The following is a 103,577-nucleotide window of genomic DNA, read 5'->3' on the forward strand; positions in this document are numbered from 1 at the left end:
CTAAACACCCCCTCATAATGCACCTCTTATTCTTAGGTTTATTACTACTAAGTATTTAATCTCTTCTAATCAATCCACTCCTATTCTCTCTTATCGAGGGTGCAAAAATATAAATTCTTTGCCATTAACTCCAAATGTTTTATATCCTTTTTTTATCCATAATATATAATCGATTGATATACAAAAGAGAAAAAATAAAAAAAAGGAAAATACATTCGTCATACCATTAGTAACATAGATAAATAACCTTCACTTTTGGGAACTCTACTAAAATAAAGTTAGTGTTTTTGGACTCGCCATTTTGGGTATTTGTAAATTTTCACCTAATGCATCGTTAAGTGTTTGAATAAAATGTGCGGAAAGAAGCGGAGAGGCTTCCTCTAGATTTTGATGTACAAAAAAATAAAGATTCTGTAAACCCTGCTCTTTCCAATATTTAATGAGTTGTACCCAATCTTCTAACCTTGTATAATCACTATCTGTATTTGCTCCTACATAACGAATAAATGCTGTGGGCGTGGTAAGCCTTTGATGCAACATATCTCTCCTTCCCGCCGTATCCACTATAATATTAGTAATATTTCTACTTTCAAAAAGATTACAAGTTTCTTGAAATACTGTTTCATCAGAAAACCATTTTTCGTTTCTCAGTTCTATTGCTAAGGGAATTTCGCAAGGCCAATCTAATACAAACCTCTCTAAACGATCAAAGTTTTTAGGTTGAAAATTATCATGAAGTTGCAAAAATACCATTCCAAGTTTTTCATTAAAGTTTAAAACTGAAGTAGCGTATTGCGTTACCACATCATTAACATTGATTAGTCTTCTGTAATGAGATATGGTATTTGTGATTTTTGGAAAAAACTTAAATCCTGCGGGGGTTTTATCTCTCCATACAGCAACCTGCTCAGCGGAAGGCAAGCTATAAAAGGTAGCATTAAGCTCAATAGAATTGAATTGTGTAGAATAATAAGACAGTTCGTCTTTAGTCCCTTTTGGATAAAAACCTTTCAGCTCTGCTTTATTCCACTTGGCACAGCCTACTGAAATATTTAGCTTTTGAACAGGCTTCCCTCCCAATACTCTTAGAGTATCTAGATGTGAACTAGGCAATGTAAAATCTACTACCGATGGGTCTAATACTTTTCCAAATTTCATTTTTAAGTTTTAGTCAATTACTTTTTCTCTATTTATACTTCTTTTTTAGAATGTCCAACATTTCAAAAACACCTTTTTGTGCCTCCGCTGTTCCGCTATTTACCAGTATAATATAACCTAAATACTTTTTTCTATCAATTTGAGCATAGGAAAAAAATGTGCCATCTGAACCTGAATGGTCTGAAATCTCTTGAATTTTATCTTGATAATTACCCCAGCCTATAGAATAGTCTTTTTTGGAGGTATGTAAGTATTGATAAGTTTTAGGAGTTAAAATATTTCTTTCCCCAGAAAGCCCCTTTATATTTAATTGTATAAACTTGGAATAATTATGAATATTCATACTTAAATCTCCCGCAGGTTCTGCTAAACTCAAATCATAATCAACATTTGGTAAAACTTCAACTTGTTTTCCACCTTCTAACCAATGTCCTAAAGGTTGATTTTTAGCATTTCTACTAGGCCACCCCAACCGAAAATCTATCCCTAATTTTGTTCTTAACAATTCTTCTATCAGTTGTTCCCAAGACTTTCCCGAAACTTTTTCAAGCATCATTGCCGCAATACTATACCCTGCGTTTGAGTAATTGTAAGTATTTTTATTTTCTATCGGAGAAAGCGTTAAAACATATTCTCCGAATTTAGTTCTTTTCTGTTGCTTAGTTCCTTTAAATTTAGGAAGTTTACTATACTCCTCTCCACTAGTAAAAGGTTGAACATTAGCTCTATGGGATAATAAATCTTCTAAAGTTATGCTATGATACTTAAGATTTGAACTCTTTTTAAGTTTTGGAAATAAATCAAAAAACTTGGTTTCCCATTTTATTTTACCTTGTTCTACCAAATATGCAGAAATAAACCCTGTAATGGCTTTAGTATTGGAACCTAGATGAAATAAATCTCCAAAGGAAGCATTGGGTTTTCCTTTCTTTTCAGTAATTCTGTGATGCCCCTTTACTTTTTGCACCAATATAGTATCTTTCGTTACAACAGCGAACGCCATTTCGGGAATGTCGTATTTTGTCATAATACTATCCGCCTGTTCCTCTAAATTTTGAGCTGAAAAACTTTCAAAAAATAAAATCAAGGCAATAAATATAATTCTCCACATATTATTGATACTTTGAACAAATATAGAAAACCTTTAATTAAAAAGAAAAACCATAGCCCTAAGACTACGGTTTTATCTTCCTCAACTTTAATTATTACACTCTATATTTATCTATGCTTCGCAACTAGAACAAGTTACAAAGTTTACCATCAATTCTTTGGATACAGACGAACTTCTCTGATAGTAAAGTGTTTTAACACCTTTTTTCCACGCCTCTATCATCAAGAAGTTAACATCTTTTACTGGCATTGTGGACGGAATTTGCAAGTTCAAAGATTGAGCTTGGTCTATATACTGCTGTCTTTGAGCTGCTTGACTGATAATTTCCATAGGAGAAATTTCTTTGAAAGTCTTGAAAACAGCCTTTTCCTCTTCCGTAAGACCATCTAGATGTTGTACAGAACCATGATTAAGCATAATGTTTCTCCATGTCTCCTCATTTTCTAAACCTTTCTCTTCTAAGAGTTTTTTAAGGTATTTATTTTTTCTCATAAAGTTACCTTTAGCCAAACCTGCCTTATAGTAATTTGATGCAAAAGGCTCTATCCCTGGAGAAGTTTGTCCTAAAATAGCCGAACTAGAAGTGGTAGGTGCAATTGCCATCAGCGTAGTATTCCTCATACCGTAACCTTTAAGCAATTCTGGTTCGCCATAAATATTAGCCAATTCTTTAGAAGCTGCTTCCGCTTGTTCTTTAATGTGTTTGAACGCTCTAGCATTGAATTGAGTAGCTTCAAAACTTTCAAAAGGAATCATATTTTTCTGCAAATACGAATGATACCCTAAAACGCCTAGACCTAACGCTCTGTGTTTCATCGCAAAATTTCTAGCTCCTTGTAGATAATAGTTACCTTCCGTTTTTTCTATAAATTCAGACAATACTGCATCTAAGAAATAAATCGCCAATTTTACCGCATTAGTATCCTTCCACTCATCATAAAGCTCCAAATTCATAGAAGAAAGACAACATATAAACGACTCCTCCTGAGTAGATGGCAACATAATTTCTGAACAAAGGTTACTCGCATTAACCAACAACCCTTTATCTTTATAAACTTGAGGTTTGTTTCTGTTGACATTATCGGTAAAGAAAATATATGGTAACCCTTTCTGCTGTCTGCTTTCTAAAACTTTAGCCCAAATCTTCCTCTTATCAATGTCTCCATCTATCATATCCTGCATCCAGTAGTCTGGTACGCAAACGCCCGTAAATAGGTTTTGAATTGGGCTTCCAATATCTTTTATCGTTAAAAACTCCTCTATATCTCCGTGGTCTATATCTAGATAAGCAGCAAAAGCCCCTCTTCTTACCCCTCCTTGAGAAACCACATCCATAGCCGTATCAAACAACTTCATAAAAGAAACTGCCCCAGACGACTTACCGTTATCTGTAACTGCTGTCCCTCTATGACGAAGTTCCCCAAAATAACCAGAAGTACCACCACCTATTTTGGTTTGCATGATGACTTCCCCCATTTTGTGAGTAATACCCTCAATACTATCTGGAATATGAACATTGAAACAAGAAATCGGAAGACCTCTCTGCGTTCCCATATTCGCCCATACAGGAGACGAAAAGCTAATCCAACCTTTCACAATCATCTCTTCGAAGGCTGGTTGTAGCTCTGGTTTATAAAGTCTTCTAGCAGCGGCTGTAGTAATCCTTTTAATAGCTCCATGCACCGTCTCTCCTTTCAGAAGATAACCTCTATTGAGCATTTGTTCAGACTCCTCATTCAGCCACCATATATCTTGTAGTTCTTCCATTTTGTTTTTTTCTTGTTTATATTTTATTTTGCTTTAGATTAAGAACTTTTCTAAAACAAATCATTAGCGGTAATACTCTTATCGTGTTTTGTGTAATCTACTGGTCTTTTGGCAAAGAAATCGTCTAACGAATTAGCAAAAACTTCCTCCTCAAACCATACCATTGGCTTATATTCTTCCTCTGTAATATTAAACATAGAAGCCATACCGATTCTTTTCAAACTATCGTCTATACGATATTTCATAAAACTGAGAAGCTGTTTTTTTGACAAATGGTCTAAATCTCCCATCTCAAAAATCCAATCCAATATTTCTGACTCTAACTCCACCGAAGTTCTAACAATATTATAAATCGCCTCTATGTCTTCCTCTTGAAGAAGTTCAGGCTGTTCTTCTCTTATTTTGTTGATGATATAAATCCCCGCATTGGCATGAATTTGCTCATCTACAGAAGTCCAAGCAATAATGTTAGACACATTTTTCATATAGCCTTTAAACCTCGTAAACGAAAGAATAATGGCAAACTGAGAAAACAATGACACATTTTCTATTAAAATACTGAACAACAGTAAAGAAGACACATACTCCTTAGGCGTTGAAGAATTTGAGTTTTTAAGTACATCAGTTAGAAAATCTATTCTTTTTCTAATAGCCGGATTTTCAATGACATTAAGAAACTCATTGTTATATCCTAAAACTTCAAGCAATCTTGAGTAAGCTTCTGAATGTCTAAACTCACACTCTGCAAAGGTTGCTCCTAATCCGTTAAACTCAGGTTTAGGGAGATGATTATAAAGATTACCCCAAAAGGTTTTTACAGACACCTCAATCTGAGCAATCGCTAACAAAGCATTCTTAACTGCGTTTTTCTCATGAGGCTCTAGTTGCGAATGAAAATCTTGTATATCCGCTGTAAAATCTACCTCTGAATGTACCCAAAAAGACTTATTAATCGCCTCTATGTACTGCATTACTTCTGGATACTCAAAAGGTTTGTAGTTTATTCTTTTCTCAAAAATCCCCATAATATTATTTATTCAGCTTTTTAATCCTTAGCTATTCCTCACAAAAAGAAGAGAGCCATATAATAACTTAAAAATCAATAAATTGACCACAAAAAGACTTATTAAAGTCCTTTCTACAAAAATAGAAAATGAAAGTCTAAAAATGAAACGAAATATGAAGAGATTATTTAATCTTTTGGATTTTAATTATATAAGTTTTCCACAATCCTCTATAATCCTATAAATAAGGGCAAAACCACCAATAAACATTTTATAATTAAACAAAATACATAAACCTCAATATAAGAGAGAAATATAATTAAACACCTATTTATTCATCTATTGCCAAAACCAAAACACTCACCTGATTCCCATTTCCTTTTAAAAGCTCCCAAACCGCTTTACTCATTGTATTTCCTGTGGTATATACATCGTCTATAAGTAAGATATGTTTCCCTTCTATTTTCTCATCTACAGAAAATATATTTTGCATCTTTTCTCTATCCAATTTTTGCTTTAAGGCTTGAGGCTTAGAATAGAAATTTCTTTTAAGAAGATAATGAGAATAAGGTATCCCCTGCAACTGAGATAATATTTTTGTAAACAAATGCAACTGATTATAACCTCTTTCTCTTTGTTTTTTAGGATGAAGTGGAATATTGGTTAGTATATCTATCTCTTGATGAGATAAATCTATATTTTCAGAAACCCAATGAGCAAGCGTCTTACCTACACGCTCCATAGAATGGTACTTTAAGGCATGTATAATGTCTTGAGAAAGCTCTTTTTTCTCATACTTCATCAAACTAAAAGCTTTAGTTACTGGAAATTTAAGAATAACTTTTTGATAAAATCCCGCCTTTCCTCTAAAATCATCATGAGTAAAATTAAGATGAGACTTACATGCCCAACAAACAATTTCCTCAGAAGGAATAATAAGATTACACTTTAGACATCTATTGGGTAGAAAAAAATCTAAAAACATAACTACCAAGTTAATATCAACAAATGTAACTTTTTATTGAATACGAGCAACAAAAAAATCTCACAACGTTGTTGTGAGATTTTAAACTTGAGGTTCCGAGCGGATTCGAACCGCTGTACAAGGTTTTGCAGACCTCTGCCTAGCCGCTCGGCCACGGAACCATTTTTAGGTGTGCAAATATAGACATTTTTTATATAACTAAGAAATTTATCCAAAAATATTTTCTATTTTTTCTTTACCCAAGACACAATATTTATGAATAATATTAAAAAACAGAAAGTAACCCAAACTGCATCTCTTAGCCCTTCTCTCTTATAAAGCCTGATTTGCTTTTCTGCAATATTGGAAAGTTTAACGCTCTGATTAAGATAGTTATTAGCCTCAATATAAAGGTCTTCATTTTTATTTCCTACTATATGTTGGGTAAAATAAACCATCTTCTTCCCAGAAAAAGCAACTAGCCAAAACTCATCTGTACCCTTCATTCCCAAATGGCATACGCGATAATGTTCAGAACGAATATCCCCTAAATGTACAATATTATGTTCCTTATCTGAAACTTCTAGACTATAAAAATCTAGCGTTTGTGGGTGTTTATTAACTAACTGAATAGCAATACTTCCTCCAACAGGATTAGGATAAATTTTAGTAAAAATCCAGTATCCAAAAAAAAGCACTCCCACAACAGTAATTATTTTTCGGTATAGCTTTAACCTATTTATCCTTATCAGAGAAATCAATAACAGTATAAAAAGAACAAACGACAGTGTTTCCATCAACCAAACATTTAATTAAAAATATTTAACAGGCACAAATATATGAATTCTTAATTATTCCAATAAATTCCACTCGCGATAGAAGGTTTCTAAAAAACTTAACATAAACTGATGCCTTTTTTCCGCAATCTTTTTGCCTTCAGTAGTTTGCATTAAATCTTTTAGGAGTAATAATTTTTCATAAAAATGGTTAATTGTAGTTCCTTCTGATTTCTTATATTGCTCTTTATCAAAGGTTTTTTGAGGTAGTATCTCAGGATTATATATTGGATTATTTTTATACCCACCAAAGTTGAACGCTCTTGCTACACCTATTGCTCCGATGGCATCTAATCTATCTGCATCTTGCACAATTTTAAACTCTATAGGTAATTCTTTCGGTTGATTTTCTTTATTTTTAAAGGAAAGATGTTTAATGATAAATAAAACTTTATCTATGGTTTCTTCAGAAACATTTTCCTTCACTAAAAAATCTCTTGATATTTGGAGTGCTAAAGTCTCGTCTCCATTATGGAATTTAGGGTCGGCTATATCGTGTAATAAAGCCGCAAGATTTACCACTTCCTCATCAGCTTCCTTTTCGGTACTTAGAATTTTTTGAGAAAGTTTCCACACTCTTTCTATATGAAACCAATCGTGTCCTGCCTCTGCTCCTTCCAATCTATTTTTTACAAAATTCTTTGTGTTATCAATAAGTGTACTCATTATATTATAAATCTACCTATAGCTAATTAACTCATTAAGAAAACAAAAAGTTCCTCATTTTAAATAGAGGAACTTCTTTCTTTCATTTTACTTTTTACTCGTATTACCCCACGAGAAGGTTTATCATATTAAACAACACCTTGTGCTAACATAGCCTCTGCCACCTTAACAAACCCAGCGATGTTTGCTCCTTTCACATAGTTTACATAACCATTCTCCTCTTTTCCGTAGTCTCTACATACTTTATGTATACCTATCATGATTTCTTTCAATCTAGCATCTACTTCTTCAGAAGTCCAGTTAAGACGAATAGAGTTCTGAGTCATCTCTAATCCAGAAGTAGCTACACCACCAGCGTTAGACGCTTTACCTGGAGAGAAAAGAACTTTGTTATCTATAAAGTGATTAATTGCATCTAGTGTAGAAGGCATATTAGCCGCCTCAGTAACACAAATACAACCATTTTCTACTAGTTTTTTAGCATCTTCTAAATCTAACTCGTTTTGAGTTGCAGAAGGGATAGCCACATCACACTTCACCTCCCACGGACGCTTACCTGCGTGGAACTCAGCTTCTGGATATTTTTTAACATAATCCTCAGCACGGTTGTTTCCGCTCGCTCTAAGCTCTAATAAGAAATCTATTTTTTCACCAGTGATACCGTCTTTATCATAAACATATCCATCTGGACCAGAAATAGTAACCGCCTTACCTCCTAGTTGGTCAATTTTCTTAATTACTCCCCAAGCCACATTTCCAAATCCTGAAACCGTAAATGTTTTACCTTTAACTTCCTCACCTACCGTTCTTAGCATTTGCTCTGCGAAGTAAACCACTCCATACCCTGTAGCTTCTGGACGAATTAAAGAACCACCATAAGCCAATCCTTTACCAGTAAGTACTCCTGTAAATTCGTTTCTTATCTTCTTATATTGACCAAAAAGGTAACCTATCTCACGAGCTCCCACACCTATATCTCCAGCAGGAACATCGGTTTGAGGTCCAATATGCTTACAAAGTTCCGTCATAAATGCTTGGCAGAATCTCATAATTTCCATATCTGATTTCCCTTGTGGGTCAAAATCAGAACCCCCTTTACCACCACCCATAGGAAGCGTAGTTAAAGAGTTTTTGAACACTTGTTCAAACGCTAAAAATTTAAGTACTGAAAGATTTACAGTAGGATGGAATCTAATCCCTCCTTTATAAGGTCCGATAGCCGAATTCATCTGAATTCTAAACCCTCTATTTACTTGTATTTCTCCTTTGTCATCTACCCAAGGAACTCTAAAAATAATTGTTCTCTCCGGCTCTACCATTCTTTCTAGAAGTTTTTTACCTCTGTATTCTTCTTTGGTAGCAATGAACGGAATTACAGTAACAGCCACCTCTTTTACAGCTTGTAAAAATTCTGGCTCATTAGGATTTTTAGCCTCTACATTTGCTATAAATTCTTGAATTTTTTGTTCTACATTATATTGTTCCATAGCGTTTAATTGATGCCAACAAAGATAACCTTTTTTTGATATTACACAAATCTGATTTTAATTTTTATTAAAACCCACACAAATCAAATATATTAACATCAAAATTTTAATTAAAGTCAATTTTAATTAAAAAAAAGACACTATTATGCCCAAAATATCAATTTTAAAAAAGTGATTTTTTAGCTAAACAATAGAATATCTCCTCCCAGAATTTGCCCTTATCAATCCCAATAATTCTAATTCTAACAAAACTGGAAGCACTTTAGAAATAGGTTGATTTAACTTTTCTGACAAGTCGTCCAAAGAAATATCATTAACCTCTTTAATAATATCATAAATAGGCTTCTGAATAGGAGTTAAAGAAACCTCAACCGAAGGAAAAAGCTCCAAAACTTTAGAAGTATTATCCAAATCTAGGTCTTTTAGCAAACCTTTAATAGAAGATATGATTTTAGCTTTATTTTGAAAAATAAGATGATTGCAACCTTGGCTATACTTATCCGTAAGACGCCCTGCCAAAGCGTACACCTCTCTATTATACTGATTAGCAAAACTCGCCGTACTAATAGAACCTCCTGCATAAGCAGACTCTACCACAATCGTATTAGCCGAAAGCCCTGCCACAATACGATTTCTTTGCAAAAAATGTTCTCTATCTGGCTTTTCATCAGAGCAGAATTCAGAAAACAAAGCTCCACCATTATTTAATATTTCTTCAGCGAGAATTTTATGTTTGGACGGATAAACAATGTGTAAACCGTGTGCTAAAACCGCTGAAGTTTTTATATTGTTTTTTAAAGCCTCTTGATGAGCTATTCCGTCTGTACCTAAAGCTAAACCACTAATGACTTGAATATTTTTATTTTTAAACTGAACAATTAAATCCTCCAAAAACGACTTACCATAAGCAGTGGCATTTCTCGTCCCAACAATGCTAATATTATTAGCGGTATCGTCATAATCTCCTTTTTGAAAAAGAATAGCTGGAGCATCATAACATTCACCTAAAAGACGAGGAAGCTGATTAAGATGTCTCAGATTGATTTTTATCTCGTTTTTAATGCAGAACTCAACTTCCCTTTCGGCAAATTTCAAAAGGCTTTCATCACCAATACCTGAGGCAATTTGTTTACCTATGCCTGATATTTTTCTTAACTCCGATTGAGACAAACTCCAAACCTCCTTAGCAGAACCAACTTCGCCCACTAAATTTGCAAATGTAACATCTCCTACCAAAGAGCTTCGCCGTAAAGCAATAGAGTATAAAATTTCTTCTGCATTTACCATAACTATCGCCTTGCCATTTCCATCTTGTAAGCCATTAAATTGGCAATATTAGCCGCTTTGTATTTTGCTGTTTCTGCCATAGAACCTTCGTAGAGTTCATCAATAGTTTCTGTCCAAAGTTTTAACCAATGTTCAAAGTGATATTTTTCCATAGGCACCAAATCATTGATAGGAAAGTGGGCTCCCATCGGATTTCCTTTATAGGATACCTTACTAAATAATAATGTTTCCCAAAAGGCATACATTTTTGGCAAATGTTCGTTCCAGTTTACTTTTGCAACTTCGTTAAAGAAAAAGCCTATGGTAGCGTCTTTCCCAACCTTATCATAAAAACGATTAACTAACGCCTCTATATCCTGACGATTTTCTAGTGCTTTCATAAAAGATGATTTATTTAACCCTATCAGGGTTTTGTTTTATAAAACTTTCCCACCCTGAATAATTTTTACCTGTTACTATTTTACCCGAATTAAAATGATGACAAACCGCCACCGCCAATCCATCAGACGCATCTAAATATTTGGTAGGAAACTCCTTAAGTTTAAGTAAATTTTGCAACATTCCTGCCACCTGTTCTTTACTTGCGTTACCATTGCCTGTAATTGCCATTTTTATTTTTTTGGGAGAATATTCAGTAATAGGAATATCTCTATATAGACTTGCCGCCATAGCCACCCCTTGTGCCCGCCCCAACTTCAGCATACTCTGCACATTTTTCCCGTAGAAAGGTGCTTCCAAAGCAACCTCATCTGGATGAAATTCATCTATAAGCGATAGAGTTCTCTCAAAAATATACTTCAATTTAGTTTCGTGGTTAGGGTATTTTTTTAAAATCAACTCGTTAATGGAAACCAATTCCATCTTCTGATTTAACACAGAAATAATACCAAAACCCATTACACTAGTACCAGGGTCTATACCCAGTATAATCTTCTCCACTTTCACAGGGTAAAAATACAGATTAAAATCTATGGTTCAAAATCCAATGGTAAAAGCTCCGAAAGATTACTTCTTGCCCACCCTTCCTCAAATACAAGTTCACTAGGATTGGAATAATTACCATCTGAATAAACTTCAAAGCTAAGCCCTCTACAATCTAATATGTTATTTTTGGATACAGGCATTTCTGTTTTTTGTATTTGTTTTTTGTGCACTGTATAGAAATACTTTTTATAATTAACTCCAAGTAAATCCTTAAACTCCAAAAAAACTCTATTTTCACTATTTTTCCTAAATTTGTCTGATAATATATTTCTTTCTATTATAGCAGAGTAGAACATAGGCTCTTCTTCCTTCTTTCTTGCAATATCTTCTATATGAGGAGGGTATTTATTAAATACAATGACTGAATCTTTGGAAATCTTTTTCCTAAAATCATCAATATAAGTGCGATAAACTTTCAGTTCTTCCAACGATGGATATTTTTCATTACGCTTCCTTATAATCCAATCCACAGAAAAACCCTCTTCAGATAATCTATCTTGATAAAGAGCTCTGAAAAAATGTAAGGAACTACCATAGTAAGCATTAAGCCTTTCTGTTTGCCACTTTAATTGCTTATGAGAAGAGCCTTTCATAGGACTAAAAAAAGAAGTTCCAAGATACTTCAAACTATTATCGGAAAGATTCAGTTCAAATTCCAACAAGTTATAATTTACAACATATCCCAATTTTTCGTTACTAATAATAAGAGGTGCTTTTGCACGAGCCTTAAGGATATGCTCCTCTCTATCGTATGCCAATTGTATATCCTTCGGGTTTTTAACATAAACCATCGCCCTATCATACCCCAAGAGAGTATTAAGAAACTTTTCGATATAACGCTTGTACGCCTTATCTGTGTATGCCAATAGTTTGACCTCTGGAATTTCCGTTTCTTTTTCTAATTTAATTTCTAATGCTTGGCTATATAATCCTTCAATCGGTATTATTTTTGAGGAAAACCCTTTTTTTTCAACGATAAGGTTTCCTGTCTTCGCCTTCACATCTGACAAGTAAAATTTCCCATCTTGATTAGATTGCGTTTTATATTGAGTTCCATCTATATAAATCACAGCCCCTGACAATGGAGTTTCTCGAAAATCCTTAATGTAACCTTTAATACTTTGAGCGTGTATTAAAGTAATTCTCAATAAAACTAACAGCAAAATTACTCTCATAGAAATAAACTTTAGATTGTGGTTAATTTTATTTAATACTCTCAACATTCATCACTCGGTTATCATTCTTAATGTACTTGAAAATAAAACTACTTTTAACATTATCTATTACATCTAACTTTGATATTTTTTTAAGTATAAATTCTTCGTAATGATGCAGGTCTTTCAACAAAAGTTTTACAATGGCATCATAATCTCCCGAAACAAAAGCCACTTCTGTAACTTCTTCAAAAGATAAAATCTCTGTCTTAAACTTTTCAAATATTTCTTCCTGATGTTTTATGAGTTTAATCTGTAGATAGGTAGTAAAACCATACCCCAACTTTTCGGCATCTACAATAGCAGTGTATCCTTTGATGTAGCCACTAGCCTCCATCTTTCTTATTCTATCATGCACAGGTGTTACCGATAAACTCACTTTAGCAGCTATTTCTTTTACACTTTGACTGCTGTCTTTAACCAATTCCCTAAGGATACTAAAATCAACTTGATCTAACTTCATTATTTTTTTCGGTTTTATTCAGCAAATATACAAAATAAAAGAAAAATAAACTGAAAAAACCAATAAAAATAATTTTAATATCTTTTATTGGATAAAAATTAGGGTTTTTATTTTGATATAATATAATTTTGCAGGGTAAATAATCAGTTATAATAATGTTATACAACACTATCAATAAAAGCCATCACCGATTTCTTTTCATTATGATTATGATGAAGAGAAGACAAACGGCATTATTTGTGTGAGAAGTTTTTAGTTGATAATATTTCAGTTCCGACGGAAGGCTTTAAACACAATGTTTAAAGCCTTTTATTTTGAAGTTAAAAAAAATAAAAATTATACAACTTATGAAAAGAAAACTACTAAATGCAGGAGCATTAGGTCTGTTTTTAGTGCTTGGAAATAATATACAAGCACAAGTAAAGGTAAAAGATAGCACAAAAACGAGAGCTATCGAAGAAGTGGTAATAGTAGCCTATGGTAAACAAAAAGCCAAAGCTATAGTAGGCTCCGTGTCTAGTGTAGGGAAAGATGTATTGTCCACTCAACAAACGTCTAATATCGCAACAGCGATACAAGGGAGTGTACCAGGTGTTAACATCATAGGCTCTTCTACACCAGGAGCTACACCTACCATACGAGTGAGAGGTATTGGTTCTATCAATGCAAGCTCAGACCCACTAATCATCGTAGATGGGGCACAATATTCGGGAAGTTTATCCAACATATCTCAAGAAGAGATAGAAAGCATCAATGTACTTAAAGATGGTTCTGCAACCTCATTATACGGTTCCAGAGGTGCTAATGGTGTTATATTAGTAACTACAAAAAAAGGCAGAAAAGGAGCTCCTAGAGTTACGGTGCAATCTTCTTTAGGATACGCCGCTCCAGTCAATCAACTTTACCCATTGATAGACAATAATAGATACCTAAATTACACTTGGGAAGCGTTAAGAAATTCTAAAGTAGCAAACGGAGTGGCTGCAGATTTAGCAGGAGCTCAAGCCTCTGCTGAAGTTATCCCATTATTACAGTACAACCCATACAATGTAAAAACTCCTATAGACGCTAACGGACAGCTAGTACCAGGCGCTCAACTTTTATGGAATACCAATTGGGCTGACTATCTACTTAATCGTTCTGCAGAAAGAAGTGAAACCAGTGCTACCGTTTCTGGTGGAACAGACCAAAGCAACTACTTCCTTAGTGTAAACTATCTAAAACAGGAAGGCGCTGTCAAGACCACTAATTTTGAAAGATTTTCAACTAGGTTAAATCTAGAAACTAAGATAAAACCATGGTTAACAGCAGGTTTAAACACTGCCTACATATCTCATAAAAGAAATATTCCAGCCCAATCAGGGACAGCCTATGGTTCCCCTATAAATAGTATATACACTCTGTCTTCGGTTTATCCAGTGCATAAAAGAGATTCTGACGGTAACCTTGTATATGACGACAAAGGCAATCTAAGCTACGACTATGGAGCAGGAAGCCCAAGTGTACTTAACTCCCAAAGACCTTTTAGTAGAAATGTGAACCCTCTTGGGTACCTTTACGACAACACCTATCTTTACAGAGTAAATACCCTTACTTTAAACGGTTTTGTAAAAATAGATTTCTCCAAAGATTTATCATTCCGTTCCAACTACTCTTTGGAACAGAACAATTATAACAACCACAATTATAGAAATAATAGATTTGGAGACTATGCCGCACAGGGAGGGGCAGTAATAGACAGAAGGGATATTGCAAGTACCAAAAACTTTGTAAACTCCCTTAACTATAACAAACAACTAGGAAATCACAACCTAACAGCTGATGCTATTGTAGAAACTTTTGACAGAACATACGACTATATGAGTGCTATGGGAGTAGGTTTATTCTCTGGAATAGAAACACTTAGTGGAGCCACTAGTCCTAGTTCAGTTTCTGGTTACCCTCTTCAACAGAGATTGGTCGGGTTACTTGGAAGAGCGAGCTACAACTACAAAGAAAAATATTTCGTAGAAGGGTCTTTCCGTAGAGATGGTTCTAGTGTATTTAGCAAGGAAACCAGATGGGGTAACTTCTTCTCTGTAGGTGGTGCTTATATCGTAAGTGAAGAAAACTTCCTTAAAGGAAACAAAACCATCAGTTTCTTAAAACTAAAATCATCTTACGGAGAGCTAGGTAACAATGATTTTACAGACGCTGACGGAGTAAAAAATTATTTCCCTTATCTTAGTACTTATCTTAGTGGATACTCTGTAGGTTCTAATATAGGTGTAATATTATCTTCACCTAAAGATGCTTTTCTTACATGGGAAAAAACAGCGTCTTTTAATGCAGGGATAGAATTAGGATTATTCCAAAATAGAGTTAATCTTAATGTAGATTATTATGATAAGCGTTCTGTAGATTTAGTTGGACCTCTTGTAACTGCTGGTTCTACTGGTGCTACCTCTATAACTACAAACATAGGAAAACTAAGAAACTATGGCTGGGAATTTAGCATCAACACAAAAAATGTAAGAACTGCTAACTTTAGATGGGATACCGGCTTAAATTTCTCTTTCGACAGAAATAAAATCCTTGCCCTAAGTGCTGATAACAAACCTCAAACTGTAGCAGCTCTCAAAAGATGGGAAGTTGGTAGATCTCTCTATGACTTCTATATACAAGAGTATGCAGGCGTAAACCCTGACAATGGTAACCCACTATGGTATAAAGATGTAACCGACGCTAACGGAAAGGTAACCAAAGTAACTACAGAAAGTTATTCCGAAGCGACACGCTATTACAATCGTAGTTCTTTACCTTTTGTAATAGGAGGTTTAAACAACTATCTCAAATATAAAAATTTTGATCTAAATGCACTCGTTAATTTCAGCTTCGGTTCTTATATCTATGATGGGGACTATGCTAGACTAATGAGTGGGAAATTTGATGGATATTCTAAGAGTGTAGATTTAGAAAGAAGATGGCAGAAACCAGGTGATGTTACAGATGTTCCTAGATTGAGCTATACCACATTACAAGAAAATCAACAATCTTCTAGATTCTTATTTAAAAATGACTATGTAAGATTAAAAGCTCTAAACATAGGTTATAATTTTAATAAAGAAGACAGCGAAAAAATAGGATTAAAGAGCTTAAGACTATTTTTACAAGCAGATAACTTATTTACGTGGCAAACCCGTAAGAATATAGACCCAGAACAAGCTCTAACTGGTCTTACTAACAACAGAACTTCTAATTTAAAAACCATATCATTCGGACTTAAACTTGAACTTTAAAAATTTTAAAACAAATGAAACTAAATAAATTAAAAACTTTAGCTCTAGCTTCTCTACTACTAGGAAGCGTCTCTTGCCAGAGATATTTGGACGAACCTCAACCCACAAACGAAATTAGCCCAAGCCTAGTTTTTGCAAGTATAGAAAACGCAGAAGCTAACCTTACAGGAATCACAAGCCTTCTAAGAGGAGATAACGAAACCTATATCAGTACAACCGTAGATGCTACAAATTTAGGAAGCGTTTATTTCGCAAGAACAGTTAGAGGAGAGGATTTCATCGTTCCCAGCAACTGGTTTGCGGGGGACTATTCTAATACCAATAGAATAAGTATTTACCGTAGAGCTAAATTCACATGGGAATATTTTTACAAAATCATTCGCCAGTGCAATGAGTTTATAGACGGTGTTAATAAAAGTTCTAACATAGCTGATACTCAAAAAAAATCTCTTATTGCTAGAGCAAAAGTACTCCGTGCATTATCTTATTTTGAAGTTGTGCAAGACTTTCAGTTGGGATACAAGTATGCGAAAGACCTCCCTGCGGTTCCTATCTATAGCAGCTATAGTACAAAAGCTCAACCTCTAAGTACTACTGGAGAAGTTTATAATTTCATTACTAACGATTTAGAAACAGCTTTACCAGATCTTTCATATAGTAGAATATCCAAAGCTTTTGTAAACAAACAGGTTGCTTATGCTATCGCCGCTAGAGTGTATCAAGTAAAAGAGAACTGGCAAAAAGCAGCAGAATATGCAAAATTAGCTTATGGAGGAACCGTCAGCTCTGCACTTAATGCTGCAGAATACGCCGAAGGTTTCAAAAAATTAGACTCACAAGAATGGATACTAGGTTATGGGCAACAAGCAGGACAGTCTATCACATGGTCTCAAGCACCGCATTCTTTTACAGATTTATCTTTTGAGAATGATGGTTACAGTAATACCTATGTCAGCAAATCTCTATATGACTTGTTCTCTGATACAGATGTAAGAAAACTATTTGATGTAAATCCTTCTGTAAATAACCATACTAAATATAGTACTTATAAGTTTACTTTCAATAAAGATGCATCAGCGTGTCCTTACATCAGAACTTCAGAAATGATTTTGATAGAAGCCGAAGCTAAATACAGACTAGGGCAAGAAAGCCAAGCTAAGGACTTATTATTCCAATTACAACAAAATAGAGACCCTAAAGCCGTAAAATCTGCTAATACAGGAGAAGAACTTTTTGAAGAAATTCTTATAGAAAGAAGAAAAGAACTTTATGGTGAAATAGGTGTAGAGCTCTACGATGCTAGAAGATTATCTCGTACTTTAAAGAGATCTTCATGGCACCAAGTTCCATTATCTTTTGGAGTGAATGACACTAAAATCATTTACCAATATCCTCAGCAAGAGATAGACGCTAACCCTTTCGTCCCTTCTGATATAAACAAAGATAGATAATAAGTTTTTTCATTTTCACTTCATATTAACCCGAAATAAGAGAGTCTTTATAGAAAGGCTCTCTTATTATTTTATATTAAAATTAAAAAACATCATTCTTTTAATAGCAAAAGAAAGATTTAGTCCTAAAAAAACTTTAATTTAGCAACCTCAAAATTAGCAGTATATGATTTACTCTCTACGAGGTATCGTTCAGGAGCTTAGCCCAACCCATTTAATTATAGAAACTGGTGGTGTAGGCTACTTTGTAAGCGTTAGTGTAAACACTTCTAAACACTTTTCCATTGGGAAAGAATCTTTAATCTACACACAACAAATCATTCGAGAAGACGCTCACTTATTGTACGGTTTTTCGGAGCTCAAAGAGAAAGAAATGTTTAACCTACTTATTTCTGTAAATGGTGTAGGACCAGCCTCTGCTATGATTATGCTTTCCTCACTAGAATTAAGAGAAATAGCACAAGCCATACTCTCTAGCAATAGTGCTGTATTACAAAAAGTAAAAGGTATAGGCACCAAAACTGCACAACGAATTATCATTGATTTAAAGGACAAAGTACTACATTTTGGAGCAGATGAATCTGATATTTCTACCGTTATTGATAATAAAGTGAAAGAAGAATCGTTATCTGCATTAGAAGTTTTAGGAATCCCTAAAAAAATGTCAGAAAAATTAGCAGACAAAATTTTGAAACAAAATCCAGAAATTCAAACGGAAGATTTAGTAAAACAAATTTTGAAAAATATTTAAAATAAGTGAAGCCACATCATTATAATTACACCTTACATAAATTATTATGGGTTTTAGGGTTTGTATTTTTTAGTAACCTTACCTACTCCCAAACAGAAAAAGACACTCCAAATTCTCAACCTCAACTTAGCCTTCCAAATCCTGTTCGATATGAGGCTTTTTACGATGTAAAAGAAGGTGTTTATTTCCTTTATCCTAAGATAGGAAACGTGGTTACAGGCACACCTATCGTAATGACACCTTCGGAATATGGTGCTTATGTAAAGTCTATTGGACTAAGAAATTATTACCAAGAAAAATCACTCCAGTACGATTTGGCTAATAATCTAAAAGGGCCAAAAGATGCAGAGAAAAAAAGACTTCTTCCTAGCATCAACATAAAGAACAAATTATTTGAAACTATTTTTGGAGGTAACAAGATAGAACTTATCCCACAAGGATTCGCTTCTTTTGATTTAGGTGGACTTTACCAAAGAATTGATAACCCGCTTATTTTACCACAAAACAGAAAGAATTTCGCATTTAATATTCAGCAGAGAATACAGCTAGGCATACTTGGTAAGGTGGGCGAAAACTTACAACTAAAAGCCAACTACGATACCCAAAGCGGTTTCGCTTTTGAAAATAGGCTTAATCTAGCATGGCGTGCAAAGGGTACTTGGAAAGACCTACAATCCAAAACCTTAGGAGAAAGCAAAAGAACAGGCGAAGATAAAATCATCAAGAATGTAGAATTTGGTAATGTTAATATGCCTCTATCTACTAGCCTTATGCGAGGCTCACAATCGTTATTTGGTTTAAAAACCGAGTTTCAGCTTGGTAAAACTTACGGTACATTAGTCCTTTCTCAACAACAAGGCGAAGCAAGAACTGTAGTGGCACAAGGTGGAGGTGTACTCAATACCTTTAAAATAAACGCCATAGATTACGAGGACAATCAGCACTATTATTTAGGGCAATACTTCTTCCAAAACTACGACAATGCCTTAGCGAATTATCCTCAAATCAATTCCAAAATCAATATTACGCGTATAGAAGTTTGGGTTCTTGACCAAACAGCGAGTAACCTACAAAATCAAAAAAGTATAGTCGCCATAAGAGATTTAGGGGAAGGTTCTGCACAATATCCAAATAACACACAAAACAGTCTCTACCAAAGCATTAGTGCTTTAGCTGGTATCAGAGATGCCAATACGGCTTATTCTACTATCAATCAGCAATCGTTTCCCAACGCTTCAGGTACTCCTGAAACTTATACCGACGGAGAGCAATTTATCTTTAACCGAAGAGCAAGAAGACTTAATCAAAATGAGTTTACATTTCACCCACAGCTAGGGTATATATCCTTAAACCAAAGACTTACCGACAATCAACTCTTAGCAGTTTCTTACTCTTACACCGTTAATGGTTCTAACCAAGTTTACAAAGTGGGAGAGTTTTCGGAGGAAAGTTCGGTTCTTGTAACCAAACTACTAAAGCCTAATGTTTTAGTAAAAACCACTTCTCCTATGTGGAACTTGATGATGAAAAACATCTATAGCCTTAATGCTAATGGGGTAACTTCAGATAAGTTCTTCCTTAATGTGTATTATAGAGACCCTAAAAATGGTAAAGTTAACTATCTACCTAATACACCTGTACAAGACACCAACCTTTTAAAACTCCTAAATTGGGACAGGCTCAACCTCAATAATGACTTACAATCTAACGGAAGTACTTTAGGAGACGGTTTATTTGACTTTGTTAATGGCATTACCATAGACCCAGCCAATGGAAAACTTATCTTTACCAAAGCTCAGCCTTTTGGTAATTTTATGGCAAGTACCTTAGGTAGTAACGACCCTCAATTTGTATTCTCGGAGCTTTACCAACAACAAAAGCAAGTAGCTACACAAAATCCTCTAGCACAAAGATATACTATAGAAGGACGCTATCAAGGTGGACAAGGACAAGGCATTTCTCTAGGTGCAATAAATGTACCTAAAGGCTCCGTGCGAGTAACTACCAACGGAGCTCAACTTACAGAAGGAGTGGACTATACCGTAGATTATATGCTAGGGCAAGTAACTATCATCAACGAAGCTCTTAAACAATCTGGACAAGCCATCAATATCTCTTTAGAAAACCAAATGACCTTTAATACCCAAAGACGAAGATTTTGGGGATTGAATTTGGAAAGAAAAATCAGTGATAAATTTATCATTGGGGCTACCGCAATGAATTATGCCGAAAGACCGCTTACTCAAAAAGTTCAGATGGGACAAGAGGCTGTTAATAACACAATGTTGGGTATGAATGTTATGTATAATAACGAGTTACCTTTCCTTACAAGGCTTACCGATAAGATTCCGCTCATCAATACCGAAGCACCATCTCACCTTAATTTTAAAGCAGAAGCAGCGTATCTTATCCCAGGACAAAATAAGGATATTAACGACCAAGCCTATGTAGATGATTTTGACCAAACCACTTCAAAAATATCACTAAAAGAACCTGCTCTTTGGGCTTTAGCGTCTAAACCAGAGAAAAACCATAATGATATTATATTCAGAAATTCAGCATTAGACAATGATGTTAAAAATGGCTATGGTAGAGGTCTATTATCTTGGTATTATATAGACCCTAGATTCTATGGTGTTGGCGGAAAAGCTCCTAATGGCATCACTGCTGATGCGTTGTCTAACCATGCCTCACGCCGTGTGAGAATGAATGAACTTTACAACAGTAGAGATTTTGTTGCTGGTGACCAAACCTATACCAATACCTTAGACGTTACCTACTACCCTACTGAAAGAGGTCCGTACAACCTAAACCCTGCCAACGAGTCTACTGCGGAAAGATGGGCTGGTATGATGAGACCTATCTCTGTGTCTAACTTTACCAATGCCAATATTGAATACGTTGAATTTTGGCTAATGGATCCTTATGCTGATGGAAAAATGCTAGGTACCAACCCTAAATTACTACTTCATTTAGGAAATATATCAGAAGATATTCTGAAAGACGGTAAGCTACAATACGAAAATGGATTACCTACTCCAGAAGCTCCTGCAAGAACTTCCGAAAGTAATTGGGGAACTCAGCCAGACCAACAGCCTGTTCTATATGCCTTCTCTTCTGAAGGTGCTAATAGAACTGCACAAGATGTAGGTTATGATGGTTTAGACAATGTTCAGGAAGCTACTAAATTCGGCACAACTTTCGTCAATCCTGTTACTAATCTTACCGACCCTGCAGCAGACGACTTCGTGTTTTACCTTTCCACACAATTCCAAGGTGCTTTAGCTTCTTCGGTAGTAGAGCGTTACAGATATTTTAGAAACCCAGACGGAAACTCCAAAGCTAACTCAATGGAGGTATCGTCTCAAACACCTAACACTGAAGACATCAACGGAGATTTTAACTTAGACCAAAGCGAAAGTTATAACCAATACACCATCAATTTAGATAAAGCCAATTTAGTTTTAGGAAAAAACTTTATCGTAGATGAAAAAGAAACCGAAGCTAAATTCCAAAATGGACAAACTAGTAGAAGTAAATGGTTTTTATTCCGTATTCCTGTTAAACAGTTTGATGCTGATGCTGGGGAAGCTAGTGATGCTATCCTAAATAATGTAAGGTTTGCGAGAATGATTCTTAAAGGATTTGACGAAACCTCAACACTAAGATTTGGTACTTTTGATTTAGTAAGATCAGACTGGAGAAAATTCACTAAAAACATTGCAGTTATAAACGAATCTGAGGAAGGTAACTACAACATAGATAACTCTAACTTTGATGTAGGAAGTGTTAATTTAGAAGAAAACTCAAAAGGTACTCCACCTTATGTTATTCCTCCTGGCATAAACAGACAGGTACTAAGTGGAACTACTGGAGCACAAAGACAAAATGAGGCTTCTCTTTACTTAAAGGCAACCAATCTTTCTAAAACATCACACGCCTCTAGAGGAGTGTTTAAGAATGTAGCGTTGGATATGCGTCGTTACGAAAAGTTAGAACTTTTTGTACACGCCGAAGACCTTAAAGATGTTACATCTAACAAGCTAGACCAAAATGCCAAGTTCTTCATCCGTCTAGGAAGTGATGCCATAGACAACTACTACGAGTATGAGGCTTCACTAAAATACACCGCTAAAAACGCAACTTCTCCACTAGATATTTGGCCAACTGAGAATACTATCAACTTTAATCTAAAAGAATTCATCAATGCTAAACTAAGAAGAGAAACCGCAGGGATAAGTCTAGACCAAAGATATAAAGACCAAGAGTATGGTGATAGTCACAGAGCTATATTTACCAAAGGACGCCCTAGTTTGGGTAACATTTCTACCATCGTGATTGGGGTAAGAAATACAGGTTCTGATTCTAAAGATTTAGTACTTTGGGTGAACGAGATTCGTCTTTCTGGAATAGAAAACAAAGGAGGCTATGCTGCCAACGCTAACCTCAATTTTAACTTAGGAGATTTTGCTAATGTAAATGCCAACGCTGCTATCTCTACCATAGGGTTTGGTTCTATAGACCAAAAACCTACTCAAAGACAGCAAACACAAAACACCGCATTCTCCATCAACACGACAGTAAATGTGGATAAATTCCTTCCTGAAAAATCAGGAATGAAAATCCCAGTTAATTACTCTTACACCCAAACTATTGAGGACCCTAAATATAATCCTCTTAATGATGATGTTCTCTTTAATGAAGACCCTAAAAAAGACCAACTTAAACAAGTGGTAAGAACTTACACTCAGCAAAGAAGTTTTGGCGTGGTGAATATGAGAAAAGAAAGGGTAAACTCTGAGAAGAAGCCTAAGTTCTACGATGTAGAGAACTTAGCTCTTACCGCTGTTTATCACGACGACTATTACAGAGACATCTACACCAAGAAAAACTACCGACAAAACCTAAAGGCTTATATAGACTACAACTATAACTTTAAACCTTGGGTAATAAAACCATTCAACAAAGTTATAAGTGATACTGCCAAGATAGTTCCTTATGTAAAGTGGATTAAAGAGTTCAATATCAACCCTATCCCAACTCGTTTTTCTTTCAGAACAGAACTAGATAGAAATTATAGCGAACTAGAGTTTAGAAATATTGAAGCCCTACTCAATGGCAATGGCTCCCAAAACTTTGATGTTCTTAAAAACAGAAATTTCTTCTTTGGTTGGCAGTATAACCTAGGATTTAATTTCACTAAATCTTTCAAAGCCGAAATATTCTCTGCCACTAGAACTCTTAACGATGACTGGGCAGTAAATACTATGGACACCAGATCTATCTTCCAAAATCCGTTTAAAGTGGGACGACCTGTACTCTATAACCACAGAATACAATTTAATTACCGTTTGCCTTTTGAACACTTCCCTTACCTAGATTTCATCAATGCAGAGTTAGGCTATGGGCTGCAATACAATTGGAATGCAAGGTCTACTGTACTTCTTAATAGTGCTAATGGAAATCTAGGAAATGTAGCTCAAAACACCAATAATAAAGTGGCTACCGCTTCGGTGGACATTCCTTTGTTGCTAGGAAAGTTTAAATATTTTAAAAAGTTAGACTCTATCCGACAAGGAAGAAATAGAGAAATAGACTCGCTTAATCAGGTTTACGAAAAGGCTTTTGCTAATGAAAACAACCGTAAGAGATTTAAGTTTAAGTCTTATAGATTTAAAAATCAATTATCTTTAACTCAGAAAGTAATGTCGGCTTTAACTTCCATTAAGCAAGCCAACCTTAACTTTAATGAAAATAACGGAACCGTACTTCCTGGGATACTTTCAGAACCAAACTTTTTCGGTATAGGACGAAGAGGATTTGGAGGTCCTACCAGTGGTTTCCTACTAGGCTCTCAGGCTGACATTAGAAGACTCGCCGTAGAAAATAACTGGGTTACTCAGTCAGAGTATCTTAACGACCCTTATACCCAAATGAGCAATAGAAATGTTACGGCTAATATCGTTATAGAGCCTATAAAGAATTTGAGGGTAGATGTTAACTTCCTTCAAACTTATAATAAAATGCTCACTCACGGCGGATTTAATATAGACTTAGATGGCAATCGTGCCAATGGCATACAGTTCTCTTTTGCTAACGAGATGATAAGCTACTCTAACACAGAGTTCCTTATAGGTACTACTCTAAAAAATAGCACAGACATCTTTAACGATATTAAAGCTAGAGCTAGAGAGTTTTCTAGACTTAATAGTGGTAACTTGATGACTGACGGTTTCGTGGAGGGCTATAGTATTGCCAACACTTATGTTTTGGTTCCTGCATTCCGCTCTGCGTTATCAGGGAAATCAGTTTCTATGAAAAACCCTACTCGCCCTAACTTCCCGTTACCTAACTGGCGACTTACTTACTCTGGGCTTAGAAACATTCCATTTATCAACAGTCAGTTTGAGAAGTTTGATATACAGCATGCCTACACTTCTACCTATACAGCTACAGGAATACAGTCTAATATAGATTATTATAACAATCCTAATGCTCTAGATGTAAGAGGCAATAGACTGAATCCTTATGTATTTTCTCAAGCTATGTTTGTAGAAGAGTTTGCTCCTTTTGTAGGTGCTGATGTTACTATGAGAAACCACATGCAGTTTAGAGCTCACTACAACAGAAATAGAATGTTTTTACTAGGCTTAGTAAACCAAACCTTAACCGAAGATTCTGGCTCTGAGTATGTGCTTGGTTTTGGATATATTTTAAAAGATTTAAAACTAAAACTAAGATATAAAGGTAAATCAAAAGATATTAAGAGCGACCTTAATGTTCGTGCCGATTTCTCGTTGAGGGACAACAAAACATCTATCATCAATATCTTAAAAGATGATGCTCAAGTAACGGGAGGACAGCGTTTACTAGGCATAAAAGTATCTGCGGATTACAATATGTCACAAAACTTTAATATTCGTTTCTTCTACGACCAACTGATGACGAAGTACAAAATTTCTACGGCATTCCCACTATCTACTGTTAGAGCAGGATTATCCGCCACATTTACCTTTGGAGGAAACGGAATGTAATGCTTTTCGTCATACAATCACTTACTAAAGCTCCAAAAGGTCTAACCCTGATTGGAGCTTTTTTATTACTAATAAAACCACATCACCGATTATTTAGTATCTTTGCCACATGATTAGAATTACTAAGATTTTTTCATTTGAAACCGCTCACGTCCTTTACAACTACGATGGCAAGTGCAAGAATATGCACGGGCATTCGTACAAACTATTTGTTACCGTGAAAGGCGTTCCTATCAATGATTTAGACCACCCTAAAAACGGAATGGTAGTAGATTTTGGGGATATTAAAAAGATTGTGAAAGAAGAAATTGTAAATGTGTGGGACCACGCCGTCTTGCTCAATGCCAACTCACCACATATCAGCTTAGGGAAAGAGTTAGAAGAAAAAGGACACAAAGTAATATTCTGCAACTACCAGCCTACTTGCGAAAATATGCTTTACGACATTGCAACTAAAATCAAAAACAGGCTCCCCGAGTCTGTGCAACTAGCCTATCTAAAACTCCACGAAACAGAAAACTCCTACGGAGAATGGTTTGCAGAGGAGAATTAGTCTTTTAAAACAGATGTTACTAACGCTATGACGATTACCTTAGAAGACGGAAAAAAAATCTACTTCGCTTCCGACCAGCACTTCGGCGCTCCCACTCTAGAAGCCAGTAAACTTAGAGAACAAAAGTTTGTGCAATGGCTAGAAGACATTCGGGAAGATGCACAAGTGCTGTTCCTTATGGGAGATTTGTTTGATTTTTGGCACGAGTGGCAGTTTGTAGTTCCTAAAGGCTTCGTGAGGGTGCTTGGTAAATTAGCCGAACTTAAAGACCAAGGCATAGACCTCTACTTTTTTGTAGGTAACCACGACCTATGGATGAAAGACTACTTTGAGAAAGAACTCGGAATACCCGTTTTTTTTGAAAAAAGATACGCCACCATCAATGGCAAAAGGTTTCTCCTTGCCCACGGCGATGGTTTAGGTCCTGGCGATAAGGGCTACAAAAGAATGAAAAAGGTATTTACCAACCCTCTAGCTCAGTGGTTGTTCAAGTGGATTCACCCCGATATTTCAATGAGGATTGCCCTGTACCTTTCTCAAAAAAACAAAATGATAAGTGGAGAAGAAGACAAAGAATTTTTGGGCGAAGATAAGGAGTTCTTAATACAGTATTCCAAAGAAAAACTAAAATCAGAACACATAGACTATTTCGTATTTGGGCACAGACACCTCCCAATGATTTTGGAAGTGGGAGCAGGAGCCTCTTATGTTAATCTAGGCGATTGGATTTCTTACTATTCTTATGGTGTTTTTGATGGCTCTCAATTTCAGCTTAAATACCTAAGCAACTTATGAGTGAATTCACCCTTACCACTTCCGATGGCTACCCTCTTGCGGTAAGCCTCTTTAAACCAGAAGCAGAGAATACGAATGGTAAATTATTACTCATCAATTCAGCAACAGGAGTAAAACAATATGTCTATTACAATTTTGCCAAATACCTAATGGCGAAAGGATACACGGTAATTACTTATGATTATAGAGGTATCGCATCTTCTAAACCCGCTAAAATAAAAGGCTTTAAAGCCAGTATGAGGCTATGGGGAACCGAAGACTATAAAACATTAACCAACTACATCAAAATACATTTCTCTCATTACGAGAAATATATTATGGGGCATTCTGTAGGAGCTTTGATTACAGGAATGAACCCAGACACTAATATTTTTAAAAAGATAATATTTATAGGAGCTCAAGACGCTTATGTAAAACACTTAGATTCTAAAACTAGATGGGCTGCTTACCTAGGTTTTGGTATACTGCAACCTATGCTTACCGAAATGTTAGGGTATTTCCCTGCCTCTATTCTTGGTCTAGGAGAATCTCTTCCAAAGGGTGTGGCTTACGATTGGAGAAGGCTTATTCTTAACAAAAAATCTACTCTTAAACTCCTAGAGATGTCTTATAACTATACAGAGCACCTTCATCAGGATACTTTGGTTCTCTATGCCGATGATGACAACTGGCTCACAGAAAAAGGTGTTAAAAGTTTAATGAACACTTATCATAATCTGAAACCAGAATATCATATCATAAAATCTGAACTTTCTCCTAAAAACGATATCGGACATATCAACTTTTTTAGAAGTTACAACGCTCCATTATGGCACATTGTAGAAGATTACTTGAAATAAAAAATCCAACACGATTATCGTGTTGGATTTTTTATTTTGAAGGCGTGCATTATACCTTACTTTTTAAGATTTCTAATGCCCATTTCATAAAGAGCAAAGCTCATTAAGTCGGCATTTTCGCCTATCACTTGGTCGGTAGAACGCCCCGCTCCATGTCCTGCATTCATTTCTATTCTAACAAGTGCTGGGTTAGAACAAGTCTGTTTTTCTTGTAATTCTGCTCCAAACTTAAACGAGTGTGCAGGAACTACCCTATCGTCGTGGTCGCTAGTAATAATCATAGTAGAAGGGTAGCAAACGCCTTTCTTAACATTGTGTACAGGAGAGTAAGATTTTAGATATTCAAACATCTCTTTGCTATCTTGTGCCGTACCATAATCGTACGCCCACCCTGCTCCTGCAGTAAAGGTGTGATACCTCAACATATCCAAAACACCCACCCCAGGGAAAGCTACTTTGGCAAGGTCAGGACGCATCGTCATTGTAGCACCCACAAGCAGACCTCCGTTAGAACGCCCAGAAAGTGCCATAAATTCAGGAGAAGTATAACCTTTAGATTGTAAGTATTCGCCAGCCGCTATAAAATCATTAAATACATTTTTCTTTTGCATTTTGGTTCCTGCATCGTGCCATTTTTTACCATACTCGCCACCACCTCTAATGTTAGGCACAGCGTAGATGCCTCCGTTTTCCATCCATACCGCATTTACCACAGAGAACGAAGGCGTTAAACTAATATTAAACCCTCCGTAAGAATAAAGAATCGTAGGATTTTTACCATCTAGCTTAATACCTTTTTTATAGTTGATAGTCATTGGAACTTTAGTGCCATCTTTAGAAGTGTAGAACACTTGCTCCGAAACAAAATCATCTGGATTAAATTTAACCTTTGGCTTTTGATACACCGAAGATGCTCCCGTTTCTACATTGAATTTATAAATCGTATTAGGTGTAATATAGCTTGTGAAAGCATAGTACAATTCTTTTTCAGAATCTTTACCAGAAAATCCTCCTGCGGTGCCTTTACCCGGAAGAGTAATATCTCTCACTTTCTTTCCGTTGTAATCCATCTGCTGTACTAATGTTACGGCATCTTTCATATAATTAGCAAAGATATAGCCTCCTCCTGTGGATACTCTTAGTACATTTTCCGTTTCAGGAATCACATCTGTCAAAACGCTAGGCTTTTTAATATCAAACTTCACTAACCTCATATTTGGAGCTCCTTTATCCGTAAGAGCATAGATATAATCTCCTTTAGTATCTAACACATTAGTGTTATAGTCATATCCTTGTTGAATAGGAACAAAATCTGTATTGTTTTTTAAATCTTTAATGTAAAGCTCGTTACCACTAGTTGCGTTAGCCGCAGAAAGGATAAGATAACGCTGGTCTTCGGAAACTTCAGCTCCGATATATCTTCTCTTAAAGTTTTCGCCACCTATGATAAGTTGGTCTTGAGACTGCTTAGTTCCTAACTTGTGGAAATACACCTTATGCATATCGGTCTTAGCAGAAAGTACACTTCCATCTGGTTTATCGTAGCTAGAGTAGAAAAAACCTTCGTCTCCTAACCAAGAAATCCCACTAAATTTAACATCTACTAAAGTTTCGTCTATTTGTTTTTTAGTAATTGCATCTAAGATGATGATTTTGTTCCAATCGCTACCACCTTCCGAAATTTTATAAGCTACTAAATTACCTTTCTTATTAAACGAAATACCCGCTAGAGAAGTTGTCCCATCTTTAGAAAACTGATTAGGGTCTAAGAATACCTCTGTATTGCCATTCTTATCTTTTCTATACAATACTGATTGAGCTTGTAGCCCGTCATTTTTGTAGAAATAGGTATAATCACCCTCTTTAAAAGGAGCAGAAATTTTTTCGTAGTTCCACATATCTTTCAGTTGAGCTTTAATCTCGTCACGGAAAGAGATTTGGTCTAGATAGTTCTGCGTAAAAGCCACTTGTCTCTTTACCCAATCTTTGGTATCCTCCGCACGGTCGTCCTCCAGCCAACGGTAAGGGTCTTGTACTTGTGTACCAAAGTAAGTATCGGTATGGTTTACTTTTTTAGTTTCAGGATAATTCATTTTAGCGGTTTTTTGTTGAGTGCTACAAGACACCAAAGCCACAGCAGCCACTCCTAAATACAAATGTTTAAACTTCATAACTAATAATAAATTTAAGATTCTAATATTTGAGCCGAATGCTCCTTTGTTTTTACTTTATCTATAATTCTTGTACACACACCATTTTCATCAAAAATAAAGGTGGTACGAACGATACCCATAAACTCCTTTCCCATAAACTTTTTAAGTTGCCATACCCCAAAAGCCTCTATGATTTGCCTTTCTTCATCGGCTAGAAGGTCGTAAGGGAAGTTAAATTTATCGTAAAATTTCTTTTGTTTTTCCACAGAATCGGCACTCACACCCAAAAGAATATAGCCTTGCTTTTGTAAAGACTCGTAGTTCTCGCTTAAATTACACGCCTCTGCTGTGCACCCTGGCGTATTGGCTTTAGGATAAAAGAATATCACTAATTTTTTACCCTTAAAGTCTGATGCACTCACCTCTTTTCCGTCTTGATTTTTTACTGTAAAAGCAGGAAGGCTATCACCTATGTTTATCATAATGTTTATTTTTGTCCCAAATTTAGTTTAAAATGACCAAAAAACAAAGAGCCGAAATCATCATACAAGAGTTAGAACGCCTATATCCCGAAACGCCTATACCTCTAGACCACAAAGACCCATACACCTTGCTAGTTGCCGTGGCTCTTTCGGCACAAACTACCGACAAGAAAGTAAATGAAGTAACGCCCCACCTATTTGCCGTAGCAGACACTCCTTTCAAAATGAAAGAGTTGGAAATTGATGAAATTAAAAATTTAATTAAAGAAATAGGTCTTTCAAACACCAAAGCTAAAAACCTTAAAGCAATGGCAGAGCTATTGGTAGAACGACACCAAGGCATAGTTCCCCAATCTTTTGAAGAGTTGGAAGCCTTACCTGGTGTGGGACACAAGACGGCTTCAGTAGTGATGAGCCAAGCCTTTGGCGTTCCTGCTTTTCCTGTGGATACTCATATCCATAGACTGATGACTCAATGGAAACTCACTTCTGGAAAAAATGTAACCGAAACCGAAAAAGATGCTAAAAAGATTTTTCCAAAAGACAAATGGAATAGCTTACATCTGCAAATTATTTTTTATGGTAGAGAATACTCTCCCGCTAGAGGTAAAGGCGATAAAGATTTTATTACCAAAATGCTTTTTGAAAAGTAAGAGAATTTAACTTACCAAAAAAATTAACTATACTATCTATTTAGTTCAAGAATAGGGTCTATATATTCCCTATCGTTGCTTAGACGAGGAACTTTGTTTTGTCCACCTAGTTTCCCTCTACTTTCCAACCAATCGTAAAATAAGTTAGCTCTAGCGATATGAATCACAGGCTTTTTAAGCGTCATATCATTATAACGCTTGGCTTCGTAGTCGGAGTTGATGGCTTTTAAAGTTTCGTCAAACACCTTTTCAAAAGTTGCCATATCGTTAGGAACTTGGCTGAATTCTATAACCCACTCGTGAGCCCCACTTTCACTTCCTTTCATAAAGATAGGAGCGGCGGTATAGTCAGTTATCTTAGCAGCGGTTGCTTCACACGCTTTTTGCAAAGCCATTTCGGCATTATCAATCATCAATTCCTCTCCAAAAGCGTTGATGTAGTGTTTGGTTCTTCCCGATATTTTGATGCGATAAGGGTCGGTGCTGGTAAATCTCACGGTGTCGCCTATTAAGTAACGCCAAAGCCCTCCATTAGTAGTAATTACCACAGCATAGTTTTTACCCACTTCTACCTCTTCTAGCGGAATTGCCTTAAGATTGGTCTCGGAAAAATGTTCCATAGGAATAAATTCGTAGAAAATCCCATAATCTAACATTAGTAACATTTCATCACTATCAGATCTATCTTGAATGCCGAAAAACCCTTCGGAAGCGTTGTAAATTTCGTAATAATTGATGTCTTTCCCAATGAGCTCCTTGTATTGCTCTCTATAAGGTTTAAAGCTAATCCCTCCGTGGAAAAACACTTCCAAATTAGGCCAAAGTTCAGAGATGGAACCTTTGCCTGTTTCTTTCAAGATGCGTTGTAATAGCACCATCATCCAGCTAGGCACTCCTGTAAGGCTTCCTACATCTTCTTGCCTTACTTCGGATACAATGGCTTTCAGTTTAGTTTCCCACTCGGACATCAGTGAGGTTTTTTTGCTAGGTGTGGTGGTAATTTCTACCCAAAAAGGCAAATTTTCTATTAAAATCGCCGATAAATCTCCAAACTTAGTATTAAAATCCTCATATAGCTCTGAGCTTCCTCCGAGTCTTAAATTTTTATATTGAAATAAAGTGTTTTCTGGGTGATTGTTGGCGTAGATAGACACTAAATCTTTCCCTGCTTTGAAGTGACAATCCTCTAGACTTTCATCAGAAATTGGGATAAATTTACTTTTAGCATTAGTGGTTCCAGAAGACTTTGCGAATTTTCTGATGTAGCCATTCCATATTACATCTTTTTCGCCTTTTCTTGCCCTTTCTATATAAGGCTCAAAATCTTCATAGGTTACAATGGGAACTTGATTACAAAAATCCTGATAGCTAGAAATATTTTTAAATCCGTATTCTTTTCCGTACACCGTTTCTTCAGCTTTGAAGAGTTGTGAAAAAAGAATACCCTTTTGTGTTTCTATAGGATGCTTAATAAAATTTTGTATCTGATCCATTCTTTGGCGAATGAACCAATTTACCACCGTATTGAAGAGAACCTTTGTTGCCATACCGAGCAAAGATAATACTTTTTCTGTTTTGTTTAGACATCATAAGAACCCATAAATATCAGTTTCATAAATTCTTTTTGTGCCAAAAAACTTCAATAATATTAGAAACTTGCGTTTACATTCTGTAAATTTGCTGTTTCAAAAAAGAATTATCAAAATATGGAAAAAGTACGCGTTCGTTTTGCACCAAGTCCTACGGGAGCTTTACATTTGGGAGGTGTAAGAACGGCATTATACGACTATTTGTTTGCAAAACATCATGGAGGCGATTTTGTCCTTAGAATAGAAGATACCGACTCTGCTAGATATGTAGAAGGTGCTGAAGAATACATCATGGAAGCATTAGAATGGTGTGGCATCGTCCCTGATGAAAGCCCTAAACATGGTGGTCCTTATGCTCCATACAGACAGTCGGAACGAAGAAGTATCTACGACCAATATACTGACCAAATATTAAAAACAGATTATGCTTACATCGCTTTTGACACTCCAGAAGAGTTAGATGCTATCCGAAAAGAGTTTGAAAGCAGAGGCGACGTTTTTGCGTACAATTACAGAGCTCGTGGCAGATTGAGAAATAGCATCAGCCTTCCTAAAGAAGAGGTAGAGCAACTACTTGCAGAAAAAACACCTTATGTGGTAAGGTTTAAAATGCCTGTGGACAGAATTGTAAGCCTCAAGGATATTATCAGAGGGGATTTCAGCGTAAATACCAACGACTTAGACGATAAAGTTTTAGTGAAAAACGACGGAATGCCAACCTATCATTTCGCTAATATTATTGATGACCACGAAATGAAAATTACTCACGTAATTAGGGGAGAAGAGTGGTTGCCATCTATGGCGTTGCACGTACTCCTATATGAAGCTATGGGTTGGGACGCTCCAGAGTTCGCTCATTTATCATTGATATTAAAGCCAGAAGGCAAAGGTAAACTAAGTAAAAGAGATGGAGCTAAGTTTGGGTTCCCTGTTTTCCCATTAGATTTCCAAGACCCCGAAAGCGGAGAAGTTTGGAAAGGGTACAGAGAATCTGGCTATTTCCCAGAGGCGTTTATAAATATGGTAGCCCTCCTCGGCTGGACTCCAGCAGACGATAAAGAAATTTTATCTATGGAAGAGATGGTTCAGGAGTTTGACCTCTACAAAGTACACAAAGCAGGTGCTAGATTTAGTTTAGACAAAGCGAAGTGGTTCAACCATCAATATCTACAACAAAAATCTAACGACCAACTTTTGGAAGAATTAAAACAAATAGAAGGCGTTAATTCTGAACAAATTTCTGATGAGGTACTTCTGAAAATAGTTTCTCTAATGAAAGAAAGAGCCACTTTTGTAAAGGATATCTACGAGGAAGGAAAGTTCTTTTTTGAAGCCCCTCAATCTTTTGATGAGAAAGCCGTTAAAAAAGCTTGGAAGGAAGATACTCACGGAGTAATGTCTGCTCTAACAACTGTACTAGAAGCTATTTCTTTCGATGCAGAAACCATCAAAAATGCCATTCACGATTTTGCAACAGAACATTCTTTAGGTATGGGTAAAGTAATGATGCCTTTGCGTTTGGCACTCGTTGGGGAGCTAAAAGGTCCCGATGTACCAGATTTGATGGCAATCATTGGCAAAGAAGAAAGCCTTAACAGATTAAAAAAGGCGTTGGAGGTTTTAAAGTAAAATCTCTTTTATTAAAAAATTATTAAATTTGAACGGTAAATTATCTCATCAATATGGAATATTTAGATTTTGAAACCCCTATAAAAGAACTTATGGAGCAGTACGAAAAGTGCTCTCTAGTAGGCGAAGAAAGTGGCGTGGATATGAAAACGGCGTGTAGCCAAATAGAAGATAAAATCAATAAGAAAAAGAAAGAGATATACGGTAATCTTACGCCTTGGCAAAGGGTACAGTTGTCTCGCCACCCTAACAGACCTTACACTTTAGATTACATCAAAGGAATTGCAGACGAAGGCAGCTTTGTAGAAATGCACGGTGATAGAAACTTCGCAGATGATACCGCGATGGTGGGTGGTTTAGCCAAAATTGAAGGACAGTCTGTAATGTTTATAGGCACTCAAAAAGGGCGAACGACCAAAGAAAGACAACACAGAAGATTCGGAATGAGTAATCCTGAAGGCTACCGAAAAGCTCTTAGACTAATGAAATTAGCAGAGAAATTTAATATTCCTGTGGTTACTTTTATAGATACACCAGGGGCTTATCCTGGTCTAGAAGCGGAAGAAAGAGGTCAAGGCGAGGCTATTGCAAGAAACATCTACGAAATGTGCCAACTTAAAACCCCTATTTTCTGCTATGTAATCGGCGAAGGTGCTAGTGGTGGTGCTTTAGGTATAGGTGTTGGTAACAAAGTTTATATGATGGAGAACTCTTGGTACTCTGTAATTTCTCCTGAAAACTGCTCTGCTATCTTGTGGAGAAACTGGGAACATAAGGAAGAGGCTGCCTCTACTATGAAACTAACAGCACAAGACTCTCTCAAAGAAAAAATTATAGACGGTATTATAGAAGAACCTCTAGGAGGAGCCCACTACGACCCAAGTGTAGCTTACCAAAATGTAAAAAGCTCCATCTTAAATAACATCAAAGCCTTTAAGAAATTCTCGGCTAAGGAGCTAGAATCTCAAAGACAAGATAAATTTATTTCAATGGGTAGATTTAAAGGGTAACAAAAAAGAGGTTGATAAAACAACCTCTTTTTTATTTATATTTAGTTCCCTAGGACCATTTCCATATCATCAGTTACCTTTTTAGAAGTGCTAAACTGAGCATTGCATACCGTAGATGAAAATTGATAAGTCCCTTTTTGTAATAAAGTCGCATTTCTACCTAAAGCTGGGATATTTAGTTCTAATGTCCTTCTACCATCACTAATTTTAAGGATAATTGGACATTTGGACTTATTTCTTACAGAAAAATAAGCCTCATTTTCGTTAGGTGTATCGCCTAAAAGATGGTTAATCATATCAGCAGCTTTCTCATTTTCTGTCTTAGAAGAATTATTTTTAGTATTATTAGTTGTCTTAGATGATGTTTTTTTTTCTACCACTACTGGAGTAGATGCTGTTTTCTTTTTAGAATCATTTGAGGTATTACCATTAAGTATATTATAAAGTTTAGCCTTAAATTTAGGCGTATCAGGGTGGTCTGGATTATACTTTATAAAATTAGCAATTACCTTAATATCGTCAGATGTCTCCACCTGTTGAGGTGTATATTTTGATTGTGCATTTACCCATAAAACCGTACTAAAAAGTAGTCCACATATCATTAGTATTTTAAATTTCATTCTCATCTCTCTTATAATTTAAACTCTTTACTCGTTATCTAAAACAACGCAAAAACTCTATTTTTAGTTTATGCTAAAATTATTATCTTTGCACGGGTTTATTTAGAGACCCAAATATAGAGATAAAAAAATAACTAAAAATATTATTATTATGTATTCACCAGCTGCAGCAGATGTTGCAAAACTAAGAAACACTACAGGGGCAGGAATGATGGACTGCAAAAAAGCTTTAGTAGAAGCTGAAGGAGATTTTGATAAAGCAATAGAAATCCTTAGAAAAAAAGGACAAAAAGTAGCTGCTAATAGAGCTGACAGAGAGTCTGCGGAAGGAGCTGTTATTGCTAAAGTAAATGCAGACAACACTGCAGGTGCTATTATCGCTCTTAATTGTGAGACTGACTTCGTAGCTAAAAACGAAGATTTCGTAGCACTAGCTCACAAATTAGCTGAACAAGCAATTAACTACTCTAGCAAAGAAGAGTTTTTAGCTTCTGACTTCGGAGGAATGACCGTAGCTGATAAACTTATCGAGCAAACTGGGGTTATCGGAGAGAAAATTGAAATCGGTGCATTTGAAACTATTAAAGGTGCTTATCTAGGAGCTTATATCCACGTAGGAAATAAAATAGCTGCTATCACTGCTCTTTCTAAAAGCTTCGACCAAGCTGCAGATTTAGCTAAAGATGTGTCTATGCAGGTAGCTTCTATGGGAGCTGAAACGCTTTCTTACAAAGATTTTGATCCAGCTTACATCGCTAGCGAAACTGAAGCTCGTATTGCTGTAATCGAGAAAGAAAACGAAGAACTAGTTCGTTTAGGTAAGCCTTTGAAGAATGTACCTAAATACATCTCTTATGCACAACTTACTGAAGAAGTTCTAAAACAAGCTGAAGAAGATGCTAAAGCAGAACTAAAAACAGAAGGTAAGCCTGAGCAAATTTGGGATAAAATTATTCCTGGTAAAATCCAAAGATTCATCAGTGATAACACAACTCTAGACCAAGAGAAAGCATTATTAGACCAAAACTTCATTAAAGACGACAGCAAAAAAGTAGCTGAATATGTGAAGTCTTTCGGTGATGATGTAGAAATCGTAGGATTTAGAAGAGTTAGCCTATAAGCTAAAGAATCATTATAGAATTCAAATAAAAAAAGGAGAACACAATTGGTTCTCCTTTTTTATTTATATCAATTTGTAAATAATTATTTTTCCCAAACTAGAGAGCTCGCTCCTAATATTGCTGCATCTGCTTCGTCTAGCTCACTAAAAACTAATTTTACTTTACCTCTAAATATAGGTAATAAGTTTCTCTCCATATGCAGCCTTGTTGGTTTTAGAATGAAATCTCCCGCCTTTATAACACCACCAAATAATAAAATAGCCTCCGGAGAAGAAAACATCACAAAATTAGCCAATGCTTCTCCCAACTTTTGACCAGTATATCTAAAGACTTCTATTGCCGTAGGGTCTCCTGCCAAAGCACACTCGTGTACTGTTTTAGCGTTAATCTGTTCCTCTGGGTAATTATTAAGCATAGACTCTGGAAACTCTGCCCTCATCTTTTTAGCCGTTATCGCAATACCTGTTGCAGAAGCGTAAGCCTCTAAACTCCCTTCCGAACCTGTACTCCAATGCTTTCTTCCCCCTGGTTTTACTATGGTATGCCCTAGTTCCCCCGCAAAACCATCATGACCGTACACCAACTGACCGTTAGCAATAACTCCACTCCCAACACCTGTACCTAGAGTTATCATTATAAAATCTTTCATTCCTCTTGCGGCCCCAAACATCATTTCTCCATAAGCCGCTGCGTTGGCATCATTAGTTACCTTACACGGCACCTCAAATTTCGCAGTAATTTTCTCTGCTAGAGGCACTATTCCTTTCCATTTGAGGTTAGGTGCATTTTCTATAGTCCCTTTATAGTAGTTACCGTTAGGAGCTCCTATGCCTATACCTTCTAATTGGCTTTTAGCATCGTGTTGTTCTAATATAGGTTCTATTTCTTTATAGAGTGCATTTATAAAATCATCTATATCATCATAGTCTGTTTTTATTCTTCCCTTTCCTAAAATTTCTCCTCTATGATTCACCAAACCAAACTTAGTGTTGGTACCTCCTATATCTATTCCCAAAGCCATACGGCTTGACAAATTTGAAACTGTCATAAAAACACGATTAATTTACAAAGTCTAAAAGTACAATTTTATTTTTTTATAGCAAAAAGGCTTTCCTATATAGATTTGGAAAGCCTTTCAATATTTTCAATAAAAATCTTATGCTGGTATTTCCCCCTTATAAAGGAAAGAAATAATCTCCTTATTGATTTTATCTACCATCTCACTAAACAAGTGGAAAGACTCTTGTTTATAAATTACCAACGGATCTTTCTGCTCATAAACTGCTCCTTGAGAAGAACGGCGTAAATCGTCCATTTCTCTTAGATGGAGTTTCCAATTCTCATCAATAATAGATAAGCAGATGTTTTTCTCGAAATCGTTGATAAGACTATCACACTGCGTTTCGTATGCTTCTTTAAGATCTGCGAGAATAGTCATTGTCTTAGTACCATCACTAAAAGGCACTTGTATCATCTTAAACATATTACCTTGGTTTTGGTACACATTTTCAATAATCGGGAACGACTTTTCTTTAAGCAGATTAAGTTTCATTTCATAATCTTCTTGAGCCTTTTTGAAGACGATATCGGTAAGTTCCTTAACTGTCTTGTTTTTGAAATCAGCCTCAGAAACAGGAGCCTCCATAGTGAAGTATTTAATAACTTCAAACTCAAAATCTTTGTAATCTCCGTGCATCTTAGTCTGATTAACAATAGAGTGAGACACATCAAATATCATATTAGCAATATCATACTTTAAGTGGTCTCCAAAGAGTGCGTTCTTTCTTCTCTTATAAATCACATCTCTCTGCTTATTCATTACATCATCGTACTCCAACAGCCTTTTACGAATACCAAAGTTGTTTTCCTCCACTTTCTTCTGTGCCCTTTCAATAGACTTAGTAATCATAGAGTGTTGTATTACTTCGCCCTCTTTATGCCCTAGCCTATCCATCATTTTCGCAATTCTTTCTGAACCGAAAAGACGCATCAAATTATCCTCCAACGATACATAGAATTGTGAGCTACCTGGGTCTCCCTGTCTTCCTGCACGACCTCTCAACTGTCTATCCACACGGCGAGAATCATGTCTTTCTGTACCAATAATAGCCAAACCTCCAGCATCTTTCACTTCTTTGCTTAGTTTAATATCGGTACCACGACCCGCCATATTGGTTGCTATGGTTACGACACCCGCTCTTCCTGCTTCGGCTACAATCTCTGCCTCCTTTTTGTGAAGTTTAGCATTGAGTACTTGGTGCGGAATTTTTCTTAATTGTAATGCTTTAGAAAGTAGTTGCGAAATTTCTACCGAAGTCGTACCCACTAAAACAGGTCTTCCCGCCGAAGTTAATTTCTCCACTTCTTCTATTACAGCATTATATTTTTCACGATTGGTTTTGTATACTAAATCGTGTTTATCATTTCTTTGTATCGGACGGTTGGTTGGAATCACCACCACATCTAATTTATAGATTTCCCAGAATTCGCCCGCCTCTGTTTCGGCAGTACCCGTCATACCCGCTAACTTGTTGTACATACGGAAATAGTTCTGAAGAGTAATTGTAGCAAAAGTCTGAGTAGCTGCTTCTATCTTTACATTTTCTTTAGCTTCTATAGCTTGGTGCAGACCATCTGAATAACGGCGTCCTTCCATAATACGACCCGTTTGCTCATCTACAATCTTCACTTCACCATCCATTACCACATATTGGTCGTCTTTTTCAAAAAGGGTGTATGCCTTTAGAAGTTGGTTAAGCGTGTGTATCCTCTCTGATTTTACAGCAAAGTCTCTAAACAATTCCTCTTTCTTAGCAAACTCTTCTTCTTTAGGTAAGTTCTGTGCTTCTAATTCCGCCAATTCAGTTCCTATATCTTGTAGAACGAAGAAATTAGGATCGGAGTTTCCTTGAGACATGTACTCAACTCCCTTGTCTGTAAGGTCTATCTGATTATTTTTTTCATCAATCACGAAATAAAGGTCTTTATCTACCTTTGGCATTTCACGATTGTTATCTTGCATATATTGTGCTTCTACTTTCTGTAAAAGAGCTTTATTACCCGTTTCTGAAAGGAATTTTATCAGTTGTCTATTTTTAGGTAAACCTCTGTACGCTTGTAAAAGTTTAAAGCCACCTTCTTTAGTATTTCCTTGAGCAATTAGTTTTTTTGCTTCGTGGAATATTGTAGAAACCGTCTTCTTCTGAACATCTACAATTCTATCTACGGAAGGCTTAAGTACATCAAATTCTTGTCTGTCTCCCTGAGGCACTGGACCAGATATAATCAAAGGCGTTCTAGCATCATCTATCAATACAGAGTCCACCTCATCTACGATAGCATAGTTAAGTTCACCCTGTACCATTTCGTTAGGCGAATTTACCATATTATCTCTTAGGTAATCGAAACCAAACTCGTTATTAGTTCCGTAAGTAATGTTACATTGATAAGCCTTTCTTCTAGCATCAGAGTTAGGCTGATGGTTATCAATACAATCTATACTAAGTCCGTGGAATTCGTACAATGGTCCCATCCAAGCGGAGTCTCTTCTCGCAAGGTAGTCATTCACCGTTACCACATGCACTCCTCTTCCTGGTAAGGCATTAAGGTAAATAGGTAGCGTACCTACTAAAGTTTTACCTTCCCCAGTCGCCATCTCTGCTATCTTACCACCATGTAGCACCACACCTCCTATAAACTGAACATCGTAATGAACCATATCCCACTGCACCTTAGTCCCTGCGGCATCCCAATGATTTAACCATACTGCCTCATCACCTTCTATCACAACGAAGTCTTTGGTTGCTGCTAAAGCTCTATCTCTATCGTTAGCTTTTACTCTAATTTCTCCATTTTGAGCCCATCTTCGTGCCGTTTCTTTTAAAACCGCAAAGGCCTCAGGAAGAATATCTGTAAGTACTTTCTCTTCTATCTGATAGGCTTCTTTTTTAAGCTCTTCTATTTTGTTGAATAAAGCTTCTTTTTCATCAACATCTTTAGAGGTTTTAATTTTCTCCTTAAGCTCTTCTACTTGTGAGGTTATTTTAGAGGTAGCTTCTTTAATTTTATTCTGAAATTCTTCTGTTTTTTGTCTCAAACCATCGTCCGAAAGTTTTCCTACTTCTGGCTCAACAGCTTTTATTTTAGCAACTACTTTCTTTACCTCTTTAAGGTCTTTTTCATTTTTATTTCCGAGGAAACTTTTAAGGATTGTGTTTAAAAAACTCATAATCTAATTGTTCATTTTTTCAGCTATAATGCTGGTGCTTTTTGATAGTAACTAAAAAGGAAACTTACAGCCATAATGCTGCAAGTCTCACAATTGTGTTTAATTTTAATATTCGTCTTCGTTCCAAAGGAAGTCTTCGTCCGTAGGATAATCGCTCCATACTTCCTCTATGCTCTCATAGATTTCGCCTTCGTCTTCTATCGCCTGAAGGTTTTCTACTACTTCCATTGGAGCACCTGTTCTAATAGCGTAGTCTATAAGCTCCGCTTTTGTCATTGGCCAAGGGGCATCACTTAAATAAGATGCCAATTCTAATGTCCAGTACATAATATTCTATATTTTTTGCAAAAATAAAAAATAAAGTGAATTATTCTTTATCTTTAAAGTTATAATTAAAGGTTAATTTATAAATACTTGCGACTACTTTCTCAAAAACCATTCCACAAACTTTTTTATGCCATTTTGGAAGTTTGTAGTTGGTGCATAGCCTATTTTCTGTTGTGCCTTTCTAATATCTGCATTGGTTTTTTGCACATCTCCTGCCTGCATTGGTAATTTATTAAGAGTAGCCTTAACACCCAGCTCTTCCTCTATGGTTGACAGCATTTTATGTAAAGGGACTACCTCACTTTCACCTAAATTAAAAATTTCATAAACCCCTGTATTATCTTCTACATATTTTATAGACTTCATTATACCATCAATGATATCATCGATAAAAGTGTAATCTCTAGCCGTATTGCCATCACCATAAAATGGCACCAGCTCGTTCTCTTTAATTATTTTGGTAAATTTATGTATCGCTAAATCAGGGCGTTGCCTAGGGCCATAAACTGTAAAAAATCTCAACTGAACCATATCCATACCATACAAATGGTGGTAAGTATGTCCCAAAATTTCCACACATTTTTTAGTGGCTGCATAAGGCGAAATTGGTCTATCCACATTATCCTCTTCCGAAAATGGAATTTTCTCATTATTACCATAAACACTAGAAGAAGAAGCTATTACAAATTTACAAACACCTAAATCTTTAGCCACTTCCCAAAGATTCATAGTACCTTTGATATTCACTTCTTGATATTCCAAAGGTCTTTCTATGGAAGGGCGAACACCTGCCAAAGCCGCCAAGTGAATCACCACATCAGGACGATGATTTTTAAATATTTCCCCTAGTCCTTCTTTATCTCTAATATCCTGATAATAAATTTTATAATTATCTTTATTAACCAAAGAGGCTAACTTTGTAATATCAGAATCTTTATTTTCAAATTCAAAATTTGTTGTTACTCCTACTGAATCTAAAGTATTTTGTATTTTTATTTTGTAATCGTAGAAATCATCAAAATTGTCCACATTTATGACAGAATGTCCACATTTCAACAAAATTTCAACAAGATGAGAACCAATAAAACCACTCCCTCCTGTAACAAGGTAAGTTTTCTTCCTCATTAAATTTAATTTTAACTCGTACAAAGGTACATAATATTACTCTATTTTTTCACCAAAACACCTCAAAAACAAACATCAACACCCTTTCTATGTTAAAATTTCATAAAAAGAAAAGATTTAGTAAAAAAGGTTTATTTTTGCAAATTATATAATTTAAATAAATAATGAAGAAATACATTCTCATACTCTCATTAGCTCTGCTTTCGGTATCTTGTAACAGACAATACGACCTAGCAATGAAAAGTGCTGATAAAGATCTGATTCTAAAAACAGCTAATGAAATGTACACCAAGAAGAAATGGAAGGAAGCTCTAAGTTTATACGAAAGAGTTCAGAATCTAATTTCTGGTACAGATGAGGCCTCTGATATCTTATTTAAGTCGGCTTATGCTAACTACTACGACAAACAATATAGAATAGCCGGACATCAGTTCAAAAGATTTTCAACCAATAATGCTCTCGCCAGCGACCCTAGAAAGGAAGAAGCCGCTTACATGTCTGCTATTTGCTACTACCAAGGCTCTATGGATTACAACCTAGACCAAAAGGATACAGAATTAGCAATAAATGAGTTACAAAACTTTCTAACTAATTATCCTAACTCCGAAAGAGCTAAGAACATCAACGAACTAATAAACGAACTCTCTTACAAGCTTGAGTTTAAAGCGTATGAGAATGCTCGTCAATACTATAAAATGCTAGAGCTAAAATCTGCTATCATCGCTTTTGAGAATGTTTTAGATGATTTCCCATCTACAAAACTTCGTCCAAAAATAGAAACTATGCTTATGGACGCAAAAGCTAAACTAGCCATAGATTCTAGGTTTGAACTTAAGAGAGAAAGATTAGAACATGCCGTAGCTTATACTTATCTCATGGAAAAAAATTATCCAAACACGGATATTTCTAAAACCGCTCTAGACCTTAGAAAAAAACTAAATACTGAATTAGATAACTTTTCTAAGTTAGAGAAACTTGTAGAACAAAAGAAAGAGGAACTAAAGGCTAAAGAAAAGGAGAGAGAAGAAAAAGAAAAAGCTACTAAATAAGGCTTACTCAAAAAACATTTTTTTTGTTATATATAATTATTTATCTTTGCAGACCTAAACAATAAAATACCCACCTAAAATGAGTGTAAAAGATTCTAAAGCAGAAGTAAACACTATTACTTATAATCGTGATAAAATAGAAGAAAAAGTAGGCTCTATCTATGAAGCTATAGTAATTATGGGTAAAAGAGCTGAGCAGATAAACGCAGAAATTCGCACGGAGCTTCACAATAAGTTAGATGAGTTTGCTGTACACAATGCTACTTTAGAAGAAGTTTTTGAAAATAGAGAGCAGATAGAAATCTCTAAACTTTATGAGAAACTACCTAAGCCTACATCTATTGCAATAAGAGAGTGGCTAGATGACGAAGTTTACTTCAGAAGAAGAGAAGAAAAAGCTTAAAAATCAAGCTATACATATAAAGCGCTTCCCACTTGAAAAGGAAGCGTTTTTTATTTGCTTTTTTCTATATTGAAATAAAAAAACTATATTAGTCGCCCTATAAGTGAAAAGACACTATGATTTTGAACAATAAAAAAATCCTAATAGCCATTACAGGCGGAATAGCTGCCTACAAAATCAATTTATTAGTCAGAGATTTTGTTAAGGCTGGAGCTAATGTAAAGGTTATATTAACTCCCTCTGCTGAAAAGTTTGTTTCTAAATTAACTTTAGCCACTTTATCCAAGAATGAAGTTTTATCTGAACTTATTTCGGAAGACGAAGAATGGAATAACCATGTAGAACTAGGACTTTGGGCTGACGCTATGATTATTGCCCCATGTACAGCAAACACTTTAGCCAAAATGGTTCACGGAATTTGTGATAACCTTGTAATCGCTACCTATCTGTCGGCTAAATGCCCTGTATTTATTGTTCCTGCAATGGATTTGGATATGTATCAACACCCTTCTACTAAAAGAAATTTAGATTTAGCAACCACATTTGGCAACCACATCATTCCAGCAGAAGAAGGCGAACTCGCGAGTGGTTTGGTTGGTATCGGTAGATTAGCTGAACCTTGCACTATTTTCAATCATATCCATGAGTATTTTGAGAGTCAAAACTCTACTTCAAAACTCAATCAGAAAAAGATACTCATCACGGCTGGACCAACCTACGAAGCTATAGACCCTGTGAGATTTATAGGCAATCATTCCTCTGGAAAAATGGGCTACGCTTTAGCCGAAACTGCTGCACAAAGAGGTGCAAAGGTTATTCTTATCTCTGGACCTTCTAACGAAATCGCACATCACCCTAATATAGAACTACACTCGGTAACTTCCGCAAAAGAAATGTACCAAGAAGTTTTTAAATACTATAACGATGTAGATATTGCCATTGCGAGTGCCGCCGTTGCCGATTATACTCCCAAAGTTGTGGCTTCCGAAAAAATAAAAAAACAAGAAGAGCAGTTCAGCATAGAATTGGTTAAAAACCCTGACATTCTCAAAGCAATGGGAGAACAAAAAAAGCATCAAATTTTGGTAGGTTTCGCTTTAGAAACACAAAACGAAGAAGAAAACGCCAAAGCTAAATTGGAAAAGAAAAACTTAGATATGATTGTTCTCAATTCCCTTAAAGATAATGGGGCGGGATTCAAAAAAGACACCAATAAAGTCAGTATCATTACTTCTAAAGCAACCAACACATTTGATTTAAAATCAAAAAAAGAAGTAGCCAAAGATATTCTAGACTTTATAGAAAACCAGCTAATATAACCTTATATGAAAGCACTGATTTTTGCAGCAGGCAAAGGCACAAGACTAAAACCCTTTACAGACGAACATCCGAAAGCTCTCGCTAAAGTGAATGGTATTCCCCTTTTAGAACGAAATATTAAATATTTACAATCATTTGGTATCAATGATTTTGTGATTAACATACATCATTTCGGAAATCAAATTTCAGATTTCCTCAAGGAAAATAATTATTTCGGTGCCAACATAGAAATTTCTGATGAAACTAATGAACTCTTAGAAACTGGTGGTGGTATGATGTTTGCAAGACCTTTATTAGAGAAAGAATCTCACTTCTTGGTGATGAATGCAGATATTCTAACCAATCTTGATATTACAAAGTTTGTAGATTTTCATTTATCATCAAACCAAATGGTAACTCTTGCCGTATCGGACAGGGAAAGTTCTAGAAAACTCCTTTTTGACCAAAATAAAATTTTATGTGGTTGGATTAACAAAAATACTGGAGAGCTAAAACTATCCAAAACCAACGATACATTCAAAGAGTTAGCATTTAGTGGAATACATTGTGTTTCTTCAGAGATTTTCTCAAGAATTAAACGAAAAGGTAAATTCTCTATTATTGATGAGTATTTAGACCTAATGAATGAAAAAGTAATTATAGGCTATGAGCATGATGCTCTACTAATAGATGTAGGCAAGCCTAAAGCCATAACAGAAGCAGAAAAATATTTTTTATGATAGACAATAATAGTAATAACGATTCTACCGACAACCGTATAAGTGATAGTTTCCGCCCTAAAACTTGGGATGAAAGCATTACCAAAGATAGTTGGATGGTATTTAAAGTAATGGCCGAACTTGTAAACGGCTACGAAAGTATGGTAAAATTAGGACCTTGTGTTTCTATATTTGGCTCTGCCAGACTAAAAGAAGACGACCCTTATTACCAAATGACCGTAGATATTGCGAAGAGAATAACAGAACTAGGATTTGGAGTTATCACGGGGGGCGGACCTGGGATTATGGAAGCAGGGAATAGAGGTGCCTTTGAAGCAAAGGGTAAGTCTATTGGGCTAAACATTGAACTTCCTTTTGAGCAACACTTTAACCCTTACATAAGCAAAGACTACAACATGACTTTTGATTATTTCTTTGTAAGAAAGGTAATGTTTGTAAAGTATTCACAAGGATTCATCGTAATGCCTGGTGGTTTTGGAACACTAGACGAACTATCCGAAGCTCTTACCTTAATACAGACCCATAAAATTGGTAGATTCCCTATCGTTTTAGTAGGTTCTAAGTTTTGGAGCGGATTATTAGACTGGTTTAAAGATACACTACTTGAAAACAAGCTAATTTCTCCAGAAGACCTCAACCTGTTCCGTGTGGTAGATACTGCCGAAGAAGCTGTAGCACACATTAAAGCTTTTTATGAGAAATATGCCATTAGTGTCAATTTCTAGTATTGGCATAATTATTGAGATTATAGTACATAACAAAAAACAATTATAATGAAAAAGTTTTTAAACATATTAGGTATTTTCGCTTTAGTGAGTTTTGTAATGAGTTTCTTCCCTAGTGAGTTTTACTCTACAATGACTAAAGTAGACTATATAGATGGTAACAACACTTTAAAGTTTACTACAAAACTAAACACTTCTCACATTACTGATGTAATTAAAGTAGATGCAAGAACAGCCGCTTTTGAAGCTGAATTGAAAAAATACATCAACTCTAAGGTTGCGGTTTCTATCAATGGTAAGCCTCAAGCAATTACCTTCACAGGTAGCCAAGTAAGTGGTGAAAGTGTTTGGATTTACTATGAAATAAATAATGTAGCTTCCATCAGTACAATTAAAATAAAGAATGCCATACTATTGGAAGCCTACCCTAAACAGCTTAACCTTGTTAATATATCCTACAAGGGTAATCAAAAGAACATGAATTTCTCTAGAGGAAATGACACTAGTGAAGTCTCTTTCTAAACCAAATTTCAAAATATTATACAGTAAAAATCCCTATCTTTTTTAAGATAGGGATTTTTTTATTCTTCATAACCTAAAATTGCGTAAAGCATCGTCTTAAGATGATGTTCCATTTTTTTCTCCAATGCAGGTAAATAAGCCTCTCCTTTAGGTAAATAGCTTTTATAAAAAAACTGATTTCTAATCGCAAACAATACTGTCCCAATAAGACTGGCTAATATTTCTTCTGGCTTAGCTATCTTTTTGAATACTCCTATTGCAATGCCTTTTTGTATTGCCTCCTCTAGTCTATGCGTACATAACTCATAAAAATCTTGTAAAAAAACTGCTAAATTAGAATTAAAACCAATCTCTTGAGTTGCAAATCCGTGAAAGTAATTAAACTTCAGCATCTGCTTTACAATAAAAGAGACCATTTCTGAAATCTGAACTTCGGGGCTTGCCTTAGCTATAGTTTGGGTAAAAAGGCTAAACATCTCTCGAGTCTTCTCTACCCTGTACTGATAAAGAGAAACCATCATTTTTTCTTTTGACCCAAAATAATAGGAAATCATAGCCACATTTACTCCTGCTTTCTTTGCTATTTCTCTAACGGACGCTCCATCAAATCCTTTCTTTGCTATTAGCTCCTCTGCAGCATTAAGAATATTAATTTGTTTTTGAGTAAAGTTTTGATTCATACACAGCTCATTTACTACAAAATTAGAAAAAATATATTAGATATATTCTCATTTTAGTATCTTCGTTGGCATGTTTTTCAATTTTCATCACCATAACCTAACCAAATTTGGTATTTATAATCTTCCTAAAGAGAATTATTCATATCAAGATTATTTTTCTATAGGAATTCACCCAATGGATATTACATCTGATTATGAAAAAACATTGCAAAACATAAAAATAATCGCACAAAATGAGAAATGTATCGCCATAGGAGAGTGCGGATTAGATGCATTAGTTCCCATTAATGAACATTTACAAGCCGAGGTTTTTAAACTTCATATAGAGTTAGCAAAAACTCTAAAGAAACCTCTAGTTATCCACTGTGTAAAACGGCATAATGAAGTTGCTAGACTTTGTAAAAATCTAGGTATCCCTGTTATTTTCCACGGGTTTAATAAGAATAAAAATATTGCAAATATGCTTTTAGAAAAAGGTTTTTATCTTTCTTTTGGCACAGCTCTTTTTAAAAATTTATCTTTGCAAAATGTTTTTATAGAAACTCCCATAGAAAGGATTTTTTTAGAAACTGATGACTCTTCTGATAATATAGAGCAAGTTTATATGAAAGCTGCAGAGCTTAAACAGCTTTCTGTACAAAAACTTAAAAGTAAGATTGAAAACAACATTCTAAATGTTTTAAAATTAAATTTATGACAAATAACTGGCTGGAAAGGACAGAACTTTTAATAAAACAAGACGGGCTAAATAAACTACAAAACGCCAATATTTTGGTAGTAGGATTGGGCGGCGTAGGCTCTTTTGCTGCAGAATTTTTAGCAAGAGCTGGTGTAGGAAAAATGACGATAATAGATGGAGATACAGTAGATATTACCAACATCAACAGGCAACTTCCAGCGTTACACTCTACCGTAAACCAGCCTAAGGTAGAATTGGTTTATGCGAGATTAAAAGACATCAATCCTAACTTAGACCTTACAGCCATCAATGAGTTTCTCACTCCTGAACGAATGGAGTCCATTCTCACCAAAGAAAAGTTTGATTATGTTTTGGACTGCATTGATAGTGTTTCGCCAAAGCTTTCTCTTATCCTAGCTGCTAAAAGAAATAAAATAAAAATAGTGAGTGCTATGGGAGCTGGTGGCAAAACAGACCCTTCCAAAGTAATGGTGAGAGATATTAGTAAAACCAATAACTGTTTTTTAGCCAAACAAATACGAAAAAGACTTCGTAAAGAGAAGATCAATAAAGGTATTAAGTGTGTATTCTCCACCGAATTACAAAAAGAGGACAGCCTTAAAATGACTGATGGGTCTAATTTTAAAAAATCTTTTTATGGCACTATTAGCTTTATGCCAGCATTATTTGGTCTCCACGCAGCAGCTGAAGTTATCAATCACCTTACTAAAAAAGACGCATGAGTTACACCTACCCTAAATCTGAAAGATTAAAGTCTAAAAAAGATATTACCACTCTTTTTGAAAAAGGAAAATGGCAAACTTGTGGCAACATTAGACTTATTTTCACTAATGCGGAAACAAGTAAAATCGGAGTTTCTGTATCTAAACGCTATTTCAAAAAAGCTACCGACAGAAACAGAGTGAAAAGACTCCTGAGAGAATGCTATCGCCTAAACAAAGAGTTATTTCATCAAAAATTTGGAGTTACACCCCACGCTATGATATTTTGGGTATCTGCAGAAATGCCTAAAAAATATCAGTTGGTAGAAGAAGATTTTATAAAACTTTGCAAAAAGTAATACTTAGAGAAAGCTAAGCTCTCCCGCCCATTCTCATTTGTTTAATTTTTTCTATTTTTTCTGCGTAAATATCAACCTTCTCTGGATATTTATTTTGCAATATACCATAAGCCTCAATAGCCTTAGTGTAAAGATGTTGTTCTACATAAAGCTGAGCTAAGGTTTCCGTCATTAGATGAGAAATATCATCACCTTTTTCTTTGATTACAAACTCTTTTTCTTCTTTAATAGGTGTGTGTTTATCTACCTTAGCAATACTAGGGTTAGTCTCTATAAACTTGTCTATAATTTGAGATTTTTTATCAACTTCAGAAATCGCCGTCCTATCTATTTTGAGCCAATTTTGCCAAGTATTGATGAAACTTGGGACATTACTTTCCTCAACCTCTGGTTGAGTTTCAGTAGCAATAACAGTATCTATCGGAGCAGGAGTATCACTAAAAAACGACACATTTAAGGCTTGTCTTTCTTCGGATTCCTCTTCTAAATCTTCTGGAGTTTCTTCCTTTACTAAAGTTTTTGTATTATTATTTTCTACCAAAATAACTTCTTCTTTCACCTCCACCTTAGGTTCTTGAGATGGCTTTGGTTTACCTATCAATGCATCAGGCAAATGCGTTTCAATAGACATAGGCTTCCATTCTGAAGCTAAATTTTCTTCTGGTTGAGAACTGTCATTTAACTTATCTTCCATAGATTCTACTAAAACTTCCGTAGGAGTTTCCTCCTTTACAACAGGCTTTTGATCTTCTACTATGTTTTCTTTAGCCACTTCGCTTTTTATGTTGCTTTCAGTCTTCAATTCTGTTTCAGGAGTTTTAAATTTAATGTTTGGTAAAAATGCTTCCATTTCTTGAAAACTTAAACTTGTAGCCTCTTCCTCTTTGCTATCAGCCTCAAAAACTTCCTCTCTATCTACCTCTATTTTTTGAGTATTGACTTCTTCTACAATCCCTATTTTTTCATCATTCTGAACCTCATCAGTGATTGATGATTGCGACTCCATAGCTTCATCAAAATCTACCACTTCTAACTCTTCCTCCTCTAAAACAATACCCATAGCCACAGGTACTTCCTCTGCGTTTTCAGATAAGACATTGGTCTCGCTTGGAGTTACCGCTTCTTCTATCTTCTCAACAGATTCTTCTTCAGAAACCAAAGATTGAACCTCCTCTACTTTTTTCGGTTTACCAAAAATCAACTGATATAATATCTTTTTATCTGTGGTAAAAGCAGCTGTTTCTGACAAAACAGAATTATAATTCTCAGGAAAAAACTTATGAGTCCCCATCAACTTCAAAGCCCTTAGCGACTGTAGATAAGGTTGATTTTTAAGCTCTTTATCTAGCAAAGCCACATCGTCTTTCTGAATAAGTTGAGGCTGTTTTATAAGTTCTAAAATTCTAGCATTCATAATTTTACCAGTTGGCTACTATGTCGTTAAATATCTTATTGATGATTCTCTCATTCACGATTTGAACCTGAGAACTTTCTATCTGAGTAATATCTAAATCACTATTGTAAACCGCTTCATCGGTATAGGTTCTATCAAAACTAAGCTGAGGGTCTATTTTATTTTCATACCTTACCTTAACACTAATTACTAGTTTGTTTTGAGCTGCTTGCATCACTCCACCTTGTGTGGACACTCCTGTAGATATCGTGGTTGGCTCGTTAAGGCGATAATCTACAATCTCTCCTTCTATCATCAAATCAGGGTTTTGAGTGGCTCCTTTAAGGGTTGTTCTCTGCAAAAACCTGTTTTGTAAAGCTATGGTAAACTGCTGACTTAACTCTGGATTTACCAAAGCTGCATTGTTAGGAAATGTTTTTATCTGTATTGTTTTCATCTCCGGTGTCAAAGAATTCCCCGTAAAGCTATAACAACTTGTTAGGAACAAGAAACTCAAAAATGAAAATAATATTTTACTCAATCTCATTTGATGATAGATGATATTCATAATTTAGTCTTCTAAATCATATTGTTTAATCTTACGATAAAGCGTTCGTTGAGAAATACCTAATGCTTCCGCCGCTTTATTTCGTCTTCCGTTATGCATTTCTAGTGCTTTTACAATAAGCTCTCGCTCATTGTTCTGCAAAGATAAAGATTCTGGCTTAGCTTCTTCTACCTCTATATCTTCAATTTCCACATCATCTTGCACAGGTGCTACCATACCAGACTCCATACCACTATTTTGATTTTCAAAATAAAGTAAAGACCCTGTATTAACCGCCGCCGTATCTGGTGTGTAAATTCTATTGATAAGACTTTTCTCGTGATGGCTAAAATCAGAATTCCCTCTATTTTTTATCAGCTCCGAAGTGAGTGATTTTAAATCATTGATATCGTTCCTCATATCAAAGAGTATTTTATACATAATCTCTCTCTCGGAACTAAAATCAGAACCCGAGCTACCCATTGTATTCTTCTGAACTAAAGCAGGCAATTTATTTTCTGTAGGAATATACTCCGCTAATCTTACAGCATCTATCTCTCTTTTTTGCTCTACCACCGTCATCTGCTCTACCAAATTTCTCAACTGTCTCACATTCCCAGGGAAAGGATATTGTTCTAAATAGCTTATCGCATCATCAGTAAGTTTAAGTTCAGGCATACGGTATTTTTCTGCAAAGTCAATCGCGAATTTTCTAAAAAGCAAATGGATATCTCCCTTGCGTTCTCTAAGTGGTGGCATATCTATCTGCACCGTATTCAGACGGTAAAACAAATCCTCACGAAAACGCCCATCTTGGATTGCACTCAACATATTAACATTAGTGGCTGCCACAATACGCACATTGGTTTTCTGTATTTGGGAAGACCCTACCTTCATAAACTCTCCACTTTCTAATACACGCAACAGACGAACCTGTGTTTGTAAAGGTAACTCTCCTACCTCATCTAAAAAGATAGTTCCGCCGTCTGCCACTTCAAAATAGCCTTTTCGTGTGGAAGTTGCCCCTGTAAAAGCCCCTTTTTCGTGTCCAAAAAGCTCGGAATCTATAGTACCCTCTGGGATAGCCCCACAGTTTACGACGATATAAGGTTGATGCTTTCGGCGTGATTCGGCGTGAATGATTTTAGGGATAAACTCTTTACCAACCCCACTTTCTCCAATCACCAAAACCGAAATATCCGTGGGTGCTACCTGTATGGCCTTTTCTAAAGCTCTATTGAGTACGGGATAGTTACCTATAATCCCAAATCTATTCTTTATATTTTGTAGCTCTGACATCTTTGATAAAAATTAAAGGTTAAAAAACTTAGTCCACTCTCCCCAAAAGTGTGCCTTGCGTATTATCATAGACAAAAACAGAAACTATGTCTCCTACCTTCTGCCCTTCTTTCTTATCAAACACACAAACCGCATTTTGGGAGTTTCTTCCTTTCCATTGGTTTTTATCCTTTTTACTTTCTCCTTCTATCAGGATTTCGTGATGACGCCCTACATAACCTTTCATTCTCTTTCTAGAAAGCTCTCCCTGCAAATCTATAACTTCCTGCAAACGGCGTTTTTTAACCTCCGCCGGGACATTGTCTTCCATTTTTTTATGAGCAGGCGTCCCTGGTCTTTCTGAATAAGCGAACATATAACCGTAATCATACTCCACCTCTTTCATAAGAGACAGGGTATCTTGATGGTCTTCTTCCGTTTCATTACAGAAGCCTACTATCATATCTTGAGAAAAAGCTACATCAGGCACTATTTTTCTTGCCTCTCTAATAAGCTCTAGATATTCTTCTCTAGTATGCTGTCTGTTCATTAGTTCTAGCATTTTGTTGCTTCCCGTCTGAACAGGCAAATGCACATACTTACAAATATTAGGATACTGAGCCATTTTCCTAAACACCTCTAAACTCATATCTTGAGGGTTAGAAGTAGAAAATCTGATACGCATCTCTGGTACTGTCTTTGCGACCATCTCTAAGAGTTGAGAGAAGTCTACCGCTGTAGCTTTTTGCATCTCTGTGGCTTTATCAAAGTCTTTTTTAGGACCGCCACCGTACCAAAGGTAAGAATCTACATTCTGCCCTAGTAGAGTAATTTCCTTATAGCCGCTATCCCATAATTCTTGGCATTCTTTGATAATAGAATGTGGGTCTCTACTCCTTTCTCTTCCTCGAGTGAAAGGCACCACACAGAAGGTACACATATTATCGCAACCTCTAGTAATGGTTACAAAAGCCGTAACTCCATTGCCACCTAACCTCACAGGATTGATGTCGGCATAAGTCTCTTCCTTAGAAAGAATCACATTGATAGCATCTCTACCGTCTTCGGTTTCTTTAAGTAGATTAGGCAAATCCCTGTATGCGTCAGGACCAACTACCAAATCTACCAGTTGCTCCTCTTCTAAAAATTTGGTTTTAAGCCTTTCTGCCATACAGCCCAAAACCCCCACCGTAAGACTTGGTTTTTCTTTTTTCAAATTCTTGAATTGAGACAAACGCATTCTTACTGTTTGCTCTGCTTTTTCTCTGATAGAGCAAGTGTTAAGCAAAATTAAATCTGCTTCTTCTACCTTTAGAGTGGTATTGTAGCCTTCATCATTTAAAATAGAAGCCACGATTTCGCTATCAGAAAAATTCATTTGGCAACCATAACTTTCTAAAAAAAGTTTCTTAGAGTTACCTTCCTTTTCTGCTATGGCGTAAGCCTCTCCCTGACGACTTTCGTCTATATATTTCTCTTGCATAGTCTATTGTATTAACCATTAAATATTACCCACAGGATAATCTAATCCGCAAATATACTAATTATTATGACAAAATGGCAGATAAAAACAGTCGTATCATAAGAAATACAACTCGGTTGCTTTCATACTGAAGACGACACTTTATTTTTTAACCCTTTTTCTAAGCTAATCTTTTACTTCAAGCTCTACCACATAGCCCTCGTGGGAACGGACATTCATCACGCCACCATCTTCAAATGCTAAGTACTGCCCTTTAACTCCTTTTAAAACCCCTTGATATTCTTTTGTCTTACTTAAATTTATAGAAGTAATTTTTTCTAAGGGCGTATAAGGATACTTTAAACTATAAAGTTCAGACTCTACCACAAACTTTTGACTTTCTTTTGGGAATAAATCAACTACTTCCTCTCTTAACGCAAACAAATCCACTTCGCTAGTCCCATCATCAGAGAGCATTTTTCGCCAGTTGGTTTTATCGGATAAATGGTTTTTAAGAGCCACTTCTATAACTCCTGCTTCGTAGCGGTTTTTGGCCTTCGCTATGGGAAGAGCCTTTGTTGCTCCTTGGTCTATCCATCTAGTAGGCACTTGTGTTTGTCTGGTAACCCCAACTTTAACCTCCCCCGTATAAGCCAAATAAACCAAATGAGGTTGTAGCTGTATTTTCCGTTCCACTTCTATATCTCTTTCTTCTATATCTAGGTGGGCTTTAGAAAGTTCGGGCTTTAGGATAGTTTCACTAGCGTAAGGGCTTTCGAAAAAGCATTTTTTACAAAACCCCATTTGATACACAGGCTCATCACTTCCACATTCCACACACTGAAATCCTATATGCTTTATACTCAGCCTGCGGTTAAATAAAGCGTTGATGTGCAGTAAATCATTAGATAGATTAAGGTAATATTGGATAGGTTCTGCCAACTGTGCAGACATCTTGAGTACTTGCCCTGTAAATAACATCTTCTGTGAATTTTCCTCAAAAATACAGATTAAATTCGTCAGTAACAAACCTGTGAATTATCAGACTTTGCCATTACAAACAAAAACAATACATTTGTTATCTAATTTAATCTAATTATGAAACTACTTAATAACGCTCTCAAAAATTTAAAGAAAGTAGTTGCCAACTACCCAATGGTACTACTTTCGGCACTCATTTCTTATATTGCCATCGTTACAACTACTATATGGGATACAAAGTCCGATTTTGTTTATAATATGACGGTTATTGCCTTTGTTTCTGCCACGGGGATAGGCTTATTCTTTTCTATAAAAAAGCTAAGTGATGTTATCGGTAAAAAGTGGATTCTTAATATCTTGGGCGTAGTGCTATTAGTGGGATATTACGCTATTTTCCCCAATGGTGAAAACAAATTCAGCTCTCAGTTTGAGACCTTTAAATTTATAGTTATTATTGTGGCCGCAATTATCCATTTATTTATTTCGGTAGCTCCTTTTTTACCAAAGGTTAAAAATGAATACTCCTTTTGGAACTATAACAAAAATTTGTTTGTTAACTTCATACTGTCCTCTATTTTTAGTGGTGTTCTAGCGGCTGGAATTCTTTCAGCCATCAGTATTTTTAATAGTTTATTTGGCATCAATGATAATTACAAAATATATCCTATCTTATTTTCTGGCATATCCATTTTTGGGAATACCATTATTTTCCTTCTTTTTGAAGAAAGAAGCAGAGAAGAAGAACGCACTAGTACTGTAACAGAGTTCCCTATCGCACTCAAATTCTTTACCCAATACATACTTATTCCACTTCTGTTCATCTATTTAGTGATTATGTACCTGTATGCTGCCAAGATTATTTTCTTATGGGAACTCCCTAAAGGCTTGGTATCTATCACTGTGATTAGCTATTCTTTGGTAGGGATATTCGCATTGCTTTTGGTACATCCACTAAAAAATGAAAACAGTAAATCTTGGGTTAAATGGTTCTCCAAAATATTTTACTTCTCGCTTGTACCAATGTTAGTATTGCTATTTGTAGCGATTTTCACTCGTTTGTTCGATTATGGAGTTACCGAATCTAGATATTTTGTCCTTTTAATGGCTGTATGGATTACCTTATGCACCTTTTATTTCATTTTTAGAAAGAAGACTTCCATATCGTTCATTCCTAAAAGTTTGATGGCATTTTTAATCTTTGCGTTAATTTTCCCTTACTTCAATGTATTTTCGGTAGCTAAAAGAAGTCAACTAAACCGTTTACATCAGGTATTGTCCGAAAACGGACTGCTCGTAAATGGCAAAATCAATTTTAATAAAGTGATAAAGCGTTCTGTTCTTTATGAAATTAGTGATGCAGGAAGGTACTTAATTAACCGAAATGCAAAAGATGAACTAGCACAATACCTTGATGAAAAACATATTAAAAACCTAAACAAAGAGTTCCCTTCTTTTGTAGAATATGACGACTTCACCACTATAAATGATGAAACAGGAAGCATTACTGAAAGAGGTAGTGAATATAAATATTTCAGTTTAACAGCTAGAACACAAGCAATACCTTTTGATGGTAAGGGTTGGATTCTAAGTACTGAATATGGCAATAATACCGAACTAACAATAGAAAACAAACTATTAAAAATAATAAATAGCAGCCTACTTATAAGCCTAGATGATAAAGAGGTAAGTTTTGCACTAGATATTACTGAGTTTGCTAAAAACACTCCTTCAGGCGAAGTAGAAGAAATGGCGTTCACAAAAAACCTTGAGGGCTACCGCATAACGATATACATTAACCGTATTGATTATAATGTTGAAAAAGAAGAAGTAACCTATGCAAATATAGAGCTTATTACAATTCAAAAACTTTAAAGTAAATATAACATAGTAGTTGTACCGTTAAATACTTTATTATACGAAGTATTGCTAAAGACTATTTTACTTTAAATTTTCTTACCTTTGACCTTAAAAAAATAGAAATGTCAGTATTCTACCATAAATTTGAAGTGCGTTGGAGCGATATAGATGCCAACAGACACCTTGCCAACTCCGCCTATGTGCAGTATTGTGCCCAAACGAGAATGGCTTTTATGAACCAGCACAAAATGGGATTAGCACAGCTTAATCGTTGGGGAATTGGTCCTGTACTTCTTCACGAAAAGTATTCGTTTTTTAAAGAAATTTACGCAGACCAAACCGTTTATGTTTCGCTGGAGGTTTCGGGCGTGTCAGAAGATGCGAGTATCTATGCTTTTACTCACAAGTTTTATCTGCCTGACGGCACCCATTGTGCAACTTCGGAAGTAGTGGGCGTATGGATAGACACTATGCTACGAAAAACTACTACGCCACCTGATGATATTTTGGTAAGTCTGGCACCTTATAAAACAGAAAACACCAAAACACTAAGTAGAGAAGACATCAAAAATCTTCCTTTCAGACCAGAAAATATAGACCCTTCTGTTTTTCAATCTTAATTTTTAAACTTCATTATGTTAGAAGAAAAGAAAATGGCACTTACTCCCGTCTCTCAGTTAGGAGAGTTTGGACTGATAAAACATTTAACTGATAAATTTAGTTTAAAAAACACCTCTTCGGAGCTAGGTGTGGGAGATGATACTACCATCATCAATCCAGAAAACAAAAAAGTAGTTATTTCTACCGATGTTTTAGCAGAAGGCGTACATTTTAATTTAGGTTATGTTCCGCTAAAGCACCTAGGTTATAAGGCTGTTGTAGTCAATCTAAGTGATATTGCCGCTATGAATGCTACACCTACACAAATATTAGTTTCTGTGGCGGCTTCCAACCGTTTTCCTGTAGAGGCTTTTGACGAAATCTATGCAGGCATCGCTTTAGCTTGCGAACGCTACAATGTGGACCTTGTAGGTGGTGATACTACCAGCTCCCAAGCAGGGCTTATATTGAGCATTACAGCCGTAGGACTCGCAAACGAAAATGAATTAGCCAAACGAAGCGGTGCTAAACCTAGCGACTTATTAGTAGTTACAGGAGATTTAGGTGGTGCATATATGGGGCTGCAAATTCTAGAACGAGAACATTCGGTGTACTTAACCAATCCTAATATGCAACCCGAAATGGAAGGCTACGACTATATCCTAGAACGCCAACTAAAGCCCGAAGCGAGAACAGATATCAAAAAGACTTTAACCGAATTGGACATCACTCCAACCTCAATGATAGATATTTCTGACGGACTGGCTTCGGAGATTCTGCACTTGTCTGACCAAAGCAAAGTAGGTTTTAGGCTGTACGAAGAGAAAATCCCTATGGATACTCTTACCATAACTACGGCAGATGAGTTTAATCTAAACCCTGCAATGGCAGCCCTTAACGGTGGCGAAGACTATGAACTCTTATTCACCATTTCTCCAAACGATTATGAAAAGATAAGAAACCACCCAGATTTTACTATTATTGGTCATGCTACAGAGCTAGAACATGGTAATTATTTGGTACTAAGAGGAAGCGAACAGCTCACACCACTTACCGCACAAGGCTGGGACGCTTTTCTAAAAAAAGAATAGAAGCTAGACTTTACTAGCCTTTCCTAACAGAAAAATACTTATTTTTGAGACTTATTAAATTGGATTTAAAATGCAAAAAAACTGGACAACCCAAGAGATTTTAGATATTTATAACTTACCTTTCTTTGACTTGATTTATCGTGCAGCAGAGGTTCATCGCCAACACCACGACCCTAATAAAATACAAGTATCCTCGCTCATTTCTGTAAAAACAGGAGGTTGCCCAGAAGATTGTGGTTATTGCCCTCAAGCGGCAAGATACCACACAGAGGTTAAAATCCACGAGATGTTACCTGTAAATCAAGTGAAAGCTCAAGCCTTAAGAGCCAAGCAAAATGGTATTTCTAGAGTATGTCTAGGGGCAGCGTGGAGAAATGTTAAAGACGGTCCTGACTTTGAGCATATATTAGATATGGTAAGAGAGGTAACTAAACTAGATATGGAAGTATGTTGCACCCTGGGAATGCTTACTGAAAACCAAGCTAAAAGGCTAGAAGAAGCAGGTTTATATGCCTACAATCACAACATAGACAGCTCGGAAGAATATTATAAAGAAGTGATTTCTACCCGTGCTTTTGAAGACCGATTAGAAACCATCAATAATGTAAGAAAAACTTCCATCACCCTTTGTTCTGGAGGAATTATCGGTATGGGAGAAAGTGTGGAAGACCGCTGTGGAATGTTAAAAGTTTTAGCTAATATGACGCCACAACCAGAAAGTGTTCCAATCAATGCTTTGGTTGCCGTAGAAGGAACGCCTATGGAAGACCAAGAACCTGTAAATATTTTTGAGTTTGTAAGAATGGTAGCTACTGCTAGAATTGTTCTACCTAAAACTCAAGTAAGACTTTCTGCAGGAAGAACTGAATTCTCCAAGGAGGGACAAGCACTTTGTTTCTTTGCCGGTGCCAACTCTATTTTTGCAGGAGATAAACTATTAACCACTCCTAATCCTGATATTAACGAGGACAAAACCTTATTTAATCTTTTGGGAATAAAACCTCAACAACCTTTTGAAAAACACGCCAAAAGAGAGGTAGTGGACAAAGAAAATAGCCAATACACAGCTCTAGGAGAAAATCCTAAATGGACTAGACCTGGACACAAAATACCAAGAAACGAAGAGAAAAGACAATCTAGTAGCTCTCTAAAAGATAATGAATAAAAACTTAAACGATTATCTTGGACTCTTCCTTCGTTCTTTTTTGCAAGGATTAGTCATTATCGGTCCTGTAGCGGCAACGGTATGGATTATTTGGTATATTGTTTCTAGCATAGACAACATTATACCTTCCATTGCCGAGAAATTCCCAGGACTTATCTTTATATTGGTAATCAGCAGCACGGCACTTATAGGCTGGCTCGGTAATAAATTTCTATTAGGGAGAATCTTAGTAGATAGCATAGATTATCTACTTGAACATACGCCAGGTATCAAATTTATCTACACTTCTTTAAAAGATGTGATGTCTTCTTTTGTTGGAGATAAAAAGAAATTTAACATACCTGTACTCATCAAAACTAACGACTCCCCAGAAGTTTGGAGAGTAGGCTTTCTTACTCAAAAAGAAGTTTCTATCATGGGACTTCAGGAGCATGTGTCTGTCTATCTTCCGCATTCTTACGCCGTCTCTGGTTGGGTAGTTTTAGTAGAAAGTAAAAATGTAAAATTATTAGAAAATATCAACGCCGCTGATGCTATGAAATTTGCGGTAAGTGGTGGAGTTGCTGGATTTCCTAATAATATAACTTCAAGAAAAAAGGAAGATACTGTATCGTAGGTTAGCTATTTTCTTCCTATATTTCATAAACTCTATATCTCATTAGAAAAGGATTAAAATGAAATACTACATTATAGCAGGAGAAGCCTCTGGTGATTTGCACGGAAGCAACCTTATGAAAGCTCTAAAACAAAAAGACCCTAATGCTACTTTTAGATTTTGGGGTGGCGATTTAATGGAGCAACAAGGTGGCACTTTGGTAAAGCACTACAGAGATTTAGCATTTATGGGGTTTGTGGAGGTTATTCAAAACTTAGGTACTATTCTCAGAAATATTAAATTCTGTAAAGAGGACATCCGTAATTTTTGCCCTGACGTTTTAATCCTTGTAGATTATCCTGGCTTTAACCTTAGAATTGCCAAATTTGCAAAAAAGCTGGGTATTAGAGTAGTTTACTACATTTCCCCTCAACTTTGGGCATGGAAGGAAAGCAGAGTAAACATCATAAAAAAATATGTAGATGAGATGCTTGTTATCCTACCATTTGAAAAAGATTTTTATAAAAAACATCAGATAGAAGCTCATTTTGTTGGTCATCCACTTTTAGATGCTTTATCTGATTTACCTCCGATTGACATTCAGGCTTTTAAAAAAGAACATCAATTAAGTGATAAAAAAATCATTGCTCTTTTACCTGGTTCTAGAGAACAAGAAGTAAAAAAAATGCTTTCTATAATGCTTTCTGTGAGGAGTGAATTTAAAGACTATCAGTTTGTAATCGCAGGAGCACCTAGTTTGCCTAAATCTTTTTACGAAAGTTATGTAGATAAGGAAGTTAGCTTTATTTCTAATAAAACCTATGACCTTCTCCGATGCTCCGATGCGGCCCTCGTAACCTCTGGCACGGCTACTTTGGAAACCGCCTTATTAGAAGTCCCAGAAGTGGTTTGCTATCGTGGAAGTAAAATCTCCTACGAAATCGCCAAACGCCTTATTAAACATATTAAATACATTTCCCTCGTTAATTTAATTATGGATAAGGAAGTGGTTAAAGAACTCATTCAAAATGAACTCAATACGTCTAATCTTGTTAAAGAACTCAAGCTGATACTTAATGAAAATAGAACTAGTCTTCTTTCTGACTATAAAATTCTTAAAGAAAAACTAGGAGGAAAAGGTGCTAGTGAGAAAGCCGCAGAAATCATTACTAAGAATTAGATTATTTTTCTAAATCTTCAACGGCATATTTTATATTAGGATATCTAAATTTATATCCTGCTTGTTCTATCTTCTGTGAGGAAACTTTAGCACTGGAGGTTAGCATATCCGATAGTTCGCCTAGCATCATTCTAATAAAAATTTAGGAACTTTTAAAGGCAGACTATACTTCTTCTTAGATTTTTGAACTTGATTTAAAAATTCATTTTGTGTTACAGGATTAGGTGCCACCGAATTAAAAACACCTTCCACTTCGTTCTCCAATAAGTGATGATAAATAGCACAATGGTCTTTGATATGAATCCAACTCATCATTTGTTTACCATTTCCAAGTAGAGGTTTAATACCAAAATTTAAAGGTTGAGTCATTTTAGGATAAGCTCCTCCGTCCGCCCCTAAAACAATACCTGTTCTTAGAATACACAATCTTTTCCCTAAATCTTTGACTGGCTTTATAGAGTCTTCCCACTTTTGGCATAATTGTGCTAAAAAATCTTCCGCGGCAGGCATATCTTCCGCACAAATTAAATCATTAGAAATTTCTAACCCATACCAACCTATTGCTGAAGTACTAATGACCGTCGTAATACGATTATCCACTTCCCGCAGAGCTTTTATTATTGTCTCATTAGCATTGATTCTACTATTGACGAGTATTTCTTTCCTTTGAGTAGTCCAGCGTTCATCTGCAATACCTGCCCCTGCGAGGTTGATGATAGCATCTGCCATTTCAAAAGGTTTTTTATCAAAAGTTTTTAACTGAGGATTCCATTCAAAATAACGCAAATTACCCTGTGGATTATGAGGTGGTAGCCTTCTAGTTAAAACAAAAATCTCATATCCCTTTGAGAGAAGATATTCGGTAAGATGCTTCCCCACAAAACCTGTCCCTCCTGAAATAATAACTTTCATCTTTGGTTCCACTTTTTAATCAAAAAGCCCTAAGATATTTAATCCTAGAGCCTTTAGATTTAATTTTTATTATTTTTCAAATGAGCATCAAAATAATCTGTAACCTTTTGCATTAGATGCACCCTATCTTTACCTAGCACATTATGAGCATGACCTGGATAGACAAAATAATCCAATTGCACCCCTTTATCAACTGCTGCTTTCAAGAAATCAATCGTATGTTGCCATACCACTACATCATCCTGAGCTCCGTGTATCAAGAGTAAATTCCCTTTAAGATTTTGTACCTTATCTAGTAGATTAGCTTGTGCATAGCCTTCTGGGTTTTGCTGTGGTGTATCCATATAACGCTCTGTGTACATAATTTCATACATCTTCCAGTCTATCACAGGACCTCCTGCCACGCCTACTTTAAAAACCTCTGGGTGACGAAGCATTAAACTTGTCGTCATAAATCCTCCGAAACTCCAACCATGAACGCCCATTCTTTCAGCATCTACAAAAGGTAATGATTTTAAATAATCTACCCCTTTTAGTTGGTCGTTCATTTCCACAGTTCCTAGCTGACGAAATGGTGCCGACTCAAACTTTAGACCTCTATTAGACGAACCTCTACCGTCCATAGTAAAGACCACATAATCCCTCTGTGCTAAATATTCGTACCAAAGATTGCCACTGGCAGGGAAAGAATTAGTAATCAACTGAAGATGTGGACCATTATATAAATAAACAATAACAGGATATTTTTTATTTGGATTAAATGAAGTTGGCAAAATCAACTTTCCATAAAGAGGCGTACCATCATCTGCTTTTAAAGTTACATTTTTAACCTCTGGACGAAGGTATCCCTCCAAAGTATTATCCGCAGACAACAAAGTACTAGACGCCATTGTATTGGTATTGATGACCTCTATTTTTCTTGGCGTAGTTGCGTTAGAATAGCTATCTAACAAAGCAGTTCCAGAAGGATTAAGCAATCCCCTATGAACACCTGCCGACTTGGAAAGACGCACCATTTTCTTATTGTGCCAATTAACCTTATACAAATGTTTTTCTAAAGGAGTTTCTTTAGTTGCTTCTATATAAATTTCATTTTTCTTAGCATTAAACCCTAGAATATCACTCACTAACCAATCGCCTTCTGTAATTTGACCAACCAAACCTTTAGTCAAATGATAGTGAAACAAATGATTATATCCCGTTCTTTGGCTCTGCCAAATAAAATCTGTATTAGAATTAGGGAAGAATACCAACGAGTGCTGTGGCTCTACATATTTATCACTTTTTTCCTCAAAAAGAGTTTTGGTAAACACTCCTGTTTTAGCGTCATATTGATTCATTTTGAGGTGATTTTGGTCTCTATTGAGAACACCTACAAAAATATATTTAGCATCTGGACTCCACGAAACTGCCGTTAAATATTGCTCTTTATCTCCTTCTATATTTAGAAAATGAGTTTTTTTAGATTTTACATCATAAACTCCTAAACTCACTTGGTGAGAAGTACCGCCCGCCATAGGATATTTAATATTATGATTTTTTGCAGGCGTAACCGACCAATCTATCACAGGATAATCATTCACCATCGTTTGGTCCACTCTATAAAATGCAATCAGAGAATTATCGGAAGCAGAGAAAATCCCTCCATCTATCCCAAACTCATTACGATGAACTGATTGTCCGCTAATGATATTTTCATTCTTTTCATCAGTAATTGCAAACGCTTGTCCATTTTTTTGCCAATAAAGATTGTTCTTAACTGTATAAACAAAAGTGGAATTATCTGATAAAAGTGTAATATTATCTGCATCCTCTGGTAAACGCTCCCACTCTTTAATATTCCAGCCATTATCTTTTTTATCCAACAAATAATAAGTATTGTTTTGAGAAAAATAAGCTGTATTATTATTGATGAAATTGAGATTAGGAAAACCAAATAATTTTCTACCTCCTGTTAAATTTTGGTTGATTTGATAAAGAGAAATTAAAGTATCTGACTTCATTGATGGATACTCTGTAATCATATAGGCATTCTTAACTGAATGAATATACCCTGAACCATCTTTTGCCCACTGTAATTGAGGTAAATTCTTAATCGCCAAATTAGAACGAAGCCCATTGACAGCTTCACTCATTGTAAACTTTTGCTTTTGAGCAGGTAATAATCCTACTACTAACAGAGCTAGCCAATAATTTTTATTAAATTTCATAACGATAATTTGTTCTAACCTCAAAGATACTAAAAAATGTTACACTGAAAACAAAACACTTTCTAGCTCCTAGAATTTAAAACAAATCTGTTAAAACGTAATCTAAAAATTTAAGTTAGCAACTACCAACCACCACTAGCTCCACCGCCACCAAAGCTACCGCCACCACCAAAACCGCCGCCACTACTAGAACCACCGCCAAAACCACTTCCAGGGAAAGGAAAGAATCCTCCAGAATAAGAGCGTCTCCCTCTTCTTGTAATCATTACATCTTCATCATCATAACCACCTCTCCCATTAGAATCACTACCAGAAAACATAAGTAGAATGAATACTACTATAATAAAAATAATGATACCCCTTACCAATCCGCTATTTCCTTCAGACTTGGGAATAGGTTTAAACTTACCTTGTACAGCTTCTATAATCGCAGTTGTTCCGTAATCTATACCTTCGTACCAAGCACCTCTTTTAAAACGAGGTACTACAAGATAATCTATAATTTGTCCCGCTGTGGAAGCTGTAAGATATTGCTCCACTGCACGCCCCTGCTGTATAGACACCTTCTTATCTTCCGTAGCTATAAGAAAAACTACCCCATTATCTACTTTTTTTTGACCTATTTCCCACTGTTGCCCAAACATTGTAGCCACATAGTTAATATCTTCACCCTTAGTTGTTGGGATAATAATGACCATTATCTCGGTAGAAGTAGAATCCGCAAAGGCTATCAGTTTTTGGTTAAGCTGTTGCTTCTCTTGGACAGAAAGTAAGCTTACCTCATCGTAAACTGGATAAAGTACACTTGGCTTTTTAGGAATTTGATACTGAGCTACAAGATTTCCAAACCAAATAAAAGATAGAAGTAAAAATATTTTAAGAGAATGTAATCTCATTCGGTAATTCGTTATGATTTTGTCCTTCTATAGGAAAATATTTTTTGAGTTCTTGACCTGCCTTTAAAATAGCTTCCTTCACCCCTGAATAATATTTACCTTGAGCAAATGAGGCGGTAATTTCATCGTGCAATCCGTCCCAAAACTCTTGTTTCACCTTTTTATGAATGCCCTCATCACCTATAATCGTAAGATATTTATTATCAAAGTTAATATGGAATAACACAGCATTTCTGTGTCTCGTATTTTGCATACCTAACAATTGAAACACCTCAAAAGCTCTCTTAGCGTGATGAAGCTCCGTTTGGGTATCTATATGAACTCTAATCTCCCCCGTGGAGAAACCTTCAGCTATTTTAATGGCTTCCACAAGGGAAGCCTGTTGTTCTTCTGTAAGATAATCTTTAACCATTATTTGAAAACTTCTGGAGCTTTTTCTGCTCCTACTTCGGAACGGAAATAAGGCTTGTCTCTAAAGTTAGTAAAATTAGCTAAAATATTATTAGGAAAAGTTTTAATAGTATTATTATACTCCTTTACCGCCTCGTTAAAATAAACCGTTTCTGCTCTAATGCTATTCTCTATTGCTATATATTCTCTTTGGAAATTGGTATATTGCTGGTCTGCCTTCAAATTAGGATACTGCTCTACCACAGCCATTAGACGGCTCAACGCTCCGCTCAATTCCCCTTGTGCCGACTGAAACCTTGCTAAATCAGCCTCCGTCATATTAGTAGGGTCTATAGTTACCGAAGTGGCTTTAGAACGAGCTTCAATCACTCCTGTTAGAGTTTCTTTTTCAAACTGAGCATAAGATTTTACCGTTCTTTCCAAGTTAGGGATTAAGTTAGCTCTTTTCTGGTAAACCGTTTCTACATTAGACCATTTAGAATTTACTTCTTGGTCTTTCTCTACAAAAGTATTATAACCTGACTTTCCCCAAAAGAAAAGCCCTACCAAAATAACACCTAGTGCTATAAAAATAGTACTAGCACTCATACATCCTTTATTGTTCATAATTTTAAATTAAATCTGCTCCTAGTATACAAATTATGTGCTAAATTTGTCAGAAAATAGTACAAAATGACTACCATCATAGTAGCAATGGGTAAAAATAACGGAATAGGTGCTAATAATCAGCTTCTTTGGCATTTACCTAAAGATTTAAAACACTTTAAAAATTTAACCTCAGGACACCCTATAATTATGGGGCGGAAAACCTACGAGAGCATCGGGAAACCTCTTCCCAATAGAACCAACATTGTAGTTAGTCAAAAAAATGATTGGTTTGAAGAGGGTATTCTAATTGTTGGTACTTTAAAGGAAGCTATTAAATTTGCCAAGAAAATAGACGAAAATATTTTCATCATTGGTGGTGGTAGCATTTATGAGCAGACCATAGACCAAGCTGACCGACTGGAAGTAACTTTGGTGGATACCACTCTAAAGGCAGATACCTTTTTCCCAAAAATCAACCCAAAAGAATGGCTAAAAACTGATGAAATTTGCCACGAAAAAGATGAGCAAAACCCTTATAATTTTTGTTTTCAGACTTATGAAAGAGTACAGAAATGATTAAATTAGCTGATATATTAAGAAAAAATTATGGATAAAAAACTACTTGATTGGGCATATAAAACTGTAGAATATCTACATAATGTTGCAACTGATGAAAATAACAAAGAACTAGATTTGTCATTTTATGCATTTCAATCTGAACCAAAATTAAACCCTAATGTTGTGTTTTTAGGTGTAAATCCAGGAGGTGAAGCATATTCCTATAGTTCACTTTATTCAAATCCTATTTGGGATCTCATTGAAGACGGAAAAATGACTCCAAAAAGATTTATCAAAGCCAATCCTTTAATAAAAGGTTTGAAGGATTGGAAAATCTGGAAAGAGTTAAAAAAATCATTTGGTGAATATTCATTTTTTGAAAACTATGTTTATATGAACTTAATTTATTTCAACACACCAAATGTTGAGGATTTGCTAAGAAGAAAAAATGGTAACATTGTATTAAAAAAAAATATAGAATTTACTAAAAATCTACTTACTGAAATTATTAAACCTAAATGTATTATTTGCTTAGGAACAAAAGATTGTTTTGACAGATTAGTTAAGCAAGATGAAATACTTTTGAAATCTAATAAAAGATTAGTTTCTTTAGGCTATTTAAATAATATTAAAGTATTTGGTATTCCACATCCTTCTGGTTCTTATACATCAAATGAGCATAAAAATGAAATTGGAAAAATCATTGCTCAAAATCTTAATATTATTTAGATAAAACTAACACATAAGCTAACATCGGCTTGGCGAAATGCGGAGATAAGTGCTAAGTTCAACTTCTTACCTGTTTATACACCAAAAGTTATTCGCTTTTGTTTTTTTATTAAATTTACCTAAAGGTCTAAACTGAACTTTCGCTCAATTCGAACCCTCACTATCGCCAAGCCCTACCATAAGATTAGACTAACTCTCCATATAAGTCATATTCCTCTGCGGAAGTTATGCGAACATTAGCAAACTCGCCGATAGAGATATAGGTATTTTCTGCCGACACCAATACAGTATTATCTACATCGGGAGAGTCAAACTCGGTTCTCCCTACAAAATAATTACCTTCTTTTCTATCAAAAATACAACGGAATACCTGCCCTACTTTCTCTTGATTTTTCTCCCAAGAAATTTGAGATTGCAACGCCATTATTTCTTCCACTCTAGCCTCTTTAACCTCCTGAGGCACATCATCCTCTAACTGATATGCCGTAGTATTTTCTTCGTGAGAATAAGTAAAACAACCTAACCTATCAAATCTTTGCTCTTTTACCCAATTTTTTAATTCTTGGAAGCACTCTTCCGTCTCTCCTGGATAGCCTACAATAAGAGTGGTACGCACCGCCATATTTGGCACTTTCTCTCTAAACTTATTTAAAAGAGCATTGGTTTTTTCATGCGTTGTCCCTCTTTTCATAGACTTTAGCAAATCAGTATTGATATGCTGCAACGGAATATCAATATAATTACATACTTTAGGCTCTTCTCTGATAATATCCAACACCTCCTCTGGAAATCCCGTAGGGAAAGCATAATGTAACCTTATCCACTCAATCCCTTCTACTTTTACCAACTCTTTTAAAAGGTCTCCTAAAGCTCTTTTCTTATAAATATCTAAACCATAATAAGTTAAATCTTGTGCAATCAAAATTAGCTCTTTAGTTCCTTTTTTGGCTAATTTTTTCGCTTCTTCTACCAGTTTTTCTATTGGTGTAGAAATATGTCCCCCTCTCATCAACGGAATAGCACAGAATGAACACGGTCTATCACAGCCTTCGGATATTTTAAGGTAAGCATAATGCTTGGGAGTTGTCGTCAATCTTTCTCCTACTAATTCGTGCTTATAATCTGCTCCTAAATGTTTGAGTAAAATAGGTAAATCCCTCATCCCAAAATATTGGTCTACATCAGGAATTTCCTTCAGTAAATCTGGCTTATATCGCTCCGAAAGGCAACCTGTTACAAAAACTTGCTCTACTTCGCCCCTATTCTTCGCCTCCACATAATCTAATATTGTGTTGATAGATTCTTCTTTCGCATTATCTATAAATCCACAAGTGTTAATTACCACAATATCTCCACGCTCTTGCTCATGCACCACTTCTTTTCCGTTGGCTTTAAGCTGCCCCATAAGCACCTCCGAGTCGTACAAATTTTTTGAACACCCTAGCGTTACTACATTGATTCTTTTCTTTCCTGTGGATTTAGTTCTCATAACATTAATGGATTAAAAGCCTGCAAATTTAGGGATTTTTACACAAATAAAAAGGTACACCTCATAAAGATGTACCCTATTGATATTTATTTGTCTAAGAAATTGTTACAAAACTCTTCTTAAATATTCTCCATAACCACTTTTGCCGTATTTATCCGCTGATTTCAAAAGTTGTTCTTTATTGATGAAGCCTTTTTTATAGGCAATTTCTTCAATACAAGAAATTTTAAACCCTTGACGCTTTTCTAAAACCTTCACAAACTCCGAAGCCTCATGTAAAGAATCAAATGTTCCTGTATCTAACCATGCTGTTCCTCGGCTCATTACTCCAACTTCTAACTCGCCTCTTTCTAAGTAAATTTTATTGATGTCCGTAATTTCTAATTCGCCTCTTGGTGAAGGCTTTAAATTTTTAGCAAATTCTACCACCTGATTATCGTAGAAATACAACCCTGGAACCGCATAATTCGATTTTGGATTCTCAGGTTTTTCCTCAATTGAAATCGCTTTGTTTTCAGAATCAAACTCTACTACTCCATATCTTTCTGGATCAGAAACTTGATAAGCAAACACGCAACCTCCCTTAATTTCAGTCTTACTATTTAGTAACTGCGGTAATCCTGTACCATAGAAAATATTATCGCCCAATACCAACGCTACCGAATCATCACCGATGAATTCCTCCCCCAAAATAAAGGCTTGTGCCAATCCGTCTGGGCTTGGCTGTACTTTGTACTCTATTCTACAACCGATTTGTGAGCCATCCCCCAAAAGTTTTTTAAAGCCTTCTTGGTCGTGTGGTGTCGTAATGATAAGTATTTCTCTAATCCCCGCCAACAACAAAGTAGAAAGCGGATAGTAAATCATTGGTTTATCATAAACAGGCATTAGCTGTTTGCTAACCGCAATGGTTAATGGGTAAAGCCTTGTACCTGAACCTCCTGCAAGTATAATTCCTTTCATAGTTTTAATTTTTATACTGCTCTTTGTAATATTCTTGGTAAGCACCACTGGTTACATTCTCCAACCAATCTTGATTATTCAAAAACCAGTCGATAGTCTTAGCCAAACCTTCTTCAAAAGTAACGCTTGGTTTCCAACCTAAATCTTCATTAAGCTTCGTAGCATCTATCGCATAGCGTTTGTCATGCCCTGGACGGTCTTTTACGAAAGTAATCAGTTTTTCAGAATACCCTTCTGGACGACCTAACTTGGCATCCATCTGTTTGATAAGTTCTTTAATTAAATCAATATTTTGCCACTCGTTCCAACCGCCAATATTGTAAGTTTCGCCTGTTTTAGCCTCGTGGAAAATTTGGAAAATCGCCTTTGCATGATCTATGACAAACAGCCAATCTCTTGTATATTTACCATCACCATAAATAGGTAACGGTTTCTCATTGATAATATTAGAAATACAAAGCGGGATTAACTTCTCAGGAAAATGATTCGGACCATAATTGTTAGAACAATTAGACACGATAAAAGGCATTCCGTAAGTGTTCCCATACGCTCTTACCAAATGGTCGGAAGCCGCTTTACTCGCCGAGTAAGGCGATTTAGGGTCGTAAGGCGTTTCTTCGGTGAAAAAGCCCGTTTCGCCCAAAGCCCCATAAACCTCATCAGTAGAAACATGATAAAATAAATTTTGTCTTGGTTCATCTGGGAAATTCCCGTGCGTATGCTCTGGATTAAGCGTCCAAAATTCACGGCAAAGATTTAACAAATTAGCCGTCCCCATCACATTGGTATTGATGAAAGCGTTAGGGTCGGTAATACTTCTATCCACATGACTCTCCGCCGCCAAATGCACCACCGCATCAGGCTGATGTTTTTCAAATACCTTTCTTAACTCTTCTACTTTGGTAATATCTGCCTTTTCAAAAGTATAGTTAGGCTCGTTTTCAATATCTTTTAAATTCTCTAGATTTCCTGCATAAGTCAGAGCATCTAAATTGATTATTTTGGTATTAGGCAAGTTTTTCACAAACTCTCTTACCACATGAGAGCCAATAAAACCTGCTCCTCCTGTTATTATAATTGATTTCATTATTTATTTTTTAAAAATTCTTTTTAGAAAATGGCAACTGTACTTTATCTTTTTCGGAAAGAATAACATCGGCTTCGTCTAACTTCCAGTCTATCGCTAAATCCACATCGTTCCAAAGAACGCCTCCTTCAGACTCTTTGTTATAAAAATTATCACATTTATAGGCAAAAACTGCAGTTTCACTCAACACTGCAAAGCCGTGAGCAAAACCTCTCGGCACGTAAAACTGTAACTTATTTTCTGCCGTTAATTCCACTCCATACCATTTCCCAAACGAAGGCGAATCTTCTCTTAAATCCACCGCCACATCCCAAACTTTTCCTTCTAAGCAAGATACGAGCTTGGCTTGAGCATGCTCTCCTTTCTGCAGGTGCAACCCTCTAAGAACCCCATAAGACGATTTAGATATATTATCTTGAACAAAATGCCCGTTCATGCCTGTAAGTTCCTCAAATTTTTTCTCGTTAAACTTCTCGTAAAAGTAGCCTCTTTCGTCTTCAAAAATAGTAGGCTCTATAATATAACAGTCTTTTAATGGTGTTTCTTTTATGTTCATAATCTTGTATAGACTGTACAAAAATAAAGCTTTTTACTTATTAAAAAAAGTAATAATAGCTTTTAATAAAACTCTAATATCCTCTTTGAGTGATACTCTCTCTAAATACTCTAAATTTAGTTTGATTTTGTGCGGAAAAATAACCTCATCGTTATATTTCAATGGGTTCTCTTTTTGATTCAAAAGATACTCTTCGTTTCGGTATTCTAAACTAGCCTCCGATAAAAGACCAGGCTTTAAAATCAATAATTTTCTATCTTCTCCCTTGAGACTGTCATAATAGCCCGACACATCTGGACGAGGACCGATGAAACTCATCTCACCTTTCAAAATATTAAACAATTGGGGAAGCTCATCCAACTTAGTTTTTCTTAAAAAAGCACCTATACTTGATATTTTACGAGAAATAGGACGAATGGTTTTAAACTTATATATTCTGAAAATTTTGCCATACTGCCCCACTCTGTCTTGTACAAAAATTCCGTAGGAAAATGTATCTACGGATACCAATATTAACAAAAGTAAAAGTAAAGGAAATATAACAACAATAATAACACCCGCTAAGATTCTAGCGAGTGTGTATTTTATTTTCAGATAGGCGTGTTGCTCTCCTTTCATAATACTCATTTATTTAACCACAGTACCCGCGTAAGGGATAGAGTGGATACCCCGAAGGGAAGATGCCGCGGAGCGAAGCGGAGCGGCAATGACCAAGGCGTATGAACGATAGCCCGACCCTAGCGGCTGGCAATAGCATTGGAGAGGGATACGCCCTAACTTTTCAGTTTATAAACTACTTCTGATATTCTCTGTCTATCCGCATCGGTTAAATTAGACCCCGAAGGCAAACACAAACCGTTTTCAAACAACTGTTCCGCCACTTGCCCCCCATAATATGGAGTATCAGCAAAAACAGGCTGCAAATGCATTGGCTTCCATAATGGACGGGATTCAATATTATCCTCCAAAAATTTCAAGCGTAAATCCTCTCTGGAAAAACCTGCCTTTTGAGCCTCAATCACCACCGCTGACAGCCAATGGTTGGAAAAATAATCCTCCGATGGCTCGGCAAACACCTCGACACCTTCCATATTTTTGAACAAATCGATATAAAACCGATGATTAGCTCTACGCTGAGAAATCCTTTCATCTAAAACTTCCATTTGTCCACACCCTATCCCAGCACAAATGTTGCTCATTCTATAATTGTACCCAATTTCGGAATGTTGGTAGTGCGGTGCGTTATCTCTCGCCTGGGTAGATAAAAATACGGCTTTATCCTTCTGCTCCGAGGTCTTGCAAACCAACGCTCCACCTCCCGAGGTCGTAATAATTTTATTACCATTGAAACTCAAAATACTCATTTCTCCAAAAGTACCGCATTTCTGTCCTTTATAGCTACTTCCTAAAGCCTCTGCCGCATCTTCAATGATGGGAATTTCATATTTAGAAGCAACTGCCATCAGTTCATCCATTTTTGCTGGCATTCCGTAAAGGTGGACAACGATAATGGCTTTAGGCTTTTTGCCTTTCGCTATGCGGTCTTTAATCGCTTCTTCCAAAGCGAGTGGACACATATTCCAAGTCTCTTTTTCGCTATCAATAAACACAGGTATAGCTCCTTGATAAGCAATAGGATTTGCCGATGCCGAAAAAGTCATACTCTGACAAATGACCTCATCTCCCATTTTAACCCCTAAAATAATCAAAGCCAAATGCAAAGCAGCAGTGCCTGTATTTAATGCAACAGGAAAAATGTTTTCCCCAAACCTTACCCTCAATTTATCCTCAAATAGCTCTATATTTTTCCCCAAAGTAGAGACATAATTTTCCTGAAATGCCTTTTCTACGTAAAGCAATTCTGCCCCCGACATATGTGGTGAAGATAAAGAAAGTTTGGTTTTCATTTTATTTCACTCTATCCCCTTGACCTTTTCCTCCAACCGTAGCAAATATATAATAAAAATACCTACTCAATGTTAAAGTTCGATACATCTGAGCATCTAACTCTGCCAATTTTTTCGGGGTGGACATATCCACTTCGTTAATTTGAGCCAACCCCGTAATCCCAGGCAAAAAATCATACACACCTAATTTTTCTCGTTCTTCAATCAGTTCCGTTTGGTTAAATAAATTAGGTCTCGCTCCTACCAAACTCATATCGCCCTTAAGTACATTAAGCAGTTGTGGAAGCTCGTCCAGTTTGGTTTTCCTCAAAAACGCACCAAATTTCGTAATCGAAGCCTGACTGGCCAAATGCGAAGCCACTGACTTAGTATCCTTATGCATCGTACGAAATTTGTATAAATTAAAGGGCTTTTTATTTTTACCCACCCGCTCTTGCACAAATATAGGAGAACCAGTGTCAAATAAACCTATCACATACAAAACCAAACCAATAGGCCACAAAAACAACAGCCCCAAAAACGATGCTAAAAAATCTATCAATCTTATCATGAAATTTATTTTTTATTGTGAAAACTCTTTAGGGTCTTTATTAAGCCTTCCTCAGCCGTATAGGGTAACTTTTCTATTCTCAAAGCCGATTTTATTTTTTGGTTGGAAACCACCAAATCTCCAGTCATTTTCCTTAACCTTTTGGTATCTAAAGGAATAGGAAAAACATCTCCCACCTTTGCTATTCCCTGAACCAAAAATTTGGGAAGACTCACCTTCAAAGTTTTCCTGTTTGTTACTTTTTCAATTAGAGATATAATCTCCTTAGTTGAAACCGCCTCATCATCTGCGATGTGATAAATTCCACTTTCTAAGTTTTTACCATTTTCTATAATTTCTCTGATAAAAAAAGTAAAATTGTCAATCGAAATAAAAGAACGACGATTATTAAAAGAAGCTAACGGATAAGGAATCCCCTTACTTATTAGTTTATACAAAAGTCCTAAATTCCCTTTATCCCCCTGCCCATGAATCATTGGTGGGCGAAGAATAATTAGCTTTTTATTTGGTGGCAATTGCTGTTCCAGAAGCCACTCTTCTCCTGCTCTTTTTGATTTTCCATACCAAGAACAAGGATTGCAGAAATCGGCTTCTATCAAAGGCTTATTCGATTCAAACTCTTCTATTGCAGCAATACTGCTAACATGAATCATCATTTCCGCATCAGAGCTCAAAAAAACATTGAATACTCCCTTAACCAATTCTAAATTAGCAAAATAAAAATCTTTTTCAGTCGCCTCGCCTTTATGATCGTGAGCCTTACCAACTAAATTTATTACTATACCTGCATCGGACATACATTGTTTCCAATCCTTATCTCTCAAAGAAATACCTTTTGAATTTGAGAAATTTCTAAGAAGATTTTGACCAATGAAACCAGACGAACCTAAGATTGAAATATTCATTTTTTCAACTTTTATATTCGTGAATTAATTTTTACCTCTTCCCAATACTGATGACTTACCTTCCCAAATAACTCTTCTATAAATCCCTTCAATGACATCGCTTCAAGAAGCGGAACCTCAAGTGGGATAAAGCCGGTCTCAAAAAAATTAACATTCAGCTCCACCTTTTCCCTATCTAACACGAAAATATTTTGTGTTTTAAAAAAAGGATATTTTTCAACTTCTTTATTGGTTGTCATCAACTTTCTCCCTGCCCCCAAACATTCAAACGTCCGCATTGTCAACCCTTTTTGTCCCATATGATTGATATCCAAAATCACTTTAGTCCTCCTATAAATATCAATAATTTCATCATGAGAAAGACTATTAAACGAAATTTTTTTGAGGTCAAACTGTTTGAAATTTCTATTGAATATCTTATTCAATTTAAAAAGCAATTTACTTGGAGAATAATAAAATGCATACGTTTTAAAATTCTTTTTTTCACACCAACTTCTTACTTTTTCCGTTACGCCATAACGATCGGAATGCGCTGTTCCTATAAAGGATAATTCATTTTGAAAGTTTGTTGCCTCATCATTTAATTTCTCGTAATCCTGAACATAAAATAAAGGTCTAAAATCTATTTCATACTGATTAGCATCATAAGGATCAAACGTGTAGGTTTTGTCGAACAGTTTAATTATCTCCAAACCGTTTTTATTATTTTTAAAAGAATCCCAGGTAAAAAAGATTAACTTTATATTCGGATTATTCTTTCTTAAAAAATCTATAAAAAAACGAGGTGTAGCTTCCCCTTTTATGAGAAAAAAATAGTCGTATTTTTTAACTTTTATCTTTTCTATCAGTTCTTTGAAATATTTATTAATCACATTTGAAATAAAATCTTTATTGATTCTTAACATGGCCTTTGTAAAAAAGGTATTTGATGGTCTCTCATCAAACCAGTCTACTTCCGCCCCCAAATCAATCATCTGTTGTTTAATCAATTTTTCGTAGTTGAAAAATTTCAAACAAATGAACAAGATTTTTTTATTTTCCAATGTTTTCATAAAAACAACTATTTATACAACCCTTTTTTCTTCATTTCTTCAATGGATTTCTGGTATCTATCCTCCTCTACCTCTTGTGTATTAACCCATTCTGTAAACTTTTTAAGTCCTTCCTCAAAAGATACCTTAGGCTCAAATCCAAGCAGTGTCTTTATTTTGGTCAAATCAGCATAGTTGTGACGAATATCTCCCAATCTGTAATTCCCCGAAACTCTAATAGGCACCTGTATTCCATAATTTTTAACCAGTTCGTTAGCAACCGTCATTACATCAGTAGCTACGCCTGTGCCCACATTAAATACCTGATTATTGGATTCTTCTTTTTCTATTGCTAAAATAGTTGCCTCTACCACATCATCTATAAATACAAAATCTCTACTTTCTTTACCATCTTCAAAAATATTGATTTCATTACCATTTTTAATTTGAGTAGAAAAGATAGACAAAATCCCCGTGTAAGGGTTTTTAAGGGACTGCCCCGGACCATAAACATTTTGATAACGCAAAGCCACTCCTTTTATCCCAATAGAAGGACAAACCGTCATGACCATTTGTTCTTGATTTTGTTTAGTGATTCCATAAACCGAAGACGGGTGAATTTTAGATTCTTCATCAGTCCCAACTAAAGTAAGTTCTGTAGAGTTTAAATATTTCACCTCAAAGTCCCCTTGATCCATGTATTCAGCACTTCTCTGTATAGGATAGACTTCACCTAACTCTTTGCTAATATATTTACCTTCCCCATAAATGGAACGAGAAGATGCGACAACCACCTTCTTCACACCATAGTTTCCGTTTACCAACAAATCTAACATTAGGGCTGTTCCATTAACATTCACATCTACATATTTTTGAACTTCATACATAGATTGCCCCGTACCTGTTTCCGCTGCATAATGCACAATGACATCCTGATCTTTCAGTACTTTTTCCCAATCGTCTTTGCTTGTTACTGTTCCTTTTATAAACTTTACTTTATCTTTGATACTTAGATAAAGTGGGGAAGTCTTTTCTGGATTTTCCCCGTGGATTTGAGGCGACAGACTATCCAGTACGGTAATATTATAGCCTTTTTCTATTAAACGCAACGCAAGGTTTGAGCCTATAAACCCTGCCCCTCCTGTGATTAGTATGTTTTTCATATTGTTTCCCATTTATTATTGTCAAAATTAAATTTTTTTATCGGTTTTGCTGGTATTCCTACCGCAATAGTGTAAGCAGGAAGTGATTTTGAAACCACCGAATTTGCACCTACTATTGTTCCCTTGCCAATAGTAACACCCGGTAATACTGATACGAATTCTCCCAACCAAACATTATCTTCTATCACGACAGGTTTAGAAAACAACGGTCTTTTATCAGGCGGGAGGTCTGGGTGACTATCATTTTCATCTCCAGAATAACTCCCATGCGAACAATCGGATATGTAAATTTTACTCGCTAAAAGCACATTATTTCCAATCTGCACCTTTTCCATTGCGGTGATATGGACATAGTCGTTCATTTGAAAACCTTCCCCAATAAATAAGGTTTTATAATCTCCCTTGGGGTAAGCCTCCATCCGACATCCCACTCCAGTGGTAAATCCTCGCCCTATATCCATGAACCGCTTCCCTCGAATATCTATAGGAAAACGAATAATTCGAGCTTGTTGCCACTTTAGTTTAGTTCTAAGCAGGTTTATAAACATAACCAAAGTTCCCCAAACCCCATATCTTCTTACTTTATTTATCATACCTCAATGTTATATAACTCTTCATAAAACGATATGTATTTTTCAAACGCATCATCCCAACTGAATCTTTCGGATTGCCTAAATCCTTTTTTAATCATCCCTTCCCTCAATTCTTCATCTTCAAGCCTACCTATACCATCCACTATCGATTCCACCGATATATCATCGTATAGTAGAGCCGCTTCTCCCGCAACCTCGGGTATGGAAGACTTATTAAATGCAATAACTGGACAGCCTGTTTTCATTGCCTCGGCAACGGGAATGCCAAAACCCTCATAAGATGACGGATAAAGCAATGCAAATGCATTATTATAGAGATAATTCAGTTGCATATTATTTAATTTTGATAATTGCACACATCGATCTCCTAACACCTTCACCTTCTTTTTCTCCTCTTTCGTAAAGGGTTCTCCCACAACTACTAATTTATACCGATCCTGCACTAAAGCAACTGCCTCCAAAGCCAATTCAAAATTCTTATACGAAGTTCGATGACCAATATAAAGCAAATATTTTCTATTTTCTAACCCCTCAAATTTAACATCTTTAGAGGCAATAGTAAACGGTTCCACTATATGAAAAAAGTCATCACTTATCCCATTATAAATTACCCTAACCTTTTTCTCGTCAACCTCAGGAATAAAAGCCAATAAGTCTCTTTTGGTATTTTCCGAAATACACACAATTCCTTGAGAATTTTTTACCGCATATTTTTTCTGCCATAAATTAACCCTCCTAGCCAAGCCTTTCCTGAATTTTTCGGTAGTAAAATCATGAATTGTTGTAACATTAATCGCATTAGGCGATTTGGAAATTCTAAAATAACTAGAATGAAATATCGATTTCTCTAAAATTGGTTCTGTAAAATTCAAATAGCGTCTAATCTTCAAGGTTAGGAATTTCTCTATTTTTAAATTGATAAATTCCAAATCCTTCCTTGCGATATTTTCATTGGGCTCCTTCTGATCATAGAAAATAGCCTCTCCTCCTTTCCATCGGTTTAATCTTTTGGATAACTCTGCCCAATATATTGAGCCTCCTCCTGATTTTTGCAATGAGTAAATGATATTATCGTATATTATTCTCATAAGTCTTACTCTTAAATTCTATTAGTAATCCACTTATCACAGTTATCATGATTAGAAGCCAAAACTCTGTAGCCCTGCACACCGGTATCACTATAGTAGAAAGCACAAGAAACTGCACTATAAAAAAAAAGAGTACTGCCCATTTTTTTCTAAGCACAACATTCCTTTGAAACCATCCCAACAAATACCCCAATACGAGTACCACCCCATGAGAAAACCAACCAAAATCCATATACAAATAGCCGTAAAAATATTGAGGATTATCCCATACAGAAACAGTAGCTTTCGGAACATCTACCTCTATTCCCACAGCCTTACCTATGAAATAAACAGGCATTAAAAAAGTATTCAACCCATAAGACCAATTATGAAAATGCTCTATAAGCAACTGATAATTAACCATTCCTAAATGAGCATATAACACCAAAAAATCTAATATGGACATTTCATTCATTCTAAAATTTGTGATGAACCACAATGGAAATAACAAGACCATTCCCAAAACACACAAAACATAGATAAATTTTCTTGGAGCTTTATATGCCAAACATATCAAAACACTGAGTGCTCCCAATAAAGAAATTCTATCCAATGAAAAAAATACTTTTACAAAAACCCCCAATAAAGCAATCAATAAAAGTGTCAGGATTTTTTTTCGGTCGTTATTTGTATATAAAAAAAGGGAGGCATTCACAAAAAGGACTGCTAAAGGCGAATAGTTGAATACTTTGATAAAACCTGGCAATCCTGAGGTGCCTACAATATTTCTAACGTCTCCTATTCGATGAGGTGATTCCAATATAATATTCAGGTATTCTTTCATCGGCAATACGACCCAAACGCTGGCAATAGATGTAATTACTCCTAAAACCACCAACCCTAATGAAAACAGCATGTAATTTTTCGATATACAAGCTATCTCTGTTGTAGCCTGAGTCTTCAGTAGTTCTTTTTTATCAAAAAAAGAAAACAAGGCGTACCCCAGCACAAACATTCCCGTCATCAGTAAATGACTATATATGGCCTGATCCACGACAACCCCTTCTCCTAAAGGTAAAACAGGCTCTATTGTTGCCAATGACACCATTAACAACTGAATGCTAATAAATACAAATAGTAAATAATATCTTTCTCTATAGTTTAGAATATTTTTCATCCTTTTATCCCCTCTCCCTTTAAAAACTGTCAGTTTTTCAAATAAAAAACATACTTCTTTAATCCGGGCAATACATATATAAACAACGCTATAAACACAAATTGGTAAAAAAACGTACCCATTTCCCCTCTACAAAAATCAAGTATCATCGTAAAGAAAACAAAATTTAGAATCTGATTTCTTTTTTTTTGAATCCTTGCAATAAAATATCCTATAATGAAATAACAAAAAAAAGGACCTAAAACACCAAAGTTTATAAAAAATTCCGAGACTGGAGTATAAGCATACCCCATCTGCCCCCGGCGTCCGTATTTATCCACAACAAATTGGGCAGCTAGAGATCTTGGCTTATCTTCATATATTGCTCGTGGAATAAACATGATAATGGGATATGTTATTATAGTTTCTCCGTATTTAAAATCGTAATTATCATTTCTAATATACTGAGAGACTTCCTCATTGAGAGTAAAAAAAGGATAAACAAACTCATTGCTGGTCATTGTACTCACCATAGCATCCGATTTAACATCATCACTCAATAATGATGCACGAATAGTTCCCAAATAGTTAAAAAAGGTAATACCTAAAAGACTCAAGACGAGCCAAACGAAATTAAATTTAATCTTTTTATAATTTACGAAAAGCCACCCCATCCCCAATAGCATTGGCATAAAATCTCGTCTATTACCCGCTCCCAGTTGTAGTAAGACATAATATAAAAGCAGAAAAATTACAATCCCTCTATTCCTTATACTCAACTGCTGATGAAAATAAATAAAATATAGAAAAATACCACTGATTAACAAACCTATTACAACATCTGCCTGAGAAACATTATCAAAAAGCTCATATCTACTCTTTTGTAATCCTGAAATATTAAAGAACATATTTACCGAATAAAAAAAGTAGCTCTTATATAGGATGAGAATAGTCAACAAAATAGTCAATAAATTATTATATCCCCTTCTTTTGCTGCTTCTTAAAAGTTGTTCACTATGAAGAACATATGTTGGCGTTTTAGGACTTCTAATACTCCATCCTAATAAATACGATGGTACAGTAAGTGCATATATAATTGTAGATTTATAAACATCCAAATCTATACGACCCAACATTACCAACTGTATTATTGAGTTAAAGCATCCATATAAAACCAAGAATAATAAAAAGATAAGAGCGGTATCATTCAGATATAAGTCCTTCATCTTTTTTTTCATCAAGAAAAAACCTAAAAATAAGGAATATATGAATGCTCCGACTAGTAGAGGGTCATTCTTATATACATAAAGTAGAGCATATAGTACTATCAACAATACACATTGAATGATACTAACGAAATATATTTTTTTTATTTGCCTACCCATGTTACCCTCTTTTTCTTTCTAAAAAAGTTTTCCCTACCATCAAGCCCAAAGCTTCCGTTTTGTAATAAACAGACACCCCTTTATCCCTAAAGAAATATAAGAACGAAGCCACAATCGTCATCCCCAATCTTTTATAATAACGTCCGTAAAACTTATGTTTCATACATAGATAGGCAGTGCCGCAACTATAAGAAAATACCCTTTTTAAAGAAGCTTCATCTCCCTTAGATAAAATAACTTGAGGATGATAAAATTTTATCTCAGGACTATAAACTGCGATGGTAGCACTCTGAGTAAGGATTCGGTATAACCAATCATATCCTTCTTCAGCCCCAAAAAAGGTTCCTGCTCCCATATTTTCATCAAAAACAAATTCCTGAAAAACAGTTTTTTTACATACCACCGTAGCTTCAACAAATCCCCCCAGCATATTTTGAGGATTAAGCTGATATTGTTGTTTTTGAAAATTCAAAACACTATCTTTTTCCTTTTCATCTACACACTTTCCAAAAACCATATCACCTCCGCTCTTCTCCAATACATCAAACGCCTTGTCGTAAGTGTCCGGAAAAATTTTACAATCGTCATCCGGAAAACTAATAAACGTTCCTCTGGCAATAGATACTCCATAGTTTTTTGCCTTTGATAACCCCTTAAAATTAACCCGATGATGTCTAATCAACAATCTATCACTATACTTATTAATAACTGTTGATAGAATATCTTGTTGATTCTGATCCACTATAATAATTTCAAAGTCAGAAAATTTAGAATTCAATAAGGATTCTAACAATTCATCTAATTCTTTGCATCTCCCTATAGTAGGAATAATTACTGATAGTTTTATATGTTCTGCCACAACCACTTAAAATTTTTGACCGTAAAAAGTTTTTTACTATTACTAACCACATCATTCATGATAACAGGAAGTATTTTTAAGAGGGCTTTCTGTCGAAAAGCATCCCTGAATATACAAAAATAAGTGTACGTTAAATACTGCCCATAATAATACTCTATTTCTTTTTTTTCTCTATCTGCTACTTTATATTTATCCAAAAAACTATCTTTCAAAAATTTTATCTGCTTTAAACTTTTAGATAAGGCCTCTCTAGAGATAATTGAGTAGTCTATCATTCTTTTTCCTAGTTTCCAAAAATCAAAGCTTTCAGCATCAATTCTTAGTATATTATGAATATATTCGCGTGCAATCAGTATATGATATTCATTCATTACAACAAGATTATTATTGGTCAATCCATCCGTGTTAATTCTATATCTATATAACTTCTTCGGCACATTATACGCCATAACAGATTCGTCGGAAAAAAGATTAACAAACATATAATAATCTTCTGCTACAGCATATTTATCACTATATACCATTTTTTCGCCAATCCTACGCCTATTAAACAACGCCTGAGAAGGTAATGGAGAATTAAACATTGTGACAAATTTTAAACTATCCGAATGAGAGGGTAAGCTCAACCCTTTATGCTTAACAAAATCCCCCTTCTCATCTATTACCGAATATTCCGTTGACACAATATCACAATCAAACTTCAACATAGCCTCATACATCTTCTCAATTCTATTGCACTCAAAAACATCATCAGAATCCATTCGCAAAATATAATCGGAAGTAGAAAGATCTATTAACTTATTAAGTGTTCGGACTACACCCAAGTTATGTTCATTCTGATAACACTTAATTCTACTATCTTTTTCAGCAACTTTCTGTATCAGTTCATAGGTCTTATCCTTAGAAAAATCATCTAAGCATATGATATCTATATTAGAATAAGTTTGACTAATCAAAGACTCCAAAGTCCCCTCTATATACCTCTCCACGTTGTAACATGGAATTATGACTGTAATCTTCGGTTTTTTCTCCATAACTCAATTAAGCAACTTATATTTATTAGTCACAATATGACAATATATTAACTCGGAGACTCCCGAAAGAGCGATAGCTCCCCCTAACACCAATATATCTTTCACTACTAGTAAACCCAACGCCATGGTAACAAAAAAAGTAATCACAGAAACCACTTGATTGAATGTTATCAAATAACTCTTATTGTTAGGCAAGAATACAAAATTTATATAGGCCCCTACTACTAACCATACCAAGATAGTAAAACTTAAAAGAATTAAAAGATAATAGGCCTTTTCCATTTCTATACCTCCAAAGAAAAGTACTAAAAATCTTCCTACAAGAATAATCAAAAAAATTGCTACAATAGAAACAGCCGCTTCTATTAGAAGAACCTTTCGAACAATCTCTCGTGTTGGTCTTGTTATTAATTTTGGAAATATCGCGATATTAACACTCATGAAGAAAGTTCTTGGTAACATCACCAGTTTATTGGCTAAATCATAAATCGCCACATCTCTCATACCAAAAAAATGACCTATCATCAATGGTATACTATATTCCTTTAAAGAACTAGCCAAAGAAGAGTAAAAAAAAGGAAGCCCTTGTCTACAAGTCGCCCCAATTTGTCGCATTGGGATCCAATTCATTCTAATCTTATGTGAGTATCTTATAATTGAAAAGGCTGCTATTGCTCCAAAAAGAGTCGTAATACAAACAATAATCGCGTATAAATCAAGATCCCCCTTCCCTCTAATAAAAAGAAAAATAAAAGGTAATGATAGTAGCTTTACTCCCAATTGGATAAAAGTAACTATCTTCATTTTTTGTATGGCCTGAAAATACCACTGCGGAAATAAAATCACAGAATATGTTGACAAAAAACAGGCTATAAAAACAACTTTATGATCTCTAAAAAAAGATGAAAGTAATAACAATAATATGAAAACCACCACTGAAATAATAAACAAATAATTTTTGGCAAAAAAAACTTTTGACAAAGTATGTTCTACCTCTTGTTTATTACCAATATTAACAGAAACCTCTTTAGTAGCAAGCAAATCAAAGCCAAAGTTTATAAAAAAAATAAAAAAACTCGATACGGAAAATGCATATACAAAAATACCGTAATTAGTTGCTCCTAAAGTTTTTATCAAATAAGGATAAATCAACAAATAAAAGAACGAATTGAGAAGTTGCAAAAAGGTCATAAAAAAATAGTTTTCAATAATTTTTTTATTACCCAATATAACTTCTTTTATATTCTTAATATCCAACACGATACCTTACATTTATTCTCTTATTGTCTATTATAGTCGTCTTCCACCCTCACAATATCGTCCTCTCCAAAATAAGTCCCGTATTGAACTTCAATAAACACTACAGGTTCGGAAGTTTTATTCTCAATTCTGTGCAACATCCCTTGCGAAATTTGAGCTACTTCACCCACTTTGAAATCTCTTACTTCTTCTCCCAAGGTAATAGTTCCTACACCTGAAACTATTGTCCACACTTCACTTCTTTTATGATGATATTGTAAAGACAATCTTCCCCCAGGGTTTACTTGTATTCTTTTTACCTTGTGTGTATCTGCATCTTCCAATACCCAATATTCTCCCCAAGGTCTTACATCGTGTTCCATATTACAATTCTATTTTATAACTTATATTCTGTTTCTTTTAGCACTCCTTTAACATCATAAACAATAGCTTTATCTTTCTTCAATGCCTCAATAGGCAAATCCGAAAATGATTTATGAGCCACCCCTAAAACAACCGCATCAAATACTTTTTTGGGTATCTCTTTTGTGCTTTCAATGCCATATTCGCGTCTTACTTCCTGCGGATTTGCCCAAGGGTCATAAGTCGTTACTTTTACTCCGAAGTCTTCAAGAGCTGCAATTACATCCACAATCTTCGTATTACGGACATCAGGACAATTTTCCTTAAAAGTAATGCCCAACATGAGTACTTCTGCATTATTTACAGGAATATCCTTTTTAATCATGGCCTTTACCACTTGCTCTGCCACATATTTTCCCATGGAATCATTTAAACGACGACCTGCCAAAATAATTTCCGGATAGTAACCATATTCCTGAGCTTTTTGAGCTAAATAATAGGAATCTACTCCTATACAATGTCCCCCTACCAAGCCTGGCTTAAATGGTAAAAAGTTCCATTTTGTCCCTGCCGCTTCTAAAACTACCTGAGTATCAATATCCATAAGATTAAAAATCTTGGCTAACTCATTCACGAACGCAATATTGATATCCCTTTGTGTATTTTCAACCACTTTAGCAGCTTCTGCCACTTTTATCGTAGGAGCTAGATAGGTTCCAGCTTCAATTACCGATTTATATAAATTATTAACCTCCTCAGCAATCTCTGATGTTGATCCAGAAGTTATTTTTAATATTTTTTCTATGGTACGTTCCTTATCTCCTGGATTTACTCTCTCTGGAGAATAACCTACAAAAAATCCCTCATTAAACTTTAAGCCCGAAACCTTCTCTAATATAGGAATACAATCTTCCTCCGTAGCTCCTGGATAAACCGTAGATTCATAAATTACAATATCTCCTTTTTTCAAAGCATTACCCACTGTTTCACTGGCTTTTATCAAAGGAGTCAATATAGGTCTGTTACGTTTATCTACGAGAGTTGGAACCGTTATGATATAAATATTTGCATCTTGAATATCTTTAAAATCTGATGAACAATATAACCCAATTTGTTGATTTAAAAAGGGATTTGCTTCAACTAAAACAGACTTCAAAATATTCTCACTTAACTCTAAAGTATCATCGTGACCTTGATTTATCCGTTTCACTCGACTTTGATTGATATCAAACCCCACTACCGAGTATTTGGTAGCAAACAACCTTGCGAGAGGTAACCCCACATAACCTAATCCAATGATAGCAATCCGCTTATCCATTTTAGTGTGTACAATAATTAAAATATAAAATTAAGTTCCTCTTAATCAAATACTTTATTATGAGTTTTTAAAAAATTTATCCTTTAACTTCTGAAACCATGTTTTTTCGTCAGCATGGTAACCATAACCATATTTATTACCATAACCGAAGTTACTTTTACTTACATCATTCAATACAAAACCTACATTCTTAATCTTATTCGCATTGATATTTTTATTAGCAAAATCTATCAATTCTTTATCTGTATACTTAGAGCGTGTTACATAAACTGTTGCATCCGCTAAATCTGCAATAAGGAATGTATCCGTTACTAGCATCAATGGTGCCGTATCTATAATGATATAGTCATAATTAGGTTTAAGCTGTTCCAAAAGCTCCTCATATCTACCGTTGGTTAAGAGCTCTGTTGGGTTAGGTGGAATACTACCTGAGTAAATCACATCTAAATATGGGTTAAACGAGCTCTGATGAATAATACTTTCCAACTTAGTCGTACTATCATACAAGAATTCTGTAAGTCCTGCTAATCCTCTTCTAGACTCATTATATCTCTGCAACTGAGGATTTCTGATATCTGAACCTATAATAATTACCTTTTTACTAGGAGTTGCCAATGTTAGTGCTAAGTTAACAGAGGTAAAAGTTTTACCCTCACCTTTAATAGTAGAGGTTACCTGAACCACTTTACCCTTAGCTTTCTTAGGAAGCATAAAATTCATGTTAGTAATCAAGATACGAAACGCCTCCGCCATTGGTGTTAAGTCATTCAACTGTACAATATCAGATTGACCTTTTTCTATACTAGGAAGCTCTGCTATGACAGGGGTGTTAGAAATTTGTTCTATATCATGCTTAGTTTTAATCTTATTATCAAGAAGTTCTTTTAAATAAATAAGTAGAAACGGAATAAGCAATCCTACTACTAATGCAACCAAAAGAACTATTATTTTTTTAGGAGCTACTGGCTTATCAGAAGCATACGCATTATCTATCACTCTAGCTTTATTACCTGTAATAGCAAGAGAAATAGCTGTTTCTTCTCTTTTTTGTAATAATAAAAGATATAATTGCTCTTTTATTTGTTGCTGTCTTTCAATTCCTCTAAACATTTTTTCTATAGCAGGAATTTTTGAAATTTTTCCTGATATTTTATTCTGTTCACCTTGCAACTCATTGCTTCTTATTTGTAAGCCTGAGCGTGTTTTTTGTAAACTTTGTAAAATAGAACCTCTAAGGTTATTAAGCTGTTTAGATAGATTTATTACGGCTGGATGTTCAGGAGTAGCAGATTCTAACAATCTATTTCTCTCCAAAACCAATTCGTTATAAGAAGCTATACCAGAAGATGCTGTAGGATTATCTAAACCTATTGCTGAAGGTAAAACCTGATAAGATACCTGTTTACTTAAATACGAAATAAGCCCATCTGTAAGTTGTAGCTGTGCATCTATATCAAGTTGCCTAGCTCTAGCTTCTGCAGTACTCTTTAAATCAAGTTCTGCTTCTGCCTGAATATCTGTAATTTTATTTTGAGCTTTAAATTGTTCTTTTTGCGTTTCTACATCTCCTAACTCGTTAGAAATAACCTTAATCCTGCTTTCTATAAACTTCATAGTCTCCTCAGACTGTGAGTTTTTATCCCCTATTGCATCAGCATTATAAGCTGTCACCAAATAATTGATAATATCTTTAGCCTTATCTACATTCGCTGAGTTCATAGATAGCCCTATAACCGTAACATCTTTATTCACAAGAGCCACATTTAGCTCCTTTTGTAGCTGTGTTACTCTACTATCTCTATCAAGTATAGATATCTCTAACTCATCTATATTACCCGCTTTTTTAGAATCAAAATTTGGGTTTTTACGAATAATAATATTAGCGAATGGTAAACTAATAGTTTTTCCAAGTGTAGCACTCACTTCTGAAGAGAGTTCATCCGACAGCAATGTAACTTTATTATTTTCAATAGACAGTTTTATTGGTTCTTTGAAAAAAGGCTCATCTTTCTTTTCTGAAACAATATTAACTATAATTGGTGAGGTTTCCCCATAAAGTTCTTTTCTTCTAAAACCATCCTTGGCAGTAATAGAGGTTTGTAAGTTTTTTGCCTCTACTACCGTAGTCATCAGTTTTTTAGACTTAAATATTTCTATCTCATTATCTATACTATTAGTACTCATTCCACCCAAACCAGATAGATCTTTCAACATATCTGCCTCCATATTTCCACTACTACTTCCTTTAGCATCTTTGATGAGAACAGATGATTCAACTTTATATACAGGGGTAGCAAATTTTAAATAAAAAAATGCTAAGACTAATGCCAAAGCAATTGAAACAACAAACCAAACCCAATTTCTTAAATAAGGTTTAAGAATCTCTCTAATGTTAATTTCATCTCCCTCTCCTATAGACAGATTAGATAGTTTTTTACCCATTGTATTGTTTTAATTCTGTATGATATAACTTATTAATTTTTCCTAATAACTAAAGCCAAAATAGTAACAACAACTGATGCTATTGATATATAAATTCCTGTTTGAGGACCAAACATTGCAGCCGATTGTCTCGTTTTATTTGGTGCTACCATTACCACATCATTCTGCTTTAAATGATAATATGGAGAATTTATAAAGTTGGATTTTGTTAAATCTATATAAGCTTTAGTTCTAACACCGTCTTGCTCACGAACTACAAGCACTCTATCTCTCTTACCATAAATAGTTAAATCACCAGCTAAACCTAACGCATCTACTATTCTAGTTTTTCCATCAGGAATAATATACTGCCCAGGTCTGTTTACCTCCCCCAAAACAGTAACTTTATAGTTAGCATACTTTACACTTACTGTAGGGTTTACAATATACCTTTTTAATTTATTGGATAACTCTTGTTTTAAATCTTCTAAAGTTTTTCCATTAGTGTCTATTTTTCCTAACACAGGAAAATCTATGTATCCTGTATCATAAACTGTATAAGTAAATCCACTAATCGGTGCTTGATTTATTGTAGGGCTATTTCCTTCTGCAAGGGAATAAGTTCCAAGTTTATTAGATGGTGTAACTCCTTGGTTAAAAGGAGCAACAACAGACATATCCTTTGCCGTTACCAATATAGATATCTCATCACCACGCTGTATAGTTGTCTGAGAAGCCCTTGTATAAGCATCTTCCGCTTGTTTTTCTATATCTTGCATATACTCTATATCGTTTTTCGTTTTACACGAAAAAATAAAAAGTGACACAAACAACAAAGTCAAGTAATTTCTAGCTTTCATAAATTTCATCTAATATTGCAAATATACAACTTTTAAAGTACTATTTATCCAAAGACTCAAATACCGAGTTATTACTTCTAAACTCTCTAACTATCTCCTTCAAAATTCTAACCACCTCTACTTTATCTCTATCTTTAGCTTTCTCATATATTCTAGATGTTAACTCATCTATTTCTTCATACAACATAACGGAGTCCTTAGAAATCATGATTTTTTCGTGATGCGTAGGAAGGGTTTTCGTATCATCACTCAAAAGTTCTTCATACAGTTTCTCCCCTGGTCTTAGACCTGTATAAACAATTTTTATATCTACATCTGGCTCTAGACCAGACAATTTAATCATTCTTCGTGCAAGATTGAGTATCTTCACAGGTTCCCCCATATCAAATACAAATATTTCTCCTCCTTTTCCCATAGTTCCTGCTTGTAAAACAAGTTCACACGCTTCCGGAATGGTCATAAAATACCTCACTATATCAGGGTGTGTAATTGTAACTGGACCACCTTTCTCTATTTGTTTTCTAAAATGAGGAATTACCGAACCGTTGGATCCTAAAACATTGCCAAATCTGGTGGTAATAAATTTAGTCTGATTATCTTGTTCATTTTGAAGCGCTTGCACAAAAAGCTCTGCGGCTCTTTTAGAGGCTCCCATTACATTAGTAGGATTAACAGCCTTATCCGTAGAGACCATCACAAACCTATTAACTTTAAAACGACTAGACAAAAGTGCCAAGTTCTTACTCCCTTGAATATTAACTAGAGCGGCTTCATGCGGATTGTTTTCTATCAAAGGAACATGCTTATAGGCAGCCGCATGGTACACCATAGAAAAATTATATTCTTTAAATACCGACTCTAATCTTTCCTTATTAGTAATATCAGCCAGTATAAATTCAAACTTGATATCAGGGTAGTTTTCCTCCACTTCCAGCTGTATCTCATGCAAAGGAGTCTCCGCTTGGTCTAGAACAACTATTAACGAAGGTTCAAACTGTGCCACTTGCCTTACTATTTCACTACCTATAGAGCCTGCACCTCCAGTAACTAAAACTGTTTTTTGGTAATGTCTTTTCTTAACATCTTCATTCTCTATAACAATAGGCTTTCTATTAAGTAAATCTTCTATTTGGAGATTTTTAATATTTCCCCCATCGTTTCTCAACTTTTGAACGGTTGGAGATTTGAACACCTTTAAATCTTTCTCTAAAAATAAATTGACCCACTCTGTAAGTTCTTCTCTAGAAGCTATATTACTACCTATCAAAATACCATCTACTCCTAAATATTCCTTAGTATTTTTCTCTAAAATATCCCTTGTATAAATTCTTTTACCTAAAAGTTTTGCTTTATTTGAGTCTTTCCTAGATGTAATAAATCCTACTACCTCAAACGGTAACAGCGGATTCCCCATCACCGCTTTAGCAATCGCTACAGACTCTTCTCCTATACCCAACAGGAGGATTTGTTTTTTCAACGAGCTTCTTCTATACTCCTTTGCCCATCTAAATACTTCTTTCACCACAAGCCTAAACACAAAAAGAACAGTGAAAGAAATACAAAAATATATGATAAGGATAGGAAGCAAAAAAAGTTTCTGTTTAAAAAGGAAATAATAGATATAGTTAAATATGCCTAAAGTAAAAACAGTACAAAAGCTAGCTAATAAAATTTTGAATAAATCTACAAAAGTAGAGTGTCTGATAATCCCAGAATAGGTACGAAAAACAAACATGAAAAAGATATTCACACCTAATATAGCCACATATTTTTGGTAAAAATTGAGTATGTACGAATGGTGCATAAAACTAAGCCTATCTATAGTAGCATAAGCCAAAACTAAAGAAAAAGTTAAAAAGAAAATATCTATAAGAAGCACCACCCATCTAGGCAAATATCGAATATTTGAAAGGCTCACCATATTATCGCCTCCATAGATTTTATTCTTCAGTTCACTAAAATTCATTTTTACTATACCAAATTATACGCAATCCTGACCGCAAATTTAAAAATTTTATCACTTGTATAAAATTTTATATACCTATTATAAATCAGTTTTTTTTATTTCTAATTAAAAGATGTCATCATCTTCCCTATGTAACACAACCTGTACTGCCTCATATTCATACCCTTTCCCCAGAAAATATCTAACAGCCTTTTGCTTTTTCTCAAAATCAGTGCCACTTTTTAAACTAACCACATACCTGTGATACAAATTAGCCAGCACTTCAAGATATTTTTCCTCGTCAATCTCTGTCATAGCTATATTTATCAGCTTTTCGGATATCCCTTTAAACTTAAGATGATTTGCTATTTTTTTTCGTCCCCAGCTTTTATGATAAAACTTCCCTCTCACATAACTCCTTGCAAAGCGTTCCTCATTGAGAAAGTTTTCCCTCATAAGGTAAAGTAAAATTTCATCTTTAGCTTCAGGAATAAGCATAAATTCTCTCATTTTTTGCTCTACCTCTTGATGACAACGGTCTTGATAGGTACAATAATTTACCATCTTTAGTTTAATTTCATCAAAGGTGAACAATTTTTTCTCCATAAGCATCGAGGCAAAAAATTTCGAAGGCAAATCATTACCTCCGAAATTATATTAAACTTATTAAAAATAACTAGTACTGAAATAACGGTCTGCTAGACATCAAAGCATTCACTTGCTTTTTAACCTCTTCTAAAACAGAATCATTATTAAGATTAGAAACCACTTTAGAAATTAGTTCAGCTACGGAATCCATATCGTTTTCTTTAAGTCCTCTAGTGGTAATTGCAGGAGTTCCCAATCTGATACCCGAAGTAATGAACGCCGACTTATCATCAAACGGCACCATATTCTTATTACAAGTAATATCGGCTTTTACTAAGGCTTTTTCCGTCTCTTTACCGTTAACACCTTTATTACGAAGGTCTACCAACATAAGGTGATTATCCGTTCCACCACCCACAATTTCAAACCCTCTATCCGTTAAAGCTTTAGCTAAAGCTCTTGCATTAGCTACCACTTGTTTAGCATAGGTTTCAAACTTAACATCTATCGCCTCACCAAAAGCTACCGCTTTAGCCGCTATCACATGCTCTAACGGACCGCCTTGTATCCCTGGAAACACCGCACTATCTAGTACTGCACTCATCATTTTGGTTTCTCCTTTAGGTGTTTTATGACCATAAGGGTTTTCAAAATCTTTACCTAACATTATCAGACCTCCTCTAGGTCCTCTTAAAGTTTTGTGTGTAGTAGTAGTTACCACATCGCAGTAAGGGAACGGAGAACTTAATAAACCTTTAGCTATCAATCCTGCAGGGTGTGCAATATCTGCCCAAAGTGTAGCTCCTACCTCATCTGCTACCTCACGGAATTTAGCATAATCTAAATCACGAGAATACGCCGAATATCCTGCTATAATAAGTTTTGGTTTCACCTCTAAAGCTTTCTGACGCATAGCTTCATAATCTATCAGCCCTGTTTCTCTTTCTACACCGTAGAACTGTGCATTGTATTGTATTCCCGAAAAGTTAACAAACGAACCATGGGTTAAATGTCCTCCCATTGATAAATCTAGCCCCAATATTGTATCTCCTGGTTTAAGACATGCTAAATAGATAGCTGCATTAGCTTGAGAACCAGAATGTGGCTGAACGTTAGCATATTCTACCCCAAATAGTTGTTTTGCTCTATCTATCGCTAATTTCTCTACTTCATCAACTACCTCACAACCACCATAGTAGCGTCTTCCTGGATAACCTTCAGCATATTTATTAGTAAGAACACTTCCCATAGCTTTCATCACTTCATCAGAAACAAAGTTTTCAGAAGCAATTAGCTCTATACCATGTGTTTGGCGTGCTCTTTCTTGCTCTATCAAATCAAAAATTACATCTCTCATATTTTATCTTTTTAATATCTAAATTTATAAAGTCCCAAATTTAATAAAATCCCAACATTCTCATAGTGTCCTTTCAAAATATTTTTCACAATACTATTTTAAAAGACTAAGCAACCCTTAGAAAAAAGCGACAAATCAATCTATATTTTCTTAAATTTGCAAGAATTAAAATGACATAATATGCTACCTAAAATAAATCCTACACATACAACTGCTTGGCAAAAATTAACTTCTCATTTTGACCGAAACGATTTTGACCTTAGAGAGTTATTTAATACTCCTAATAGGTTTAATGAATTTTCTATCAAAAAGGAGAATTTCCTATTTGATTACTCCAAAAATCTCATTAACGAAGAAACCAAGCAATTACTCATCAATCTAGCTAAAGAGGTTAAACTCAAGGAAGCGATAGACAGTATGTTTTCTGGAGAAAAAATCAACGAAACCGAACAAAGAGCTGTTCTACATACTGCTTTGAGGGATTTTTCCGACAGAGAAATAATGGTGGACGGAGAAAACATTAAACCCAAAATACAGAAAGTATTACAGCAGATGAAACACTTTTCAGAAGCTGTAATTTCAGGTAAACACAAAGGTTTTTCGGATAAAGAAATCACTGATATAGTAAATATTGGCATTGGAGGTTCAGATCTTGGACCTGTAATGGTTTGCTCTGCTCTAAAGCATTTTAAAACAAGGCTTAATGTTCACTTCGTCTCTAATGTGGACGGAAATCATTTGGCTGAAACTTTAAAAAACCTCAATCCCGAAACTACTCTTTTCATCATTGCTTCTAAAACTTTCACTACACAAGAGACCATGACCAACGCACTTTCTGCAAAGGAATGGTTCTTAAAAGCAGGAAAAGAAGAAGAGGTGGCTAAACATTTCGTGGCATTATCTACCAATATTGAAGCAGTTAAAAGTTTTGGTATTTCAGAAGAAAACATTTTTGAATTTTGGGACTGGGTTGGTGGTAGATACTCTTTATGGAGTGCTATTGGTCTTAGCATTACGCTATCCATTGGTTATGATAATTTTGAAGCTTTATTAAAAGGAGCTTACGACACCGACAATCATTTTAAAAACACCGAATTTGAACACAATATCCCTGTGATTATGGGATTGCTTGGCGTTTGGTACCGTAACTTCTATGCTTCTACCAGCTATGCTGTGTTGCCTTATTCGCAGTATCTAGACCGTTTTCCTGCTTACTTACAACAAGGCGATATGGAAAGTAACGGAAAATCTGTGGACAGAAATGGAGATTTTGTGGAATACCAAACGGGGCCTATTATATGGGGAGAGCCAGGTACTAACGGACAACATGCCTTCTACCAGCTCATTCATCAAGGTACGGAGCTTATTCCGTCTGATTTTATTGCTTATACTCAATCTTGTAATAAGGTAGCCGACCATCAGGAAAAACTTTTAGCTAACTTTTTTGCCCAAACGGAAGCCTTAGCTTTCGGAAAAACCGAGGAAGAAGCTGAAGCCGAACTAAAACAACAAGGGAAAAGCAAAGAAGAAATTAAAGCACTCCTTAACCATAAAATATTCTTAGGAAATATTCCTACCAATTCTTTCTTATTTAAAGAACTTACACCTTTTTCTTTAGGACAACTAATTGCTTTGTACGAACATAAGATTTTCGTTCAGGGCGTTATTTGGAACATCTTTAGTTTTGACCAGTTCGGTGTAGAACTTGGTAAAGTTTTGGCAGGAAATATTTTAAAGGAACTGAAATCATCAGAAGTTACCCAATCTCACGACAGTTCTACCAATGGTTTAATCAACTATTTTAAAGACAACCGATAATCTTCAGTACAAATAAATCTAATAAAAAGTATATACCAATGGCTCAAATTTTAGACGGATTAAAAATATCCAAAGAAATCAAAGCAGAGATTAAAGCAGATGTAGAGAAAATTAAAGCATCTGGAAAGCGTTTGCCTCATCTTTCCGCTATATTAGTAGGAAACAATGGAGCAAGCAAGGCTTATGTTAATTCTAAAATTAAAGACTGTGCAGAAGTTGGCTTTCAGTCGTCTTTGCACAAATTTCCTAGTACGGCATCAGAAGCCGAAGTTTTGGAAAAAATAAAAGAACTCAACGAAAATCCAGATGTAGATGGCTTTATTGTTCAATTACCACTTCCGAAACAGATGGATCAGGAGAAAATCATTATGGCGATAGACCCAAGAAAAGATGTAGATGGCTTTCACCCAGAAAACTTTGGAAGAATGGCTCTGGAAATGGATACCTTCTTACCAGCAACGCCTTTCGGAATTCTTACTCTCCTAGAACGCTACCAAATAGAAACCAAAGGAAAACACTGTGTTATTATCGGTAGAAGTCGTATTGTAGGACGCCCTATGAGTATTCTAATGGGAAGAAAAGATTTCCCGGGCAATTCCACCGTAACACTTACTCACTCTTATACTCCTCATATAGAAGAATTTACTAAAAATGCAGATATTGTAATTACCGCTTTGGGCGACCCTTATTTCTTAAAAGGAGATATGATAAAGAAAGACGCTATCGTGATAGATGTGGGCATTACGAGAGTAGATGACGATAGTGAAAAAGGCTATAAATTAGCAGGCGATGTAGATTTCGACAGCTGTGCTGAAAAAGCTTCATGGATTACGCCTGTACCAGGAGGAGTAGGACCTATGACTAGAGCTATGTTAATGAAAAACACACTATTAGCTTACAAGCACACCATATACAAAGACTAACCATTTGGAACACAAGGAAAACTTCTTAAATCATATCAGAGAAATCATCTTTCTTTCGGGGGAAGAGTTTGATGAAATTTGGGAATATTTTAGTGTTAAAAATATCAGAAAAAAACAATTCCTAGTACAAGAATACCAAACTTCTAATGAAATCTATTGGGTGGCGTCAGGTATTTTCAAATCCAGTTTCTTTGATACAGATGGTAAAGAACATATTCTCCAGTTTGCCTCTAGTGGGTGGTGGACTGGAGATTTTTCCGCATTTTACAAGCAACAAAAAACACAACTTTCCATAGAATGTTTAGAAAACGGTAGCGTACTTGCCATTACTCAGCAAAATATGGATATTCTTTGCCAAAAGTTTCCTCTATTGGAAAGATTTTTCAGAATCAAAACTAATTTCGGATACATTGCATTACAAGAACGCATCATTTCCCTTATGACCCAATCTGCCAAACAACGCTACCAAAATTTCTTAAAACAATATCCTCATTTAGTACAAAAACTACCTAAACAAACCATCGCTAGTTATCTAGGCGTTTCTAGAGAGACTCTTAGTAGACTTTCTTTAAGCGAATAGTTATGTGCAACTTTAATAACGACACTAAACAGACAATATGCCATTCACGACAGAAACAAAGAATGAAGTAGAAAAATATATAAATAAACACTTGCCAGACGAAAATTGGTTTGAAGATTTTTTTGACTATATAAAAGACAAAACACTTTCAAATAGATTAGCGGAAGAATTTAAAGCTATTAGATATATCTATAAGTTTTTAGAAGGTATGCAAGCTGAAGAGTGGCTTAAAAACGCTCAAATCAGAATTCAAATCATATATTATGCATCAATTTATGAAGCTATAATTCATTATGTATTGTTTGACTTGTTTCCGACAAATCATTTGGTTTTAAAACTTTATGAAACCAAAACATGTAAACGCATATCCGTTAGTAAAGAACTCGATGGTCTGACTCATCAAGGAAGAAAAATTTATACGACTTATGAAGATATAATATATAAAGACATTAAGCAAATAAGATTTGAGCATAAAGCTGATGTTGCTAATTCGCTTGGACTTATTGACGAAAAACTTAGAGATGAGCTTAAAGAAATTTATGCTTTAAGAAATGCGATTCACTTACACGCAGAAATTCAAAAAGGAATAAACTATGAAATGAAAATGTCACTAACTGCATATAGAAGAATGCAAGTATTTAAACAACAAATGACGGATGGTTTGACAAAACACGGATTATTGTAAAATTAAAATTGATTTAAAGAAAAGCTGCACATAACATAGTATTTGCAAAAGGTGGGATTAAGGTGTTGAACTGACAAGCATCTACTTAGGTTAGTCGAAATTGAACTATTCGTTCAATTTATTCTGCCCTTCGCAAATACTTTTTGAGCCTACTATAAAAATTACTCTTGTGATTTACCTCACACTTTTTTTGTGATTTATATCCTTAGACCTCTAAGCACCTCCATCTATCTTTGCACAAGAAATTAATGTTAAACACTAAAAATTAAAAAGATGTCACAAGAATTAAGTAATCAACCTGTATTTGATGGTGTAGGTTATGAGCCTTCTCCACTATCATTATCTATGTTTGTTACTCCAAAAACCGATTACGATTTCGCCCAATATCCTAACGCTAATACAGATAAAAACAAAAAGGTACTAGTAGTGTGTACTGAAGAAAAATATATGACTATGCAAAATGGTAAGAAATTTTCAACAGGTAACCATCCAGTAGAAACCTTAGTACCAATGCTACATTTAGACGCAGCAGGCTTTGAGGCAGAAATATTTACTCCTACAGGTGCACCAGCCGTTTTAGAAATGTGGGCGATGCCTTCCGAAGACGAAGCAGTAAAAGGCATTTTTGAAAAGTATAAAACTCAATTTGAAGCACCTAAAAGTTTAAAAGAATTTATAGCAGGAGACATGGCTTCCGAAACTGAATATGTAGCTGTATTTTTACCTGGTGGACACGGTGCTATGCTAGGACTACCAACAAATGATGATTTAAAAAAGACAATCCATTGGGCATATCAACATGAGAAATTTGTGCTTGCTATTTGCCATGGTCCTGCAGCATTATTAGCAGCAGCACATAATGAACCTGCGGAAAACTTCCCATATAAAGGCTACAAAATAAAATCTTTCCCTGACATTATAGACACACAAACACCCGCTATTGGCTATGTACCAGGAGATATGCCTTGGTTCTACGGAGAAAAACTAAAGGCTCTAGGCATAGAAATTCTTAATGAGGATATTTCAGGAGCATGCTACACTGATAGAAAATTAGTAACAGGTGATAGCCCGTTAGCCGCTAACAATTTCGGCAAAATGAGCGCTGAAGCTCTACTAGGATAACTTTTTTCTATTTTCATGTCTTTCATACAAAACCATTTCTTGAGAAATGGTTTTTTGCTTTAAACGCCATTATAATTAAATGATAACTTCATCATTCTCACAAAAAACCCTATTTTTGTTGCATATAAACCAGAAGTATTATGCCAGAAGTGCGTCTAAAGTCTATCATAGACAACGATTTCTATAAAATAACCATGCAAAACGCCGTAGTGAAATTATTTCCTACCGCTAGAGTAAAATACGAATTTATCAACCGTGGGAAACATTTCTTCCCTGAAGGCTTTGCTAACGAGCTTAGAAAAGCTGTAGATTCTATGGCAGAGCTAAAACTCACCAAAAAGGAAAAACTATACTTACAAGAAACCTGTCCTTACTTAGACTTACCTTACCTAGATTTTTTAGAAGGTTATCATTATGACCCTTCCGAAGTTAAAATTGTACAAGAAGGCAATGATATTAAAGTAAGTGTAGAAGGGCTTTGGTATCGCACCATATTATGGGAAGTTCCGCTTTTAGCACTCATCTCTGAACTCCATTATCAAATGAACAAGATGGAGCGAGACTCCAACGAAACTGTTGTTCATAATACAGTAGAGAAATCTAGAAAGCTTAACGAGCTAGGGGTTACCTTTGCTGAATTTGGAACCAGAAGACGCCACTCTTACAAGGTCCACCAATTAGTAATGGAGGCTCTTATGGAAGAAAAAGGTCAGTTTATCGGAACTTCTAATGTTCATTTTGCTATGAAATACGGCGTAAAACCTATCGGCACCCACGCCCACGAATGGTTTATGTTCCACGCCGCAGAATATGGTTTCAAAATGGCAAACCAACTTGCATTAGAACATTGGGTAGATGTTTATCGTGGTGATTTAGGAGTTGCTCTTTCAGACACTTATACCACGGAAGTTTTCTTCCGTCAATTTGATAAGAAGTTCGCTAAACTTTTTGACGGCGTTCGTCATGACAGTGGAGACCCAATAGAGTTTGCGAAAAAGACCATAGAGCATTACGAGAGTTTTGGCATCAATCCTAACTTTAAATACATCATTTTCTCCGATGGTTTAAACCTTGAAAAAGTAGAAGAAATAACCAAAGCAACTCGTGGTACCATAGGCATCTCTTTTGGTATAGGTACTAATCTTACCAATGATGTTGGGCTAAAACCAATGAACATCGTGATGAAACTTATAGGCGTACAAGCTCCTAATGGTGACTGGATTCCTACAGTAAAACTTTCCGATGAAAGAGGCAAATATACTGGAGAACCTAAAATGATAGAACTTGCAAAAGAAGTGCTTAGAATATAACTTTCAGAAAAGACCGTTTGTAGTACAAATTATATAAAATTTAGATTAATTAGATGACTTTATACTTTCTCATCATTTTTATTTTTGGAGGAGTGATAGGTGGGCTTATGGTTTACTTTTTTGGTAAATCAAACACCATTTCTAGAACAACCTATGATGAACTCAATCGTAATTTTATAGCCAATGAAACCGACCTTAAAAATTGGATTTCAAAGACCAAAGATTTAGAACAAAGTCTGAATTTGGAAAAAGAACACTATAAAGCAAAAACCACAGAAAACGAAAGCCTTAAAGATTCTTTATCCAAAACTTCGGCTACACTAGAAACAGCTCATAGCCAAATAGAAGAACTAAAAAATCAACTGCAAACCCAAACACTCAACCTCTCTCAACTACAGGAGAAAAATCAGCATTATTATGCTAAAATAAGTGAACTTTCTTCCAAAAATGAAACCCTAGAACAATCATTAGTCAATCAAAAAAAGGAAATACAAGAGCTACAAGAAGCTACAAAACTTCAGTTTGAAAACATTGCTAATAAAATTTTAGAGGAGAAAACCGAAAAATTTACTTCCCTTAACAAAGAAAATTTAGGACATATATTAAAGCCTTTCCAAGAGAAAATTACAGAGCTTAAAAATACCGTACACGAAACCTATGATAAAGAGGCTAAAGAACGCTTTTCTCTAGGAGCTAAGGTAAAAGAGTTGGCAGAGCTCAACCAACAAATTTCCGAAGATGCCAAAAAACTAACCCGAGCTTTAAAAGGCGAAGCTAAAACACAAGGCAGATGGGGCGAAATGATACTAGAAAGTATCTTAGAGAAATCTGGTTTGGTAAAAAACAGAGAATATTTCCTAGAACACGAACTTAAAAATGAGGATAACAAAGCCCTTTATTCCGAATTTTCAGGTAAAAAAATGCGTCCTGATGCCGTAGTAAAATATCCCGACCAGCGTACTGTCATTATAGATTCTAAGGTATCACTTACAGCCTTTACAGATTTAATAGACGAAACCGATGCCGGCCTCTACGACATCAACCTCAACAAACACCTTAGTTCAGTTAAAAATCACATTGTAGAGTTGTCCCATAAAGCCTATGATGATTATGGTAAATCGCTAGATTTCGTAATGATGTTTATCCCTAGCGAACCCGCCTATATTGCCGCTATGCAAGCCGACCCTAACCTTTGGAGCTTTGCTTACGATAGGCGAATATTACTCCTCAACCCAAGCAACCTCATCACCTCACTAAAACTGATTGCCGACCTTTGGAAACGAGAATATCAAAACCAAAACGCAATGGCTATCGCCGAGAGAGGGGCTAAACTTTATGATAAGTTTGTAGGATTTGTAGAAAATCTAGAGAAAGTAGGTAAAAATATAGACAACGCTAAATCTGCCTATAACGATGCCTTTGGACAACTTACTTCAGGCAGAGATAACCTTGTGAAGCAAACCGAAAAACTAAAAGAGTTAGGCGTAAAAACCAAAAAGACCCTTGCACAAGGTCTAATAGACGACAGCGAAAAAGACTAGCCAAAAATGAAAACAATCATAGAAAGTTTACACAACGATAAAATAAAACACCTCAATAGATTAGCCACCGACAATAGATTTAGAAAAAAACAGGGCGTTTTCATCGTAGAAGGTGTGCAGGAAAATCAGAGAGCCTTAACTTTTGGCAACGAAGCCCTAGAGTTTTACATTTGCGAGAGTATTTTCTCTGCAGAGCCACCCACCAATGCAAAAACCTATTACATTACAGATAAGATATACCAAAAAATCGCTTATAGAGGCACTACCGAAGGGATTATCGGTGTTTACAAAACACCACAAAACCACTTAGACCATTTTATTCCGTCCGAAAACGCTTCGGTCATCATTGTAGAAAGCATAGAAAAACCAGGCAATCTTGGGGCTATACTTAGAAGTTGTGAAGCGTTTGGCATAGATGCTCTTATTGTTACCGACCCTAGGGTAGATTTTTACAATCCCAATGTTATCAGGTCTAGCGTAGGTTGTTTATTTGGTATGAATATTTTTCAAGCGGATAACCAGAGTACTTTAGCATTTTTAAAGAAACACCATTTTAAGGTTTACACCACCTTTATGAGCGAAGACGCTCAGCTAATCCACCAAAAAGATTTTAAAACCAAAACCGCTTTAATTTTCGGGACAGAACACTCTGGGATTAGTGATTTTTGGAAAGGCAAAGCAGAAAATATTCTCGTGCCTATGGCAGGGACAATAGACTCCCTCAATCTAAGCAATGCCGTAGCCGTAAGTTGCTACGAAATTTTAAGACAGCGGTTGTAGTTTTTATAATTTCAGCTTCATCATAATATCCGTTTGAGGGTCATCTCCCAACACAAACAGATGCTTATCAAACGCTACAAAACCATTTTTCTCATAAAAACGAATGGCTTTGTGGTTCTGTTCCCATACCCCTAGCCAAATATAATCTACCCCTTTATCTCTAGCCACTTGGAGAGCGTGTTCGTAGAGGGCTTGCCCTACCCTTTTACCTTGAAAGGCTTTCAGTACATAGATACGCTCTATCTCAATGGCTTTAGAGTCTTTCAACTCCGTTTGTGAAGCACCAAAATTAAGCTTAAGATACCCCGCTAACACCCCATCAACTCTAGCAAAATAAAACGCCGAAAACTCATCTAGCAGCTCTTCTCTAAGGCACTTCACAGAAAAAGCCTCATCTAAATACTTTTGCATATTCTCTGGAGTATTATCCGCAGCAAAAGTCTCATAGAAAGTAGTTTTGCTTATCTGTTGTAGAGCCTCAACCTCATTAGTTTTTACTTTTTTAATTGCAATTCCCAACATCGTCTCTCTATTTTACCCCACAAGAATACAAAATAAAATCCTCATCAAAAAAACTTTTTTATTCAAAAAAAATCTCAAAAACTTGCACACTTCTATAAAAGGTTATAAGTTTGTTCCAGTTTTATGACACGCAATACCAATAACATACAACTAAGTGTAAAAAAGTTACAAGATTATTTGGCTATCTCAAATAATTTCGTAAACACACACACACACACACACACACACACACACACACACACACACACAC

Annotated in this window: 94 protein-coding genes and 1 tRNA gene; 36 read left to right on the forward strand and 59 right to left on the reverse strand. The window is 35.5% G+C overall.

Translation table 11 applies throughout. The annotated features are described in order from the left end of the window. Positions 1-267 precede the first annotated feature (267 nt). From GXW81_RS09115 to GXW81_RS09180, 14 genes are all read right to left on the reverse strand, one after another. On the reverse strand, positions 268-1,158 hold the full coding sequence (locus GXW81_RS09115; RefSeq protein WP_161532071.1) for a DUF72 domain-containing protein: 891 nt from the start codon (positions 1,156-1,158) through the stop codon (positions 268-270). Positions 1,159-1,186: 28 nt separating this feature from the next. Beyond that, positions 1,187-2,269 (reverse strand): serine hydrolase, encoded by a 1,083-nt coding sequence (locus GXW81_RS09120; RefSeq protein WP_161532072.1) that lies wholly within the window; start codon positions 2,267-2,269, stop codon positions 1,187-1,189. A gap of 111 nt (positions 2,270-2,380) precedes the next feature. Next, positions 2,381-4,063, reverse strand: a complete 1,683-nt coding sequence (locus GXW81_RS09125) for a ribonucleoside-diphosphate reductase subunit alpha (RefSeq protein ID WP_260393593.1) — start codon at positions 4,061-4,063, stop codon at positions 2,381-2,383. A 23-nt stretch (positions 4,064-4,086) separates the two neighbouring features. Then, positions 4,087-5,061 carry a ribonucleotide-diphosphate reductase subunit beta gene (locus GXW81_RS09130; protein WP_161532073.1) on the reverse strand — a complete coding sequence of 325 codons (975 nt, stop codon included), beginning with the start codon at positions 5,059-5,061 and terminating at the stop codon, positions 4,087-4,089. 310 nt (positions 5,062-5,371) lie between these two features. Then, a complete protein-coding gene (locus GXW81_RS09135) occupies positions 5,372-6,025 on the reverse strand; it encodes a ComF family protein (RefSeq protein WP_161532074.1) in 654 nt (217 codons plus the stop codon). A 90-nt stretch (positions 6,026-6,115) separates the two neighbouring features. After that, positions 6,116-6,186 (reverse strand) — tRNA-Cys (locus GXW81_RS09140). Positions 6,187-6,249: 63 nt separating this feature from the next. Beyond that, a complete protein-coding gene (locus GXW81_RS09145; protein WP_161532075.1) occupies positions 6,250-6,801 on the reverse strand; it encodes a hypothetical protein in 552 nt (183 codons plus the stop codon). 54 nt (positions 6,802-6,855) lie between these two features. Continuing rightward, positions 6,856-7,506: an HD domain-containing protein gene (locus tag GXW81_RS09150; protein WP_161532076.1), complete on the reverse strand. Its 651-nt coding sequence runs from the start codon at positions 7,504-7,506 to the stop codon at positions 6,856-6,858. Between the two features lie 128 nt (positions 7,507-7,634). Continuing rightward, positions 7,635-8,993: an NADP-specific glutamate dehydrogenase gene (gdhA, locus tag GXW81_RS09155; protein ID WP_049334426.1), complete on the reverse strand. Its 1,359-nt coding sequence runs from the start codon at positions 8,991-8,993 to the stop codon at positions 7,635-7,637. Positions 8,994-9,176: 183 nt separating this feature from the next. Then, positions 9,177-10,280: a DNA-processing protein DprA gene (gene dprA / locus GXW81_RS09160; RefSeq protein WP_049334427.1), complete on the reverse strand. Its 1,104-nt coding sequence runs from the start codon at positions 10,278-10,280 to the stop codon at positions 9,177-9,179. 2 nt (positions 10,281-10,282) lie between these two features. Then, the gene (locus GXW81_RS09165; RefSeq protein WP_161532077.1) at positions 10,283-10,660 is read right to left on the reverse strand and encodes a group III truncated hemoglobin; all 378 of its coding nucleotides are present in this window, start codon (positions 10,658-10,660) and stop codon (positions 10,283-10,285) included. Positions 10,661-10,670: 10 nt separating this feature from the next. Next, the gene (gene ruvC / locus GXW81_RS09170) at positions 10,671-11,225 is read right to left on the reverse strand and encodes a crossover junction endodeoxyribonuclease RuvC (RefSeq protein ID WP_161532078.1); all 555 of its coding nucleotides are present in this window, start codon (positions 11,223-11,225) and stop codon (positions 10,671-10,673) included. Between the two features lie 23 nt (positions 11,226-11,248). Beyond that, positions 11,249-12,439, reverse strand: coding sequence for a carboxypeptidase-like regulatory domain-containing protein (locus GXW81_RS09175; RefSeq protein WP_161532079.1), 1,191 nt, complete (start codon positions 12,437-12,439; stop codon positions 11,249-11,251). Positions 12,440-12,467: 28 nt separating this feature from the next. Further along, entirely contained in the window at positions 12,468-12,941 is a 474-nt protein-coding gene (locus tag GXW81_RS09180; RefSeq protein WP_004918092.1) for an Lrp/AsnC family transcriptional regulator, read from the reverse strand. Positions 12,942-13,288: 347 nt separating this feature from the next. On the opposite strand from GXW81_RS09180, the gene GXW81_RS09185 reads away from it, so the two are divergent. The 7 genes from GXW81_RS09185 to GXW81_RS09215 all read left to right on the forward strand — a co-directional run bounded on the left by GXW81_RS09185 (position 13,289) and on the right by GXW81_RS09215 (position 27,642). Beyond that, entirely contained in the window at positions 13,289-16,219 is a 2,931-nt protein-coding gene (locus GXW81_RS09185; RefSeq protein ID WP_161532080.1) for a SusC/RagA family TonB-linked outer membrane protein, read from the forward strand. A 14-nt stretch (positions 16,220-16,233) separates the two neighbouring features. Next, a complete protein-coding gene (locus tag GXW81_RS09190; RefSeq protein ID WP_161532081.1) occupies positions 16,234-17,670 on the forward strand; it encodes a RagB/SusD family nutrient uptake outer membrane protein in 1,437 nt (478 codons plus the stop codon). 166 nt (positions 17,671-17,836) lie between these two features. Beyond that, complete coding sequence (gene ruvA, locus GXW81_RS09195) at positions 17,837-18,421, forward strand: Holliday junction branch migration protein RuvA (protein ID WP_014937999.1); 585 nt, start codon at positions 17,837-17,839, stop codon at positions 18,419-18,421. A 5-nt stretch (positions 18,422-18,426) separates the two neighbouring features. Then, a complete protein-coding gene (sprA, locus tag GXW81_RS09200) occupies positions 18,427-25,455 on the forward strand; it encodes a cell surface protein SprA (RefSeq protein WP_161532082.1) in 7,029 nt (2,342 codons plus the stop codon). Between the two features lie 109 nt (positions 25,456-25,564). After that, positions 25,565-26,008, forward strand: a complete 444-nt coding sequence (locus tag GXW81_RS09205; protein WP_161532083.1) for a 6-carboxytetrahydropterin synthase — start codon at positions 25,565-25,567, stop codon at positions 26,006-26,008. 27 nt (positions 26,009-26,035) lie between these two features. Further along, complete coding sequence (locus tag GXW81_RS09210; protein ID WP_161532084.1) at positions 26,036-26,803, forward strand: UDP-2,3-diacylglucosamine diphosphatase; 768 nt, start codon at positions 26,036-26,038, stop codon at positions 26,801-26,803. Further along, entirely contained in the window at positions 26,800-27,642 is an 843-nt protein-coding gene (locus GXW81_RS09215; protein WP_161532085.1) for an alpha/beta fold hydrolase, read from the forward strand. The genes GXW81_RS09210 and GXW81_RS09215 overlap by 4 nt, the downstream gene beginning before the upstream one ends. Before the next feature lie 56 nt (positions 27,643-27,698). Here the strand turns inward: GXW81_RS09215 and GXW81_RS09220 are convergent, their stop codons facing one another. Together GXW81_RS09220 and bcp are read right to left on the reverse strand one after the other, a co-directional pair. Continuing rightward, on the reverse strand, positions 27,699-29,813 hold the full coding sequence (locus GXW81_RS09220) for a prolyl oligopeptidase family protein (RefSeq protein WP_161532086.1): 2,115 nt from the start codon (positions 29,811-29,813) through the stop codon (positions 27,699-27,701). A gap of 14 nt (positions 29,814-29,827) precedes the next feature. Beyond that, positions 29,828-30,277 carry a thioredoxin-dependent thiol peroxidase gene (bcp, locus tag GXW81_RS09225; protein ID WP_161532087.1) on the reverse strand — a complete coding sequence of 150 codons (450 nt, stop codon included), beginning with the start codon at positions 30,275-30,277 and terminating at the stop codon, positions 29,828-29,830. A 32-nt stretch (positions 30,278-30,309) separates the two neighbouring features. Between bcp and nth the strand changes: the two genes are divergently transcribed. Beyond that, complete coding sequence (gene nth, locus GXW81_RS09230; protein ID WP_161532088.1) at positions 30,310-30,930, forward strand: endonuclease III; 621 nt, start codon at positions 30,310-30,312, stop codon at positions 30,928-30,930. Positions 30,931-30,962: 32 nt separating this feature from the next. On the opposite strand, the gene GXW81_RS09235 is transcribed toward nth, so the two are convergent. Beyond that, entirely contained in the window at positions 30,963-32,477 is a 1,515-nt protein-coding gene (locus tag GXW81_RS09235) for a GH3 auxin-responsive promoter family protein (protein ID WP_161532089.1), read from the reverse strand. Between the two features lie 159 nt (positions 32,478-32,636). Between GXW81_RS09235 and gltX the strand changes: the two genes are divergently transcribed. Together gltX and GXW81_RS09245 are read left to right on the forward strand one after the other, a co-directional pair. Further along, entirely contained in the window at positions 32,637-34,148 is a 1,512-nt protein-coding gene (gene gltX / locus GXW81_RS09240; protein WP_161532090.1) for a glutamate--tRNA ligase, read from the forward strand. A 53-nt stretch (positions 34,149-34,201) separates the two neighbouring features. Next, positions 34,202-35,158 (forward strand): acetyl-CoA carboxylase carboxyltransferase subunit alpha, encoded by a 957-nt coding sequence (locus GXW81_RS09245; RefSeq protein ID WP_161532091.1) that lies wholly within the window; start codon positions 34,202-34,204, stop codon positions 35,156-35,158. A 41-nt stretch (positions 35,159-35,199) separates the two neighbouring features. Here GXW81_RS09245 and GXW81_RS09250 read toward each other — a convergent pair whose 3' ends face one another. Further along, positions 35,200-35,778 (reverse strand): DUF6759 domain-containing protein, encoded by a 579-nt coding sequence (locus GXW81_RS09250; RefSeq protein ID WP_161532092.1) that lies wholly within the window; start codon positions 35,776-35,778, stop codon positions 35,200-35,202. Between the two features lie 151 nt (positions 35,779-35,929). On the opposite strand from GXW81_RS09250, the gene tsf reads away from it, so the two are divergent. Next, the gene (tsf, locus tag GXW81_RS09255) at positions 35,930-36,898 is read left to right on the forward strand and encodes a translation elongation factor Ts (RefSeq protein WP_161532093.1); all 969 of its coding nucleotides are present in this window, start codon (positions 35,930-35,932) and stop codon (positions 36,896-36,898) included. A gap of 83 nt (positions 36,899-36,981) precedes the next feature. Here the strand turns inward: tsf and GXW81_RS09260 are convergent, their stop codons facing one another. From GXW81_RS09260 to GXW81_RS09275, 4 genes are all read right to left on the reverse strand, one after another. Next, entirely contained in the window at positions 36,982-37,947 is a 966-nt protein-coding gene (locus tag GXW81_RS09260) for an ROK family protein (protein WP_161532094.1), read from the reverse strand. Between the two features lie 108 nt (positions 37,948-38,055). After that, on the reverse strand, positions 38,056-41,127 hold the full coding sequence (secA, locus tag GXW81_RS09265; protein ID WP_161532095.1) for a preprotein translocase subunit SecA: 3,072 nt from the start codon (positions 41,125-41,127) through the stop codon (positions 38,056-38,058). Between the two features lie 105 nt (positions 41,128-41,232). Then, on the reverse strand, positions 41,233-41,454 hold the full coding sequence (locus tag GXW81_RS09270) for a DUF2795 domain-containing protein (protein ID WP_002662059.1): 222 nt from the start codon (positions 41,452-41,454) through the stop codon (positions 41,233-41,235). 93 nt (positions 41,455-41,547) lie between these two features. Continuing rightward, on the reverse strand, positions 41,548-42,579 hold the full coding sequence (locus tag GXW81_RS09275; protein WP_161532096.1) for a GDP-mannose 4,6-dehydratase: 1,032 nt from the start codon (positions 42,577-42,579) through the stop codon (positions 41,548-41,550). 164 nt (positions 42,580-42,743) lie between these two features. On the opposite strand from GXW81_RS09275, the gene GXW81_RS09280 reads away from it, so the two are divergent. From GXW81_RS09280 to GXW81_RS09305, 6 genes are all read left to right on the forward strand, one after another. Beyond that, complete coding sequence (locus GXW81_RS09280; RefSeq protein ID WP_161532097.1) at positions 42,744-43,628, forward strand: outer membrane protein assembly factor BamD; 885 nt, start codon at positions 42,744-42,746, stop codon at positions 43,626-43,628. A 79-nt stretch (positions 43,629-43,707) separates the two neighbouring features. Continuing rightward, the gene (locus GXW81_RS09285; protein WP_161532098.1) at positions 43,708-44,031 is read left to right on the forward strand and encodes a DNA-directed RNA polymerase subunit omega; all 324 of its coding nucleotides are present in this window, start codon (positions 43,708-43,710) and stop codon (positions 44,029-44,031) included. A gap of 116 nt (positions 44,032-44,147) precedes the next feature. Continuing rightward, positions 44,148-45,350, forward strand: a complete 1,203-nt coding sequence (coaBC, locus tag GXW81_RS09290; protein WP_161532099.1) for a bifunctional phosphopantothenoylcysteine decarboxylase/phosphopantothenate--cysteine ligase CoaBC — start codon at positions 44,148-44,150, stop codon at positions 45,348-45,350. 6 nt (positions 45,351-45,356) lie between these two features. After that, a complete protein-coding gene (locus tag GXW81_RS09295) occupies positions 45,357-46,070 on the forward strand; it encodes a nucleotidyltransferase family protein (RefSeq protein WP_161532100.1) in 714 nt (237 codons plus the stop codon). Continuing rightward, a complete protein-coding gene (locus tag GXW81_RS09300) occupies positions 46,067-46,795 on the forward strand; it encodes a TIGR00730 family Rossman fold protein (protein ID WP_161532101.1) in 729 nt (242 codons plus the stop codon). The genes GXW81_RS09295 and GXW81_RS09300 overlap by 4 nt, the downstream gene beginning before the upstream one ends. 48 nt (positions 46,796-46,843) lie before the next feature. Next, entirely contained in the window at positions 46,844-47,317 is a 474-nt protein-coding gene (locus GXW81_RS09305; RefSeq protein ID WP_161532102.1) for a DUF6702 family protein, read from the forward strand. 59 nt (positions 47,318-47,376) lie between these two features. On the opposite strand, the gene GXW81_RS09310 is transcribed toward GXW81_RS09305, so the two are convergent. Then, complete coding sequence (locus GXW81_RS09310; RefSeq protein ID WP_161532103.1) at positions 47,377-47,997, reverse strand: TetR/AcrR family transcriptional regulator; 621 nt, start codon at positions 47,995-47,997, stop codon at positions 47,377-47,379. A gap of 70 nt (positions 47,998-48,067) precedes the next feature. Between GXW81_RS09310 and GXW81_RS09315 the strand changes: the two genes are divergently transcribed. From GXW81_RS09315 to rnpA, 3 genes are read left to right on the forward strand one after another with little or no spacing between them, the layout of a single operon-like run. Next, on the forward strand, positions 48,068-48,694 hold the full coding sequence (locus GXW81_RS09315; RefSeq protein WP_161532104.1) for a TatD family hydrolase: 627 nt from the start codon (positions 48,068-48,070) through the stop codon (positions 48,692-48,694). Beyond that, on the forward strand, positions 48,691-49,419 hold the full coding sequence (locus GXW81_RS09320; RefSeq protein WP_064970821.1) for a ThiF family adenylyltransferase: 729 nt from the start codon (positions 48,691-48,693) through the stop codon (positions 49,417-49,419). Before GXW81_RS09315 ends, GXW81_RS09320 begins: the two co-directional genes overlap by 4 nt. Next, the gene (rnpA, locus tag GXW81_RS09325; protein WP_064970819.1) at positions 49,416-49,757 is read left to right on the forward strand and encodes a ribonuclease P protein component; all 342 of its coding nucleotides are present in this window, start codon (positions 49,416-49,418) and stop codon (positions 49,755-49,757) included. Before GXW81_RS09320 ends, rnpA begins: the two co-directional genes overlap by 4 nt. Positions 49,758-49,770: 13 nt before the next feature. Here rnpA and GXW81_RS09330 read toward each other — a convergent pair whose 3' ends face one another. The 5 genes from GXW81_RS09330 to GXW81_RS09350 form a co-directional block, all read right to left on the reverse strand. Beyond that, positions 49,771-51,171: a hypothetical protein gene (locus GXW81_RS09330; protein ID WP_064970817.1), complete on the reverse strand. Its 1,401-nt coding sequence runs from the start codon at positions 51,169-51,171 to the stop codon at positions 49,771-49,773. A 4-nt stretch (positions 51,172-51,175) separates the two neighbouring features. Further along, positions 51,176-51,718, reverse strand: coding sequence for an LPS assembly lipoprotein LptE (gene lptE, locus GXW81_RS09335; RefSeq protein WP_004916326.1), 543 nt, complete (start codon positions 51,716-51,718; stop codon positions 51,176-51,178). A gap of 3 nt (positions 51,719-51,721) precedes the next feature. Further along, positions 51,722-52,996, reverse strand: coding sequence for a sigma-54-dependent Fis family transcriptional regulator (locus GXW81_RS09340; RefSeq protein WP_064970815.1), 1,275 nt, complete (start codon positions 52,994-52,996; stop codon positions 51,722-51,724). Between the two features lie 28 nt (positions 52,997-53,024). Further along, positions 53,025-54,458 (reverse strand): tRNA (N6-isopentenyl adenosine(37)-C2)-methylthiotransferase MiaB, encoded by a 1,434-nt coding sequence (gene miaB, locus GXW81_RS09345; RefSeq protein WP_161532105.1) that lies wholly within the window; start codon positions 54,456-54,458, stop codon positions 53,025-53,027. Positions 54,459-54,623: 165 nt separating this feature from the next. Then, positions 54,624-55,418: a DUF2797 domain-containing protein gene (locus GXW81_RS09350; protein WP_161532106.1), complete on the reverse strand. Its 795-nt coding sequence runs from the start codon at positions 55,416-55,418 to the stop codon at positions 54,624-54,626. A 117-nt stretch (positions 55,419-55,535) separates the two neighbouring features. Between GXW81_RS09350 and GXW81_RS09355 the strand changes: the two genes are divergently transcribed. The 6 genes from GXW81_RS09355 to lpxB all read left to right on the forward strand — a co-directional run bounded on the left by GXW81_RS09355 (position 55,536) and on the right by lpxB (position 61,906). After that, positions 55,536-57,290 carry a DUF4153 domain-containing protein gene (locus tag GXW81_RS09355; protein ID WP_161532107.1) on the forward strand — a complete coding sequence of 585 codons (1,755 nt, stop codon included), beginning with the start codon at positions 55,536-55,538 and terminating at the stop codon, positions 57,288-57,290. Between the two features lie 107 nt (positions 57,291-57,397). Then, complete coding sequence (locus tag GXW81_RS09360) at positions 57,398-57,895, forward strand: thioesterase family protein (RefSeq protein WP_014937600.1); 498 nt, start codon at positions 57,398-57,400, stop codon at positions 57,893-57,895. Positions 57,896-57,910: 15 nt separating this feature from the next. Then, complete coding sequence (gene thiL / locus GXW81_RS09365; RefSeq protein ID WP_161532108.1) at positions 57,911-58,966, forward strand: thiamine-phosphate kinase; 1,056 nt, start codon at positions 57,911-57,913, stop codon at positions 58,964-58,966. Between the two features lie 70 nt (positions 58,967-59,036). Beyond that, positions 59,037-60,131, forward strand: coding sequence for a biotin synthase BioB (gene bioB, locus GXW81_RS09370; RefSeq protein ID WP_161532109.1), 1,095 nt, complete (start codon positions 59,037-59,039; stop codon positions 60,129-60,131). Beyond that, complete coding sequence (locus GXW81_RS09375) at positions 60,124-60,747, forward strand: DUF502 domain-containing protein (RefSeq protein ID WP_109475193.1); 624 nt, start codon at positions 60,124-60,126, stop codon at positions 60,745-60,747. The genes bioB and GXW81_RS09375 overlap by 8 nt, the downstream gene beginning before the upstream one ends. 58 nt (positions 60,748-60,805) lie before the next feature. Then, positions 60,806-61,906, forward strand: a complete 1,101-nt coding sequence (lpxB, locus tag GXW81_RS09380) for a lipid-A-disaccharide synthase (RefSeq protein ID WP_161532110.1) — start codon at positions 60,806-60,808, stop codon at positions 61,904-61,906. 1 nt (position 61,907) lies between these two features. Here lpxB and GXW81_RS10570 read toward each other — a convergent pair whose 3' ends face one another. From GXW81_RS10570 to GXW81_RS09405, 6 genes are all read right to left on the reverse strand, one after another. After that, complete coding sequence (locus GXW81_RS10570) at positions 61,908-62,036, reverse strand: DUF1731 domain-containing protein (RefSeq protein ID WP_260393588.1); 129 nt, start codon at positions 62,034-62,036, stop codon at positions 61,908-61,910. Continuing rightward, positions 62,033-62,818 carry a TIGR01777 family oxidoreductase gene (locus GXW81_RS09385; RefSeq protein WP_260393590.1) on the reverse strand — a complete coding sequence of 262 codons (786 nt, stop codon included), beginning with the start codon at positions 62,816-62,818 and terminating at the stop codon, positions 62,033-62,035. Before GXW81_RS09385 ends, GXW81_RS10570 begins: the two co-directional genes overlap by 4 nt. Before the next feature lie 59 nt (positions 62,819-62,877). Next, positions 62,878-65,028, reverse strand: coding sequence for a S9 family peptidase (locus GXW81_RS09390; RefSeq protein ID WP_161532111.1), 2,151 nt, complete (start codon positions 65,026-65,028; stop codon positions 62,878-62,880). A 122-nt stretch (positions 65,029-65,150) separates the two neighbouring features. Then, positions 65,151-65,924, reverse strand: coding sequence for a YgcG family protein (locus GXW81_RS09395; RefSeq protein WP_161532112.1), 774 nt, complete (start codon positions 65,922-65,924; stop codon positions 65,151-65,153). Beyond that, on the reverse strand, positions 65,905-66,336 hold the full coding sequence (locus GXW81_RS09400) for a TPM domain-containing protein (RefSeq protein ID WP_161532113.1): 432 nt from the start codon (positions 66,334-66,336) through the stop codon (positions 65,905-65,907). The genes GXW81_RS09395 and GXW81_RS09400 overlap by 20 nt, the downstream gene beginning before the upstream one ends. Continuing rightward, positions 66,336-66,941: a LemA family protein gene (locus GXW81_RS09405; protein WP_161532114.1), complete on the reverse strand. Its 606-nt coding sequence runs from the start codon at positions 66,939-66,941 to the stop codon at positions 66,336-66,338. Before GXW81_RS09405 ends, GXW81_RS09400 begins: the two co-directional genes overlap by 1 nt. A gap of 66 nt (positions 66,942-67,007) precedes the next feature. Between GXW81_RS09405 and GXW81_RS09410 the strand changes: the two genes are divergently transcribed. Together GXW81_RS09410 and GXW81_RS09415 are read left to right on the forward strand one after the other, a co-directional pair. Further along, positions 67,008-67,499, forward strand: coding sequence for a dihydrofolate reductase (locus GXW81_RS09410; protein ID WP_161532115.1), 492 nt, complete (start codon positions 67,008-67,010; stop codon positions 67,497-67,499). A gap of 30 nt (positions 67,500-67,529) precedes the next feature. Beyond that, positions 67,530-68,210: a hypothetical protein gene (locus GXW81_RS09415; RefSeq protein WP_161532116.1), complete on the forward strand. Its 681-nt coding sequence runs from the start codon at positions 67,530-67,532 to the stop codon at positions 68,208-68,210. 184 nt (positions 68,211-68,394) lie between these two features. On the opposite strand, the gene rimO is transcribed toward GXW81_RS09415, so the two are convergent. The 24 genes from rimO to glyA form a co-directional block, all read right to left on the reverse strand. Then, positions 68,395-69,699: a 30S ribosomal protein S12 methylthiotransferase RimO gene (rimO, locus tag GXW81_RS09420; RefSeq protein WP_161532117.1), complete on the reverse strand. Its 1,305-nt coding sequence runs from the start codon at positions 69,697-69,699 to the stop codon at positions 68,395-68,397. Positions 69,700-69,804: 105 nt separating this feature from the next. Then, positions 69,805-70,662 (reverse strand): glucose-1-phosphate thymidylyltransferase RfbA, encoded by an 858-nt coding sequence (gene rfbA / locus GXW81_RS09425; RefSeq protein WP_161532118.1) that lies wholly within the window; start codon positions 70,660-70,662, stop codon positions 69,805-69,807. A gap of 4 nt (positions 70,663-70,666) precedes the next feature. Further along, positions 70,667-71,749 carry a dTDP-glucose 4,6-dehydratase gene (rfbB, locus tag GXW81_RS09430; RefSeq protein WP_161532119.1) on the reverse strand — a complete coding sequence of 361 codons (1,083 nt, stop codon included), beginning with the start codon at positions 71,747-71,749 and terminating at the stop codon, positions 70,667-70,669. A 10-nt stretch (positions 71,750-71,759) separates the two neighbouring features. Beyond that, positions 71,760-72,305, reverse strand: coding sequence for a dTDP-4-dehydrorhamnose 3,5-epimerase (gene rfbC / locus GXW81_RS09435; RefSeq protein WP_161532120.1), 546 nt, complete (start codon positions 72,303-72,305; stop codon positions 71,760-71,762). Between the two features lie 33 nt (positions 72,306-72,338). Continuing rightward, entirely contained in the window at positions 72,339-72,923 is a 585-nt protein-coding gene (locus GXW81_RS09440) for a sugar transferase (RefSeq protein WP_161532121.1), read from the reverse strand. Between the two features lie 155 nt (positions 72,924-73,078). Then, complete coding sequence (locus tag GXW81_RS09445; protein ID WP_161532122.1) at positions 73,079-74,212, reverse strand: DegT/DnrJ/EryC1/StrS aminotransferase family protein; 1,134 nt, start codon at positions 74,210-74,212, stop codon at positions 73,079-73,081. Between the two features lies 1 nt (position 74,213). Further along, on the reverse strand, positions 74,214-74,762 hold the full coding sequence (locus tag GXW81_RS09450; RefSeq protein WP_161532123.1) for a sugar transferase: 549 nt from the start codon (positions 74,760-74,762) through the stop codon (positions 74,214-74,216). Positions 74,763-74,767: 5 nt separating this feature from the next. Beyond that, positions 74,768-75,667 (reverse strand): NAD-dependent epimerase/dehydratase family protein, encoded by a 900-nt coding sequence (locus GXW81_RS09455; RefSeq protein ID WP_161532124.1) that lies wholly within the window; start codon positions 75,665-75,667, stop codon positions 74,768-74,770. Positions 75,668-75,678: 11 nt separating this feature from the next. After that, the gene (locus GXW81_RS09460) at positions 75,679-76,719 is read right to left on the reverse strand and encodes a lipopolysaccharide biosynthesis protein (protein ID WP_161532125.1); all 1,041 of its coding nucleotides are present in this window, start codon (positions 76,717-76,719) and stop codon (positions 75,679-75,681) included. A gap of 8 nt (positions 76,720-76,727) precedes the next feature. Beyond that, complete coding sequence (locus GXW81_RS09465) at positions 76,728-77,861, reverse strand: NAD-dependent epimerase/dehydratase family protein (protein WP_161532126.1); 1,134 nt, start codon at positions 77,859-77,861, stop codon at positions 76,728-76,730. Next, complete coding sequence (locus tag GXW81_RS09470) at positions 77,858-78,454, reverse strand: DapH/DapD/GlmU-related protein (RefSeq protein ID WP_161532127.1); 597 nt, start codon at positions 78,452-78,454, stop codon at positions 77,858-77,860. The genes GXW81_RS09465 and GXW81_RS09470 overlap by 4 nt, the downstream gene beginning before the upstream one ends. Then, complete coding sequence (locus GXW81_RS09475) at positions 78,451-79,542, reverse strand: glycosyltransferase family 1 protein (RefSeq protein WP_161532128.1); 1,092 nt, start codon at positions 79,540-79,542, stop codon at positions 78,451-78,453. The genes GXW81_RS09470 and GXW81_RS09475 overlap by 4 nt, the downstream gene beginning before the upstream one ends. Further along, positions 79,523-80,698, reverse strand: a complete 1,176-nt coding sequence (locus tag GXW81_RS09480) for a hypothetical protein (protein ID WP_161532129.1) — start codon at positions 80,696-80,698, stop codon at positions 79,523-79,525. Before GXW81_RS09480 ends, GXW81_RS09475 begins: the two co-directional genes overlap by 20 nt. Before the next feature lie 29 nt (positions 80,699-80,727). Beyond that, positions 80,728-82,062: an O-antigen polymerase gene (locus tag GXW81_RS09485; RefSeq protein WP_161532130.1), complete on the reverse strand. Its 1,335-nt coding sequence runs from the start codon at positions 82,060-82,062 to the stop codon at positions 80,728-80,730. A 1-nt stretch (position 82,063) separates the two neighbouring features. After that, the gene (locus tag GXW81_RS09490; protein ID WP_161532131.1) at positions 82,064-82,921 is read right to left on the reverse strand and encodes a glycosyltransferase; all 858 of its coding nucleotides are present in this window, start codon (positions 82,919-82,921) and stop codon (positions 82,064-82,066) included. After that, complete coding sequence (locus tag GXW81_RS09495) at positions 82,906-83,955, reverse strand: glycosyltransferase family 2 protein (RefSeq protein ID WP_161532132.1); 1,050 nt, start codon at positions 83,953-83,955, stop codon at positions 82,906-82,908. Before GXW81_RS09495 ends, GXW81_RS09490 begins: the two co-directional genes overlap by 16 nt. Positions 83,956-83,958: 3 nt before the next feature. Next, the gene (locus GXW81_RS09500; protein ID WP_161532133.1) at positions 83,959-85,215 is read right to left on the reverse strand and encodes an oligosaccharide flippase family protein; all 1,257 of its coding nucleotides are present in this window, start codon (positions 85,213-85,215) and stop codon (positions 83,959-83,961) included. A 20-nt stretch (positions 85,216-85,235) separates the two neighbouring features. Then, positions 85,236-85,577, reverse strand: coding sequence for a phosphomannose isomerase type II C-terminal cupin domain (locus tag GXW81_RS09505; RefSeq protein WP_161532134.1), 342 nt, complete (start codon positions 85,575-85,577; stop codon positions 85,236-85,238). 14 nt (positions 85,578-85,591) lie between these two features. Next, entirely contained in the window at positions 85,592-86,875 is a 1,284-nt protein-coding gene (locus GXW81_RS09510) for a nucleotide sugar dehydrogenase (protein WP_161532135.1), read from the reverse strand. Positions 86,876-86,932: 57 nt separating this feature from the next. Beyond that, complete coding sequence (locus GXW81_RS09515) at positions 86,933-89,317, reverse strand: polysaccharide biosynthesis tyrosine autokinase (protein WP_161532136.1); 2,385 nt, start codon at positions 89,315-89,317, stop codon at positions 86,933-86,935. 32 nt (positions 89,318-89,349) lie between these two features. Further along, on the reverse strand, positions 89,350-90,165 hold the full coding sequence (locus GXW81_RS09520) for a polysaccharide biosynthesis/export family protein (RefSeq protein ID WP_161532137.1): 816 nt from the start codon (positions 90,163-90,165) through the stop codon (positions 89,350-89,352). A gap of 31 nt (positions 90,166-90,196) precedes the next feature. After that, the gene (locus GXW81_RS09525) at positions 90,197-92,122 is read right to left on the reverse strand and encodes a nucleoside-diphosphate sugar epimerase/dehydratase (protein WP_161532138.1); all 1,926 of its coding nucleotides are present in this window, start codon (positions 92,120-92,122) and stop codon (positions 90,197-90,199) included. A 105-nt stretch (positions 92,123-92,227) separates the two neighbouring features. Next, positions 92,228-92,713 carry a regulatory protein RecX gene (locus GXW81_RS09530; RefSeq protein WP_161532139.1) on the reverse strand — a complete coding sequence of 162 codons (486 nt, stop codon included), beginning with the start codon at positions 92,711-92,713 and terminating at the stop codon, positions 92,228-92,230. A 64-nt stretch (positions 92,714-92,777) separates the two neighbouring features. Beyond that, the gene (gene glyA / locus GXW81_RS09535; RefSeq protein ID WP_161532140.1) at positions 92,778-94,046 is read right to left on the reverse strand and encodes a serine hydroxymethyltransferase; all 1,269 of its coding nucleotides are present in this window, start codon (positions 94,044-94,046) and stop codon (positions 92,778-92,780) included. Positions 94,047-94,226: 180 nt separating this feature from the next. On the opposite strand from glyA, the gene pgi reads away from it, so the two are divergent. The 8 genes from pgi (at position 94,227) to GXW81_RS09575 (ending at position 102,805) form a co-directional block, all read left to right on the forward strand. Continuing rightward, positions 94,227-95,864: a glucose-6-phosphate isomerase gene (pgi, locus tag GXW81_RS09540; protein WP_161532141.1), complete on the forward strand. Its 1,638-nt coding sequence runs from the start codon at positions 94,227-94,229 to the stop codon at positions 95,862-95,864. A 38-nt stretch (positions 95,865-95,902) separates the two neighbouring features. Then, positions 95,903-96,787 carry a bifunctional 5,10-methylenetetrahydrofolate dehydrogenase/5,10-methenyltetrahydrofolate cyclohydrolase gene (locus GXW81_RS09545; RefSeq protein ID WP_161532142.1) on the forward strand — a complete coding sequence of 295 codons (885 nt, stop codon included), beginning with the start codon at positions 95,903-95,905 and terminating at the stop codon, positions 96,785-96,787. Positions 96,788-96,791: 4 nt separating this feature from the next. Further along, entirely contained in the window at positions 96,792-97,367 is a 576-nt protein-coding gene (locus GXW81_RS09550; protein ID WP_154137579.1) for a Crp/Fnr family transcriptional regulator, read from the forward strand. 37 nt (positions 97,368-97,404) lie between these two features. Next, positions 97,405-98,052 carry a hypothetical protein gene (locus GXW81_RS09555; protein ID WP_154137578.1) on the forward strand — a complete coding sequence of 216 codons (648 nt, stop codon included), beginning with the start codon at positions 97,405-97,407 and terminating at the stop codon, positions 98,050-98,052. 273 nt (positions 98,053-98,325) lie between these two features. Next, entirely contained in the window at positions 98,326-99,174 is an 849-nt protein-coding gene (gene hchA / locus GXW81_RS09560) for a glyoxalase III HchA (protein ID WP_161532143.1), read from the forward strand. 140 nt (positions 99,175-99,314) lie between these two features. Beyond that, positions 99,315-100,484, forward strand: coding sequence for a nicotinate phosphoribosyltransferase (pncB, locus tag GXW81_RS09565; RefSeq protein ID WP_161532144.1), 1,170 nt, complete (start codon positions 99,315-99,317; stop codon positions 100,482-100,484). 53 nt (positions 100,485-100,537) lie between these two features. Beyond that, positions 100,538-102,025, forward strand: coding sequence for a DNA recombination protein RmuC (rmuC, locus tag GXW81_RS09570; RefSeq protein ID WP_161532145.1), 1,488 nt, complete (start codon positions 100,538-100,540; stop codon positions 102,023-102,025). 6 nt (positions 102,026-102,031) lie between these two features. Next, positions 102,032-102,805: an RNA methyltransferase gene (locus GXW81_RS09575; RefSeq protein WP_161532146.1), complete on the forward strand. Its 774-nt coding sequence runs from the start codon at positions 102,032-102,034 to the stop codon at positions 102,803-102,805. A 3-nt stretch (positions 102,806-102,808) separates the two neighbouring features. Here GXW81_RS09575 and GXW81_RS09580 read toward each other — a convergent pair whose 3' ends face one another. Next, entirely contained in the window at positions 102,809-103,327 is a 519-nt protein-coding gene (locus GXW81_RS09580) for a GNAT family N-acetyltransferase (RefSeq protein ID WP_161532147.1), read from the reverse strand. Positions 103,328-103,577: the final 250 nt, after the last annotated feature.

It is taken from the genome of Riemerella anatipestifer (assembly GCF_009932355.1).
GTDB classification, from domain to species: domain Bacteria; phylum Bacteroidota; class Bacteroidia; order Flavobacteriales; family Weeksellaceae; genus Riemerella; species Riemerella anatipestifer_E.

Bases quoted from the DNA above. Each gene is read 5' to 3' on its own strand.
- GXW81_RS09475 (WP_161532128.1), bottom strand. From the start codon at position 79,542: ATGAGAATAATATACGATAATATCATTTACTCATTGCAAAAATCAGGA.
- GXW81_RS09150 (WP_161532076.1), bottom strand. From the start codon at position 7,506: ATGAGTACACTTATTGATAACACAAAGAATTTTGTAAAAAATAGATTG.
- GXW81_RS09280 (WP_161532097.1), top strand. From the start codon at position 42,744: ATGAAGAAATACATTCTCATACTCTCATTAGCTCTGCTTTCGGTATCT.
- GXW81_RS09545 (WP_161532142.1), top strand. From the start codon at position 95,903: ATGGCTCAAATTTTAGACGGATTAAAAATATCCAAAGAAATCAAAGCA.
- GXW81_RS09305 (WP_161532102.1), top strand. From the start codon at position 46,844: ATGAAAAAGTTTTTAAACATATTAGGTATTTTCGCTTTAGTGAGTTTT.
- GXW81_RS09275 (WP_161532096.1), bottom strand. From the start codon at position 42,579: ATGAGGAAGAAAACTTACCTTGTTACAGGAGGGAGTGGTTTTATTGGT.
- GXW81_RS09120 (WP_161532072.1), bottom strand. From the start codon at position 2,269: ATGTGGAGAATTATATTTATTGCCTTGATTTTATTTTTTGAAAGTTTT.
- GXW81_RS09215 (WP_161532085.1), top strand. From the start codon at position 26,800: ATGAGTGAATTCACCCTTACCACTTCCGATGGCTACCCTCTTGCGGTA.
- gltX (WP_161532090.1), top strand. From the start codon at position 32,637: ATGGAAAAAGTACGCGTTCGTTTTGCACCAAGTCCTACGGGAGCTTTA.
- GXW81_RS09295 (WP_161532100.1), top strand. From the start codon at position 45,357: ATGAAAGCACTGATTTTTGCAGCAGGCAAAGGCACAAGACTAAAACCC.
- GXW81_RS09320 (WP_064970821.1), top strand. From the start codon at position 48,691: ATGACAAATAACTGGCTGGAAAGGACAGAACTTTTAATAAAACAAGAC.
- GXW81_RS09460 (WP_161532125.1), bottom strand. From the start codon at position 76,719: ATGAAAACATTGGAAAATAAAAAAATCTTGTTCATTTGTTTGAAATTT.
- tsf (WP_161532093.1), top strand. From the start codon at position 35,930: ATGTATTCACCAGCTGCAGCAGATGTTGCAAAACTAAGAAACACTACA.
- GXW81_RS09580 (WP_161532147.1), bottom strand. From the start codon at position 103,327: ATGTTGGGAATTGCAATTAAAAAAGTAAAAACTAATGAGGTTGAGGCT.
- pncB (WP_161532144.1), top strand. From the start codon at position 99,315: ATGCCAGAAGTGCGTCTAAAGTCTATCATAGACAACGATTTCTATAAA.
- ruvA (WP_014937999.1), top strand. From the start codon at position 17,837: ATGATTTACTCTCTACGAGGTATCGTTCAGGAGCTTAGCCCAACCCAT.
- pgi (WP_161532141.1), top strand. From the start codon at position 94,227: ATGCTACCTAAAATAAATCCTACACATACAACTGCTTGGCAAAAATTA.
- GXW81_RS10570 (WP_260393588.1), bottom strand. From the start codon at position 62,036: ATGATGCTAGGCGAACTATCGGATATGCTAACCTCCAGTGCTAAAGTT.
- GXW81_RS09530 (WP_161532139.1), bottom strand. From the start codon at position 92,713: ATGCTTATGGAGAAAAAATTGTTCACCTTTGATGAAATTAAACTAAAG.
- GXW81_RS09455 (WP_161532124.1), bottom strand. From the start codon at position 75,667: ATGAATATTTCAATCTTAGGTTCGTCTGGTTTCATTGGTCAAAATCTT.
- bioB (WP_161532109.1), top strand. From the start codon at position 59,037: ATGCAAAAAAACTGGACAACCCAAGAGATTTTAGATATTTATAACTTA.
- lpxB (WP_161532110.1), top strand. From the start codon at position 60,806: ATGAAATACTACATTATAGCAGGAGAAGCCTCTGGTGATTTGCACGGA.
- GXW81_RS09285 (WP_161532098.1), top strand. From the start codon at position 43,708: ATGAGTGTAAAAGATTCTAAAGCAGAAGTAAACACTATTACTTATAAT.
- GXW81_RS09135 (WP_161532074.1), bottom strand. From the start codon at position 6,025: ATGTTTTTAGATTTTTTTCTACCCAATAGATGTCTAAAGTGTAATCTT.
- GXW81_RS09175 (WP_161532079.1), bottom strand. From the start codon at position 12,439: ATGAGAGTAATTTTGCTGTTAGTTTTATTGAGAATTACTTTAATACAC.
- GXW81_RS09450 (WP_161532123.1), bottom strand. From the start codon at position 74,762: ATGATAAGATTGATAGATTTTTTAGCATCGTTTTTGGGGCTGTTGTTT.
- nth (WP_161532088.1), top strand. From the start codon at position 30,310: ATGACCAAAAAACAAAGAGCCGAAATCATCATACAAGAGTTAGAACGC.
- GXW81_RS09390 (WP_161532111.1), bottom strand. From the start codon at position 65,028: ATGAAATTTAATAAAAATTATTGGCTAGCTCTGTTAGTAGTAGGATTA.
- dprA (WP_049334427.1), bottom strand. From the start codon at position 10,280: ATGGTAAATGCAGAAGAAATTTTATACTCTATTGCTTTACGGCGAAGC.
- GXW81_RS09205 (WP_161532083.1), top strand. From the start codon at position 25,565: ATGATTAGAATTACTAAGATTTTTTCATTTGAAACCGCTCACGTCCTT.
- miaB (WP_161532105.1), bottom strand. From the start codon at position 54,458: ATGCAAGAGAAATATATAGACGAAAGTCGTCAGGGAGAGGCTTACGCC.
- rfbA (WP_161532118.1), bottom strand. From the start codon at position 70,662: ATGAAAGGAATTATACTTGCAGGAGGTTCAGGTACAAGGCTTTACCCA.
- gdhA (WP_049334426.1), bottom strand. From the start codon at position 8,993: ATGGAACAATATAATGTAGAACAAAAAATTCAAGAATTTATAGCAAAT.
- hchA (WP_161532143.1), top strand. From the start codon at position 98,326: ATGTCACAAGAATTAAGTAATCAACCTGTATTTGATGGTGTAGGTTAT.
- coaBC (WP_161532099.1), top strand. From the start codon at position 44,148: ATGATTTTGAACAATAAAAAAATCCTAATAGCCATTACAGGCGGAATA.
- GXW81_RS09525 (WP_161532138.1), bottom strand. From the start codon at position 92,122: ATGAATTTTAGTGAACTGAAGAATAAAATCTATGGAGGCGATAATATG.
- GXW81_RS09210 (WP_161532084.1), top strand. From the start codon at position 26,036: ATGACGATTACCTTAGAAGACGGAAAAAAAATCTACTTCGCTTCCGAC.
- secA (WP_161532095.1), bottom strand. From the start codon at position 41,127: ATGAGTTTTTTAAACACAATCCTTAAAAGTTTCCTCGGAAATAAAAAT.
- bcp (WP_161532087.1), bottom strand. From the start codon at position 30,277: ATGATAAACATAGGTGATAGCCTTCCTGCTTTTACAGTAAAAAATCAA.
- rnpA (WP_064970819.1), top strand. From the start codon at position 49,416: ATGAGTTACACCTACCCTAAATCTGAAAGATTAAAGTCTAAAAAAGAT.
- rimO (WP_161532117.1), bottom strand. From the start codon at position 69,699: ATGAGAACTAAATCCACAGGAAAGAAAAGAATCAATGTAGTAACGCTA.
- GXW81_RS09340 (WP_064970815.1), bottom strand. From the start codon at position 52,996: ATGTCAGAGCTACAAAATATAAAGAATAGATTTGGGATTATAGGTAAC.
- GXW81_RS09130 (WP_161532073.1), bottom strand. From the start codon at position 5,061: ATGGGGATTTTTGAGAAAAGAATAAACTACAAACCTTTTGAGTATCCA.
- GXW81_RS09415 (WP_161532116.1), top strand. From the start codon at position 67,530: ATGGATAAAAAACTACTTGATTGGGCATATAAAACTGTAGAATATCTA.
- GXW81_RS09555 (WP_154137578.1), top strand. From the start codon at position 97,405: ATGCCATTCACGACAGAAACAAAGAATGAAGTAGAAAAATATATAAAT.
- GXW81_RS09185 (WP_161532080.1), top strand. From the start codon at position 13,289: ATGAAAAGAAAACTACTAAATGCAGGAGCATTAGGTCTGTTTTTAGTG.
- rfbC (WP_161532120.1), bottom strand. From the start codon at position 72,305: ATGAACATAAAAGAAACACCATTAAAAGACTGTTATATTATAGAGCCT.
- GXW81_RS09250 (WP_161532092.1), bottom strand. From the start codon at position 35,778: ATGAAATTTAAAATACTAATGATATGTGGACTACTTTTTAGTACGGTT.
- GXW81_RS09515 (WP_161532136.1), bottom strand. From the start codon at position 89,317: ATGGGTAAAAAACTATCTAATCTGTCTATAGGAGAGGGAGATGAAATT.
- GXW81_RS09385 (WP_260393590.1), bottom strand. From the start codon at position 62,818: ATGAAAGTTATTATTTCAGGAGGGACAGGTTTTGTGGGGAAGCATCTT.
- GXW81_RS09245 (WP_161532091.1), top strand. From the start codon at position 34,202: ATGGAATATTTAGATTTTGAAACCCCTATAAAAGAACTTATGGAGCAG.
- GXW81_RS09330 (WP_064970817.1), bottom strand. From the start codon at position 51,171: ATGAATGCTAGAATTTTAGAACTTATAAAACAGCCTCAACTTATTCAG.
- GXW81_RS09235 (WP_161532089.1), bottom strand. From the start codon at position 32,477: ATGGCAACAAAGGTTCTCTTCAATACGGTGGTAAATTGGTTCATTCGC.
- rfbB (WP_161532119.1), bottom strand. From the start codon at position 71,749: ATGAAATCAATTATAATAACAGGAGGAGCAGGTTTTATTGGCTCTCAT.
- GXW81_RS09480 (WP_161532129.1), bottom strand. From the start codon at position 80,698: ATGAAAAATATTCTAAACTATAGAGAAAGATATTATTTACTATTTGTA.
- GXW81_RS09310 (WP_161532103.1), bottom strand. From the start codon at position 47,997: ATGAATCAAAACTTTACTCAAAAACAAATTAATATTCTTAATGCTGCA.
- GXW81_RS09575 (WP_161532146.1), top strand. From the start codon at position 102,032: ATGAAAACAATCATAGAAAGTTTACACAACGATAAAATAAAACACCTC.
- GXW81_RS09520 (WP_161532137.1), bottom strand. From the start codon at position 90,165: ATGAAATTTATGAAAGCTAGAAATTACTTGACTTTGTTGTTTGTGTCA.
- GXW81_RS09145 (WP_161532075.1), bottom strand. From the start codon at position 6,801: ATGGAAACACTGTCGTTTGTTCTTTTTATACTGTTATTGATTTCTCTG.
- thiL (WP_161532108.1), top strand. From the start codon at position 57,911: ATGTTAGAAGAAAAGAAAATGGCACTTACTCCCGTCTCTCAGTTAGGA.
- GXW81_RS09465 (WP_161532126.1), bottom strand. From the start codon at position 77,861: ATGAAAAACATACTAATCACAGGAGGGGCAGGGTTTATAGGCTCAAAC.
- GXW81_RS09410 (WP_161532115.1), top strand. From the start codon at position 67,008: ATGACTACCATCATAGTAGCAATGGGTAAAAATAACGGAATAGGTGCT.
- GXW81_RS09470 (WP_161532127.1), bottom strand. From the start codon at position 78,454: ATGATAAATAAAGTAAGAAGATATGGGGTTTGGGGAACTTTGGTTATG.
- GXW81_RS09115 (WP_161532071.1), bottom strand. From the start codon at position 1,158: ATGAAATTTGGAAAAGTATTAGACCCATCGGTAGTAGATTTTACATTG.
- GXW81_RS09510 (WP_161532135.1), bottom strand. From the start codon at position 86,875: ATGGATAAGCGGATTGCTATCATTGGATTAGGTTATGTGGGGTTACCT.
- GXW81_RS09360 (WP_014937600.1), top strand. From the start codon at position 57,398: ATGTCAGTATTCTACCATAAATTTGAAGTGCGTTGGAGCGATATAGAT.
- rmuC (WP_161532145.1), top strand. From the start codon at position 100,538: ATGACTTTATACTTTCTCATCATTTTTATTTTTGGAGGAGTGATAGGT.
- GXW81_RS09495 (WP_161532132.1), bottom strand. From the start codon at position 83,955: ATGGAGAAAAAACCGAAGATTACAGTCATAATTCCATGTTACAACGTG.
- GXW81_RS09260 (WP_161532094.1), bottom strand. From the start codon at position 37,947: ATGACAGTTTCAAATTTGTCAAGCCGTATGGCTTTGGGAATAGATATA.
- GXW81_RS09355 (WP_161532107.1), top strand. From the start codon at position 55,536: ATGAAACTACTTAATAACGCTCTCAAAAATTTAAAGAAAGTAGTTGCC.
- GXW81_RS09300 (WP_161532101.1), top strand. From the start codon at position 46,067: ATGATAGACAATAATAGTAATAACGATTCTACCGACAACCGTATAAGT.
- glyA (WP_161532140.1), bottom strand. From the start codon at position 94,046: ATGAGAGATGTAATTTTTGATTTGATAGAGCAAGAAAGAGCACGCCAA.
- GXW81_RS09485 (WP_161532130.1), bottom strand. From the start codon at position 82,062: ATGGGTAGGCAAATAAAAAAAATATATTTCGTTAGTATCATTCAATGT.
- lptE (WP_004916326.1), bottom strand. From the start codon at position 51,718: ATGAATATCATCTATCATCAAATGAGATTGAGTAAAATATTATTTTCA.
- GXW81_RS09270 (WP_002662059.1), bottom strand. From the start codon at position 41,454: ATGTACTGGACATTAGAATTGGCATCTTATTTAAGTGATGCCCCTTGG.
- GXW81_RS09400 (WP_161532113.1), bottom strand. From the start codon at position 66,336: ATGGTTAAAGATTATCTTACAGAAGAACAACAGGCTTCCCTTGTGGAA.
- GXW81_RS09220 (WP_161532086.1), bottom strand. From the start codon at position 29,813: ATGAAGTTTAAACATTTGTATTTAGGAGTGGCTGCTGTGGCTTTGGTG.
- GXW81_RS09405 (WP_161532114.1), bottom strand. From the start codon at position 66,941: ATGAACAATAAAGGATGTATGAGTGCTAGTACTATTTTTATAGCACTA.
- GXW81_RS09505 (WP_161532134.1), bottom strand. From the start codon at position 85,577: ATGGAACACGATGTAAGACCTTGGGGAGAATATTGGGTATTGGAAGAT.
- GXW81_RS09180 (WP_004918092.1), bottom strand. From the start codon at position 12,941: ATGAAGTTAGATCAAGTTGATTTTAGTATCCTTAGGGAATTGGTTAAA.
- GXW81_RS09165 (WP_161532077.1), bottom strand. From the start codon at position 10,660: ATGAAAGCACTAGAAAATCGTCAGGATATAGAGGCGTTAGTTAATCGT.
- GXW81_RS09445 (WP_161532122.1), bottom strand. From the start codon at position 74,212: ATGAAAACCAAACTTTCTTTATCTTCACCACATATGTCGGGGGCAGAA.
- GXW81_RS09375 (WP_109475193.1), top strand. From the start codon at position 60,124: ATGAATAAAAACTTAAACGATTATCTTGGACTCTTCCTTCGTTCTTTT.
- GXW81_RS09440 (WP_161532121.1), bottom strand. From the start codon at position 72,923: ATGAAAGGAGAGCAACACGCCTATCTGAAAATAAAATACACACTCGCT.
- GXW81_RS09315 (WP_161532104.1), top strand. From the start codon at position 48,068: ATGTTTTTCAATTTTCATCACCATAACCTAACCAAATTTGGTATTTAT.
- GXW81_RS09350 (WP_161532106.1), bottom strand. From the start codon at position 55,418: ATGTTATTTACAGGGCAAGTACTCAAGATGTCTGCACAGTTGGCAGAA.
- GXW81_RS09395 (WP_161532112.1), bottom strand. From the start codon at position 65,924: ATGAGATTACATTCTCTTAAAATATTTTTACTTCTATCTTTTATTTGG.
- GXW81_RS09190 (WP_161532081.1), top strand. From the start codon at position 16,234: ATGAAACTAAATAAATTAAAAACTTTAGCTCTAGCTTCTCTACTACTA.